Annotated in this window: 87 protein-coding genes, 2 tRNA genes and 2 pseudogenes; 40 read left to right on the top strand and 51 right to left on the bottom strand. The window is 70.4% G+C overall.

Going from position 1 to position 101,565, the window contains the following annotated elements:
• Window positions 1-115, top strand: a 115-nt coding sequence (locus Raf01_RS38185) for a VOC family protein (RefSeq protein WP_308442689.1), incomplete at its 5' end; no start/stop codon positions are given.
• 16 nt (window positions 116-131) lie between these two features.
• Window positions 132-470, top strand: coding sequence for a putative quinol monooxygenase (locus tag Raf01_RS38180; RefSeq protein ID WP_203922973.1), 339 nt, complete (start codon window positions 132-134; stop codon window positions 468-470).
• 175 nt (window positions 471-645) lie between these two features.
• On the opposite strand, the gene Raf01_RS38175 is transcribed toward Raf01_RS38180, so the two are convergent.
• Window positions 646-1,062: a VOC family protein gene (locus tag Raf01_RS38175; RefSeq protein ID WP_203922972.1), complete on the bottom strand. Its 417-nt coding sequence runs from the start codon at window positions 1,060-1,062 to the stop codon at window positions 646-648.
• A 193-nt stretch (window positions 1,063-1,255) separates the two neighbouring features.
• Between Raf01_RS38175 and Raf01_RS38170 the strand changes: the two genes are divergently transcribed.
• Window positions 1,256-1,627 carry a DoxX family protein gene (locus Raf01_RS38170; protein WP_203922971.1) on the top strand — a complete coding sequence of 124 codons (372 nt, stop codon included), beginning with the start codon at window positions 1,256-1,258 and terminating at the stop codon, window positions 1,625-1,627.
• A 53-nt stretch (window positions 1,628-1,680) separates the two neighbouring features.
• Window positions 1,681-2,568, top strand: a complete 888-nt coding sequence (locus Raf01_RS38165) for an RNA polymerase sigma-70 factor (protein ID WP_203922970.1) — start codon at window positions 1,681-1,683, stop codon at window positions 2,566-2,568.
• A 500-nt stretch (window positions 2,569-3,068) separates the two neighbouring features.
• On the opposite strand, the gene Raf01_RS38160 is transcribed toward Raf01_RS38165, so the two are convergent.
• From Raf01_RS38160 to Raf01_RS38125, 8 genes are all read right to left on the bottom strand, one after another.
• The gene (locus Raf01_RS38160) at window positions 3,069-3,866 is read right to left on the bottom strand and encodes a DUF2705 family protein (RefSeq protein WP_203922969.1); all 798 of its coding nucleotides are present in this window, start codon (window positions 3,864-3,866) and stop codon (window positions 3,069-3,071) included.
• Window positions 3,853-4,641, bottom strand: a complete 789-nt coding sequence (locus Raf01_RS38155) for an ABC transporter ATP-binding protein (RefSeq protein WP_203922968.1) — start codon at window positions 4,639-4,641, stop codon at window positions 3,853-3,855. The genes Raf01_RS38160 and Raf01_RS38155 overlap by 14 nt, the downstream gene beginning before the upstream one ends.
• A gap of 75 nt (window positions 4,642-4,716) precedes the next feature.
• Complete coding sequence (locus tag Raf01_RS38150; RefSeq protein WP_203922967.1) at window positions 4,717-5,556, bottom strand: hypothetical protein; 840 nt, start codon at window positions 5,554-5,556, stop codon at window positions 4,717-4,719.
• Window positions 5,553-5,867: a PadR family transcriptional regulator gene (locus Raf01_RS38145; protein WP_203922966.1), complete on the bottom strand. Its 315-nt coding sequence runs from the start codon at window positions 5,865-5,867 to the stop codon at window positions 5,553-5,555. The genes Raf01_RS38150 and Raf01_RS38145 overlap by 4 nt, the downstream gene beginning before the upstream one ends.
• A gap of 199 nt (window positions 5,868-6,066) precedes the next feature.
• Entirely contained in the window at window positions 6,067-6,438 is a 372-nt protein-coding gene (locus tag Raf01_RS38140; RefSeq protein ID WP_203922965.1) for an RraA family protein, read from the bottom strand.
• Window positions 6,439-6,457: 19 nt separating this feature from the next.
• Window positions 6,458-7,108, bottom strand: coding sequence for an SGNH/GDSL hydrolase family protein (locus Raf01_RS38135; protein ID WP_203922964.1), 651 nt, complete (start codon window positions 7,106-7,108; stop codon window positions 6,458-6,460).
• The gene (locus Raf01_RS38130; protein WP_203922963.1) at window positions 7,105-8,169 is read right to left on the bottom strand and encodes an aldo/keto reductase; all 1,065 of its coding nucleotides are present in this window, start codon (window positions 8,167-8,169) and stop codon (window positions 7,105-7,107) included. The genes Raf01_RS38135 and Raf01_RS38130 overlap by 4 nt, the downstream gene beginning before the upstream one ends.
• Window positions 8,166-9,749 carry a prolyl oligopeptidase family serine peptidase gene (locus Raf01_RS38125; RefSeq protein ID WP_203922962.1) on the bottom strand — a complete coding sequence of 528 codons (1,584 nt, stop codon included), beginning with the start codon at window positions 9,747-9,749 and terminating at the stop codon, window positions 8,166-8,168. Before Raf01_RS38125 ends, Raf01_RS38130 begins: the two co-directional genes overlap by 4 nt.
• 208 nt (window positions 9,750-9,957) lie before the next feature.
• Here Raf01_RS38125 and Raf01_RS38120 point away from each other — a divergent pair, with 208 nt between their 5' ends.
• Genes Raf01_RS38120 through Raf01_RS38100 form a run of 5 tightly spaced genes read left to right on the top strand, consistent with a single transcriptional unit; the run spans window position 9,958 to window position 18,142 of the window.
• Window positions 9,958-10,956: an ABC transporter permease gene (locus tag Raf01_RS38120; RefSeq protein ID WP_203922961.1), complete on the top strand. Its 999-nt coding sequence runs from the start codon at window positions 9,958-9,960 to the stop codon at window positions 10,954-10,956.
• An 11-nt stretch (window positions 10,957-10,967) separates the two neighbouring features.
• Window positions 10,968-11,870, top strand: coding sequence for a carbohydrate ABC transporter permease (locus Raf01_RS38115; protein ID WP_203922960.1), 903 nt, complete (start codon window positions 10,968-10,970; stop codon window positions 11,868-11,870).
• 27 nt (window positions 11,871-11,897) lie between these two features.
• On the top strand, window positions 11,898-13,409 hold the full coding sequence (locus tag Raf01_RS38110) for an ABC transporter substrate-binding protein (RefSeq protein WP_203922959.1): 1,512 nt from the start codon (window positions 11,898-11,900) through the stop codon (window positions 13,407-13,409).
• A 50-nt stretch (window positions 13,410-13,459) separates the two neighbouring features.
• Entirely contained in the window at window positions 13,460-15,346 is a 1,887-nt protein-coding gene (locus tag Raf01_RS38105; RefSeq protein WP_203922958.1) for a DUF8034 domain-containing protein, read from the top strand.
• A gap of 30 nt (window positions 15,347-15,376) precedes the next feature.
• Window positions 15,377-18,142, top strand: coding sequence for a right-handed parallel beta-helix repeat-containing protein (locus tag Raf01_RS38100; protein WP_203922957.1), 2,766 nt, complete (start codon window positions 15,377-15,379; stop codon window positions 18,140-18,142).
• 134 nt (window positions 18,143-18,276) lie between these two features.
• Here the strand turns inward: Raf01_RS38100 and Raf01_RS38095 are convergent, their stop codons facing one another.
• The 4 genes from Raf01_RS38095 to Raf01_RS38080 all read right to left on the bottom strand — a co-directional run bounded on the left by Raf01_RS38095 (window position 18,277) and on the right by Raf01_RS38080 (window position 22,548).
• Window positions 18,277-19,254 (bottom strand): acetylxylan esterase, encoded by a 978-nt coding sequence (locus Raf01_RS38095; protein ID WP_203922956.1) that lies wholly within the window; start codon window positions 19,252-19,254, stop codon window positions 18,277-18,279.
• A 126-nt stretch (window positions 19,255-19,380) separates the two neighbouring features.
• The gene (locus tag Raf01_RS38090) at window positions 19,381-20,712 is read right to left on the bottom strand and encodes a right-handed parallel beta-helix repeat-containing protein (protein WP_203922955.1); all 1,332 of its coding nucleotides are present in this window, start codon (window positions 20,710-20,712) and stop codon (window positions 19,381-19,383) included.
• 151 nt (window positions 20,713-20,863) lie between these two features.
• Entirely contained in the window at window positions 20,864-21,871 is a 1,008-nt protein-coding gene (locus tag Raf01_RS38085) for a threonine ammonia-lyase (protein ID WP_203922954.1), read from the bottom strand.
• On the bottom strand, window positions 21,868-22,548 hold the full coding sequence (locus Raf01_RS38080; protein WP_203922953.1) for a VC0807 family protein: 681 nt from the start codon (window positions 22,546-22,548) through the stop codon (window positions 21,868-21,870). Before Raf01_RS38080 ends, Raf01_RS38085 begins: the two co-directional genes overlap by 4 nt.
• Before the next feature lie 133 nt (window positions 22,549-22,681).
• Here Raf01_RS38080 and Raf01_RS38075 point away from each other — a divergent pair, with 133 nt between their 5' ends.
• Window positions 22,682-23,161: a MarR family winged helix-turn-helix transcriptional regulator gene (locus tag Raf01_RS38075; RefSeq protein WP_203922952.1), complete on the top strand. Its 480-nt coding sequence runs from the start codon at window positions 22,682-22,684 to the stop codon at window positions 23,159-23,161.
• Window positions 23,162-23,186: 25 nt separating this feature from the next.
• On the opposite strand, the gene Raf01_RS38070 is transcribed toward Raf01_RS38075, so the two are convergent.
• The 8 genes from Raf01_RS38070 to Raf01_RS38035 form a co-directional block, all read right to left on the bottom strand.
• A complete protein-coding gene (locus Raf01_RS38070; RefSeq protein WP_239134288.1) occupies window positions 23,187-24,413 on the bottom strand; it encodes a vWA domain-containing protein in 1,227 nt (408 codons plus the stop codon).
• On the bottom strand, window positions 24,413-25,582 hold the full coding sequence (locus tag Raf01_RS38065; RefSeq protein ID WP_203922951.1) for an AAA family ATPase: 1,170 nt from the start codon (window positions 25,580-25,582) through the stop codon (window positions 24,413-24,415). Before Raf01_RS38065 ends, Raf01_RS38070 begins: the two co-directional genes overlap by 1 nt.
• Complete coding sequence (locus tag Raf01_RS38060) at window positions 25,579-26,718, bottom strand: leucine-rich repeat domain-containing protein (RefSeq protein WP_239134287.1); 1,140 nt, start codon at window positions 26,716-26,718, stop codon at window positions 25,579-25,581. The genes Raf01_RS38065 and Raf01_RS38060 overlap by 4 nt, the downstream gene beginning before the upstream one ends.
• Window positions 26,715-28,349 carry an SDR family oxidoreductase gene (locus Raf01_RS50125; protein ID WP_239134286.1) on the bottom strand — a complete coding sequence of 545 codons (1,635 nt, stop codon included), beginning with the start codon at window positions 28,347-28,349 and terminating at the stop codon, window positions 26,715-26,717. The genes Raf01_RS38060 and Raf01_RS50125 overlap by 4 nt, the downstream gene beginning before the upstream one ends.
• A 5-nt stretch (window positions 28,350-28,354) precedes the next feature.
• Window positions 28,355-29,605, bottom strand: a complete 1,251-nt coding sequence (locus Raf01_RS38050; RefSeq protein WP_203922949.1) for an ankyrin repeat domain-containing protein — start codon at window positions 29,603-29,605, stop codon at window positions 28,355-28,357.
• A 34-nt stretch (window positions 29,606-29,639) separates the two neighbouring features.
• Window positions 29,640-29,712, bottom strand: a tRNA-Asp gene (locus Raf01_RS38045).
• 90 nt (window positions 29,713-29,802) lie between these two features.
• On the bottom strand, window positions 29,803-31,461 hold the full coding sequence (locus Raf01_RS38040) for an ankyrin repeat domain-containing protein (protein ID WP_203922948.1): 1,659 nt from the start codon (window positions 31,459-31,461) through the stop codon (window positions 29,803-29,805).
• A gap of 65 nt (window positions 31,462-31,526) precedes the next feature.
• Window positions 31,527-31,599: transfer RNA gene (locus Raf01_RS38035), tRNA-Arg, on the bottom strand.
• A 274-nt stretch (window positions 31,600-31,873) separates the two neighbouring features.
• On the opposite strand from Raf01_RS38035, the gene Raf01_RS38030 reads away from it, so the two are divergent.
• On the top strand, window positions 31,874-32,329 hold the full coding sequence (locus Raf01_RS38030) for a hypothetical protein (RefSeq protein WP_203922947.1): 456 nt from the start codon (window positions 31,874-31,876) through the stop codon (window positions 32,327-32,329).
• Between the two features lie 88 nt (window positions 32,330-32,417).
• Here the strand turns inward: Raf01_RS38030 and Raf01_RS38025 are convergent, their stop codons facing one another.
• A complete protein-coding gene (locus tag Raf01_RS38025; RefSeq protein WP_203922946.1) occupies window positions 32,418-34,907 on the bottom strand; it encodes an ATP-binding protein in 2,490 nt (829 codons plus the stop codon).
• 111 nt (window positions 34,908-35,018) lie between these two features.
• On the opposite strand from Raf01_RS38025, the gene Raf01_RS38020 reads away from it, so the two are divergent.
• The 4 genes from Raf01_RS38020 (at window position 35,019) to Raf01_RS38005 (ending at window position 43,108) form a co-directional block, all read left to right on the top strand.
• Entirely contained in the window at window positions 35,019-36,317 is a 1,299-nt protein-coding gene (locus Raf01_RS38020; RefSeq protein WP_203922945.1) for a hypothetical protein, read from the top strand.
• Between the two features lie 156 nt (window positions 36,318-36,473).
• The gene (locus tag Raf01_RS38015; RefSeq protein WP_203922944.1) at window positions 36,474-39,383 is read left to right on the top strand and encodes an alpha/beta hydrolase; all 2,910 of its coding nucleotides are present in this window, start codon (window positions 36,474-36,476) and stop codon (window positions 39,381-39,383) included.
• Window positions 39,384-39,596: 213 nt separating this feature from the next.
• The gene (locus tag Raf01_RS38010) at window positions 39,597-41,912 is read left to right on the top strand and encodes an NACHT domain-containing protein (protein WP_203922943.1); all 2,316 of its coding nucleotides are present in this window, start codon (window positions 39,597-39,599) and stop codon (window positions 41,910-41,912) included.
• Window positions 41,909-43,108: a M28 family metallopeptidase gene (locus Raf01_RS38005; protein WP_203922942.1), complete on the top strand. Its 1,200-nt coding sequence runs from the start codon at window positions 41,909-41,911 to the stop codon at window positions 43,106-43,108. Before Raf01_RS38010 ends, Raf01_RS38005 begins: the two co-directional genes overlap by 4 nt.
• A gap of 60 nt (window positions 43,109-43,168) precedes the next feature.
• Here the strand turns inward: Raf01_RS38005 and Raf01_RS38000 are convergent, their stop codons facing one another.
• A complete protein-coding gene (locus Raf01_RS38000) occupies window positions 43,169-44,164 on the bottom strand; it encodes an ArsR/SmtB family transcription factor (protein WP_203922941.1) in 996 nt (331 codons plus the stop codon).
• Window positions 44,165-44,221: 57 nt separating this feature from the next.
• On the opposite strand from Raf01_RS38000, the gene Raf01_RS37995 reads away from it, so the two are divergent.
• Both Raf01_RS37995 and Raf01_RS37985 read left to right on the top strand, forming a co-directional pair.
• Window positions 44,222-45,481, top strand: a complete 1,260-nt coding sequence (locus Raf01_RS37995; protein ID WP_203922940.1) for an MFS transporter — start codon at window positions 44,222-44,224, stop codon at window positions 45,479-45,481.
• Window positions 45,482-45,620: 139 nt separating this feature from the next.
• Window positions 45,621-46,829, top strand: a pseudogene (locus tag Raf01_RS37985) (low temperature requirement protein A).
• On the opposite strand, the gene Raf01_RS37980 reads toward Raf01_RS37985, so the two are convergent.
• The 5 genes from Raf01_RS37980 to Raf01_RS37960 form a co-directional block, all read right to left on the bottom strand.
• Entirely contained in the window at window positions 46,826-47,200 is a 375-nt protein-coding gene (locus Raf01_RS37980; protein WP_203922937.1) for a GNAT family N-acetyltransferase, read from the bottom strand. The pseudogene Raf01_RS37985 and the gene Raf01_RS37980 overlap by 4 nt on opposite strands.
• A 76-nt stretch (window positions 47,201-47,276) precedes the next feature.
• Entirely contained in the window at window positions 47,277-47,903 is a 627-nt protein-coding gene (locus Raf01_RS37975; RefSeq protein WP_203922936.1) for a response regulator transcription factor, read from the bottom strand.
• Window positions 47,900-49,162, bottom strand: a complete 1,263-nt coding sequence (locus tag Raf01_RS37970) for a sensor histidine kinase (protein ID WP_203922935.1) — start codon at window positions 49,160-49,162, stop codon at window positions 47,900-47,902. The genes Raf01_RS37975 and Raf01_RS37970 overlap by 4 nt, the downstream gene beginning before the upstream one ends.
• Before the next feature lie 4 nt (window positions 49,163-49,166).
• Window positions 49,167-49,622 (bottom strand): ABA4-like family protein, encoded by a 456-nt coding sequence (locus Raf01_RS37965; RefSeq protein WP_203922934.1) that lies wholly within the window; start codon window positions 49,620-49,622, stop codon window positions 49,167-49,169.
• Window positions 49,619-50,548 carry a hypothetical protein gene (locus tag Raf01_RS37960; RefSeq protein WP_203922933.1) on the bottom strand — a complete coding sequence of 310 codons (930 nt, stop codon included), beginning with the start codon at window positions 50,546-50,548 and terminating at the stop codon, window positions 49,619-49,621. The genes Raf01_RS37965 and Raf01_RS37960 overlap by 4 nt, the downstream gene beginning before the upstream one ends.
• Before the next feature lie 198 nt (window positions 50,549-50,746).
• Between Raf01_RS37960 and Raf01_RS37955 the strand changes: the two genes are divergently transcribed.
• The 5 genes from Raf01_RS37955 to Raf01_RS37935 all read left to right on the top strand — a co-directional run bounded on the left by Raf01_RS37955 (window position 50,747) and on the right by Raf01_RS37935 (window position 58,497).
• Complete coding sequence (locus Raf01_RS37955; RefSeq protein ID WP_203922932.1) at window positions 50,747-53,107, top strand: DUF6351 family protein; 2,361 nt, start codon at window positions 50,747-50,749, stop codon at window positions 53,105-53,107.
• A gap of 684 nt (window positions 53,108-53,791) precedes the next feature.
• Window positions 53,792-55,171, top strand: a complete 1,380-nt coding sequence (locus Raf01_RS37950; protein WP_203922931.1) for an ABC transporter substrate-binding protein — start codon at window positions 53,792-53,794, stop codon at window positions 55,169-55,171.
• Between the two features lie 72 nt (window positions 55,172-55,243).
• The gene (locus Raf01_RS37945; RefSeq protein ID WP_239134285.1) at window positions 55,244-56,218 is read left to right on the top strand and encodes a carbohydrate ABC transporter permease; all 975 of its coding nucleotides are present in this window, start codon (window positions 55,244-55,246) and stop codon (window positions 56,216-56,218) included.
• Window positions 56,219-56,236: 18 nt separating this feature from the next.
• Window positions 56,237-57,058: a carbohydrate ABC transporter permease gene (locus Raf01_RS37940; RefSeq protein WP_239134284.1), complete on the top strand. Its 822-nt coding sequence runs from the start codon at window positions 56,237-56,239 to the stop codon at window positions 57,056-57,058.
• Window positions 57,055-58,497, top strand: a complete 1,443-nt coding sequence (locus tag Raf01_RS37935; protein ID WP_203922930.1) for a mannitol dehydrogenase family protein — start codon at window positions 57,055-57,057, stop codon at window positions 58,495-58,497. The genes Raf01_RS37940 and Raf01_RS37935 overlap by 4 nt, the downstream gene beginning before the upstream one ends.
• 82 nt (window positions 58,498-58,579) lie before the next feature.
• Here the strand turns inward: Raf01_RS37935 and Raf01_RS37930 are convergent, their stop codons facing one another.
• Both Raf01_RS37930 and Raf01_RS37925 read right to left on the bottom strand, forming a co-directional pair.
• On the bottom strand, window positions 58,580-60,127 hold the full coding sequence (locus Raf01_RS37930) for a glycoside hydrolase family 183 protein (protein WP_239134283.1): 1,548 nt from the start codon (window positions 60,125-60,127) through the stop codon (window positions 58,580-58,582).
• Window positions 60,128-60,179: 52 nt separating this feature from the next.
• Complete coding sequence (locus Raf01_RS37925) at window positions 60,180-61,301, bottom strand: glycoside hydrolase family 172 protein (protein WP_203922928.1); 1,122 nt, start codon at window positions 61,299-61,301, stop codon at window positions 60,180-60,182.
• A gap of 163 nt (window positions 61,302-61,464) precedes the next feature.
• Between Raf01_RS37925 and Raf01_RS37920 the strand changes: the two genes are divergently transcribed.
• The 5 genes from Raf01_RS37920 (at window position 61,465) to Raf01_RS37900 (ending at window position 68,192) form a co-directional block, all read left to right on the top strand.
• Complete coding sequence (locus Raf01_RS37920) at window positions 61,465-62,427, top strand: LacI family DNA-binding transcriptional regulator (protein ID WP_203922927.1); 963 nt, start codon at window positions 61,465-61,467, stop codon at window positions 62,425-62,427.
• 212 nt (window positions 62,428-62,639) lie between these two features.
• The gene (locus Raf01_RS37915; protein WP_203922926.1) at window positions 62,640-65,129 is read left to right on the top strand and encodes a GH116 family glycosyl-hydrolase; all 2,490 of its coding nucleotides are present in this window, start codon (window positions 62,640-62,642) and stop codon (window positions 65,127-65,129) included.
• Entirely contained in the window at window positions 65,126-66,766 is a 1,641-nt protein-coding gene (locus Raf01_RS37910; protein ID WP_203922925.1) for a fucose isomerase, read from the top strand. Before Raf01_RS37915 ends, Raf01_RS37910 begins: the two co-directional genes overlap by 4 nt.
• Window positions 66,763-67,692, top strand: a complete 930-nt coding sequence (locus Raf01_RS37905) for a hypothetical protein (RefSeq protein WP_203922924.1) — start codon at window positions 66,763-66,765, stop codon at window positions 67,690-67,692. Before Raf01_RS37910 ends, Raf01_RS37905 begins: the two co-directional genes overlap by 4 nt.
• A 143-nt stretch (window positions 67,693-67,835) precedes the next feature.
• Window positions 67,836-68,192, top strand: a complete 357-nt coding sequence (locus Raf01_RS37900) for a VOC family protein (RefSeq protein WP_203922923.1) — start codon at window positions 67,836-67,838, stop codon at window positions 68,190-68,192.
• 21 nt (window positions 68,193-68,213) lie between these two features.
• On the opposite strand, the gene Raf01_RS37895 is transcribed toward Raf01_RS37900, so the two are convergent.
• Both Raf01_RS37895 and Raf01_RS37890 read right to left on the bottom strand, forming a co-directional pair.
• Entirely contained in the window at window positions 68,214-68,531 is a 318-nt protein-coding gene (locus Raf01_RS37895) for a CBU_0592 family membrane protein (protein ID WP_203922922.1), read from the bottom strand.
• Window positions 68,528-69,466 (bottom strand): cyclase family protein, encoded by a 939-nt coding sequence (locus Raf01_RS37890; RefSeq protein ID WP_203922921.1) that lies wholly within the window; start codon window positions 69,464-69,466, stop codon window positions 68,528-68,530. The genes Raf01_RS37895 and Raf01_RS37890 overlap by 4 nt, the downstream gene beginning before the upstream one ends.
• A gap of 71 nt (window positions 69,467-69,537) precedes the next feature.
• On the opposite strand from Raf01_RS37890, the gene Raf01_RS37885 reads away from it, so the two are divergent.
• A complete protein-coding gene (locus tag Raf01_RS37885) occupies window positions 69,538-70,476 on the top strand; it encodes a LysR family transcriptional regulator (RefSeq protein ID WP_203922920.1) in 939 nt (312 codons plus the stop codon).
• A 35-nt stretch (window positions 70,477-70,511) separates the two neighbouring features.
• Here the strand turns inward: Raf01_RS37885 and Raf01_RS37880 are convergent, their stop codons facing one another.
• The gene (locus Raf01_RS37880) at window positions 70,512-72,764 is read right to left on the bottom strand and encodes an ATP-binding protein (RefSeq protein ID WP_239134282.1); all 2,253 of its coding nucleotides are present in this window, start codon (window positions 72,762-72,764) and stop codon (window positions 70,512-70,514) included.
• A gap of 163 nt (window positions 72,765-72,927) precedes the next feature.
• Between Raf01_RS37880 and Raf01_RS37875 the strand changes: the two genes are divergently transcribed.
• Window positions 72,928-73,383, top strand: a complete 456-nt coding sequence (locus tag Raf01_RS37875; RefSeq protein ID WP_203922918.1) for a carboxymuconolactone decarboxylase family protein — start codon at window positions 72,928-72,930, stop codon at window positions 73,381-73,383.
• A 68-nt stretch (window positions 73,384-73,451) separates the two neighbouring features.
• Window positions 73,452-73,907, top strand: coding sequence for an iron chaperone (locus tag Raf01_RS37870; protein WP_203922917.1), 456 nt, complete (start codon window positions 73,452-73,454; stop codon window positions 73,905-73,907).
• 54 nt (window positions 73,908-73,961) lie between these two features.
• On the opposite strand, the gene Raf01_RS37865 is transcribed toward Raf01_RS37870, so the two are convergent.
• Window positions 73,962-74,420 carry a hypothetical protein gene (locus Raf01_RS37865; protein ID WP_203922916.1) on the bottom strand — a complete coding sequence of 153 codons (459 nt, stop codon included), beginning with the start codon at window positions 74,418-74,420 and terminating at the stop codon, window positions 73,962-73,964.
• 154 nt (window positions 74,421-74,574) lie between these two features.
• Here Raf01_RS37865 and Raf01_RS37860 point away from each other — a divergent pair, with 154 nt between their 5' ends.
• Both Raf01_RS37860 and Raf01_RS37855 read left to right on the top strand, forming a co-directional pair.
• Window positions 74,575-75,840 (top strand): RNA-guided endonuclease InsQ/TnpB family protein, encoded by a 1,266-nt coding sequence (locus Raf01_RS37860; RefSeq protein ID WP_203922915.1) that lies wholly within the window; start codon window positions 74,575-74,577, stop codon window positions 75,838-75,840.
• A gap of 228 nt (window positions 75,841-76,068) precedes the next feature.
• Entirely contained in the window at window positions 76,069-76,353 is a 285-nt protein-coding gene (locus Raf01_RS37855; RefSeq protein ID WP_203922914.1) for a DUF6881 domain-containing protein, read from the top strand.
• A gap of 7 nt (window positions 76,354-76,360) precedes the next feature.
• On the opposite strand, the gene Raf01_RS37850 is transcribed toward Raf01_RS37855, so the two are convergent.
• Window positions 76,361-76,855: an Lrp/AsnC family transcriptional regulator gene (locus Raf01_RS37850; RefSeq protein ID WP_373319702.1), complete on the bottom strand. Its 495-nt coding sequence runs from the start codon at window positions 76,853-76,855 to the stop codon at window positions 76,361-76,363.
• 131 nt (window positions 76,856-76,986) lie between these two features.
• Between Raf01_RS37850 and Raf01_RS37845 the strand changes: the two genes are divergently transcribed.
• From Raf01_RS37845 to Raf01_RS37825, 5 genes are all read left to right on the top strand, one after another.
• A complete protein-coding gene (locus Raf01_RS37845; protein ID WP_203922975.1) occupies window positions 76,987-77,877 on the top strand; it encodes an EamA family transporter in 891 nt (296 codons plus the stop codon).
• 140 nt (window positions 77,878-78,017) lie between these two features.
• Window positions 78,018-79,415 (top strand): hypothetical protein, encoded by a 1,398-nt coding sequence (locus Raf01_RS37840; protein ID WP_203922913.1) that lies wholly within the window; start codon window positions 78,018-78,020, stop codon window positions 79,413-79,415.
• 328 nt (window positions 79,416-79,743) lie between these two features.
• Entirely contained in the window at window positions 79,744-80,268 is a 525-nt protein-coding gene (locus Raf01_RS37835) for a hypothetical protein (RefSeq protein WP_203922912.1), read from the top strand.
• Entirely contained in the window at window positions 80,265-80,852 is a 588-nt protein-coding gene (locus tag Raf01_RS37830) for a hypothetical protein (RefSeq protein ID WP_203922911.1), read from the top strand. Before Raf01_RS37835 ends, Raf01_RS37830 begins: the two co-directional genes overlap by 4 nt.
• Window positions 80,853-80,910: 58 nt before the next feature.
• Window positions 80,911-84,195 carry an AfsR/SARP family transcriptional regulator gene (locus Raf01_RS37825; protein WP_203922910.1) on the top strand — a complete coding sequence of 1,095 codons (3,285 nt, stop codon included), beginning with the start codon at window positions 80,911-80,913 and terminating at the stop codon, window positions 84,193-84,195.
• Window positions 84,196-84,285: 90 nt separating this feature from the next.
• On the opposite strand, the gene Raf01_RS37820 is transcribed toward Raf01_RS37825, so the two are convergent.
• The 8 genes from Raf01_RS37820 to Raf01_RS37785 form a co-directional block, all read right to left on the bottom strand.
• Entirely contained in the window at window positions 84,286-85,047 is a 762-nt protein-coding gene (locus tag Raf01_RS37820; RefSeq protein ID WP_203922909.1) for an ABC transporter permease, read from the bottom strand.
• A complete protein-coding gene (locus tag Raf01_RS37815; protein ID WP_203922908.1) occupies window positions 85,047-85,898 on the bottom strand; it encodes an ABC transporter ATP-binding protein in 852 nt (283 codons plus the stop codon). The genes Raf01_RS37820 and Raf01_RS37815 overlap by 1 nt, the downstream gene beginning before the upstream one ends.
• Window positions 85,895-86,275 (bottom strand): DUF1048 domain-containing protein, encoded by a 381-nt coding sequence (locus Raf01_RS37810; RefSeq protein WP_203922907.1) that lies wholly within the window; start codon window positions 86,273-86,275, stop codon window positions 85,895-85,897. Before Raf01_RS37810 ends, Raf01_RS37815 begins: the two co-directional genes overlap by 4 nt.
• A gap of 3 nt (window positions 86,276-86,278) precedes the next feature.
• A complete protein-coding gene (locus Raf01_RS37805) occupies window positions 86,279-86,614 on the bottom strand; it encodes a PadR family transcriptional regulator (RefSeq protein WP_203922906.1) in 336 nt (111 codons plus the stop codon).
• A 240-nt stretch (window positions 86,615-86,854) separates the two neighbouring features.
• Complete coding sequence (locus tag Raf01_RS37800; protein ID WP_203922905.1) at window positions 86,855-87,280, bottom strand: SHOCT-like domain-containing protein; 426 nt, start codon at window positions 87,278-87,280, stop codon at window positions 86,855-86,857.
• 19 nt (window positions 87,281-87,299) lie between these two features.
• Window positions 87,300-87,560, bottom strand: a complete 261-nt coding sequence (locus Raf01_RS37795; RefSeq protein WP_203922904.1) for a hypothetical protein — start codon at window positions 87,558-87,560, stop codon at window positions 87,300-87,302.
• Window positions 87,557-87,922, bottom strand: a complete 366-nt coding sequence (locus Raf01_RS37790) for a DUF2089 domain-containing protein (protein ID WP_203922903.1) — start codon at window positions 87,920-87,922, stop codon at window positions 87,557-87,559. Before Raf01_RS37790 ends, Raf01_RS37795 begins: the two co-directional genes overlap by 4 nt.
• Before the next feature lie 106 nt (window positions 87,923-88,028).
• A complete protein-coding gene (locus Raf01_RS37785; protein ID WP_203922902.1) occupies window positions 88,029-88,961 on the bottom strand; it encodes a TetR/AcrR family transcriptional regulator C-terminal domain-containing protein in 933 nt (310 codons plus the stop codon).
• A gap of 104 nt (window positions 88,962-89,065) precedes the next feature.
• On the opposite strand from Raf01_RS37785, the gene Raf01_RS37780 reads away from it, so the two are divergent.
• Window positions 89,066-90,256: an FAD-dependent monooxygenase gene (locus tag Raf01_RS37780; protein ID WP_203922901.1), complete on the top strand. Its 1,191-nt coding sequence runs from the start codon at window positions 89,066-89,068 to the stop codon at window positions 90,254-90,256.
• A gap of 23 nt (window positions 90,257-90,279) precedes the next feature.
• Here Raf01_RS37780 and rph read toward each other — a convergent pair whose 3' ends face one another.
• From rph to Raf01_RS37750, 6 genes are all read right to left on the bottom strand, one after another.
• The gene (rph, locus tag Raf01_RS37775) at window positions 90,280-92,934 is read right to left on the bottom strand and encodes a rifamycin-inactivating phosphotransferase (RefSeq protein ID WP_203922900.1); all 2,655 of its coding nucleotides are present in this window, start codon (window positions 92,932-92,934) and stop codon (window positions 90,280-90,282) included.
• 356 nt (window positions 92,935-93,290) lie between these two features.
• The gene (locus Raf01_RS37770; protein WP_203922899.1) at window positions 93,291-94,466 is read right to left on the bottom strand and encodes an MFS transporter; all 1,176 of its coding nucleotides are present in this window, start codon (window positions 94,464-94,466) and stop codon (window positions 93,291-93,293) included.
• Window positions 94,467-94,564: 98 nt separating this feature from the next.
• On the bottom strand, window positions 94,565-95,407 hold the full coding sequence (locus tag Raf01_RS37765) for an alpha/beta hydrolase (RefSeq protein ID WP_203922898.1): 843 nt from the start codon (window positions 95,405-95,407) through the stop codon (window positions 94,565-94,567).
• Window positions 95,408-95,505: 98 nt separating this feature from the next.
• A complete protein-coding gene (locus Raf01_RS37760; RefSeq protein ID WP_203922897.1) occupies window positions 95,506-96,774 on the bottom strand; it encodes an APC family permease in 1,269 nt (422 codons plus the stop codon).
• Entirely contained in the window at window positions 96,771-97,709 is a 939-nt protein-coding gene (locus Raf01_RS37755; RefSeq protein WP_203922896.1) for a M56 family metallopeptidase, read from the bottom strand. The genes Raf01_RS37760 and Raf01_RS37755 overlap by 4 nt, the downstream gene beginning before the upstream one ends.
• Complete coding sequence (locus Raf01_RS37750; protein WP_239134280.1) at window positions 97,706-98,113, bottom strand: BlaI/MecI/CopY family transcriptional regulator; 408 nt, start codon at window positions 98,111-98,113, stop codon at window positions 97,706-97,708. The genes Raf01_RS37755 and Raf01_RS37750 overlap by 4 nt, the downstream gene beginning before the upstream one ends.
• Before the next feature lie 82 nt (window positions 98,114-98,195).
• Between Raf01_RS37750 and Raf01_RS37745 the strand changes: the two genes are divergently transcribed.
• The gene (locus tag Raf01_RS37745; RefSeq protein ID WP_203922895.1) at window positions 98,196-98,993 is read left to right on the top strand and encodes a TMEM165/GDT1 family protein; all 798 of its coding nucleotides are present in this window, start codon (window positions 98,196-98,198) and stop codon (window positions 98,991-98,993) included.
• On the top strand, window positions 98,990-99,205 hold the full coding sequence (locus Raf01_RS37740) for a hypothetical protein (RefSeq protein ID WP_203922894.1): 216 nt from the start codon (window positions 98,990-98,992) through the stop codon (window positions 99,203-99,205). Before Raf01_RS37745 ends, Raf01_RS37740 begins: the two co-directional genes overlap by 4 nt.
• A 100-nt stretch (window positions 99,206-99,305) precedes the next feature.
• Here Raf01_RS37740 and Raf01_RS37735 read toward each other — a convergent pair whose 3' ends face one another.
• Both Raf01_RS37735 and Raf01_RS37730 read right to left on the bottom strand, forming a co-directional pair.
• Entirely contained in the window at window positions 99,306-100,859 is a 1,554-nt protein-coding gene (locus Raf01_RS37735; RefSeq protein ID WP_203922893.1) for a pectate lyase family protein, read from the bottom strand.
• Window positions 100,860-101,257: 398 nt separating this feature from the next.
• Window positions 101,258-101,565, bottom strand: a pseudogene (locus tag Raf01_RS37730) (hypothetical protein); the annotation flags it as partial.

Genomic DNA, 101,565 nt, shown 5'->3' with positions numbered 1-101,565 from the left:
GACGGACCTGATCGCCCTGGGGGCGACGGAGCCCCCAGAGCAGCCGCGGCCGGACCGGTGGCGGGTGCTGCTGGACCCGGCCGGGCACCCGTTCTGTATCACGACGAGCATCTGAGCCGGAAGTGAGTGTGGTGAGCGAGGATGCGGCGGCCCGGGTGGGCCGGTTGATGACGGCGAAGGCGCTGCCAGGGCGGGGTGATGAACTGGCGGCCGCGCTGGTGCGGGTCGCCGGTACGCTGCGCGGGTTCCCCGGCTGCGAGCTGTACGTGATCAACCAGGATCGGGCGGACCCGGACACGGTGTACGCGTTCGAGGTGTGGTCCGACGAAGCTGCGGTGAACGCGGCGCTGGAGGCGGCGCGGACGGCGGCGAACCCGCCGGTGAGCATGGCCGCCGTGATGGCGATGGTCGACGGCCCGATGCGACGGGTCGACCTGGTGCCCTTGGGCGGCGTGGGGCTGGCCGAGTAGTCGCCGTAGGACCGGTGTGCCGGGCGCGTGCGCGTGGCACACCGGCCGGGTCAGGCACCAGCGCCGAGTCCTGGCGGGTCGCCCTTGGCGACCACACCGCGCGGGCCTTCGGCGCTGGATTCGGACAGGGGGCAGAAGTGTCGCAGCACTTGGCTAGGTGCTGGTCGGTCATGCGTTAGTCAGCCTCGGGACCTCCGAGCTCAGTGAAGAGAGTCAACTGCAGAGCGCCGGGTGCCTCCAGCCGTGCGCTCAGCGAGTTCCATGGGGTCCGGGTCGGGTGGGCGATCACCTGAGCACCGGCAGCGGCCAGCCTCGACGTGGCGGCGTCGCAGTCGTCGACCTGGAACGCGACGCGGATGTGGCCAGCCACTCGCTGCCCGACCTCGACCTCATCGATAAAGGCGGCGTGGCCCGGGTCGGCCAACTCCAAGGTGGCTCGGCCGGCGTCGAGGATGGTGACCCTTCCATCGGCAGAGGCGAAAGCAGCGCGCTCGGCCAGGCCGAGGACATCGCGGTAGAAGTGCAGTGCCGCTTCGTAGTCGGTCGCGGTGACCACGAGGCGGAGTTCGCGGACGGCAGGTTCGTCGGACATGTCGGCTCCCTGACTGCTTTGACAAGCTGCTCGCCAACACAGTACGACGCATGCGACGAGTTGTTGCGCGTCCTGCAACAACGGCTGTCGTGGGGGAGGGGCGGGTGCCCCGGGGCGATGTCACAGTTCGGCACGCTCGTCGCGCCTTCTTGTCGATGGCGCCGCCCGGCGCCGGTGTGTAGTGGAGGACTTGATGAACGTCGCTTTGTGGATCATGCAGGTGATCGTGGCTATGGTGTTCCTGTTCTCGGCCGTGACCAAGGGCACCTGGTCGAAGGAGAAGTTGGTCGCGAAGGGGCAGACCGGGGTGGGGCCGGTGCCGCTGGCCGCGGTGCGGTTCGTCGCCCTCGCGGAGCTGCTTGGGGTGTTGGGGTTGCTGCTGCCATGGGCGATGGATGTCGCGCCAGTCCTGACCCCGCTGGCCGCGATCGGACTGGCGATCATCATGGTCGGCGCCGCACTGATTCATCTGCGGTTGGGTGAGCCCCGCACCGTGCTCGGCAATGCCGCCATTCTGATCTTGTGTGTCGTCGTCGCCAGCGGTCGACTCGCCCACCTCGGCTAAGCCGTACGGCGCCTCACGCAGGTCAGTACGTTATCAACGAAAGGCCGCGCACCATGTCCGACGCCGTGCTCGACGTCTTTGACTGCCACCGCAAGCTGCTGCACGGTGTCGCCTACCGGATCCTCGGCAGCGTGGATGAGGCCGATGACGTCGTTCAGGAGACGTGGTTGCGCTGGCACCGCGCGGACCGCGCCGCGGTCGCCGATCCGCGGGCGTACCTGGTCCGCATCGCCACCCGCGCCGCATTCGACCACATCCGCCGGGCAGCCAGCAGACGCGAAACCTATGTGGGGGCCTGGCTGCCCGAACCGATGTTGACTGAACCGGACATCGCCGAGGACGCGGCCCTGGCCGACTCGATTTCGATGGCGATGCTGGTGCTCCTGCAGACCCTGTCGCCGCTGGAACGCGCCGTGTTCGTCCTCAAGGAGGCATTCGGCTTCACCTACCCTCAGATCAGTGACGCGATCGGCAGATCCGACCAAGCCGTCCGCCAACTGGCCCACCGCGCCCGTCAACACATCCAGGCTCGTCAACCCCGTTTCGACGCCGATCGGAATGTCTCGCGTACCGTCACCGAACGATTCATGAAGGCCGCGATCGGCGGCGACCTCGCCGCCCTGCTGTCAGTGCTCGCACCGGAGGTCACGCTCATCGCCGACAGCGGCGGGAAGACACCGGGCCCACGCCGCCCGATCCACGGGGCCGAGAAGGTCGCCCGGTTCTTTGCCGCAACGGCGGACAACATCCCCACCGGCACCCTCATGCGCATCGTCGATATCAACGGCGGACCGGGAGCCCTCACGCTGCTCGGCGCGACCCCGTACGCCGCCTTCAGCTTTCATGTCGGCGCCCGCACCGAACGGATCCAGACGATCCACCTCATCAGCAACCCCGACAAGCTCACCAGACTCGAGCTCGACAATCAGCGCGCAGTCTGAAGCGGAAGGTCACGTCCATTCTCGACGAAGGGTTGGCATTTCGGGACGCCCACGCATCCTCAACTGGCGGCTGAGTGTGTACCCCCGGTGAGGAAGTCAAGATGAGTGGCGGCCAAATCCAGTTGCACAGACCACATAGGACATACGGCGATCGTCCCGGAAAGCTTTGTGCGAGCACGGGTTCCGGCTATAGTGGGGGTATGCGCCCCCGTTTTCGGGGGAAAGCACCATTGTGGGGGTTCGATCCCCCCTCGAACACCCCAAGATCGTATGAGAGCCATACGCTCCGCCCTCGGTCTGGTCAGGTTCGCACCGTTCCACTGGAGTGGGGCGGATCTGTGAGTGGCACGCTTGGCGTTGTTCCCAGGGCCTCGCCTAGCGGGTGATCGCGCTAGGCGAGGTGTCTCAAGCCGCTCGTGAGGACAACCGTCCACCATCATCTGACCCCGTCCGTGACTCGCCTTGGGATGTCATGGCATGGGCATCGGACGGGGCGCCGGTCATGCCGCCGGATCGCGGCGATGCAGCACGGCTAGGCTGACGGCGGTGCACAGGGCCACGGTGGCGAGCTGCACGAGGGCTCCGGTCCCGAGGCCGCCGGCCGGGCCCGGCTCGAACAGCCCCACCCAGTTCTGCCAGTAGTGGACCGGCAGGGCCACGGCGACCGCGTGCAGGGCGGACTGGCCGTTGAGGATGCTGGCGGCGACGACGAACGCGACCGCCGCGGCGAGGGCTTCGGCGCCGCGCGGCAGCAGCACCCCGAGAGTGAACGCGATCGCAGCGATGCTGAGCATGCACAGCAGGGTGTAGCCGCTGGCCGCCAGCGCACGGGCGATGGCGTCGCCGGTGCTCAGATTGGGGGAGCCGATCCGATGGAACGGATGCCAGCCGAAGAGGGCCAGGCCGGTGACGAACCCGGCGGCCAGCACACAGCCGAGGGCGAGCGCCGTGGCGATGGCCACGGCGGCGAGCTTTGCGGTCAGCAGCCGGGCCCGGGTGACCGGGGCGACGTAGAGGTAGCGCAGGAGGCCCCAGTCGCGGTCGGCGGACGCGATGACGGTGGCGAGCAGGCAGACGATGACCGGCAACAGGAGCGGCCCGATGAACTCCAGGCTCGCCATGGTGTGGTTGAGCGCCGAGTAGGGGGACGCTCCGAACAGGCCGGTCTGGGTGCCGTTGCGATGTCCGGCCTCGGGAGCGAACGACAGGCCGGCCAGGACCGGGACGGCGGCGAGGAAGCCCAGGGCGATCAGGGTGCGCAGCCGCATCAGTTGGGTGGTGAGTTCAACGCGCAGCATCACGGTGTCCTTCGGTCATGGCGTCCGTCGGTTGATGGCGTCCGTCGGTCATGGCGAGGTAGGCGTCCTCCAGGGACCGGTGGGCCGGGTTCGCGGCGAGGACGTCGGCCAGCGGCCCGGAACTGACGCGCCGGCCCCGGTTCATCACGACGATGTGGGTGGCGACTTGCTGCACCTCGGCGAGCTGGTGGCTGGAGATCAGGACAGTGGCGCCGGCCTTGGCCAGGGCTGCCAGGTGTTCCCGCAGAGCGCGGATCTCGGCGGGGTCGAGGCCGTTGGCCGGCTCGTCCAGGATCAGGACGTCGGGCAGGCGCATCAGCGCCTGGGCGAGCATGAGTCGCTGTTTCATGCCCATCGAGTAGCCCTTGACCTTGCGGTCGATCGCGGCGCCGAGCCCGGCCAGGTCGAGGGCGTCACGCAGGCCGGGCGGTGGCCAGGTCCGCCGGGCCGCCGCCCACAGCAGCTTCAGGTTGTCGGTCCCGTTCAGATGGGGTACGAACGCCGGCCCGTCGATGAGCACACCCACGCGGCGCAGCACCGCGGCGCCGAGACTCACCGGTTCGCCGGCGATGTGGGCGGTGCCACTGTCCGGAGTGGACAGACCGACCAGCATCCGCATGGTCGAGGTCTTGCCGGCCCCGTTCGGTCCGAGCAGCGCGCAGATCTGCCCGGTGCCGGCGGCGAAGGTGAGTCGGTCGACGGCTTGCTGGCGGCCGTACCGCTTGGACAGGCCGTCGACGCGGATCGTCGCCGTTGGCGCGGCGGGTGCGGACATGGGGCATCGCCCTTTCTCGGCGGATCGCCGGAAGGTGGGGGAGGTGCGGTGATGGGAGGTGTGGTGCGGGGTTGGCTAGCGGGTCGCGGCCAGCTGGCGCCGGCCCGCCGCCGCAGCGAGGACGCTCGCGGCGGCCATCAATCCGATCGTGGCGATCCAGCTGGGCACGAACGGGGTGGCCAGGAGCCCGTGGTCGCCGTGGAACACGGTCGGATCGCTCGCGTGCACCCGTGCGCCCCAGATCACGGCGACGACGGTGGTCACCGCCATGCCCGCGGCCAGAACGACCAGGGCCGCCGGTCGCAACCGGGTCGGTTGGTCGGCCGGTACCCGGCGCAGCACGGTCGCCGCCGCCCATGCGGTGGCCACGACCAGACCGATGCCGCTGACCGCGATCAGCGCAAACCCGGTGATGGTGGCCGCCGAGTGCACCCCGTGGCCCTGCGAGAGCAGCAGCGCCAGGCGCAGAACCCCGTACCAGGCGGCGGCGCCGGCGAACGGGACGGCCACGTACCGCCAGGCGCCGGCATCCCTGCCGCGCAACAGCGCCATCGCGGTCGGCGCCGCCGCCGCCACCAGCGCGAGCAGCGCGACCGCGGCCGCCGCGACCAGCAGCACGTAGACGCCGCCGGCTGCGCCGGTCAGGTCCTCGGCGAGCTTCTGGAACGCGATGCCGGCCACGGTGAACAGGCCGGTGGCCCACACCGCGGTGGTCATCGGTGAACGAGTGGACATGAACCCTCCCTGTTCCCACCGGGCGTGTACCGCGCCCCGCAACGAGTTGACGATCAGCCGGGGACGCCGGTGGACGCCCAGGTCGCACAGCAGCTGGGCGTACTCCTGGCCGTACCGGCGCCGCCAACCCGAGGGGTAACAGGCCAGCAGCGCGCGGACCAGCCACGGATCGCCGGTCACGCCGACGCCATCCGCAGCCGGCCCAGGCTCAGCGTGGCCAGCCGCTGCATCCGCGACGCCTGGGCCGACAGCTCGGCCGCGCCGGCCGCGGTCAGCCGGTACGGGCGGCGGCGCCCTTCGGCCGGCAGGCCCTCGATCAGGCCCCGCTCCTCCAGCCGGCTCAGCGCCGCGTACAGCGTGCCGGGGCCGAGGCTCACCCCGACCTGCTCGGCGACGTCATTGGTGATGGCATACCCGTGCTTGTCGCCGTCGGCCAGGCTGGCGAGCACCAGCAGCCCCGGCTCGGCCCAGCGGCCCAGTTCGTCGACCATTCTCTACTCCGTCCCGCGATATAACGCCGAGCGTACTACACCGGGCGATATAGCGCCACCGCTTCGGATGGGGACCGGATGTGGCGCGCGGGTGGGCAGAGGCCGCGGTGTTGTATAGGCCGGTGGTGTTGCAGGGGCCGGTGGTGTTGCAGAGGTCGCGGCATCGCAGGGGCCGCGGCGTGGCAGAGGCCGCCCGGCGTTATCGCTGGGAGCTGCGCCACTCCTCGTATTCCTGCCGGCTCTGCGGCGTCAGCGGGTAGTAGTCCGACAGCCGGGCGCCCTCGTCGATGCGCTGGCGGCTGAACACTTCCCAGTCCTCGTGGTCGCCGGCTTTGGCGACGACATCGCCGACCGCGCCCGAGGGTCCAGCCCGCGGGCCTCTGGTCGAAGTCGTACCGGTCGGGCAGGTGCCCAACCGGCCAGGGTCGTAAAGGTCGGGGTCGAAGTGGTCGAAGTACCGCTGATAGTCGGCGTCGGTCAGTTGTTCGCGGGACTTGATCCACTCGTGCCGCGCGGCGGCCGCGTAGATGCCCAGTGCAGGAACAGCCCGAACCGCGCTTCGGTGAACCATGCCGGGGTCGGTGCCGGCATCAGCGGGCCCTTTCGGCTGTGTCGAGTTTGGCGGCGGCGAGCCATGCCTGCGCCAGCAGTGCGTGCCCGGCCGGGGTCAGGTGTAGTACCCCGTCGGACGACCACTCCTGGACGTCGCTGTCGGCGACCGCCTGGGCCAGCAGCCCATCCGCGGGCACCAGCGCCGCCCCGAACTCGTAGGCCAGCCGCCGCACGGCGGAGATCTTCGGGTCGAGGTCTTCGCGGCGGGTCCACAGCTCGGGGCGCGCCGGCAGCAGGAACGGTTCGATCAGCAGCAGCCGTGCGCCGTGCGCCGCGGCCTCGCCGAGGATGAACCGGTAGTCCTCCTCGAAGTCCTCGACCGTCGTCGGGTCGTCGCCCTCGTAGCGGCGCCACACGTCGTTGATGCCGACCAGCACCGACACCGTGTCCGGGCTCAGGGCGAGGCAGTCCCGCTTCCACCGGGCGCGCAGGTCGACGACGCGGTCGCCGCCGATGCCTCGGTTGACGAACTGGATGCGCTGACCCGGCCGGCGCGCGGCATGCAAGCCGGCGGCCATGGCGGCGTAGCCGGCTCCGAGGGACGCCGGGTCGTCGCGGTCGCGGCCGCAGTCGGTGATGCTGTCGCCGATGAACAGCATCGTGCTGCCGGCAGTGAGACTGCGCGTCACGCCACGTTCTCCTTGTCTGATGCGGCGTCTGACGCGCGGTCCGACGCGCCCTCGTGCGGCGACTGGCCGACCGGGGTGAGCCCGGGCGGGGCGCCGGTGGTCGGGGTTGGTGTGTCGGGTGCGAGCAGCCCTTCGGCGCGCAGCTCCGACCACAGGTCGTCGGGGACGGGGTGCCCGAACGCGGCGAGGTTGGCGGCCACCTCGGCCGGTGAGCGCATGCCGACCAGCACGCTGACCACGGCGGGGTCGCCGAGCGGGAAGCGCATCGCGGCGGTGCTCATCGGGACGCCGTGGCGGCGGCAGACCTCGCGCACCCGCAGGGCGCGGGCCAACTCGTCGTCGCTGGCCGGCGAGTAGGCGTAGCGGGCGTGCGGGCCGGGGTCGACCAGGATCCCGCTGTTGAACACGCCGCCGACCACGACTCCGACGCCCCGCCGGGCGCAGGCCGGCAGCAGGTCGGTGATGGCGCTGTGATCCAGCAGCGAGTACCGCCCAGCCAGCAGGACGAGGTCGAGGTCCAGCCGGGAGACGAACCGGGCCGGCATCGCCGACTGGTTCATCCCGACCCCGATCGCGCCGACGACCTTCTCCTCGCGCAGCCGGGCGAGGGTCGGGTACGCGCTGCGGTACACCTCGTCCTCGTGGTCGTCCGGGTCGTGCAGGTACACCACGTCGACCCGGTCGGTGCCCAACCGTCGCAGGCTGTCCTCCAGGCTGCGCAGGATCCCGTCGCGGCTGAAGTCGAACCGGGCCCGCAGGCGGGGGGCCCCGGGAAACGGTGGGGTGAACGGTCCGGCCGGCTCGGTCAGTACCCGGCCGACCTTGGTGGACACGATGACGCCGGGGTCTGCCGACCGCAGCGCCCGGCCGACCCGTGCCTCGGCCACACCGAGCCCGTACCCGGGGGCGGTGTCCAGATAGGACACTCCACCCTCGAGCGCGCGGGCGATGGTGGCGGCGGCCTGCTCGTCGTCGACCGGCTCGTAGAGGAAGCCCAGCGGCGCGGTGCCCAGCCCGAGGGTGGGAAGGCGCGGCCCGCGTGGCCTCACGGCAGAGTTCACGCGGCGGCCAGGTACTGGTCGAGCCACTCCAGAACGGCGTCGACCTGGCGCGGGTCGAACTCGTGGCCCACGTCTTCGAGTACGACGTGCCGCAGGTGTTGCGACGCACCCGAGGCCGCGTAGGCCGGCCGCAGCGCCTCGACGAAGTCCGCGATGTGTCCGGGAGTGGTGATGGTGTCCTCGGCCCCGGCGATGACCAGCAGCGGCCGCCCGGCCAGCTGCGGGGCGAGCTTGGCGCTCGGGCCGGAGGTCGCCACCCGCGCGGCGTCGCCCAGGTCGGCGAACTCGGACATCTGCGTCACGTCGCAGACCGGCATGATGGCCGCCCCGCAGGCCGGGCGGGGGTCGCAGGCCAGCTTGAACAGTGTCTGCATCCCGCCCCAGGACTGGCCGACCACGGCGAGCCGGTCCTTGGAGGCGACCAGTCCCAGCGAGAACGCCGCGTCGACGATGGCCTTCGACTCGGCCCGCGCAATCTTGAGCAGGTCCGGTCCCTGCCCGGCCATGCTGGCCTGGTGCAGCTCGGCGACGTCCTGCCAGGCCCGCTTGCGGTCACCGTGCCCGGGGGCATCGGGGACCAGCACGTCGTGGCCGGCGTTGAGCAAGGCGGCGACGATGTTGGGGCTGACCCGGTTGCCCGTCACGCCGGGCGGCAACGCCTGTTCCTTGTTGCCCCGGAAGCCGTTGTAGAACACCACGAGCGTGTCTCGGCGGACGCTCTGCGGTGCCCGCAGGTGCAGCGCCGGGATCGGGTCGGGGCTGTACGGCAGGAACAGCGTTTGCACCTGCGCCCAGGGGCGCCACGGTGAGACCGGACCGGGCGGTCCGGCGAGATTGGATGCCTGGCGGACCGCCTCGACCATCGCGTCGGCCAGCAGCAGGCCGACCAGTTCGGCCGACGGTCCCTCGGGCAGCGGGACCGTGACGTCGGCCTCCTTGAGTAACTGCCGGGACGGGGCCGCAGCCAGGTAGACCACCTGCGCACCGGCCTCGCGGGCTGCCGCGAGGCCGGCGCTCGCGCCGAATTCGGCGTTGCCGTAGGCCAGCAGCACCACCACCGAACCGGTCGGCATTCCGCGCGCCCGTCGTGGCCAGTGATTCGGCACGGCCGAGCAGGCCGCCGGCACCGACAGCTCGGCCAGCCCCGCGGCGAGCACCGCACCCGCGCCGGCCAGCTCGGGTGCCGGCCAGATCTCCACCCAGCGGGCCAGGCGCAGCTGGCGGGCAGCATTGGGCATCGAGGCGTCCGTGCGCAGCCGGTCGGCCAGTGGGCTCAGCGTGTCGGGCGCCGACTCGCGCGCCTGGTGGCCGTCGGCCGCGAAGTCGTTGGCCACTCCGAGGCGCAGCGCCGGGTAACCGGGGAAGCCGACGTTGCGACAGAACCGCGACACGGTGGGTTGGGCCACCTCGCACAGCTCCGCGAACTCGCTGATGGACATGGCGATGGCCCGCGCCGGATCGGACAGCAGCCGGTCGGCGACGCGGCGTTCCGCCGGGGCGAGATCGGGGAGGGCGGCACGCACGCGGTCGAGGGCGGCGGTGCGGGTACCCGGCGAAGGGGGTTGCTCGAGCAAGGCCATGGTGCTTAGTATATTGCAGTCCAGTTACATGTAAAGAAATATACTGACCTGGCGAGCGGAATAGTTTTTCCCACGTTCTGATCGGCGCTTCGCCAGCGGGGTCCGGGCCGCCGCCCCGGGCTCGCACCAGGTCGCAAAGCCATCACAAGCCATCAGTGCCGGCCCCGCCCCACCCGGCCACCGCTGGGAAGACCCTTCGGAGTTGCCTATGCCAGCCCCCACCGCCGTCACGGAAGTGGCTGAGTCACCGCCACCCGAACTCGTGACGCCGCACCGCCCGAAGACGGTCTCCCGCCGGCAGGCCCGGCTTCGTTCCACGCTCACGTTGTTCCTCATGGGACTGCCCGCGCTGGTGCTGCTGTTCGTCTTCAGCTACGTGCCCATGGTCGGCGTGGTCCTGGCCTTCAAGGACTACCGGCCGGCGCGCGGCGTGTTCGGCAGCGCGTGGGCCGGGCTGGAGAACTTCAAGTTCCTCTTCTCCAGCGGCGACGCGTGGCACATCACGTTCAACACCGTCTTCATGAACGCGCTGATCATCGCGGCCAACCTGCTGGTGTCGCTGACCCTCGCGCTGCTGCTCAACGAGGTCCGCGACCGTTCCCCGCGGCTGGCCAAGGTCTACCAGTCGGCGGTGTTCCTGCCCTTCGTCTTCTCCTGGGTGGTCGTCTCGTACTTCGTGCTGGCCTTCCTCGACGCCGACCACGGACTGGTCAACCACGCGCTCACCGGCGTGGGCATGCAACCCATCGACTGGTACTCCCGGTCGGGCTTCTGGCCGCTGATCCTGACCATCGTCGCGGTCTGGAAGGGCGTGGGCTTCTGGGTCATCGCGTACCTCGCCGCCATCATCGCGATCAACCCGGAGTACTACGAGGCCGCGAGCATGGACGGGGCCGGCAGGTGGCAGCAGATGCGACGCATCACGTTGCCGATGCTGGTGCCGCTGATCATCATCAACCTGCTGCTGTCGGTCAGCCACATCTTCCACGCCGACTTCGGCCTGTTCTTCCAGGTGACGCGAAACAGCACCCTGCTGTACCCGACGACGGACGTCATCGACACGTACGTGTACCGGTCGCTGACCTCGCTGGGTGACGTCGGGATGTCGGCGGCAGCCGGCCTGTACCAAGCCTTCGTGGGATTCGTGCTCGTGGTGCTGGCCAACTGGCTGGTCCGCCGCCGCGACCCGCAGAAGGCCCTGTTCTAAGGAGGAGATCCGTGGCTACCGACATCCGGCCCGTGCGCCGTGCCACCCCGGCGCGCCCCGACTGGCCGCGGCTGGTCGCGCACGTCCTGCTCGCGCTGTGCGCCGTCGCGTTCGTCGCACCACTGCTGTTGGTGCTCTCCGCGTCGTTCTCCTCGGAGCACGCGATCGACCAGCACGGCTACTCGTTCCTGCCGCACGGATTCACGACCTTCGCCTACCGGTACGTCATCGGAGACCCCACCCAGATCATCCAGGCGTACGGGATCTCCATCTTCGTCACCGTGGTGGGCACCGTCGCGTCGCTGCTGGTGATGTCGATGCTGGCCTACACGCTGGCCCGGCGCGAATACGTGCTGCGCGCACCGCTGGCGTTCTACGTGCTGTTCGCGATGCTGTTCAACGGCGGGCTGGTGCCCAGCTACATCTTCATCACGCAGTACCTGCACCTGCGGAACAACCTGATGGTGCTGATCCTGCCGTACCTGGTCTCGCCGTGGTTCGTTCTGTTGCTGCGCACCTACTTCCTGTCGCTGCCGGTCGACATCATGGACGCGGCCCGCGTCGACGGGGCGGGCGAGCTGCGCACGTTCTTCCAGATCGTGCTGCCGCTGTCGACGCCCGCGCTGGCGACCGTCGGACTGCTGACCGCCCTCATCTACTGGAACGACTGGTGGCTGGGGCTGCTCTACATCGACAAGAGTGATCTGTCACCGGTGCAGTTGCTGCTGTACCACATCATCTCGAACATCAACTTCGCGGCCAGCAACAGCCAGACGGACAACCTGGCCAGTGTGCCCGTGCAGTCGGTACGGATGGCGATCGCGGTGCTGGCGATCGGCCCGATCGTCGCCGCGTTCTTCTTCGTGCAGCGCTACTTCGTCCGCGGCATCACCATCGGCGGACTCAAAGATTGATTCCACACCCGGGAGGGTCACGGCACCATGACACAGATTTCGCGTCGTTCCCTGCTGTTCAACGGTGGTAAGGCACTGCTCGCCGCCGGTACCCTCGGCGCCGCCGGACCGCTGATCGCTGCCTGCGGCTCGGACGACGACTCGACGTCGGGCTCGGTCAACCTGAAGTACCAGTACTTCGCCTACGTCGACGCCCCCGACGTGCCGGCGGTGCAGCAGGCGATGAACGACTACCTGAAGAAGTTGGGCAAGTCCTTCACCGTCACACTCCAGCCCACCATGGACTACGACCAGAAGATGACGCTGAACATGTCGGCCGGCGACGTGGGCGACCTCTTCTTCACGGCCACGTGGTCCAACGACTTCTTCAAGAACGCGGGTAGCGGCAACCTGCTCGACATCACCAAACTGCTGCCGCGGCACGCCCCCAAGCTGTACGCCAGCCTGCCCGCCAGCATCTGGGCCGGGGCCAAGGTGAAGGGGAAGCTCTACGGTGTCATCAACCAACAGCGCTTCCCGAAGCTGTGGGGCTATATCGCCCGCAAGGACCTCGCGGACAAGTACGGCCTCGACCCCGCCGCCATCACCACCTACGCCGATCTGGAGCCGTTCCTGGCCAAGGTGAAGTCCGGCGAGAAGGGTGTCATCCCCTGGGGCACGGACGCGGGCACCGGCGGCACCGCGTTCTACCCGGAGCTGCACGGATACGACCCGGTCGCCACCGCCTACGGCCTGGCCATTCGCTACGACGACCCACAACGCAAGATCATTAATGTATACGAGACGCCGGAGTTCAAGGCCGCCGCACAGCTGCTCCACCGCTGGCGGCAGCTCGGATACACCACCACCGACCCGCTCAGCGGCGAGGACCGGGCTACCAAGCAGCACAGCGGCGGCATCGCGCTGTGGCCCAACCAGGCCCCGCCGACCAACCCGCAGTTGGAGACGTTCGCGACCGTTTCCAAGAGCCTCGTGCCCAAGCCGATCCTCAACACCGACGGATGTGCCTCCACGCTGACCGGCGTGAGCGCCGACACGAAGCACGCGGCCGAGGCACTGGAGTTTCTGGAGCTGCTCAACACCGACAAGTACCTCTACAACCTGCTCTGCTTCGGCATCGAGGGCAAGGACTACGTGCTGGACAAGGCGACCGGCGTGGCGAGCCTGCCGACCGGGGTGGACCCCGCGAAGTCGCCGTACAACCCGAACTCCGACTGGCAGTTCGGCAACCAGTTCAACGCCTACTACCGCACGAAGGAGGACGCCGCCAGCAAGCGCTGGGAGGTGGAGTCCGCCCTGAACTCCAGCGCCGTCGTCTCCACGGCGTTGGGCTTCTCGCTGGACACCTCGCCGCTGCGTACCCAGGTCTCCACGGTGGCGGCCACCATCAAGCAGTACCAGCAGCAGATCTCCATCGGCCTGGTCGATCCGGACAAGGGCATCCCCGAATTCCTCGACAAGCTGAGCAAGTCCGGGATGCCGACGCTGCTGTCCAAGGCGCAGGAGCAGATGGACGCCTTCGGCGCGTCCGCCAAGTAGTCGCCGCGACTGCTGCTCTCCACTTTTCCACCACCAGTAAGGAGGTTGGCGTGAGCGCGCTCTGGCCCACCATCGAGGCGACGCTTCCGTGCCCGGCCCCACCCACCTGGGCGGTGCTGCAACGGCGGCTGTTCACGGTGCTCGACCGGGCCTGGCGCGCTTTCGCCGACCGGTACACCGAGGGCGACGGCCGGCTGGTGTTCCGTGGCCGGCTCGGCGTGCCACCGGACGACCGCGACGGGGTCGACGACTTCTACGAGCCGTTCTTCAACTGGCCATTGCTGTACCTGCTCGGCGGGGACGACGATCTGCTCGCCGCCGCGAAGCGGCACTGGCGTGGGGTGACCGCGCAGTTGACCGAGCTCGGAATGGTCCGCGATGGCCACGAGCGCGGCTACGACTGGTTCCACCAGGGCGAAGGGCTGTTGTTCTTCTACCACCTGTGTCTCGCCGACCCGCACGACGAGTCGCTACGCGCACAGGCGGTCCGCTCTGCCGAGCTCTACCTGGGCGGCCCTCCGGGCAACTACGACCCGGCGCACAACGTCATCGTGGCGCCGCACAACGGTGCCGACGGGCCGCGGGCCGGGCTGACCGGCGGAACGCCGGTGTTCCCGTGGAGTCCGGTGTTCGTCTACTATGGACTCCCGCTGGACTGGATCCCCGGCATCACCTCCTACGAACAGCTTCTGGCCGATCCGGCGCTGGCCGGCCGGATGGGCCAGGAGATGCGCGAGCGGATGGGTCGCGGCGACACCGCGGTCAACCTGGCCGCCACGAGCCTGCTCACCAACGCCTACCTGCTGACCGGACGCGCGGAGTTCCGCGACTGGGTGTTGCGCTACACCGGTGGTTGGCTGGCGCGGATGCGGGCCGGCGGCGGCGTCCTGCCCGACAACGTGGGCCTGGGCGGCACGGTGGGGGAGTACCTCGGCGGCCGCTGGTACGGCGGGCACTACGGGTGGGCCTGGCCGCACGGGCTGCACAGCGTCGGCGCCGCCGCCGTCGTGGCGGCGTGCAACGCGGCGCTGCTCGGCGGGGACGAGACGATGCTCGACCTCGGCCGGGGACCGCTGGACCAGGTGCTTGCGCACGCACGTACCGACGGTGGTACCGGAGCCACGCTGGTGCCGTACAAGCACAACGACAGCGGCTGGCACACCTACAAGCCCATGCAGATGGCGCTGCCGGTCGCGCTGTGGCAGTTCAGCCAGGACCCGGGCGACACCGACCGGCTGACCCGGCTCGGGTACCCGTCCGGGCCGGGCTGGCGCGACACGCAGCCGGTACGCGGCAAGGAGGAGGCCGGCCACGAGCAGCCCTGGCTGGCCTACCTCGCCGGATCGAATCCGGCCTACCCGGAACAGGCGCTGCACCTGGCGCTGGCGGTGGTCGCGCACCGGCTGGCGCGCATCCGGGCCGACCCGACCGACCCGCACACCGGCCCGGGCGCCGACGACCTGCACCACTGGCAGGACCTCAACCCGGTGGTCACCGAGGCGCTGTCCCAACTCACGTGCGGAGCGCCGCAACCGCTGTACAACGGCGGGCTGTGGCACGCCCGGCTGCGCTACCACGACCCCGAGCGTGGCCGGCCCGGGCTTCCGCCCGACGTGGCGGCACTGGTCGACCGGATCGGCCCCGACCGGGTGTCCGTCCAACTGGTCAACCTCGACCCGGTGCGGTCCCGCCGGGTCGTGGTCCAGGCCGGCGCGTTCGCCGAGCACAGCTTCGGCACCGTCACCTTCGATCAGGCGGCCGACGCGTGGCCGCCGTCCGGCCCGAACGTGCCCCTCCAACCACGGCGGCGCCCCGGCGCGCTGACCGTCGACGGCGCGTACGTGCAGGTCCACCTGCCACCGGCGACCTCGATCAGGCTCGACTCGTCGATCCGGCTGCGCGCCCACCCTCCGGCACAGCTCACGCACCTGCACTGAACCCGAAGCGTCGAAGCTTTAAGGAGTGCCGTGCCTACGATCCTCACCCGCGCCAAGGTGATCCTTGGCGTCTCGGCTCTCGCCGTCGGCCTGCTCGCCGTGCCGGCCTTCGCGAAGGCCCAGGGAACCACGTTCTACGTGTCGCCGAGCGGCAACGACCGCAACAGCGGAACGAGCACAGGCAAGTCGCTGCGCACGATCCAGCGCTGCGCCGATCTGGCCCTGGCCGGCGACACCTGCGAAGTGCTCGCCGGCACCTACCGCGAGACGGTCAACGTGCCCAACTCCGGCACCGCCGCCGCCCCCATCACCATCGAGGCGTACCAGCACCAGACCGTGACCGTCGAGGGCGCCGACCCGGTGACCGGCTGGCAGCAGGTCACCGCCGCGGACCTGGACGCCATCACCGCCTCCGACCCACGGCTGACCCACTCGTCGTTCGCCACGGCTGTCGCCGCGGGCAACATGTACCGGGCGCCGCTGACGATCGCCCCCGGCCTGGCCGGAAACCAGGTCTTCGTCAACGCGACCGCCGCCAACGAGGCCCAGTGGCCCGACCCCGGCGCCGATTCGCTGACCCCGAGGGTCGAGTACGCGGCGGCCGGTAGCACTGGAGTGACGGTGGCCGATCCGGCGCTGAGCCAACCCGACGGGTACTGGGCCGGCTCACAGATCCAGACCCGGCACTGGTACGTGGTGCAGACCCAGAAGGTCGCCTCCTCCAAGGTGGGATCGGTGACCCTGACCACCGCCCCGAACCTCGGCGTGTCGGCCTTCCAGACCGGCTACTACCTCTATGGCTCGCTAGAGGCGTTCTCCGCCCCGAACCAGTGGTACTACGACCCGGCCGGCGGCTCGCTCTACTTCTGGTCGACCAGCGCCCCCGGCAACCGCGTCAGCGCCAAGCAACGCACCTACGCCTTCGACCTGAGCTACGCCAGCAACATCCACATTCAGGGCTTCCACGTGCACGGCGCGAGCATCACCGCCGGTGCCGGCTCCACCGGTGACGTGCTGTCCGGACTGGACCTGGCGTACGTGTCGGCCTTCGACAGCGCCCCGGCATACACCACCGGCAACAACACCACCGGCGTCATCCTCAACGGCACCGGCAACACCCTCAAGGACAGCGAGATCGCCTTCAGCGCCGGCAACGGGGTGTTCCAGACCGGCGGCGGCAACACCGTCACGAACAACGTCATCCACGACATGTCCAGCATGGGCACCTACACGGCCGGCGTGACGGTGCTCGGCGAGCACCAGGTCGTCTCACACAACACGATCTACCGGGTCGGCCACGCCGGCATCCAGGTCGAGTCGCACCTGTTCCCGACTGGTGGACCATACAACTTCCGCAACAACACGTTCTCCTACAACGACATCTCCGGATTCGGTCGCCTGATCGTGGACACCGGGGCGATCTACGTGTGCTGCAACCTCGACATGACCGGCACCACCATCGACCACAACTGGGTCCACGACGCGACCCCGATGCCCCTGGTCGACCAGTACGGCATGTCCGGCGTGTACCTGGACGGCAGCTCCGGCCTGGCCACCGTCTGGGACAACGTCGGCTGGAACAACGGGTACCTGTACGGCGCGGCCGTCATGATGAACTCGCCGGGCAAAGGCAACAAGGTCTACAACAACACCGGTGGCGTCTACGCCTACAACCCGCCGTTCGACAGCGGTACGCAGATCATCAACAACATCGGCGCCAACCAGGCGAAGACCTCCTCCAACAACGTGAAGATAAACAACAACCTGCCGACCAGCGTCGACCCCGGGTACGTCGACCCGGCGCACCGCGACTTCACGCTCCAGACGGACTCACCCGCCCGTAACGCCGGTGTCGCCATCCCCGGCATCACCGACGGATCGACCGACGCCACCCCGTCCATCGGCGCGTACCAGTACGGAGCGCCGGTCTGGCACCCGGGCGCCTCCATCACGACGAACCCGTATCTGGTGGCGGCTATCGCCGGTACCGGTGCCTTCACCGTGGGCGAGGGCGCGACCCTGAAGACTCCGCTCACCACGGTCGCCAGCGACGGCACCTCGCCGGTACCCGATGACGTCGTCTACACCCCGACCGACCCGAGCGTCGCGACCGTGGATCCGGACGGCACCCTGCACGGGCTCAAGGCCGGGGCCACCGCGGTCCAGGCGCGGGTCACCGTCGACGGTCACGCGGCGATCGCCCAGTTCATGGTCACCGTCCTGCCGGCCAACTACACCGATCCCGCCGGGTGGACGCTGCGACACCTGAACACCGACGAGTTCGGCGGACCGGCCAGCGGCTTCGCCACCGAGGACAACGGCTCCTACACGATCGTCACGACGGGCTGGAACATCTGGAGCAACGACGACCGGGGCAGCTCGCTGTACCGGTCCGTCAACGCGACCAACGTGACCATGACCGAGACCGTCGACGCCAAGACCCCGGCCGCGGGCGTCGGTCCGATGATCCGCGACGGGGCCGCAGGCAACGCCAAGGAAGTCAACCTGCGGGTACAGGCGAACAACCAGATCGTGATGGCCTACCGCAGCGACGCGACGCTGCCCGGCACCACCCAGGTGACCACCACGACCGCCGCGGTGACCCCGCAACAGCTGCAACTGGTCAAGACCGGTAACAGCTTCACCGGGTACTACTTCGCGGGCGGCACCTGGAACAAGGTCGGCACCATCACCGACGTGATGGGCGCCGACCTACAAGTCGGCACGGGCGTCTTCTCCGGCCTGTACGGCGGCGGGTCGGCCACCGTCTCCGGCATCAGCGTCACGTCGAGCTGACCGGTCCGACGCATCAGCAAACGCGGGATCGTCGCCGTCTGCCCGGCACGGGGCGACGGCGACGATTCCGCGGGACACGGGTGGTCTGAGGTCGGGGACCCGGGTCAGCGGCGCTGTCGCACGGATTCGAGGGATCAGGCGTCGCCCAGGAGCCCGCGCAGAAAGCGGATCTGGTCCCCGCGCTGGAATCCCGCGCCGCCCTCGTGCCCGTTGTACGGCCAGACCGTGACGTTCTTGTCGTTACCCGCGTAGTGGTTGTAGGCGGCGAAGACCGTCGAGGGTGGACAGACGTTGTCCATCAGCGCGACGGAAAAGCGCGTCGGAGCGTGCGCACGGGCGGCGAAGTTGACCCCGTCGAAGTAGCCCAACGTCGCGAACACCTGCTCGACGTCGCCGCGGTGAGTCTTGAGGTACGACACCAGCTCGCCGTACGGGAACGCGTCGGTGATCTCGGTGGCCCGCCGGTAGTGGCACAGGAAGGGAACGTCGGGCATCGCGGCGGCGAGCCCGTCGACCAGACCCGCGACCGCGAGGGTGATGCCGCCGCCCTGGCTGCCGCCGGTGACGACCACCCGGTCCGGGTCCACGCGGGGGTGTGCCCGGGCGGCGTCGACCGCCCGGACCGCGTCGGTGAAGACCCGCCGGTAGTAGTAGTGCTGAGGGTCGGCGATCCCGCGGGTCATGAAGCCGGGTGTCTGCGGCAGGCCAACCGGGTCCGGGTCGGGCGTGTCACCGACGAGCGAGCCGTTGCTGCCCTGGCCGCGGGTGTCCATGACGAGGTGGGCGTAGCCGGCCGCGCTCCAGACGAGCCACTCGTGCGGCAGCCCGCGTCCGCCGCCGTATCCGATGTACTCGACCACGCAGGGCAGCCGGCCCGTCGCGTGCCGGGGTACCAGAAACCAGCCGCGCACCGGCTGGCCCGCGAAGCCGGGGAGGGTCACGTCATAGACATCCACAGTGGACAGTCCGGCGTCGTACGGGGTGAACTGGGCCGGCCATTGCGCGTCACGCGCCTGCTGGAGGGTGGTGGCCCAGAACTCGTCGAAGTCCTTCGGCTCGTCGCGTGCGGGCAAGTAACTCTGCAGGCGGTCTACCGGCCAGTCGACGAACAACGGTCCTCTTCTCGTCAGGGTGGGTGCGCACGCACACGGGACGTGGGACGTCCTAGATCAGCAGTACGCTACGCCAGGACCTCGTGCCAGGGCAAGACCAGCGGTCGGACGGTACCAACGCCGGGGTCAGGACTCGAACGCCCCGAGGTCCGGCGCCGAGCCGTTGTACGGCAGGCCGACGTTGGTGCCCTTGTTGATCAAGGTGCTGCCCGACGCCAACCGCAGGTACGGCAGCACCGGCAGGCTGCCGTCGGACTGGCGGGACACGTTCCAACCGGACGTGGACACGCTCTGGAACTGCGAGTTCGACATGGTGACGCTCAGGTTCCAGGAATTGTACGAAGCGCTGGTACCGCTCATGTTGGACGTCAGCGTCCCGACATAGGCGACGTTGTTGCGCAGGTTGCCCAGACCGACCGCGGCACCGCTGGAGTTGACGCCCAGCATGTTGTAGTCCACGCCGTTGCTGTAGCTGGTGTTGTTGAAGAAGTCGTCAGCCACCGTGTGGTGGTTGGCGTAGAAGCCCGCCGACCGGTTGAGGAACGCCACGGAGGTACGCACGGTGTGCTTGACCCCGTTGGACACGTACCCGCCACCGTAGCCGCCAGCCTTGAACCCGTTGCCGTTACCCGAGGCGGTGGTCGTCTCCGGCAGGTATCCGTTGCGCCACGCCCACGAGTTCTCGATCGTGACCGACGAGTACGCGTTGATGAGGTCGAACCCGTCGTCGGAGTTCCACCACGCGCGGCAGCCGCGGAACACGTTCCCGGGGTTGTTGGCCGAGATGTGCGCGCCGAACCCGTCGGCGTTCTCGCCGGCCCCGCTGGAGCTGTTCGGATCGTAGTTGTCGTGCGAGTCCGAGTTGAGCACGAGGTTGTACCCGCCGTTCTGGATGAACAGGCCGGGCCCCATGTTGTTGTGGGTGTCGATCTTCTCGAACGTGTTGTGGCTCCCCGAGACCCAGATCCCCCAGGACTCGTGGTTCAGGTTGTTGTTCTGGCGGACACCGGTGACTTCCAGGCCCTTGAGGTAGAGGTAGCTGCCGGTGACGTCGAAGCCCTTGATCCGGCAGTCGTTGGTCATGCCGGAGAAGTTGAAGACCGGCTTCTCTCCCGGGTAGTTCACGTAGTTGATCGGGCTGCCCGAACTGCCGCTCTTGCTCAGCACGATCGCGTTGACCGTGGCCGTCTGGCTGGTGCAGCTGGAGGTCGCGGTGGCGTACGCGTAGGTGCCGCCACGGAAGTAGACGGTGTCCCCGGCGGCCGCGACGGATTGCGCGTGCGCGATGGACTTCCAGGGTGCGGACAGTGTGCCGACGGCGCTGTCACTCCCGGACGGGCTGACGTAATAGGAGGTCGCGGCCCAGCTCACACCCGTCGATGTCGCGACGATCGCGACGGGGGCCGCCACGACAGCCGAGATCAGGGCCGCACGCGTCAGGAACGTGGAACGTCTCATCGCACACTCTCCAGGGCCTCGGGGAGATAACATCCAAGTCGATCGATTGTTGCGACGGAACTTCCGCACGTCAATGACTGTTGGAACGTTGCAGTCCAGTTGCAGGCGCCGGTGGATCGATCCGGGTGAGGTTCACCGGTCGGTCGGTGAGTCAGGCCCCGTGGTGGGCGGCCGCACCGACCCAGCGGCGATAGGCGTCGACGTCGACGTTGCTGCCGCAGACGATGGTGACCACGTGTCGGCCGGCGAACCGGTCGCGGTCTTCGAGGATCGCCGCGATACCGAGCGCGGCCGATGGTTCGACGACGAGGCCGGCATGCTGGAGGAGCAGCCGCATGCCGGTGATGATCGACGCCTCCTGGACCAGGACGGCGTCGTCGGCCACCAGGAGGAGGTCGTCCAGGACCTCCGGGATCGGACACCGGCCGGCGACGCCGTCGGCGATGGTGTTGGTCGAGTCGGTGGTGACGACGCGCCGCTGCCGCCACGAGTGGGTCATCGCTGGTGCGCCCAGCGGCTGGACGCAGATCACCTCGACTCCGGGTGCCGCGGTCTTCACCACCTGACCCACGCCGGTGGCCAGCGCCCCGCCGCCGAGAGCGATCAGAACGGTGTCGAACGACGGCGCGCTGTCCACCAGTTCCAGGCCGATGGTCGCCGCGCCCTCGCAGGTCTCGATGTCCAGGCTGTCTTCGACCAGCCGGATGCCGTCGTTCCGCGCGAGGGCCGCCGCCCGCTCGCGGGCCAGGTCGAAGTCGCCGTCCACCAGTTCCAACCTGGCGCCCAGCGCGCGGATGCGATCCAGCTTGGCGACGGGAGCGAAGCGGGACGCCACGACGGTGACGTCGAGCCCCCGACCGCGACCGGACCACGCGAGGGCCTGGCCGAGGTTGCCCGCGCTGGCGCACACGACGGCCCGTGAGTCACTGTCCGCGAGCTGGGTCGCGATGACCTCGGTGCCGCGGGCCTTGAAGCTGCGGACCGGGTTCGCCGTCTCGAGCTTGATGCTCACCGCGCACCCGAGGTCGGGTTCCAGTGCCTCGCAGCGGTACAGCGGAGTGTCGAGGAAGATTGGGTCGATGACCCGGCGAGCCGCCCGGATCCGAGCGGTGTCGAGGCGCGTCTCCTGCACGACGCACAGCGTAACGCCGGCGCTCATGCGGACTCGTCGGGCAGGTGCTCCATCCGGTCGGTGACGAGCGCCTCCAGCTGCTTGCCCGCCCGCGCCGAGGCGATGAGGCAGACCGCGATGGCGATGACGCCGGGGACCTCGGTGAGCCACACCGCCTCGGAGATGGTCACGCGGTAGATGACGACCACTCGTACCGCCGCGTAGGCAAGGAACATCACGCTCCAGACGGTGGAGAGCGACCGGTGGATGCGCAGGAACCGTGGGGAATTCCGCGCCAGCCACTCGAAGGCGACGATGCCGTCCGTGCCACCCTTCTTGGCCGCGAAGGGTTTCGTGGCGTCCACGGTGATCGGCCGGCCGGTGAAGGTGTTCACCAGGATCCAGACTCCCGCCAGGGCGATGAACAGCGATCCGCGTGCCAGGGTGAGCCGTGGATCCCGGACGGCCAGGTCGAGCACCAGCCCGAGCGCGATCTCCACGATCACGAGGATGCCGAGGTTGTCGATCTTGCCGCGCCTGATCGTGTTGACGATCGAGACGACCGTGGTCAGCGCGCCGCCGGTCAGGAGTGACCAGAAGGGACTCAGCCCCACCGAGGTCAGCACGTAGTACGACACGAGCGGAACGACGATGTCGAGCAGGTAGGGCAGGACACCGATGATGCCGCGGGTGCGTCGAAGCTGGCTCTCTGTCGTCGTGGACACGGTCACTGCTCTCCGATCTGACTGGTCCCCGCGGGATCGGGGCTGGGTCCGCTCCCGGTCCGGCGGCTTCAAAATCTTAGAAAGTCATTACATTAGCCACTAAGATAACTCGAGACTAAGGTAAGTTGAGGGGATGGCGCAAGGTGCGGCTTCCGAAGATCCGGTGGCGAGCGAACTGCTCGGCCGCGAGTTCGCGACGGCGGTCGTCATGTTCCACGAGGCGGTGGGCAGGCTCCTGGGGCTCAGCGCGGTCGAGCGGAAGTGCCTCGACGTGCTCCGGCGGCTGGGCCCCGTGACCGCCGGAACGATCGGGGAACACACCGGCCTGACCACCGGCGCCGTCACCGGGCTGATGGATCGGCTGGAGAAGGCCGGCTACGTCGAACGTGGCCGCGACCCGCACGACCGCCGCAAAGTCGTGGTGCGACTGCTGCCGAACGAACGCATGGACGCGCTACTGGCCACCGCGATCGGGCCGTTCGCCGACGAGATGACGACGATGGCGGCCAAATACAGCGACGCTGAGCGCCGCACGATCGCTGACTGGGTGCGCGGAACCACCGACGTGCTGGTCGCCAACACCCAGAGAATCCTGAACCTCGACCAGCCCTGAGCCGGCCCGCTCGAACTGGCCCGCGTCATCCCGCAGGAATGCGAACCGTGGTGATCCACGGCGGCGGCGCCGGCGCGTCACCGATCAGCCCCGCGATCACCCGGCTCCGGCCCGGTGCCCGCTCCGGCCACGGCGTCAGCCCGTCCGTCAGCACCACGATGAAGTCCGGCGCTGCCGGCCCGGCCATCGCCGCTTCGATGCCGACCCGCATGTCTGTGCCGCCACCACCGAACAGCGTCACCTCGCCGACCGAGGCGACACTGCGCGCCGCGTGTACCGCCGTGTCGCAGGACAGCACCGTGACCCGGTTGCCTCCGATACCCACCGCCCGCAGCACCCCGGACACCTCGGCCAGCGCCGCCGCCAACCGGTCGTCGTCCATCGAGCCGGACGTGTCGATGACCACGGCCACCCGGGGTACCGGCTGGCGCAGGCGCGGCAGTACCACCGAACCCAGCGCCGACTGCCGGCGCGACGGGCGCTGGTACGTGTAGTCGACCGCGCCGCTGGCCCACGCCACCGCCTCGCGTACCGCTCCGGTCAACGCGCGCCGCCAGTCGACGACCGGTTCGAGCACCGTGTCCGCCCAGCGTTGCCACCCGCCCGGCACGTCTGCCCGGCCGCGAGCCGCGGCCCGGATGGCGCTCGCGGTGGACCGCCGGATCGCGTCGGCCTCCACCTCGCCGACCGAGCCGGAGCCGGTACCCGGCGGCCGGTCCCAGTCCCGGCCGTGGCCGTCGGCCCCGGAACCGCAGTCGCACGACGGCAGGGACGCGGGCAGCAGCGGCAGGTACGCCTCGAACAACAGGCCGGCCGGCAATCCCAGCCGGTGCGGGTCGACCCGGTCGGCGGGCAGCGGCAGCCCGTCGGCGAGGAGGTCGTCGTTGATTTCCAGATCCTGCGCGACGTTGACCCGGTGGTGGTCGTGCCGCTGGGTGTCCGGCAACCGGTCGGCCCGACCGTGGTGGTCGCGGAGGAGGTGGGAGACCTCGTGGATCCACACGGCGGCGAGTTCGGCCACCGGAAGCCGGTCCACGAAGGACGGTGACACGTAGCAGCGCCAGTGCCGGTCGACACCCATCGTCGGCAGCCGGTGCTCCTCGACGACGGTCAGGCTGTAGAGCGCCGTCGCCAGGTAGGGCCGGTCGGTCGCGGCCCGGAACCGGGCGGCGAGCAGCTTCGTCCGGTCCAACCGTTCCATCGTGGACGGTTCCGAGCGCTCCATCGTGGACGGTTCGGATTCGGGAGTCATCAGGGCAGGCGACCCGACAGGCGCAGCACGTCCACGAACGCGTCCACGGTCGGCGGCACGGTCCAGTTCGGTTCGCGCAGCGTGGCCAGGTCCATCGCGGCCCGCGCGGCCACGTCCGGCACGCCGGCCTTGACCGCCTGGGCGAGCACCACCCAGCCGGCCTCCCAGCGTTCCCGGGTGGTGCGGCCCTGGATCGCCGACACGACGGCGGTCAGGCAGGCCAGTTGCCGGTCGCCGCGCTGCGGGAGCGTGAACGCCTCCGGGTTGGCCAGCACCCGTTCCGGATCGGGCAGGTCGAGCTCCTCCAGGTATGTCACGAACTCCAGCCCGGTACCGTCGCCGACCGCGCCGATGACGGCGAGCGCCAGCGCGTCGGTGCGGGTACCGGCGGCGTGGTGCACCGCCAGCAGCCGCAGCACCATCTCCCAGGTACGCGGCGACGGCCACGCCCCGCCCCGGCCCTCGGCATCGGGCGGCAGGTGGTGTGCGAGCCCGGGCCGGGCGGCCAGGAACCCGGCGACCGCCCCGCGTGCCTTTGCCACGGCGGTACCCGTCCGGGCCGGGTCCACCACCGGTACGTCGACGGCCGGCCAGGTGCCGGACAGTCCACGAGCGACGGTCGCCGGGTCGTGCGTCCAGTGCAGGTGCACGAAGCGGTTGGCCAGCGGCGGGCTGAGGTGCCAGCCGTCGGCTGCGCTGGCGGGCGGGTTCGCGGCGGCCACGACGCGCACCGCGTCGGGCAGGCGCAGGCTGCCGACGTGCCGTTCCAGCACCACCCGCAGCAGCGCGGCCTGCACGGCCGGCGGGGCCGAGGACAGCTCGTCGAAGAAGATGAGTCCCTCGCCGGCCTCGGCCAGCCGCACGGCCCAGTCCGGCGGAGCCATCGGCACACCGGTGCTGGCCGGGTCGGCGCCCACGATCGGCAGGCCGGCGAAGTCGCTGGGCTCGTGCACGCTGGCGATGACGGTCTCCATCGTCGTACCGAGCCGGTCCGCGAGCTGCGCCATGGTCGCCGACTTGCCGATGCCCGGCTCGCCCCACAGCAGCACGGGGAGGTTCGCCGACACGGCGAGCGCGAGCGCCTCGACCTTGGGGTCGCGTACCGGCTCGGTGCGCCAGGCACCCACGGCGGCGACCAGCGCGTCGGCCGCGACCAGCGGCCGGGTCACCGGTACACGCTCGCGATCGACCGGATGTCGGGGTGCGTTTCGGTGGGCGGCCGGGTGGCCGCCGTGGCGGCGGCGAGCCGGCGCATCCGCCGGGGTACGCCGTGCCGCAGGCCCAGGTACGCGAGCGTCGGATGGTCGCGTTGCGCGTCGATCAGCAACCGCGCGCCTCGGCCGGTGATCCCGGTGCGGCGCAGGTCCAGGCGGCGCAACCGGGAATCGGGCAACGCCGCGGCGAGCGCGGCCGCACCGGCGTCGGCCACCACGTTTTCGCGGGCATCCAGTGCGCGTTCGGACGGCGGCCGGGCGAGGTCGAGCGCCACCCAGGAACGCAGGTGCGCGGCGAGCGCGGCCACGCCGTCCGGGCTGATCCCGTTGCCGCCCAGGCCGAGCGTCAGGGCGACGCCGTCGGCGTGCCGGGCCAGCGCCGCGACGCCCGCGTCGCCGAGGTGGTTGCAGGCGAGGTACAGCTCGCGAATGCCGCCGTCGTGGACCAGCGAGCGCAACGCGTCGACGGCCTGCGGCCCCAGCCCGTTGCCGCCGAGAAACAGCCGTTGCAGGCGCGCCGGCCGCCGGGCGAGCGTGTCGGCGAGCCTGCCCAGCCCGTCCACGCTCAGCCCGACGTTGACCAGGTCCAGGGTGCGCAGGGTGTCGTTGGCGGCCAGCGCCCGGCACAGCGCCGCGACGCCGTCGTCACCGAGCGGATTGCGCTTGAGCCACAACGCCCGCACGGTGCGGTCGCCGGTCAACCGCCGGGCGAGCGGCTCGACGCCGTCCGCGTCGATGAGGTTGCAGCCCAGGTAGAGCGTCTCGATGCGGTGCCCGGGCCGCAACGCGTCGGCGACCGCGCGGGCACCGGCGGCTCCGAGGCCGTTGGTACCGAGCAGCAGGTGGCGAACCACGGCGGAGTCGACGGCCGCGCCCGCCAACCGCGCGGCCATCACCGGACCGATGCCCTGCTTGCACAGGTCGAGCCGGCCGTCGGGCTGCATCGTCCCGCGCGCGAACACCTCAGTCGCCCGCGCCGGGGTGCCCGGCCCGCCGAGCCGGTCGAGCAGCGCGTCGAACTCGGCGGGATCGGCGAGTCCCTGCCCGGGATCGGCGATCACCGGGCATCGTACGGGGGTCGGCTCGGTCACCACTCCACGCTCCGGTAGTCCTTGAGGAACTGGCCGTGCACCGGCGCGCCGCCGATGCCGCGCACGATCGGGTCATACACCCGGGCGGCCCCGTCGATGACATCCAGCGGCGGCCGGAACCCGTTCTCGCGCTGGGCCGCCTTGTGCGGATGCGGCCGCTCATCGGTCACCCAGCCGGTGTCGACGCTGTTCATGAAGATGCCGTCGCGCGCGTAGTCACCGGCGACGGTGCGGGTGAGCATGTTCAGCGACGCCTTGGCCATGTTGGTGTGCGGGTGACGGGGTGTCTTCGTGGCGTGCGTGTACCGGCCCTCCATTGCGGTCACCTGGACGACGTACCGGTCCGGGTGCGGCGAGGCGGCCAGCAGCGGCCGCAGCCGGGAGGTGAGCAGGAACGGCGCGAACGCGTTGACGACGTGCACCTCCAACCACTCGTACGGAGTGACGTCGCCGTCGCGCAGCGTCCAGCTGTTGACCCGGCGCAGATCCAGCGGCTGGCCGGTCTCGTCGAGCCGACCCGCCGGAAACAGCGCCAACTCGTCGAGCCGACCCGCCGAGAACAGCACCGCGTCGTCGACCCGGACGGTCGGCCACGGTGCCGCGTCGGCGGCACCGACCGGAAACGGGAACGGATCGGTGACGCCGGCCGGAAACGGGGACGGGGCCACGGTGCCGGCCGGCAGCAGCGCGTCGAGACCCAGCGGCGGCCGGGCGGTCCCGGCCCGGCCCGCCGGCCCGCTGGACGTCAACGCGATCCGGGCGGCGGCGCCGCGCAGCGGCTCACGCTCGGCCTCGCGTACCTCCCGGTAGTAGGCCGGCGGCCGGTGCACGGTCTGCGCGGCGTTGTTGACGAGGATGTCGAGGTGCGTCCACCGGTCGCCGACGGTGGCCACGAGCTGCGTCACCTCGTCGAGACGCAGCAGGTCCACGCCGTGGACGTGCAGCCGGTGTGACCAGTCGGCGGCGTCGGCCAGGGCGGCGTACCGGCGCGCCGCGTCCCGCGGAAACCGCGTCGTGACGAGCACGTCGGCGCCGTCGCGCAGCAGCTTCAGCGCGGTGTGGAAACCAATCTTGATGCGGCCGCCGGTCACGATCGCCCGCCGCCCCCGCAGGTCGCAGCGGGCCTCGCGGCGCAGCCGGTTGGTGTCGGCGCACTCGGGGCACAGCTGGTGGTAGTCGGCGTCGACCCGCCGGTACGGCTGTTTGCAGACGTAGCAGCGCCGGACCCGGTTGAGCGGGCGGCCCGGCCCGGCCTCGCCGCCGGCGTCGGGACCGGAGCCGGGATCGGAGCCGGGCGCGGAACCGAGCGGGGACGACGGGTCGGGCAACGGCGCGGACGGCGGGCCGGGCAATGGCACGGGCGGCGGGCCGGGCAATGGCACGGACGGCGGGCCGGTCGACGGGCCCGGCGCCGGCGGCGACGGGTCGGGCAACTCATCGCGGTACCGGGTCGCCCCGGCGAGCGTCGACCGGTCCTGTGCGCGGGAGGCGGCATCGCGGCGTGCCTTGGCCCGACGCTTCAGCCGCCGGTACGCCTCGCCGACCGCGCGCTCCAGCTCCGGGTCCGCGTGCCCACCGACACCGATCGCGGCGAGCGCACGCAACACGTCGTCACGGACGTCGGCCGGCATCCGGATCACCTCGCCGCGGTGGCGCGCAGCCGCGCGAGAATCGACGACGGCGGTACCTGTGCCGGCAGCAGCTGCCGGTGCCGCCGGTAGTCCTCCACGTACTGCTCCTGCCGGTCGATCGGGCTGGTGCGGTCGGCGTCGATGGCGTGCGGGTCGGCGCCCGCGTCGAGCAGCAGCGTCACCACCTCCTCGGACTGCAACGCCACCGCGTGACGCAGGGGCGTGCCGCCCTGGTGGTCGCGGGTGTCCACCGGCAGCCCGGCCGCGCGCAGCCGCGGCCACAGCCGGCGGTGGTCGACGCGGCCGAGGTAGTGCATCAGCGTGGCACCGGCACCGTCCCGAGCCGCGACGTCGAAGCCGGCGTCGAGCATGGCCAGCACGTCATCGGTGTGGCCGTAGAGGGCGTGCCGGAAGAAGTCGACGCGCTGCCAGCGCAGCCGCTTCGGCAACCGGCCCTCACCGGTGCGCCAGGCGCGTACCGCCGACGCGCAACCGCCCATCGGCCCGCCCAGCCCGCCGAAGGTGAACTCCCGATCAATCTCGCGGTCGTCGTGCGCGGGCGTGTCCAGCCGGCCGTCGACGATCCGTACCTCGTGCCACACCGCGCCGCAGCGCACCCTGACCGGCGGCCACGTCCAGGACGGCGCGACCGGTGCACGCACCCGGTCCGGGTACAGCGCGTCGTGCACCAGCGGATGCAGGTCATCGGGGGACATTGCGCCGACCCGCAACGCGTCCACCTCGCCGGCGGCGTACGGTTCCGGAACCGTGTACGCGTCCCGGCGCTCGGCCACCGCGCCGGCCCGCCAGCACGCCGCCGGCAGCGTCCGGATGGAATGCCTCGGCAACCGATCCTGGTGGGCGAGGGTCAGCCGGGGCCGGCGTACCGTATCCGGCTCGGACGCCAGCGTGACCACCAGCGCGGGCGGTTTCGGCGGCGAGCCGGATGCCCGGGCAACCGGGGACAGCACCACGACCCTCGGATCCAACGACAGCCGCGTGTGGAACAAGTCCGGAAGGTACTGCCAGAGCAGGTCGGGTACCAGCTCGCCGAGGTCGGCGGTGAGCCGCCGTACCACGTCCGGGCCATATGCCGCACGGGCCGCGTCGAAATCCACGTCGACGTGGAAGCCCGCCGCGGCGCACGCTGCCCGCCAGTCGCCGCCGTGCCGCAGCCGGGTACAGGTCGCCACGGTCGCGGCCGTGGCATGTCCGGGCGGAGTACCGCGCCAGGGATCGCGAGCAACGGCGGTCACCGGTGTCTCGCTCCCTTCGGCCGGCTGCGGGAAGCGGGGCCGGCCGGATTCGCACCGGCGTCCTCCCACCTGACAAGTGGGCGCGACGACTCCTGCGCTACGACCCCGTGCGGGGCAGTGTAGGCCCCGTGCCGAGGCATCGGCGGAGCGGACCCCGTCGAACCGCGCGCCGCCCGGTCCGCGACCTCGGCGGCCGGCTACGGGCGGCGGCGGGCCAGCAGAAATGGCAGGTCCTCGCGGCGCGTCCGGTACACCACGTCGTGCGGGCTGGCCCCGTGCACGGTCTCCGCGAACGGGTCCGCGCCATCGTCGAGCAGCCGGCGGACGAGAGCGGCCGGCCCACCGTGCATCACGGCGACGTAGAGGGGGGTGGCGTCGATGCGGTCGCGCACGTCGACCGGGATGCCGTGCTCGCGCAGCACCGGATACACCCGTTCGTGGTCGACCCACATCGCCATGTGCAGCAGCGTCCACCCGTGGGCCTCGCGCAGGTGCGGATCGATGACGCCGCGGTCGAGGCCGTCGAGCAGCCAGTTGGTGTCACCGTTCTGGACCCGCCGCACGATCTCCCGGCGCTGGCCGGCAAGCGCGCGCGGCAACCGGGTCGCTCCGGTGGTCCAATCCTGCTGGACCGCGAAGCAGCCGTCGCTGCGCCCGCCGAGCGACCGCAGCACCTGTTCCCGGCGCTGCTCCTCGTCATCGTGGTCGTGCAGCCGCAGCGCGCCGTCCCGCACGCCGACCAGGTGCCAGTCGCCCCGGCAGCGGACCCGCACCGGCGCGCCGGGCTGGGACTGCGCGGGCGCGAACGGTCCGGGCCGCGCCGCCCGGATCGTGGCGGTCGGTCGGGTCGGCGGCGACCCGGCTGCCGGCGGTGCCGCCGCAAACAGCGCGGCGCGCATGAGCGGGTGAAGGTCGGTCGGGTCGAGCAGCCCGGCGTGGATCAGCGCCAGGTCGACCGGTGCCGCCGCGGTCGGGATGCGCGGCGTGACCTCCAGGTATTCGGACGGGTCCGATGCCTCGGCGGTCACCGTGTCGCCGACGGTCAGGTTGAGGTGGGCCCCGAACAGCGTGCTGACCCGCTCGGTGTCGAAGGCGCGGGCGACCTCGCGGGCCAGGTCGGCGACCCCGACCGGGCAGGTGGGCGGCGCCGCCTTGCGCTGCAACGCCTCCGGCTTGTCGAACTCCAGCTCGATGCCGCACGCCCGCCACGCGCCCGGGTGGTCCCCGTCCGCGAGCATCCGGTACACGCGCTCGGTGCCGGCGGCCCGGTCGGTGCCCCCACCGAGCGCGTCGTGCGGTACCGGCCGGCCGTCCGGGCGGAGCAGCGGCGGCCGGTCCGCCGAGCCGCCCCACGCGGTGCGCAACGCGCCGGACTCGCGCACGTCCCACATGTACCGGGGCGCCACGAACCACCGCTCGTCGCTCAGCTCCTCGGCGGTGCTGACGCTGACCGACAGCCGCTGCGGTCCGGTGGGCGACGGTGGCAGGCAGACCCGGATCAGGGGAGCGTCGGCCGCCCCGCGGACCGGCGCGAGCACCGCGCTTGCCCTGGCCCGCAGCGTCGTCATCCCGCCGGTGTGCCGGGGCAGGTGCCACCACAGCAGGTCCAGCGCCAGGTGCCGCAGGTCGTCCTCGACGCCTTCGGCCGCCTGGGCGCCGAAGGTGTCGCGTACCGCGGCGAGGTCGACGTCCACATCGGCGCGGGCGGCCATCGCGGCGGCGCGCCAGTAGCCGGCCTCCCGCGCGGCGGTGGCCGCCTCGACCATCCCGGCCGGTATGGTGGTGGTCCGGATCCGGTGCCACTGCGTGAGATCGTTGCGCCGTTGGCGGGCCACGCCGCCGACGCCCCCTACCACCGCGACCTCCGACCCGAAGGCGACCCGCCCACACAGGCAAGGACCCGCCCACACAAACGAAAGCGGTAGGCCGGCCGGATTCGAACCGGCGTCCTCCAACTGCGCAAGGTGGCGCGACGACCTCTGCGCTACGGCCTACCGCCGGTCAGCGTACCCACTGCCTCATCCGGCCACCGACCCGGCCCGCCACCCGCCCCGGCGAGACGGTCTGCCGCCGGCGCTTCGTTCCGTCGGCGGTTTTCGGGGAATTCCGGCGATGCTCGGGATCCGTGACGGGCCCGGGCGGGCGCGGCGACGATGGTGCGCGGTCCCTGTCCCAGTGCCGTGCCGGTGACCGATCGGGTTCGCGCTCCTCGCCCCGTGCCTCAAAGGCTCCTCACCCCGTGCCTCAAGGAAGGACAGTGGTCCATTCATGATCGTAAGAAGTCTGCGTCGCGCCGCGGCCGCGCTCGGCGTGGCGATCGCCGCCACCGCGGTGTTCGCGGCGGTCGCGCCGTCCAGCGCGTCGGCCGACGCGTTACGCCCGTTGAACGTGTCCCTGTGGTGTTTCCAGGGCGGCCTGCCGTACGGCTACAGCGTCAACACCGGTTCCGGCTGGTACACACCCGCCGCAAGCGGTGACGCGACCGTGGTGAACGGCACGAAGACCTTCCACCTGCTCATCCCGACCACGGCCGGAAGCCTCGCCGTCAACACCTACTGCGACGGGTTCCAGGGTGCCACCTGGGAGGGCTACAGCTACGGCATCACCCCGGGCACCTCGACCGTCAACGCGTCCGGGTACTGCAACACCTACCCGTACTCGGTCGGCTACGGCATCACCTACTGGTTCACCTACTGCCCGCTCTCGTCGATCACCTACAGCTGACGACGACGCCGGCCTGGACTGTCCGGGTACCTGCTTCCCGCCGCACCCCCCTCGCGGCGGGAGGCACGTACCCGGTCCACATCGGACACTACGACGGGGCCGTGGCTCGCAGCGGGTGCCCGGCCGAAGCGGCCAGCTTGCCCCGGACCTGATCCGAGCTGGGATGGGCGAGTTCGTCGAGGATGTCGAGGGCCTGCTGCCACGACCGTCGGGCGGCGATCGCGTCACCGTAGTCGTGGTGGATGTCGCCGAGATGTTCGAGGGCTTCCGCCTCGCTGAACCGGTCGCCGAATTCCCGGTGCAGGTCGAGCGCCTGCTCGTAGCAGGCCGTGGCCCGGGAATGCTGGCCGAGCTGGTGGTGAGCGTGGCCGAGGCTGTCCAGGGTGTGCGCCTGGTTGGTCCTGTCGCCCAGTTGCCGCAGCAGGGTGAGGGCCCGGTCGCAGTACACCAACGCCTGTTCGTGGTCGCCGAGCAGCGTGAGGTGCCAGCCGATCGCGTTGTACGCCTTGGCCTGCCCGAGCCGGTGGCCGACGGCAAGATACAGGTCGAGTGCCCGGTGAGAGTGGAACAGGGCCCGATCGAGGTCGCCGCGGCGTTCGCACATGATGGCCAGGGTGTGGTTGACGTCGGCCTGTTCGGCGCGGTCACCGGTTCGGCTGGCCAGTTCCAGGGCCCGGTGAAGGTGGAGGCCGGCGTCGTCGAACTGGTACAGCCGGGTGTACGCGCGGCCGAGCTGGCGGTGGGCTCGGGCCTGCGCGGCCCGGTCGGACGTCCGGTCCGCGGACCTGACCGCCGTGCGCCAGACGGTCACCCCGTCGTGCCAGTGAGCCTGGCGGTCCAGGTAGACGGCCACCGCCTCGACGAGTTGCCCGACGGGAGCCTGCCAGCCGGCGGCGGACGCGTGCTCGACGGTGTTGAGCAGGACCGCGTGTTCGGCGGTGAACCAGTCGAGGGCCTGCCGGTAGTCGGTGAACCGGACCGCCGTGCCCTCGTCGCCCGGCGGGTCGGGTGGCGCGGCATCCGCGGCCGCGTCCAGCAACCGGTTGGCGGCGTGGGCCGTGCGCAGGTAGTGGTCGAAGACCCGGCCGGTGGCGGCGTGGCGGTCCGGCTCGGAATCGGTGATCCGGGCGAGGTGGGCCGCGTAGGCCCGAAGCAGGTCGTGGTAGGCGTACCGGCCGGGACGGCGTTCCGCGATCAGGCTCGCCGAGGTCAGTTCGGTCAACAGCGCCTCGGCCTCGGGCGGGGTGACGGCGGCGAGGGCGGCCGCGGCCGGAACGGTGACGTCCGGACCGGGGTGCAGGCTCAGCAGCCGGAACAGCCCGGCCGCCGGGGTGCTCAGGGCCCGGTAGGACCAGGAGAACACCGCCCGGACATCGGTGTACGGGTCGTGGTCGGCCAAGACGTCCAACCGGTCGCGTGCGTCGGCCAGTTCCCTGGCGACGGAGGCCAGCGGCCGTTCGACAGACGTGCGGGCGCGGGCGGCGACCACGGCCAGCGCCAGTGGCAGTCCGGCACAGCATTCCGTGATCGTGTCGACAGCGGCCGGCTCGGCGGCCATGCGTGGGGTCCCGAGCCGGGTGGCCAGCGCTTCCCGGGCCTCCGCGGGGGTGAACACGTCGAGCGTGATCGGGTGGGCGCCCTCCGCGGCGATCAGGCTCGACAGCAGATTGCGGCTGGTGACCACGACCAGGCAGCCGGGCGCGGCCGGTAGCAGCGGACGTACCTGGGCGGCGTCGCGGGCATTGTCCAGGACGATCAGCATCCGCTTGTCGGCGAGCACGCTGCGGTAGAGCGCTGTCTGGGCGTCGGGGTCGGCGGGGATCCGGAACGGCGGCACCGCCAGGGCGTCGAGGAAGCCGCGGGTCGCCGCGACCGGGTCCATCGCCCATCCGTGCGGGTCGAATCCCCGCAGGTTGACGTAGAGGTGCCCGTCGGGGAACTGGCCGGCGACCCGATGCGCCCAGTACAGGGCGAGTGTGGTCTTACCGACGCCCGCGGTACCGCCGATGGCGGTGATCACGACCGTACCGGCCATTCGCGCCGATCCGGCCAACTCCGCCAACTGGGCGAGTTCGCGTCGACGACCGTTGAAATGCCGCGTCGCCGGCGGCAGCTGGCGGGGAACCACGCTCCGCGTGCCGCCCGTCGCCCCGTGGCGGACGCTGCCGTCCACGCGGCGCCCCGGTGGTCGGGAGTCCGGAGCCGCGGTCGCCGCGGGCGCGCCGGCTGCCGCCGATCCGGACTGTGGCGGGTGGCTCGCGCGGCGGCGCTCGTCGATGCGGTCCCGCGCGCTGGCCAGTGCGCCCTGTTCGGCCGGGTCGGCGCCGAGCAGCACCAGCAGCGCGTCGAACCGGTCGGTCGGCGGCAGTCTCCTGGCGGTGAAGTACTCCGCGATCGACGTCAGCGACCAGCCGGTGCGCTCCGCCAGGTCCCGGTAAGTCAGCTCCCGATCCCGGCGGTGGCGGGCGTGCCGCCGGCGCAGCGTCCGTAGCAGAGCGGCCAACTGCTCCAGCGTCTGTACCCCGGCCGCCACCCGCGTCAGTGATCCCGTGGACCCGTCCGCCGCGCCGTCAGACATCCCGCCCTCCGCTGAGGGTAGTCCAGTGATCAGCACAGGGTAGCCACCCGCCGGACAAGTTGAAAGACTGATGTACGTCGATCAGCGCCGGAGCCGGCCCGAGGAGTTTTCGTGAGCGTGTACCGCGTGCGTGTCTGCGACGTCGTGAGCACGGCCTGGCGGGCGACCTCACACACGGCACCCGTCGATTCCTTCGACCTGGCGGCCGAGTTCGCTCACTTCTACCCGCCGTCCGACGCGCAGCTGCCGACCCCGCTCACGCGTCGGGTGCTCGCGCGGGGCCACGTCTCCGTCGGGCCCGGAGGCGCCGCCCGTGCTGGCGAAGACCCGAACCTGGGCGACGTGGACCTGGGTGACGCGGTCCGGGCCGAGGTGGTCCTGTTCGGTCTGCCCGTTCCGGTCGGGCAGGTCGTGGCCGCGGTTCTGCTGGACTTCGACGCGGACGAGATCGCCTACACTCCGGGTTCCCGCGTCGGTGAGGTCCTTGCCGCCTGTGTCGATGACCGCCTGCTCCTGGACGGGCGGCAGCTGCCCGATCTGGTCGCGGACCTGGCACTCCTGGTCAAGGCCGTCGATTCCGGGACCGGCGTCGTCTCGCCCGAACGTCACACCCTCGCCTTCGTGCACGGCGACGGCGCGCCTGTCCCCGGCGAGCCGGTCGTCGCGAGCCTCCTGTACGCCAGACACGTCGCGCTGCGACCCGAGTTCCACTCGCTGCGGCGGCCCGCGTCGCTCAACCGCGCGGAGGGCGAGTACGCGGCGGTCTCCCGGCACGCCAGCTTTCTTTACGAGCAGCCGGTGGAGGTGGAGAACAGCGTCCTGTTGACCACGGTACAGGCGGTCGCGACGTCTGGTCGGTTCCGGCAGATCTGGTACGAGGCACAGCAGTCCGTCCTGGCGTTCCAGAACCAACCGCAGAGCAGCGCGGCCAGCGCGCAGGCACACGACGGTCTGGAATGGATGGGCGATCTGATCGGCAACCTGGAGTTCGACCTCGCTGTCAACGTCGAGGCCACCTCTGACGTGGGACTGGGCAGTGCGAGCCGGCAGATCGAGGACTTCCACCACGACCTGTACGAGGCCATGAGGATTCCGGAGCGTTCGCGCACGGTCGGCCAGACGTTCACGCGGCTCAAGAGCAGCCTCGAGGCGGAACTCATCGCCATCGACACCCGCGAGCGGGCCCGCGCGACCGTTTCCATCGAGGCGATCGCGAGCCTGCTGAGCGTCGTCGGTTTCCCGATCTTCTTCATCCTCGCCTATCTCGGCGTGAACGCCCGAGAGGTCGACGGCGACGTGTCGATGTTCAGCCTGCGCTACTGGCCGGTGTACACGTGCGCCGCCCTGTTGAGCGTGTTTGCCCTCGTCCTGATGTTCCGACGTCCCAGAACGCGCGGACGGCGACGGTAGGCGCCCCCGACCTCTGCCGAGATCATCGGAACCTGGGAGTAACAAGATCGAGCCTTGTCGTTTACCTGCTCTGCCTACCGTGATCAGAACGTGCAGGCTTCGTCACTGACCGGCGTCGTCTGGCGTACCCAGGTCATTCGACAAGGAAGGATCCGCGTGTCTCGACAGACTCAGCGCACCAGACGTGTCGTCGCGGCTCTGGCACTGGCGTGCCTGGCCGTCAGCCTGTCCTACGGAACCGCCTCGGCCGCCCCGGCCGGCCCCCCGGACCGGGTCGCCTCCGGACCCGACTGGTCCGTCACCCGCGTCGCCGGAGGATTCCGGGTCACCCTCGACCTCGACCAGCCGCTGCCGGTCACCGCGAGCGCCCCGACCCTGGCCGCCGATGGCGTGAACCTCGGTCCCGCGACCGAGTCCGCCGACGGAAGGTCCCTGTCCCTGGTCACCACCGATCCGTCCATCGTGGACACCACCGCGGTCACCACCGACGCGTTCGGTGCCGGGCCGCAGGCCACTCCGGCACCGTCCACTCCGGACGCTGGGCGCGCGGCACCGCTGCCCACACCGCCGGCTCTGCCGGCCGATCCGGCGGCGCTCGGCGGCCACCAGGTCGCCGAGGCGCTCTACGACTTCGGCGATCAGGCGGTCCCGCTGCTCAACATCGGGGGTATCCGTGGCGAACTCGAAGGCAAGATCTACCTGCCCGACGGTACCGGCCGGAAGCCGGTGGTCATCTTCGAGCACGGCCGGCACTCCTCCTGCTACGGCCCGGGTACGCCCAACCCGGCCGGTTGGCCCTGCCTCACCTCGCCGGACAGCACCCAGCAGCGCTGGCCGATCCCCAGCTTCCTCGGCTACGACGCCCCGGCCCGCGCCCTGGCGAGCAACGGGTACGTCGTCGTCTCCATCTCCGCCAACGCCATCAACGCCAACGACAACCAGCGCGCCGCCGACTACGGCGCCCAGGCCCGGGGGCAACTCATCCTCGACACGCTGCGGATGCTCAGGCGTGCCAATGCCGGCCAGCCGGCGGTCTACCACGACGCGTTCACCAACCGGGACGTCAGCCTCGATCAGGCCCTCGACGGCGACGTCACGCCCGCGGACCTGATCGGCCGGCTCGACCTCGGCAACGTCGGCATCATGGGCCACTCGCGGGGTGGCGAGGGCGTGGTGGCCGCCGCCACCCTCAACGACGCGATGCCGGTGTCCCAGCAGTTCGGCATCCGGGCGGTGCTGCCGCTGGCACCGGTCGACTACGACCGCATCTCCCTGCCCGACGTGGCCACCGCGACCGTCCTGCCGTACTGCGACGGAGACGTGGAAAACCTGATGGGCCAGCACATCGTCGACGACTCGCGGCACGCCTTCGACGACAACGTGCTGCGCTCGGCTGTTCTCGTGATGGGCGCCAACCACAACTACTTCAACACCATCTGGACCCCCGGCGGCTGGCCGTCGGGTACCGCCGACGACTGGTCGGGCGCCGCGGGCGCCGGCGACCCGGTGTGCGCCCCGACCTCTCCCACCACGACCCGGCTCACCCCGGCTCAGCAGGTCGACGTCGGGACCGCCTACATCGCCGGCTTCTTCCGGCTCGTCCTCGGCGATGACAAGCGGTTCCAGCCGCTGTTCGACGGCTCCTCGGTGATCGCCCCGTCGACGCCGTTCGCCCACGTCACATCCAGCGCGACCCAGCCGGCGAAGTCGCGGGTGGACATCGCCACCTTCGAGCGGGCGAGCGCCGCCGTGCGCGCGTACGGCGGCGCCACCGCCAGCGTGTGCGCCAGCATGGGCGGTACCGGCGGAGTGACCGCGGCGCAGCCGCTGCCGTACTGCTCCACCACCCTCAACGAGGCTGCCGTGCCGCACTGGTCGCCGGCGCAGTGGGCCTGGAACGTCCCGGCCTCCCCGATGCTCCACCTGACGTGGACCTCGTTGACCGGTCAGGTACGGGTCGCCGTACCCGCCGGGGCCCGCGACGTGCGCCGGTACGACCAGCTCTCGGTGAAGGTCGCCGCCGACGAGTTCGTCTCCACCGGCACCGACCTGGTCGTCAGCGTCGTCGACGGCGCCGGACGCACCTGGTCCGCTCCGGTCTCCACGCTCAACCCGCAGGCCGTCACCCGGATGCCGGGGACCACCTCACCCTGGCTGCGCAAGGTGATCCTGCAGCAGGTGACGATCCCGACGGCGGAGCTGACGGGTCGTCGCGCGACGGCGGGCGAGCCCAGCCGGACCGGTCAGCACGGGCTGAACCTCACCGACATCCGCGAGGTGCGGTTCACCGCCGCGACCGGTGCGGACGGCACCGCCGCCGGTGGCGTCTACCTGTCCGACCTCGCACTGGAGGACCGCGGGGTCGGGGTGACCGTACCGGTACAGCAGCCGACCGTGAACCTGGCGGCGACGAACGTCGACGAGGGCTTCGGACCGGGTACCGCCCGGATCGCGGCCGTGCTGTCCCGCCCGGTCGGCCACCCGGTCACCGGCTACGTCAGCGTGTTCGGCTCCACCAAGGCCGGGGCCGGCGCCGCGACGCGGAAGGTGACGTTCGCCCCCGGCCAGGTCTGCGTGCCGGTGACCGTGCCGACGTACGGCGACACACTGCCCAGCGCCACCGCCTCCACGTCGTTCAAGACCTCGGTCACCGATGTCTCCGGCGCGGTCATGGGGGACAAGGGCTTCAACACCCTGACCGTCCGCGAGGACGACGGAGTCACCGGCGGCACCCCGGCCCCGGAGGTCGGCGTCCAGGGCGACGTCTGCCACGAGTACCAGGCGTCGCTGACCCCGGGCCGGCTGCAGGTCGCCGGTCCCGTGGTCGCGGGCTCGACCGCGACCCTGCGCGCCGGCGGTTACCGGGCGGGGGAGAGTGTCGAGGTGCGGCTCGGCTCCACGGTCCTCGGACGGGCCACCGCCGACCGGCACGGCGCGGTGTGGTTCGTCGCGCCGATCCCCGCGGACACGGCGGCCGGCGTCGCGGTACTCGCCGCGACCGGCGCCGGGTCCGGGTACGTGACCCGGGCGACCGTGCGGGTGCGGAGCGCTCCCGGCCACCACTGATCCGCGTACCCGCGCCGCGGCCGGCGCACAGCCCGTCCGGCCGCGGCGCGACCCGGCCGCTCTGGCGCGTCCTCGAACGACAGCCCGGACCGCTACCGCCTCACCCAGCCCAGTGTCGGGTTTCCGTCCGCCACTGTGTCCCGTCCGCCACTGTTTCGAGCGCACCCGCCGGTGAGATGGTCTCTATTGTCCCGTGTCGATGAGACATCTCCGGTGAGGGGAACGATGGGCGCCGGCGGACGACAGTCGCGAAGGACCTGGATCCTTGCCGCCCTGTGGATCGTCGCGATCGTGTTCGCGGTGGTCGTCGGGGCGCAGGACGACTCCGGCGGGAGTTCCCTGATCTCGAAGGTCGTCGCGGGCGTCTCCGCGCTGGCCACCCTCGTCTCCCTGGCCTCGGACCTCCGGCCGCGCGGCACCGACGGCGACGACGACCGGGCGGCGCCGGGCGACCAGCTTGCCGCGGATGACGCCGGCCAGCTGGCCGACGCGGTGCTGCGGTCGTGGTCGGCCGAGGAGGAGGTCCGTCGCCTGCACAGCCCGTGGCTGCTACCGGTGGCCTGGCAGTTGGCCGACAGCAATCTGAGCAGCGTGCCCGAGGTGGTGTTCCGTTCGCCGGCGACCGGGGAGGTCCTGCCGCCGGGACAGCGCGGCCCGGAGGCCGGCGAACTGGGCGACCTGGTCGAGCTGTTCACCACGATGCCCCGCCACAGGCTCGTGGTGCTGGGCCCACCGGGAAGCGGCAAGTCCGTCTTCGTCATCGAGGTGACGCTGGCGCTGCTGAGGCGTCGCAAGCCCGGCGAAGCCGTACCGCTTCCGCTGCAGCTGGCGTCCTGGGATCCCGAGATCGACCTGAACGAGTGGCTGATCCGGCAACTCACCGAAAACTACCTGCTGACCTCGAGCAAGCGTCGCAGCCCGCAGGACATCGCGCGCGAGTTGGTGGAGAACGGGAAGGTTCTGGCCATCCTCGACGGGTTGGACGAGGTCCCGCAGGAGCTGTGGAGCGCGGCCGTCAAGCGCTTGAACCGCTCGCTGCGGGCCGGGCAGCCGCTCATTCTGACCTGCCGGACCGATGACTACCGCACCACGGTCCGCGCCGGAAACGTGGTGTCCGAGTCGTTGGCCGTGGAGCTGCGGCCCACCGGGGCCGAGACGGCGCTGCGGTACCTGACCGAGGCGGCGCCCGGCGGGGACTCTTCGGCGGCCTGGGCGCAGGTGTCGGCTCGGGTCCGCACCGATCCGGACGGGCCGCTCGCCGCGACGCTCCGATCGCCGCTGATGATCTCGATGGCCCGGGAGATCTACTGCGACGGCCCCCGCGATCCCCGCGACCTGCTCGACGAGCGGTTCGACACGCGGGAGACCATCGAGCGCCACCTGCTGGGCGAGCTGATCCCGGCCACGTACCAGCGTGGCGGCCAGCAATCCCGCCAGCGCCTGGCCGACTGGTCGCACGGGCGGCCGGAGCACTGGTTGAGATACCTCGCGGCCCGGGGCAGCAGTCCCGCCAACCCGAGCATCTCCTGGTGGCAGTTCGATCGGGCGGTCGCGCCGTTGGTGGTCGGCGCGTTGCCCGCCATCGTCGCCGCGGCGCTCGTCGGCTACCTCCTCGGTCCGCTGCCCGGCCTCGCGTTCGCGCTGCTCGCCCTGATCGTCGGCGCGAGCGGGCGCTCCCGCGCATGGACGCTGGAGACCGTACTCGCCGGGTGGTTCGACCGCACCGGGGCGTTCGACTCCGACCCGGTCCGCCGCGAACGGACCGCGCGCTGGATCGCGTTGACGGCCGGCCGCCTGATCGCCGCGGCGGCCGGTGTCGGCTACGGCTACACGATCTATCAGGATCGTCCCCTCTACCGCGCGGCGGCCGACGCGGTCATGGTCGGCATGGCGGTCGGGTTGGCTGACGGGTTCTTCACCATCTCGCTGAGGACCACGCCGACCGAGATGCGGATCGCCTCCTATCGCGGGCTCACCGCCTTCCTGCGCCGGTTCCTGATCTACCTCGCGATGGGTGCGGCCGCTTCGGTCACCGCGTGGGTGCTGTTCCGCTCGCCGTACGTGCAGCTCGTCATCGCCGTGGTCTTCTTCACCTTCGGCTTGGTCGACAGCATCAACGTGTGGCTGGACGTACCGACGGACGTCACGCGCGCGTTGAGTCCGCGGTCGACCCGGCGCGACGAGCGGTTCGCCGCGATCGCGCGCAGTGTCACCGTCGCCTCGACGGTGTCCGGCGTGACCCTTGCCCTCTACTGGATCGCCGGGGCTCCCCGCGACGGAATCGGTCGCGCCGTGGTCGTCGGCATCGGTTACGGGCTCGCCGACCGGCTGATGGGCCTGGCCACCTCGGTGTGGGGCCGTTATCTGATCATGAAGACGTGGGCGGCGGTCAGCGGCGACCTTCCCGTCCGGCTGATGCTGTTTCTCGACGACGCGCACCGGCGGGGGGTACTGCGGCGTGCCGGTGCCGTCTACCAGTTCCGGCACGCACGCCTACAGCAACACCTCGTGCAGTCAGGAAGCGGGTGAGTGTCGTGATCCCCGAAGCGACCCGTGAACCACAACGGCAGGCTCTCGCCGAGGTCATCGCCGAGTACTCGGCGATCCAGCGGCTGCCCACCTCGCCGGGCGAGGAGGCGGTCGCCGTGTCCCTGGTCGAGCGGTACCGTGCGCTGGGCATACCCGCCCGGGTCGAACCGACCGCGGCGACCAGCTCGTACGCACTGCCGATCGGCGTGTTGACCGCGGTCGGCGCCGTCGCGGGCGCGTGTGCCGAGCTGAGCCGGTGGGCGGCGGCGGTCGTCGCCGTACTCGCCGCCGCCGCGATCGCCGAGGACGTGGCCGGCGGTCGTCGCTGGTTCCGCCGGGCGGCGATCCCGCGCCGGCAGGCGTACAACGTGATCGCGGAGGACGGCGACCCGGAGGCCGACCGTACCGTGGTGATCCTCGCCCACCACGACGCCGCCCCGAGCGGCATCGTCTTCGACCAGCGGCCACTGCGCTGGATCGCACGCCACCTGCCGAAGCTCATCGAGGCGACCAAGACGAGCCCGCCGACCTGGTGGCCGATCATCGGGGCGCCGCTCGTCGTCGCCATCGGCGCGGCGGCCGGGTTGCGCTGGCTGTGGCTGGCCGGCACCGCGCTCTGCCTGGTCAACCTCCTGGCGATGGTCGACATCGGCCGGCGCGGGGCCGTACCCGGTGCCAACGACAACCTCAGCGGGGTGGCGGCCCAGCTCGCCGTCGCGCGGGCGCTGCATCTCGCGCCGGTCCCCGGAATCCGGCTGGTCTTCCTGTCCGCGGGCGCCGAGGAGGCACTCCAGGAAGGCATCCGCGGCTACGCCAGGCGGCACTTCCCCGATCTCGGGTCGCGGGCCTGGTTCATCAACCTGGAAAGCGTGGGCTCCGGCCGCCTGGCACTCCTTGAAGGTGAGGGCCCGGTCATCATGCGGAACTACCAGGCCGGGTTCAAGGACCTCGCCGCCGGCTGCGCCGCGCAGCTCGGCATCCCGCTCACCCGCGGCCTGCGGTCGCGCAACAGCACCGACAGCGAGGTGCCGCGGCGGCACGGGTTTCCGGTCGCCACGATCGTGTCACTCGACCGGGACAAGCTCATCCCGCACTACCACCAGGACAGCGACATCGCCGAACACGTCGACCTGGCCAGCGTGGACGACAGCGTCCGGTTGGCGGAGGCGATCGTCCGCAAGCTCGCGGAATCCTAGGGTTTCGCGCAACGTCGACCGGCGGTCTGCTGTCCTATGTGGAGGATCAGCCATCCGGGATCACGAGGCGGCGCGAACAGCCGCCGTCGATCGCTCCGGGCGGGCCGAGGCGACCAACAGGTCGCCGAGGTCGGAGCGGCGGTAGAGCACCGACCGGCCGTACCGGGTGCTGACCAGCACCCCGCCCGCGCGCAACGCCCGGAGGTGCTGGTTGACCGCCGTCGGGGTGACGCCGAGGCGGACGGCCAACTCGGTGGAGGAGGCGGGCGTGTCGAGATGGATGAGCAGGCCGGCCCGAGTGGCGCCGAGCAGCCCGGCGAGGCTGTCGGGCGTGGGCAGGGACTGCGGCTCCCAGAGCGTCGCCACGCCGCGCGCGGGATAGAGGATCATCGGGGGTTCGTCGGCCGAGATGGGCGTCGAGGCGATGAGGGCCCACAGCGACGGCACCAGGGTCAGTCCGCCCGTGGCCGCTCGCGAGTAGTCGAGCTTGGAGCGCAGGTGGACCTCGACCACGTTGTCGACGAGCCGCACCGTGTCCGACAGCCCGCTGAGCATCGCCGCGAGACCGCGCTGCGCGATCTGCCGCCCCCGGAAGGTCACGTCGCCTTCCAGGAGCGCGCGCATCCGTGGCCAGTACGGCTCGAAACACAGCCGCCAGTACTCGCCGAGGGCGTCGATGATCCGGGCGAGCACCCGTGGCGCGGAGCCGCGCAGCGGACCGGGTAGCGCCCCGCCGTGCACGGCCCGCAGGTCCCGCCGGACGACGGCCGGGTCGGTGTGTGCCAGTTTTTCCAGTTCGTCGGTGATCCGGGTCAGTGGCGAGTACGGGCGCGGATTGAGGAAGTCGGGCGTCCACAGGCGAGTGTTGGTCAGCGCGAGCAGCATGGCCTCGTCGAGGCCCTCGCGCGCCCCTTCGAGCGTGTGCAGCCAGCGCAGATGCAGCGGGAATCTCCCGGGGTCACGCCAGGCGCGCAGCGACAGCACCAGTTCGTTGAGCGGGGACACCGCGAATCGGACATCGGCAGCGTCCATGCCCAGGAGCTCGTACTGAACCATGAAGCAAGATACTACATCGTTGGCCTCGCCGGGTGGCATGCTGCGAGAACTGTTGCCATGGTGCTTCTCGCGAACCGTTCCGAGTCGAGGGCGGCCGGCTGGGTCCGGCGTTATCTGCGTCCCGACGATCCCGTCGCCCGCGCGCTGACCTGGGCCACCGTGTCCAGTTCACTGTCCAGGGGAGTCTTCTTCAGCGTCAGCGTGTTGTTCTTCACCCGGGTGGCCGGGTTCACGGCGACCACCGTCGGGTTCGGGCTGACGGTCGCCGGGGCGGTCGCCGTCGCCGCCGCGTTGGGCGCGGGCTACCTGGCCCGTCGGTTCGGCGCCCGGCGGGTGCTGCTCGTCACGACCGCCGGCCAGGGCCTGGCGCTGGTCGCCTACCTCCTGGTCCGCACGCCGGCAGCCTTCGTCCTCGTCGCCTGCGCCGCGGTGGGTCAACAAGCGATGCAACGCACCGCGCTGACGACGATGATCGCGGAATCGTTCGTCGGGCCGGACCGGGTGGAGATACGCGCCCGGCTGCGCGCGATCACCAACGCCTTCATCGGCGTGGGAACCGCGCTGGCGGCCATCGCTCTGGCCATCGACACGAAATCGGCGTACCTGCTGGCGATGCTCGCCACGGGAGCGCTGCTGCTGGTTTCCGCGCTTCCGCTGCGGCGGGTCAAAGGCACCGCCGAGGCAGGCGTGGCCGACGGGCCGCGGACGACCGAACCACGCCGCTCACCGCTGCTCGATCGCACGTACCTGATGGTCACCGGCCTCTACGCCGTCATGGCCATGCAGTTCAGCCTGCTCACGGTGGGTGTGCCGCTGTGGGTTGCCGGTTCGACGAGGGCGCCGACGGTGACCGTGGCGGCGCTGCTGGCAGTGAACACCGCCATCGTGTCCCTGCTGCAGATCTGGGCGGCACGTGGGGCAAGAGACCTCCGCTCGGCCGGGTGCGCGGTCGCCGGGGCCGGCGCGCTGCTCGCCCTGGCCTGTGGCCTGTACGCCGCGGCGGCCCACGGCGCGATCGCGGCCGTCGTGACGGTACTGGCGCTCGCGACCGTGGCGCACAGCTTCGCCGAGATCCTGTCGGAGGCCGGCAGCTGGACGCTCGCCTTCGAGCTCGCCGACCCCGCCAACGCCGGCGCGTACCAGGGCGTCAGCCAAACCGGTGCGGCGCTGGGGTCGATGCTCGCGCCGCTGGTCGTCACCGCGACCGCGATCGAGCATGGCCTGGCCGGATGGGCCGTGCTCGGTGTGCTCTTCCTCCTCGCGGGGTCATCGACGATGGCGCTTGTCCACCGGCAGGTACGACGAGCGGCCGCCTGACCCGTCGCACCGCGAAGCGTCAAGCGCCGAGTGCCACCATGCGGTACCACCCGAGTGGCACTTACGATGAAACCCGGTCGATGGCTGCCGACCGGCCCGTATTCTGACCCGGCGTGGTCTGTGCGGGTGCGGCCCGCTGGTGTGGGGCGGCAGAGTGGACAGGGACACGAGGAGCAGGCGGTCCGGGCTTCTCCGCAACCTGCGGGAGTCGAAGCCGGTCACCTATGTGGAGCTGTTCTTCGACTTGGTGTTCGTCTTCGCGCTGTTCCGGGTCTCCCAGTCGTTGTTGAACGGCCTCACCTGGATCAACGTCTACCGGGTACTGATCCTGCTGTTGGCGGTCTGGTCGGTGTGGCTGTACACCAACCTGCTGACCGACAGCCTCGAACCCCGGACGATCCGGCTCCAGTTGCTGGTCATCGGATCCATGTTCGGCGCCCTGCTGATGGCCGCCGCCATACCGGAGGCATACACCCGGCGTGGGCTGCTGTTCGCGATCGTGTAAGTGGCGATCAACCTCGGCCGCAGTTCGGTGGTCGCCCTCGCGCTACGGCACGACGACCTGGGCCTGCGACCGCTGCGGGCCGCCTTCTGGTTCGCCGTGTCGGCGGCGCCCTGGCTCGCCGGCGCGGAGGTGGAGGGCAACGCGCGCCTGGCGCTCTGGAGCGCGGCCATCGCGATCGAGTACGTCTCCGCGCTCCTGCGCTGGCCCACGCCCGGGATCGGACCCACGCCACCCAAACTGCTGAACCTCGCCAGCGAACACTTCGCCGAACGCTACCGGCAGTTCGTCATCATCGCGCTGGGCGAAACAGTGGTCACCATCGGAACAAACCTTCACGACCGCGACTTCAGCCTGCACCGGGGCACCGCGTTCACCATGTCGTTCGGCGTCACCGGCCTGCTGTTCTGGATCTACTTCCACCGCGTCCGGGAAAAGCTCGGCCCGGTCTTCTCCGGCGCCCCCGACCCGAGCGTCCGGAACAGGGAAGCGGGTATCGCGCATCTGCTCATGGTGATCGGCTTGACCGCACTCACCACATCAGTCGACATGGTGATCACAGAGCCGACGAGAACGGCTCCCGCGTCCTGGGTCGCGGTGATCATCGGTGGTCCGGGCCTCTTCCTCGCCGGACACGCGCTGCTTGGCCGGCGCGTGTTCGCCAGAGTCGCCGCACCGAGGCTGATCGGTGTGGGCATGCTGATCGCCGTGGGACCGGCGCTGGTCGGGCTGCCTGTCCTGGCGGTCACCGGTGTGGTCGCCGCGGTGTTGATCGCCCTCGTCAGCTGGGATCTCCGGTACTCCGGCATCAAGCCGGGAGACCAGGGACTGGGGCACCGGGTCTAGTCTGCCTCGATCGCGGGTCTCAACAGTTCGACGGCACCGCCCACCCGGCGGGCTCCCAGGCCGGTCATCAGAGCGTTCGAGGCGACGTTGGTCTCGTCGACCTCGCACATCACCTCGGCCTGACCCCGGGCCGAGAGCACGCCGAATGCCTGGGCCAGCAACGCGAAGGCCAGCCCGCGCCGCCGGTACGCGGGCAGCACCCCGATCAGGCCGAGTCGCGATACCTGTGGCCGGCCCCAGACCCGTACCAGGCCGGCGTAATCGCCGGTGCCCTCCCGTACGGCGATGAGGTACGTGGCCGGATCGAACTCCGGATCCCCGAACGTCTGGTCGTCGAACGGGTCCTCGCCGTCGCGCCTCACAACGATCACGGCCGCCACCCTACGCACCCCGATCCCGCCGGCCGCGTTCGCGCCTTCAACGGCGGCGCGAAGTGACGTCGGCCCGTCAGACGCCGCGGGCGAACAGCGCCAGGCGTACCCGGTTGGGGCTGTCGGTCTTGGTCATCAAGCTCGTGATGTGGGTCTTGACCGTGGTGACCCCGATGTGGAGCCGCTCGGCGATCTCCGCGTTGGACAGGCCCTCGGCCACCAGGTTCAGCACGTCCTGTTCACGCGCCGTCAGTCCCTGGGGCATCCGCGGCGTCTCGGCGCGGGCGTGCACCGCGCGCTGGACCAGACGCTTCAGCACCTCGTGGCTGAACGGGCTGTCGCCCGCGGCGGCCCGGCGGATGCCGTCCAGCAGAGCGGCCGGCGGTGCGTCCTTGAGCAGGAACCCGCAGGCGCCGGCGGTCAGGGCCGGATAGAGGTGGTCGTCGTCGCCGAACGTCGTCAGCACGAGCACCCGGACGGCGGGGCGGTCGGCGAGGATGCGGCTGGTCGCGGTGATCCCGTCGACGCCGGGCATGCGCAGGTCCATGACGACGAGGTCGGGGCTGAGCCGGGCGGCCAGAGCGATGGCTTCTCGGCCGTTGTCGGCCTCGCCGACGACCTCGATGTCCGGCTGGGCGTCGCAGAGCATGCGCAGGCCCGCGCGGATGAGGTGCTGGTCGTCGACCAGCAGGACACGGATCACGCCGGCTCCGGCGCGTGCGGTCCGGGCAAGGTCCCTCGGCCGTTGGGTGCCGGGGTGACGGCGAGCGCGGCGGGAGAGGCTGACGGCGCGGGCACCACGGCCGGGAGGACGGTGGCCACGCGCCAACCCGCGCCGGCCGGACCCGCCTCCAGCCGGCCGCCGAGGACTTCGACGCGCTCGCGCATGCCGACGATGCCATGACCGCCACCGGACGGCACCGCCGCCGGTACCGATCCGCTTCCGTCGTCCGAGACCTCCCAGTGGACGGCCCCGTCGACCACGGAGACCGACAGGCGCGCCAGCGCGGACCTGCCCGCGTGCTTGGCCACGTTGGTCAACGCCTCCTGAGTCAGTCGCAACACCGCCAGGCCCCGAACCGCGTCGAGCGTACCGACCGCCGGATCGATGTCGGCCTCCACCGTGATGCCGGCCTGGCGGGCCCGATCGACCGCCGCGCCGAGTGCCGCCGGAAGCGCCGACGGCTCGATCGCGGTCAGTGCCGCGTCACCGTTGACGCCATCGGCGTTGCGCAGCACCTCGACCAGCCGGCGCAGGTCCGCCAGGGCCGCGGCCCCGGTTCCGTGCACGTCGTCGAACACCTCGCCCACCCGCGGATCCACGTCCGCGAGCACGTGCCGGGCCACGCCGACCCGCAGTACCATCGACGCCACGTGATGCGCGACCACGTCGTGCAGCTCCCGGGCGATGGCGCTGCGTTCGTCGGCGCGTGCGGCACGGCTTTCCGACTCGTGCCGGCGTTGCTCCTCGGCCGCCCGCTCCTCGGCTTGTCTGCCGAGTTCGCGGGTGGCCCGGATGAGCAGACCGAGCAGCAGCGGTACGCCGACCGTCACACCGAGCCCGAAGACGCCGGAGGCGAACCGTCCGAGTGGGTCGCCGATCGAATCGATCAGGTCGACCGCGGCCAGCAGCCCGGCGGCCAGCCAGATGGTCCGCGGCCGGCGTGCCCACATGGTCAGCTCGAGCAAACCCCAGCTGGCACCCACCTGATTGATCATCGTGTCGTCGATGACCCAGATCGCCACCGCCAGCAGGGCAGCCTGCCCGATCAGGTTGATCAGCGGCCGGCGATGGAACACCAGCGCGACGGCGAACGCGGCCGCCGCGAGGATCCACTGCGTGGCCGTCGCCGGACGCCCGGCCTGGGTGCCAAGGACCAGGTAGCCGACGCCGCTGAGATCGAGCGCGACCATCCGCACGAGAGTGTCGCGCTCATCGAACAGCCGTCCCACCCAGCTCATCAGCTCAGCCTATGCGCTGCGGGGCGGGCAGGGGAGCGGCCGCCGGCCGTGCCCACCGGGTTCGGACCGCCAGGTAGGCGGCCAGGCCGAGCGGCCCGAGCAGGATGGTCAGCACCAGCACCGCGGCCATGACCAGTGCCGGCACCTCCCGCTCCCGGCTGTCGAGCCACGCCCACCGTCCAGCGAACAGATCGAACGCGAGCATGTGCGCCCAGGCCGCTGCCGCGCCGTCCGCGGTGCCGAGCAGGTCCCGCACGCCGCCCAGGGTCGGCGACATCACGACCGGCAGGACCTCGCCCGACGCCGGGACCACGACCGCCGCGTAGATCACCACGACCGGCAGTACGATCAGCGGCGACTTGATGATCCGAGCGGTCCAGGTCCAGTGCGGCACCAGGATCATCAGTGCCCAGAACGGCGCGGCCACCGCGAAGCTCAGCGTGAACAGCGTGCCGGTCATGCGGCCAGCGCCAGTTCCGGACGGCGACGGCGAGCCACGATCACGCCTGCGGCGGTCGCGGTCGCGACCACCAGGGTCGCCACGGCAGCCAGCGTGAGCGCGTCCGGACGCAGCAACGGCTGTCCGCGCAGCGCCTGCCAGGTCACCAGCACTGTCAGTACGCCGTAGGCCGCGCCCGCCACGGTCAGCAGCCGCACCTGGCTGCGCTCGTCCAGCCGCGTCCCGAGGAACCGGCTCAGCAGGATCGCCAGGATCGGAAGCGCCTGCAACCCGTGCAGTCCCACGAAGTGCCCGATCCGCAGATCCCCGCCGGTGGTGCTCCAGCCGACCAGCGGCAGCCCCGGTCCGCCGTCCGGTACGCCCACACTGTGCGCCCCGGCGATCCCCTCGATGTCCGGTTCCTGGGTGGGCAGCACCATCGGTACCGCCGCCAGCATGCCCAGCAGCGACAGGCCGAGCCCCAGCCGGACCGCGTACCCGGCGACCCGATCCGCGATCGGCCGGCGCAGCACCGCGATGCCGATGACGAAGTGCGAGATGAACAGCATCCCAATCGCGATGCCCATCACCTTCCACAGCAAGGCGTTCAGCGGTGTGGTCTCGTTGTAGTGGCTGGTCGTGCCGCGCAGCACCTGCCCGACGATCACCACCATCTCCACCGCCGCCATCGCGACGATGACCGTGCCCGCCCACTCCGCGACCCGGCTGCGCCGAGGCAGCAGCGAGAGCATCCAGGCGAGGGTGGCGCCGTACAGCGCGAGGGAGACCGAGAACTTGAACGGCTTGACCCAGATCGGCACCCCGGTGAGGACGCGCGAGTCGGCGAAGATTCCGACCGCGGAGACGACGCCGCACACCGCCATCACGCAGACGAGGACCATCAGGGGGCGGTGCCAGTGTGCCGCCCGGCGCAACGTAGTAGTCATGCCTGTAGATGCTGGTGAACGGGTCGCCGGGCCGCGTCCGACCACGAGCCCCGGTTGCGGCCAGTGGTCGGAGCTCCTTCTCCTCCCTAGGGAGGAGGTCGAATCCCGAGTATGATCGTCGCGTCACCGGCAGGTTCCAGGCACGCAGCCCTCACTCGCAGAGTTCGTCCCGACCGCGAACCACGGAGGTCACGCCCGATGCTCGCCACCATCGGCCGGCACCCGCGCCGGCGTGCGGCCGTCATCCTTCCCGCCACCGTCGTGGTGATAGCCGGCCTGGTACCGCCGGCGGCCGCCGCCCCCGCGGCCGGTACCGGTCGGAGCGTGGACATCCGGGTGCTGTCCAGCCGGCCCGACCAGGTCACCGGCGGCAACGCGCTCATCAGGGTCACGGTGCCGGGCGCCGTGTCGCGCTCCGACGTGACCGTGCTGCGCAACGGTTCCGACGTCACCGCCGACCTCCACCCCGACACCGCCGGCTCGTTCGTCGGACTCGTCGACGGCCTCAGGCTCGGCGCGAACACTCTGGTCGCCACCGCGAGAGGCCACGTCCGGGGCCGCCGGTCGGTGAGGCTCACGCTGACCGACTTCCCGACCAGCGGGCCGATCTTCTCCGGACCGCAGCAGCAGCCGTTCGTGTGCGACACCGAGCAGTCGGGACTGGGCCAGCCGCTGGTCGACAACCACGACCACGTGGGCCTGCCGGTCTTCGCGCTGGACGACAACGGCAACAAGACCAGCCAGATCGTCGGTTGGAGCAGCGACTGCGCGGCCACCACCCGGGTCGACTATCTCTACCGCAGCACGGCCAACCAGTGGAAGCCGCTGCCGGCCGACGGCAGCCGTCCGGCCGACCTCGCCACCACGAGGACGCTGGACGGTAGCACCCGGGACTTCATCGTCCGGTGGGAACGCGGCACGATCAACCGGTTCATCTACAGCATCGCCATGCTCGCGCCGCTCGGCGACGACCCGGCGCACCCGGACGACTCGGCCTGGAACCGCCGGCTGCTCTACAGCTTCAGCTCCGGCGGCGTGGGCATCGGGCACCAGCAGGGCACCCTCGGCGGCACGCCGGACTCCATGTTCGAGGCGACGCAGGGCCTCGCCGCCGGCTATGCGGTGGCCTACTCGACCGGCAACGTCACCGGGGTGCACTACAACCTCCAGCTCGCCGGCGAGACGGCGCTGATGGTGAAGGAGCACTTCATCGAGCAGCACGGCGTGCCGCTGTACACCGTGGGTGTCGGCGCGTCCGGCGGCGGGATCGAGCAGTACGTCTTCGGTCAGGACTTCCCGGGCCTGATCGACGCCGCGATTCCCGTGTACTCCTACCCCGACGAGGTGACGCAGGCCATCCACGTGGGCGACTGCGAGCTGCTCGAGTACTTCATGGACGTCACCGACGCCGGCAACCCGATGTGGAAGGACTGGTCCAACCGCTCGTTGCTCGAGGGCTTGAACGCCAGCGACACGGTGGCAAACCCGTACACCGGCACGAACGGCTCCGACGAGTGCGTCAACGGGTGGCGGGGCCTCACGCCGCTGCTGCTGGACCCGACGTACGGTTCGGCGGGGTCGAACCAGAACCTCATGGAGCCCGCGGGCGTGATGGCCACCGTGAAGTGGACGACCTACGACGACCTGCGCAACATCTACGGCGTCAAGCCGGACGGCTACGCGCGGACCACGTTCGACAACGTCGGCGTGCAGTACGGCCTGCAGGCGCTGGTCGGGCACAAGATCTCACCCGACGAGTTCCTCAAGCTGAACGCGACCGTCGGCGGCTGGAAGAGTTCCGAGGACATGGTGCCCGAGGGGGCGCCCTTCGTTCCGGGCGGCAGTTGGGACCCGTGGAGTTCGCGGAACATGACGCTGAGTCCGGACGGCGGCGCCATCCCGGCGCCCCGGACCGGGGGCGACCTCGGCGCGATCCGCGCCGCCTACGACAACGGGTTGGTGTTCCGCGGCCGGATCGACATCCCGGTCATCGACTGGCGGCACTACTTGGAGGACGCCCTCAACATGCACAACAGCCGGCAGTCCTTCGTGAGCCGGCAGCGCATCATCGAGGCCCACGGCAACGCCGACAACCAGGTCATCTGGTTTACCGACGCGCGCCCGAACGGGCCGCAGACCGACGCGATCGGCCAGGCCCTCGGCGTGATGGACCAGTGGCTGACGAACATCCGCCAGCATCCGGCCCGCGGCGTGGCCGGCAACAAGCCGGCCCTGGCGACCGACCGGTGCCTGGCCACCGACGGTACGCAGATCGCCGCCGGTCCGCACGTCTGGGACGGGATCCTCGACAACCGGCCGGCCGGCGCCTGCACGCAGCGGTTCCCGATCCACTCCACCTCCCGGGTCATCGCGGGCGGCCCCTTCGACGAGGACAGCTTCCAGTGCCAGCTGGAACCGGTCGCGAAGGCGATCGCCCAGCACAGCTACGGTTCCTGGCACCCCGACGCGGCGGAGCGGACCCGACTCGAACAGATCTTCCCGACCGGCGTGTGCGACTACGGCAAGCCCCCGGCCGACCTCGCCGGTGAGCACAGGTAGGGCGGTCCCGGCACAGTCCGCGGGTGCCGCACCACCCGCCCGTTCCAACGGCGTGGCCGTGTGCGCGCGACGCCGCGGCGCTCCCGCGCTCGCGCGGCGGCGGGATCGCGTCGAGCCCGATGCGTTCGGCCTCGACGGCGTAGCCGCCACGCCGCAGTCCCGCCGGCACGCCGCAGTCCCAAGGGTGCGCCGGAGTTCCGCCGGCACTGCGGGCTGTCGCGGATGGATCGTCTCATGACCGGACCGTCCCGTGTTGAGAGCGCCCGCTGAGGCCCCGGCTGTAATCGGTTTCTAAGGCTGCTCGCAGCAAGAGCACGACCGCCGGGCAGTCATCGACGAGGCTCTTGACGAAATCGATTACACGGTGTTCACTACCAGCCAGTCGTTCCCGACCGGAAGCGGTGGACACATGCCGGAAACCCGCACGACATTGCCCCGCGACTGCCGGGTGCGGAGTGCGGTGCTGGCACCGGGTCTGGGCGCGGACGCGATCGCCGGGCGGGCATCGGGCTCCACTGTGGAGGCTGCCGGCCCGCGCCCACCGTCCGGGATCCCCGCGACGGGTGCTCGTCCAACGCCGGCTTCGCCGGTGTCCGGAGGGTGGGGGCAGGCCACCGACTGCGGCCCGCGACCCGGGTAGCGACGCGATCCGCGCTTCGTTCAGCTGGCAATCCCCTGTGCAGGATGTGGACACGGTTCGGCGACGAGCCGCTGAAGGAGGAGAAGGTGCACAAGAGGCGTAGCACATGGGCTCTCGTAGCGTCGGCGGTGGTCGCGGCTTCACTCGCACTCTCCGGGTGTGGCAGCGGCGGCGGTGCCAAGACCGAGGGCGGGAAGACGGTCATCACCTTCTGGCAGCAGAAGTTCGAGGACTACCAGCAGGCGTGGTTCAAGAAGGAGGTCGACGCCTTCAACGCCTCGCAGAGCAAGGTGAAGGTCGACTACCAGGTCGTGCCGTCCGACACCTGGGCGCAGAAGTTGAAGGCGGCACAGGCCGCCAACAAGGCTCCCGACGTGCAGACCACCAACTACGGCAACATCGCCGCCGCCGCGGCCAACGGTGAGCTGACCGAGCTGGACGGACTGCTGCCGGCCAGCGCCTTCGCCGACATCAAGGACAACGTCAAGAGCTTCGTCACCATCGGCGGCAAGCACTACGCGTACCCGATGCTGGTCGAGCCGTCGACGGTGCTGTACTACCGCACGGACCTGGTGGCGGCGGCCGGCCTGGACCCGAAGAGTCCGCCGAAGACCTGGGACGAGCTGATCCAGTGGGCGACCAAGCTCACCAAGGGCAATGTCAAGGGCATGACGATCGCCTCGGTCGCGGCCGACCTGGGCTGGGCCAGCTGGGGCTTGCAGTACAACGCGTGCGGGCACCTGCCGGTCGCCGACGACTGGTCCAAGTCGACGGCCACCGACCCGTGCTTCCAGAAGCTCCTGCAGTTCTACAAGACGCTCTACCAGGGCGGCCTGATGCCCAAGACGCCCAAGGTGGGCTACGCCGACGCGAGCCCGTACGGCCAGGGCCAGGTGGCCATGATGGCGGACGGCTCGTGGGCCGTCGGCCAGCTCAAGGAGACGTTCCCGGCGATGGTCGCGAAGACCGCGGTGGCTCCCTTCCCGTCCATGGACGGCGACCCGACGAAGACCACGGCGACTCTGGGCGGCTGGACGCTGACCGTGGACGCCAAGTCCAAGGCGAAGACGCAGGCCGCGGGGTTCATCCAGTGGCTGCTCGCCGGTGACCCGGCCATCATGGCCAGCTTCTTCAAGGCCAGCGGGTTCTCCAAGTACACCGTGCGGACGTCGGTCGACCAGGCGCTGTCCGGCAACACGGACGCGAACTCGGATCCGTTCATGAAGGTCATCTCGGACAAGGTGGTGCCGTACGGCAAGCAGGAGCCGAGTTACCCGTGGGACATCGCGCTGGACTTCGGTACGGCGATCGAAGGCGCGATGAAGGGCAACCTGAGCATCCCGGACGCGCTGAAGAAGGCCGACGGGCAGATCAACGATGTCATCAAGAAGCAGTCCCTGGCCGGGACCGAACCGACGCACTAGCTCGACACACGCCCCGGCGCCCGGGAATGCGGTGACCGCGTTCCCGGGCGCCACCGGTTGGGAGGCGACACTGTGGCTCTGCTCGAATCAGCTCACGAAGGACAGCCGCCGGCGGGTGCGGGTACCGAGCCGGGTCGGCGTACCCGCTCCGGTCGTCGGGCGAGCGCCCCGCGCAGGCAGGACAACGTCACCGCGTACCTGATGATCGCGCCGATGGTCATCCTGCTCGGCATCTTCGTCATGTGGCCGCTGGTCTACTCGGTGTACCTGAGTACCTTCAAAATCAGCTTCTACAAGGCGCCGCAGTTCGTCGGCGCGCAGTTCTACCAGTACGTGCTGGAGAGTTCGGACTTCTGGCACTCGATCTGGATCGGCCTGTACTACGCCTTGCTGGTCGTGCCGACCGGGATCGTCATCGCGCTGCTGCTGGCGAGCTTCATCAAGACGCTCAGCGGTCGCGTCGCGGCGTTCATGAAGGTCACCATCTACCTGCCCGCGGTCGTGTCCACCGTGATCGCGTCGGTGCTGTTCACCTTCATGTACCAGGACGAGGGGGTGGTCAACTGGTTCCTCAGCCTGGTCAACCACGCCCCTGTCGCGTGGCTGAACAGTCCGCGGTGGGCGCTGCCGGCGATCGCCGTTCCCGGCATCTGGCTCGGCTTCGGCATCACCACCCTGATCCTGCTGGCCGCGCTGCTGGACATCCCGGAAAGCTACTACGAGTCGGCGAAGCTCGACGGCGCCGGGTTCTTCCAGCGCCTGTGGTACATCACCATCCCGCTGTTGAAGAACGTGCTGCTGTACCTGGTCGTCACCGGGTTCACGCTGGCCGTCCAGATGCTGGACCTGCCACTGATCATGACCAACGGTGGCCCGGTCGGCGCGACCAGCACGCCGAACTACTACATCTTCAACAGCTTCCGGGACCTCACGCCGTACGCGACGAGCTACTCGCTGACCGCGTCGCTGCTGCTGTTCGCGGTCCTGGGCACGATCTCGATCGTGATCTTCCGGCTGATCAAGTCCGACAAGGCCGTCGACGGCTGATCGAGAGGGGCTACTTCCGTGTCCGTACGCGTGTTTCGCAAGACCGGATCCGCTGTGCTCGTCGTGCTCATCGCGGCCAGCGTCCTGTTCCCACTGGCGTGGATGGCGATTGCCGGGTTCAAGGGCAGGAGCGAGGTGCTCCGGACTCCGTTCCAGTTCTTTCCGGAGATGTGGCGGTGGAACAACTACTCGGCGATCCTGCGCGACCACCAGTTCATGCGGGCGATGGCGGTGACCTTCATCGGCGCGCTCATCTTCACCGTGCTCAGCCTGGCGGTCAATTCCATGGCCGCGTACGCGTTCGCCCGCCTGGACTTCCGCGGCAAACGCTTCTGGTGGGTCTACTGCGTCATGCCGATGTTCATCCCGATGATGGCCATCCTGCTGACGTCCTTCGTCGTGGTGTCCAAGCTGGGCATGCTGAACACCATGGCGGTGCTGATCATCCCGGGGGTCGCGTCCGCGGCGCAGATGTTCTTCCTGCGCCAGTACTATCTGGGCTATCCGGTGGCGGTCGAGGAGGCCGCGCTGATCGACGGCGCCAGCCGGTGGCAGATCTTCCTCCGGGTGTTCCTGCCGCAGTCCGCGGCGCCGTTCGTGGTGGTCGGCCTCGCGTCATATCTGGCGTACTGGAACGCCTACGTCTGGCCGATCCTGACGATCACCGATCCGAGCCTGACCCAGATCATGCAGTTCCTCGGCAACTTCCGATCGGATCGCGGCAACGACTGGGGCATGCTGATGGCCGGCTCCACGCTGGCGTCCATCCCGACGATCGTGCTACTGCTGGTCTTCCAGCGGTTCATCGTCAACGGCGTGCGCATCTCGGGCATCAAGTGACCGCCCCCGTCGAGCACCCGCGGTACGACCGGGCCGCGTTGCGGGTGGGCATCGTGCACTTCGGCGTCGGCGGATTCCACCGCGCGCACCAGGCGGCCATCCTGGATGACCTGATGAACGCCGGCCTCGCTCACGACTGGGCGGTGTGCGGGGTCGGCGTGCTGCCCGGCGACGTGGCCATGCGCGACGCCCTGCGCTCCCGGGACTGCCGGTACACGCTGGTACTCAAGCATCCGGACGGTACGCAGGAGGCACGCGAGATCGGTTCGATCATCGACTACCGGTACGCGCCGGACGACCCGGACGGGGTGATCGAGCAACTGGCCGACCCGGCGGTACGCATCGTTTCGCTCACGGTCACCGAAGGCGGGTACTGCCTCAATCCGACCAGCGGCGAGTTCGACGCCAGCGATCCGGCGGTCGCGCACGACCTGGCACCGGGTGCGGTCCCGCGCAGCGCGTTCGGACTCATCGTCGCTGGACTGGTCCGACGGCGGGAGCGCGGCATCGCGCCGTTCACCGTGATGTCCTGCGACAACATCCCCGGCAACGGCGAGGTGGCGCGCCGGATGATGGCGGCGTTCGCCGCCCGCCTGTCGCCCGAGCTGGGCGCCTGGCTGGCGGCCTCGGTGGCGTTCCCGAACTCGATGGTGGACCGGATCACGCCAGCCATCACCGCGGAGGACCGCGCCCACGTCGAGTCCACGTTCGGGGTCACCGATGCCTGGCCGGTGGTGGCCGAACCATTCCTGCAGTGGGTCATCGAGGACGAGTTCCCGTCCGGGCGGCCGCCGTACGAGCGCGCCGGGGTGCAACTCGTCGCCGACGTGCGCCCGTACGAACTGATGAAGCTGCGGCTGCTCAACTCCTCGCACCAGGGCCTGTGCTACTTCGGGCACCTGCTCGGCTACCGGTACGCGCACGAGGCGGCGCAGGACCCGCTGATCGTGGACCTGTTGACGCGGTACATGCACGAGGAAGCGATGCCGACGCTGTCGCCCGTGGTGGGGATCGACCTGGTCGAGTACCAGAAGACGCTGATCGAACGCTTCGCCAACCCGCATGTGCGGGACACCATCGCCCGCCTGTGCGCCGACTCGTCGGACCGCATCCCCACCTGGCTGCTGCCGGTCGTCCGGGCTCAGCTGGAGCGCGGCGGGCCGGTGCGGCGATCGGCCGCGATCGTGGCGAGCTGGGCGCGCTACGCCGAGGGGGTGGACGAGCGGGGCGCGCCGATCGAGGTGGTCGATCGGCGCCGCGACGGTGTGATGGCCGTCGCGGCCCGGCAACGCGAGTCTCCGCTGGCGTTCCTGCGGCAGCGCGAACTGTTCGGCGACCTCGCCGACAGCCAGCGGTTCGTGGCCGACTACCGGTGGGCGTTGGATTCGCTGATCCGGGACGGCGCACGGGCGACGCTGTCGGCGTTGGCGGCGTCCTGAGAACGTGACGGCGTGAGCGGCGGAACCCCGGTTGGGGTGCCGCCGCCCTGCGTTCGGTCCGGCTCGTCGCGCGGTGCCGCGGTCAGGTCCGGACGACCGAGAAGTCGTCCAGTTGCAGCCAGATGTCGCCGTGGTCGGTCCACACTCCGGCGTACACCACCACCGACGTGTTCGAGCCGCTGGCGAAGTTCACCACGACCCGGGTCCACGGGCCGATCGCCGTGTAGTGCGCCTCGCTGATGACGGCCCCACCGGTGGTGCGCGCACCCATGAACCCGTTGTCGCTGTTGGCCGAGGTGCGGATGAACCCGGTCAGTTGGTAGCTGGTGTTGGCGGCGACCGGAACCGTCTGGTGGACGTCCTGCCAACCCTGGTTGTAGCGGGCGAAGCCGTTGCGGTCACCGGAGTAACCCCAGTGGGAGTCGTCGATGCCGCAGTTGCCCCCGCACGCCCAGAACCCGCCGGTACCCGAGGTGTTGAGCGCGCCGCGCTCGAAGCTCGGGTCACCCATGAGGTTCGGGTTGACGATGGTTCCGGACGCGTTGATCTGCACCTTCATCAGGTACACGTTGTACGGATCCCACTGCGACATCGTGAAGTAGATGGTTCCGCCCGAGCTCCAGGGGTGCATGAAACCGCCGTACAGGCCCGGATAGTCGGCCGAACTGACGACGGTCTGCGCCGCGCCCCACGGCCCCTGCGGACCGGTGGCGGTACGCAGGATGATGTCCTCGCCCTGCAGGTACATCATCAGCCAGTGGCCGCTGTAACTGTCGTAGCGCACCGAGAGTTCGGAGACCGGCGCGCCGACCACGGCGGTGGCCGCCGACTCGTTGTTGGTGACCCAGGTGCTGCCGTTCCAGTACTGGTACGCCGACTGGGTGAGCAGCTGCGCCTCGGGCACCCGCGCGACGTACAGGCTGCCGTTGCGCCCGCTCGGCGTGCCGTACACGTAGACGTATCCGCCGTTGCGGGCGAACGACTGCTGCTGGAAGTGGTCGGACAGCGAGGGGTTGTTCCAGACCGGGGTACCGGCCGTGGACCACGTGGTGCCGTCGTCGTCGGAGTACGCGATCTGGGCGTAGTTGGTGTCCCAGAAACCCGGCGCGCCCCAGTGGCGCACCGACATGAACGACACGTACTGCCGGTTGCCGACCGCGATGCCGGCAGTGGGGATCTTCGTCACCTCACCGGTGCCGTCGGGCTGGTGCAGCCCCGGCAGGATCTCCCGGGCACGCCCGTCGGATCCGGTGACCGCGCTGGCGAAGTCCATGCCGTCGGCGAGATTGGTGTCCGCGGAACGCAGCAGGACGTTGCTGCGCCAGTTGGCGTCACCGGAGCCCAGCACACCGCCGCCCGGGCCGACCCAGGCGTCGCCGAAGGTGTCCCCGAACGCGGTCAGCACGTGCCCGGCGTTGTCGTCCCACATGATGCCGAGGTCGGTGGCCTTGACGTTCCACCGCCCGTAGGTGTTGTTGGGCGAGTCCGGGCCGGTGAGCTTCTCGATCAGCGTGGCATTCGTGTGCGCGCTGGTGGCCGCCGCCGGCTGTGCGGCGACGAGGGTCGTGCCACCGATGACGGCGGCGGCGATGAGGGCGCCGGCGGCGGCGCGGGGGACGGGTCTCTGCACTGCGCTACTCCTCCCTGTACCGGGCATTGTGCTCTCGCCGTGCCCGCCCGTCTCAGGCTGGCGGGCGCGGTGGCTGTGCTCCCAGGTCGGGGACCGGGGCGCTACCTAGGTGCACCTCCAGGTCGTCCGCGCTGGGCGTCCGGGGCCGGCGTGCGGTGGGCCGGTCGAGGTAGAACAGGGCCGTGGAGGCGATGTCGTCGCGCAGCGGCAGGTAGCGCCAGCCGGATCGCCAGCCGAGCGCCTGGATGTCCACGCGCAGCCGCTGCGCGAAGTGGATCGGGTCGACCAGGTGCCAGCGGTACATGCCGAAGCGCTGCTGGCTCGCGTACAGGCCGTCCGGCCGGATCACCTGCGGCATGCCGAGGTACGGCGTGGAGAACTCGGTGTAGCCGCGGCCGGGCACGTCGAAGTTCCATGCCCCGCCGAAGTAGTCCTCAGTGCCGGTGCCGCAGATGGTCGGGTACTGCTCGTCGTCGTCCAGGTAGAACTTGATTTCTCCCTCGCCCCACCAGCCGCTGCTGTTGACGCCCCAGGCCAGGTAGGTCCCGACGTACTGGCCGGTGCCCTCGACCCCCTCGACGATCGTGTGCGGCGTCAGGTACTCCAGCGGATTGCTGCGCCGCCACTGCGCGTGCAGGTACCCGAGGCCGGAGTAGTCGCCTCCGATCTCGTACGTGATCTGGTAGTAGACGCGAACGTCGACAGTGGACAGATTCTCCAGCGTGAGACGGGCACCCTCGCGGAACGGCATCGGCCAGTAGGAGTTGAACCCGCCGTGCGGGTTCGCCGCGATGGTCTGCGAGTTGACCTGTGCGAATTCGCCCCACCCCGAGCAGAAGAAGTCGCCGTAGGGCACCTCGATGGCGGGTTCCTCGGCGCCGTCCCAGTAGGCCCGCAGCAGCAGCGTGCGCCAGTTGTCCTTGTGCGTGGTGACCCAGAAATGAGTGATCTGGCCCGCGCCGGAAATCGTCGCCAGGTCGAAGGTGGCACTGGCCGGGATGTCCACGCTCGGGGAGATCTTCCAGCCCGGCCCCAGATCCCGGGCACAGGCCGCGCCCGTTCCCACGGTGGCACGCCCGCCGCCGCCCGCCGATCCGTCGAAGTTCTCCGGGCTGATCGACCGGGTCTGCACCGATCGCAGTCGAGCGATCGAACCGGGCTCGGGATACACCATTGAGGTCTCCACCAGCGTCGTCGGGGGGCGGACGTGGAGCTTCCAGGTCGCGGGAGCCGCGCCCGCGGGGCCGGATCCTGTGTAATCGATTTCATTAAGGTAGAGTGACTGCGCGGTCGTGTCAATCGCCCGCGGTGCCGGCAATCAAGCCCCTGAGGAAGCGATGGCAACGATCTACGAGGTCGCGTCGATGGCCGGCGTCTCGCCCGCCACGGTTTCGCGAGTGTTCAACGGCCAGAACGTCTCCGCGGACAAGGCCAGACGGGTCCGCAAGGCGGCCAAGGCCCTCTCGTTCACCCCCAGCCGGGTGGCTCGCACCCTGCGGATGCGCAGTTCCCAGGTGATCGCACTGGTCATCCCGGACATCGAGAATCCGTTCTTCACGTCGATGGCGCGCGGTGTCGAGGATGTCGCGCAGGCCGCCGGATACTCGGTGGTGCTGTGCAATTCGGACGAGGACCACGGCAAGGAGGCCCGGTACCTCGACATCGCGGTCGGGGCGGACATGGCCGGCGTCATCCTGGCCGCGGCCGGGGACAACAGCGACGTGAGCGGTCTGATCGCCCGCAACCGGCCGGTGGTGGCGGTGGATCGCAGCCCACACGGCTTCGACATCGACGCCGTGACGGTGGACAACCGCGCGGGCGGACGGGAGGCCACCAGGGCGTTGCTGGATCAGGGATTCACCCGGATCGGCTGCGTCACCGGCCCGGGCGACGTGGAGACGGCGACCGAGCGCGCGGACGGCTGGCGGGACGCGGTCCGGGCCGCCGGAGCGGTCGACGAACGCTACCTGAGGTTCGCCGACTTCCGGGTGGACGGCGGGCACAAGGCCATGCGCGAGTTGCTCGACATGCCGGAGCCACCCGACGCGGTGTTCGTGGCGAACAACCTCATGGGCGTCGGCGCACTGCAGGTTCTCTCACAGCGCGGTGCCATGCCGCCCGCGGTCGGCATGGCGGTCTTCGGCGACCTGCCGTTCGCGGTGATGGCACCGATGGCGATCACCGTCATTCCCTTGCCCGCACGGCATCTGGGCGTCACGGCGGCGAAGCTGCTGCTCGACCGCATCAACGGCGACGACCAGCCTCCCCGCACGGTGGTGCTGCGCAACCACGCCAGCTGACCGGGCGCGTGGCGGCCGCGTCGTCGGCGGCGTTGTCGGCTCTTGACGGGGCGCCGTCGTCGGCGGCTGACGGGGTGCTGTCCGCGATAGCCGGCGCCGTCGTCGGCTGTTGACGGTGAAATCGATTTCTGGAATGGTGTGGCCATGCTGAGCCACGCCGTGATCGGTGTCGACATCGGTACCTTCAGCAAAGGCGCACCGGGCGGCGTGCGGTGAGCACCCGCCTGCTCGGTCCGGACGCCACCGTGGCCGCGTTCCCGCTCGGCGGCATCGGCACCGGGAACGTCTCCGTCGGTGCGCGCGGCGACCTGCGTGACTGGGAACTGGCGAACCGGCCGGACAAGGGCGCGCGGCTGCCGTTCACGTTCTTCGCGATCCGCACCGCACGCGAGGGCGCCGAGCCGGTGACGAAGGTGCTGGAGTCGCGGCTGCCCGGCCCGCACGAGGGCGATCAGGGGTACGACGCGGGACGGTTGGCCGGCCTGCCACGGCTGGACGGCAGCCGCATGCGGGGCGAATATCCGCTGCTGTGCGTCGACTTCGACGACGCGCAGCTGGGTGTCGAGGTGAGTCTCACGGCGTTCACCCCGTTCGTACCCCTGGACGCGGACGCCTCCGGCATCCCCGGTGCGGTACTGCGATACCGGGTCACCAACCCCGGCGCCACGGCGACCGACGTCACGATCGTCGGATCGCTCGCCAATCCGGTCGGGATCACCGGCCGCGACGTCTTCGGATTCCCGACCTACTCCGGCCAGCCGACCAACGCCTGGCGCGACGAGCCCGGCCTGCGCGGCATCGGGTTCGGCACCGACCTGCCGCCCGACGACCTCCGGTTCGGCAGTGCCGCGCTGGCCACGACCGACCCGGCGACCACGGCGAAACCCACCTGGCTGGCCGGGTTCTGGCAGGACGGGGTGCAGGTCTTCTGGGATGACCTGCGGGCAGACGGCCGGCTCGAGGTGGAGACGGAGTTCAGCCTGGACTCCCCACCGTACCCGGACTGGTTCACCCGGCTGCGCGTCGGCTCACTCGGCATCGTCCACCGTCTCGAACCGGGCCGCAGCAGCGCCTTCGAATTCGTCCTCACCTGGCATTTCCCGAACCGGCCCCGGGCCTGGCAGGGCAATATCAACCTGGACAACACCAACGCCGACCGGGTCGTGCGCAACCACTACGCCACCCGCTTCGCCGACGCCTGGGCGGTGGCGAAGCACCTGACCGCGAACCTCGCCGACCTGGAGCGGTCGACCCGGACGTTCCACGCGGCGCTGTTCGGAAGTTCGTTGCCGCGGCAGGTCATCGACGCGGCCACCGCGAACCTCGTGGTGTTGCGCAGCACCACCTGCCTGCGTCTGGAGGGTGGCAGGTTCGCCGCGTGGGAGGGCAGCTTCGACCACAGCGGCAGCTGCGAAGGCACGTGTACGCATGTCTGGAACTACGCGCAAGCCGCGGCCTTCCTCTTCCCGGAGCTGGAGCGCGACGCCCGGCGCACCGAGTTCGTGCACGAGACCCGGCCCGACGGGCGGATGAACTTCCGCGCCAACAGTGTGTTCGGCAACGCCCCCTGGGACTTCCACCCGGCCGTCGACGGCCAGCTCGGCGCGGTGGTCCGGCTGCACCGGGAGTGGCGGTTCAGCGGTGACGACGCGCTTCTGGTCGAGTGCTGGCCGGGGGTGAAGCGGGCCGTCGACTACGCCTTCACGGTCTGGGACAGCGACGGCGACGGTGTGCTGGACAGCCAGCAGCACAACACGTACGACATCGAGTTCCACGGACCCAACTCGCTGGCGAACTCGATGTTCTTCGCCGCGCTGCTGGCCGCCGCCTCGATGGCGGCGCGGCTGGGCGACGACGAGACCGCGACACGGTACCGGGACGCCGCGGCACGCGGCGCGCGGCGGATGGACGCCCTGCTGTTCAACGGCGAGTACTACGAGCAGCGCGTCGACGACGTCGACGAGCGGCGCTACCAGTACGGGACCGGCTGCCTGAGCGACCAGGTCTTCGGGCAGCTACTGGCCCACCTGAGCGGAGTCGGGTACGTGCTGCCCGCCGAGCATGTGCGCAGCGCCGTCACGGCCGTGTACCGGCACAACTTCCGGCCCGACCTCTCCGGCCACCACAGCGTTCAGCGCACCTACGCGCTGGCCGGCGAGGCCGGCCTGGTGCTGTGCTCCTGGCCGCGGGGTGGCCGCCCGCGGATCCCGTTCGTCTACTGCGACGAGGTGTGGACCGGCATCGAGTACCAGGTCGCCACGCACCTGGTCATCGAAGGCCGCGTCGACGAGGCCCTGCGGATCGTCGGCGCGGTCCGGGACCGGCACGACGGGTACCGCCGCAACCCCTGGAACGAAGCCGAATGCGGCAACCACTACGCGCGGTCGCTGGCCAGCTGGGGGCTGGTCGTCGCGCTGACCGGCGCCGACTACGACGCGCCCGCCGGCACCCTGGAGTTCCGGCCACGGCTGGGCGGTGACGACGTGAGGTTGCCGTTCACCACCGGCACCGGGTGGGGCGAGCTGCGCGTGACACCCGCCGGCGCCGAGCTGGAGTTGCTCGGCGGCGCGCTGGACGTCGGCGAGGTGCGCGTGCACCACCCGCGGTGGGGCCGGCTGGTCGCCGGCCCGCTTCGCCTGCTGCCCGACACCGTCTACCGCTTCGCACCGAACAGTCGACCCCTCCGGGAGGACCATCGATGACCTCGTACACCATGCCCACCCCGACCCGGCGACCCGCGTTGCGTGAGGCGACCGCCTACACCGTCGCCAGCGGCGACCTGCGGCCCAGCGCCAACGTGACCTGCTGGCCGGTGCAGCAGCAGCTGGAGACCCACCTCGCGGCCGCGCTGAAGGACCTGGGCTTCTCGGTGCAGCGGGCGCACGACTTCGATCCGGTCAAGGGCCACGGCTTCATCGACAGCCAGCGCTACGGCATCGAGGTCTTCAAGACGATCCCGGTCGACGCGCCGCTGATCGTGGTCGACGCGGTCTGGCAGTACAGCCACCACGTCCTGGCCGGGCTGCGTACCCATCGCGGTCCGATCCTGATCGTCGCCAACTGGTCCGGCGAGTTCCCCGGGCTGGTGGGTCTGCTCAACCTCAGCGCTAGCCTGACCAAGGCCGGCGTCGCGCACTCCACACTGTGGAGCGCCGACTTCACCGACGCGTGGGCACGCGAGGGTCTGCGTACCTGGCTCGCCGAGGGCTCGCTGACCCACGACCTGTCCCACGTGCGCGACCTGCCGGTCCTGGAAGCCACCCGCCCCGAGGTCGAGCTCGGCGTGGCGCTGGCCCAACAGCTGCGCGATGACAAGGCCGTCATCGGCGTCTTCGACGAGGGCTGCATGGGGATGTACAACGCCATCGTCGACGACGAACTACTCAACCCGCTCGGCATTTTCAAGGAGCGGCTGTCGCAGAGCGCGCTCGTGGCCGAGATGAACCGGGTCGGCGACGACGAGGCACAGGCGGTGCGGGAGTGGCTCGATGCCCGCGGCTTCACCTTCCACTTCGGCTCCGACGACGCCAGCGAACTCACCGAAGCCCAGGTGCACAGCCAGTTCAAGATGTACATCGCCGCGCTGCGCATCAGCGACGACTTCGGCCTGGACGCGGTCGGGATCCAGTACCAGCAGGGTCTCAAGGACACCGTTCCGGCCAGCGACCTGGCCGAGGGCCTGCTGAACAACGCGGACCGGCCGCCGGTGTCGACCCGTGACGGCAGCCGGGAACTGTACGCCGGCCGGCCGCTGCCCCACTTCAACGAGGTGGACGAGGGCGTCGCCGTCGATGCCCTGGTCACCAACCGCATCTGGACCGCCATGGGTCTCGATCCGGAGACCACGCTGCACGACATCCGCTGGGGCGACGACTACGACGGCGAGTTCGTCTGGGTCTTTGAGATCTCCGGTGCCGTACCGGCCGCGCACAACGGCGGCTACGACAAGAGCTGGAGCATGCGGCAACCCCCGATGTACTTCCCGCTCGGAGGCGGGACCCTCAGCGGCGTGTCGAAGGCCGGCGAGATCGTCTGGTCGAGGGTGTTCATCATGGACGGTGCGCTGCACGTCGACCTCGGCCGCGGACACGTGGCCGCGCTGCCGCCAGAGGAGACTCGGCGGCGACTCGACGCGACGACGCCGCAGTGGCCGATCATGCACGCGGTACTCCACGGCGTCGGGCGCGACCAGTTGATGGCGCGACACAAGGCCAACCACGTCCAGGTCGCCTACGCCCCCGACGCCCCGAGCGCGGACAACGCACTCGTGGCGAAGGCCGCGTTCTTCCGCGAACTCGGGCTCGCCGTGCACCTGTGCGGCGACGTGAGCGTGCGGTGACGGCGCCCGACGTGGTGTGGGTACGGCCGCCAGGCCGGGTACCGGCCGAATCGCGCTGGGGCCACGCGCGCGGTCTGCAGATCGGTCTGCCGCCGCTGCCCGGTCCGCGTGGCCTGATCAGGGTCTTCGCCCCCTATCTCGGACACCCCTCCGACCGGCTGGTGAACTTCGTCGCGATCGAGCCGACACCGTCCGGGGCGACCGAGCGTGGCCTGTCCGAGCTGGAGTGGAGCGAGCTGGACAACCTGCGGGGCAAGCGGTTCTGGTCGCTGGACGGGCCGCCCACGGGCGCACCGGGCGATCCGTCCAGCCCTGCCGGAGGCGTACTCGACGAGATCGACGGTGTCCAGCGGCTGACCGTCCACATCGGATGTGAACGCTTCGCCAACGGATCCGACGTGTACGTCCGGGCGCGGTTCGTGGCCGACCGGCCGTACGAGGTGGCGCTCGCCGCGTTCCGCCGGGAAACCTCGGTGCCGCTGGACCGGCTGACCCTCACCGCGACCATGGGCAACTACGCCCGCCTGCGCCACCTGCACCTGGCGGACCGGGTCGTGGCATCCGGTGAACTGTGGCCCGGCTTCCACGGCGACGGCTTCACCGCGCATGCCCGGTTCGGACTGCCGGAGCTGGCGCGGGCCGGCGGGGCCGCTGTCGTCACGGCGACGCCGGACGAAGCCGCGCCGGAGGCCGCGACCTACGCGGAGGGCACCCGCGCGCACTGGAAATACACCGGGCGCCGGGCCGTCCAGGGCTGGCGGTGCGACGATCCTCGGCCCGGTCTCGAGGCGCTGGCCAACGGCAGAGCCTGTTACTGGGCGAGCACGTCGCCGATCCCGGGCGGGGTGTCGTTCGAGAACTTCGAGTTCGCCGAGCCGTTCCGGCAGGGCCAGGAGTACGTGTTCAGCGTCGCCCCGCTGGACTGACGGGCGGGGCTGGACCGACGGGCGGGCCGCGTTGACCGGCGAGGCTGGACTGACGGGCGGGGGAGCGGCCGGGTCGGGTCGACCCGCGTGACCGGCGCGAATCCGGACGCGGATCGTCCGGAACTGCCGTTAGCATGGCCGGCATGGCTATCGGGCGCTTCCCCAGCATCGTCATCGACTGTTCCGATCCCGGTGCGGTGGCACGGTTCTACGGTGCGTTGTTCGACTGGAAGGTCGACGTCTCCGACGACTGGGCGGAGGTCCGCGCGGAGTACGGCCAGTGCATCTGCTTCCAACAGGTGGAGGGATACACGCCGCCGGTGTGGCCGACCCAGGAACTGCCCCAGCAGATGCACCTGGACGTGATCGTCGACGACCTCGATGCGGCCGAGGCGGCGGTGCTCGGTCTCGGCGCGACCAAGCACGCGCACCAGCCGGGCACGTCCTTCCGGGTCTTCCTCGACCCGGCGGGGCATCCGTTCTGTCTCTGCGTGAACTGATCCGGGCCACGGGCACGCCGGTCAGGCTCGGACCCCGGCGCGCTTCGCGCGACGCGACGCAGTCTCCCCGGTGCGTTTCGCGCGCCGCGACGCGGCCTGGACCCCGGTGCGCTTCGCGCGCCGTGCGGCGGCGAGGCCGATGCCCAGCCAGACGACATTGAGCGCGGTCGACGGCCAGGCGTGCCGAAACGCACCGTCGACCACGAGCCCGCCGGCACCGGCGAGATTGAGCACCTGATATCGCAGCCCCGCGGTGAGCCGTCCGCTGGACAGTCCGGCGTAGGCGAGCAGGAGGCAGGCCGCGCCGCCCCAGCCGATGGCGTCGGCGAGCAGCATCATCGTGGCACGACGGCGTAGGCCCGCACCGGGAACGTGCCGAAGTCGCGTACCCGCGGCGGTGCCGCGTGGAGGCGAGCGCCGGTGATGGGCAGGTCGGCCAGCCCGGTGAGGTGTTCGAGCACCGGGATGCCGGCGTCGAGCAGGATCGAATGGGCCGGCCGCTGTCCGCCGCTGTCCGTGTCGTCGATGTTGACGCTGTCGATGCCGACCAGCCGGGCGCCTGCCTCGACGAGCAGCCTGGCGCCCGCCTCGGTGAGGAACGGGGCGGGCTGTCCGTACGCCTCCGTGCCCCAGTGCCGGTCCCAGCCGGTATGCAGCAGCACCGCCGCGTCGGCCAGGTCGAGTGCCGCCAGGGCCCGGGGCCCGATGCCGCGCTCGTCGCTGCCGGTCAGGCGCACCACGACCGCGGGCAGGTCCGCGACCGCATCGAGCGGCACCGCGGCGAGGTCGGCGGCGCCGGCGAAGCGGTGGTAGGGGCTGTCGAGGTAGGTACCCGTGTTGCCGACCATGCTGATCCGGTCGATGGCGAATTCGACGCCCGGTGCGTAGTGGTCACGGGATTCCTCGCGGGTCAGGTGCGGGGTGATCTCCGGCCCGGGCAGTCCGGGGTACGTCGGCATGCCAGCGGTGATCACGTGGTTGAGTTCGACCAGGCGGGTCGTCGCCGCCGGCTCGCCGCTGGCCGGCCCGCCGCCGGCCGGTCCGCCGCCGGCCGGTCCGCCGCGCGAGCCCTTGTGTGGCTCGGCCACCACCTCGGATCGGACGATGCGCACCCGGTCGACCATCAACAGGCCGAGATGCCTGACGAGAAGGTCGGCGAGTTGGTCGTCGGTGACTTCGGGGCCGGACAGGTCCAGCCGGAACCCCTGGGTCTGCAAGCCGCCGCCGTTGAGGAAGGCCACTTCGGCGTCGAGGACTGCGCGGTACTCCGTCATGCAGCCATGCTCCATCAGCTCCGCGTTCAGTGGTAGCGGAAACCTCTACACCTCGCATGTAGCATTTCTGAATGCAGATCGACCCCCGGCGACTGGCCGTCCTCGGTGCTGTGGCCAACGCGGGCGGGGTCCTCGCCGCCGCCTCCGTGCTCCACCTGACCCCGTCGGCGGTGTCCCAGCACATCGCGCGCCTGGAAGCCGAGACCGGCGTGGTACTGCTCGACCGGTCACGCCTGGGCGGGCGGCGGGCGGCCGGCCTCACCCCGGCCGGGCGGCTGCTCGCCGCGCACGCCGGGCGCGTCGCCGAGGTCCTCGCCGCCGCCGAGCACGAACTCGCCGCGCTGACCGGGCAGGTCACCGGGCCGGTCAGCGTGGGGGCCTTCCCGACGGCGATCCGGCATCTGGTGGCGCCTGCCGCCGCCGCGATGGCCGCGACCGACCCGAACGTCGAGGTCCACATCCGCCAGATCGAGCCCGGCCCGGGGCTGGCCGCGCTACGGGCCGGCGCTCTCGACCTGCTGATCGTCGAGACCGACCCGGCCGATCCGTCCGCGAAGCCGGCCGGCCTGCACGCGGTACGGCTCCTCGACGACCCTTACCAGATCGTCTTTCCCGGGCAGTGGGCTCCGGTGATCCGCGTCGAAGCCCTGCTGGCCCGACCCTGGATCGACGGGCCGCCGGGCTCCGCCGTGCGCCGCGCGCTCGACCGGATCGCCGCCCACCACGACACCACACTCAACCGCGCACACGAATGCCTGGAGTTTCCCGCGGCTCTCGCCATCGTGGCCGACGGACTCGCCGCAGCCGTGGTTCCGGCCCTCGCTCTGCCGGCGCACGAGCGGGCGTCCGTCGCGGTACTCGACGCGCCCTACGCCGGAGCTCGGCGGATCGACCTGGTTCACCGGCGTGGACGCCACGAGCCGAGCCCGGCCGCCGGCCTGGTCGCTCAGGCGATCACCCTCCGGGCCACCACGTCACTCGCGACGGTCACGCAGCGACGGCATCGATGACCAGCTGACCGCCCCGTCAGGGTCGCCCGAGCCGCTCACCCGGCGTGAGCGCGCACCAGCTCCTGTGCCGCGCGGGCGAGCTTCTCGTCGTGCGGCCGGCCCAGCTTGCGCGCGAGCCCGACGGTCCGGTCGAGCAGCGCCAGCGCCTCGTCGTAGCGGCCCGCGACCCGGCACGTCTCCGCGTAGGTGTACAGGCAGTCGATCTCCAGTTGCACCTCGGCCAGCGGTTCCAGCAGCTCGAAGGCGCGCCGGTGGTGTTCGAGCGCTTCCTCGGGCGAGCCCATGATCCGCAGCGCGACGCCGAGATAGTTGTGGCACCACGCCTGGTTGTGCTGCAGATTGTTCTGCTCGGACAGGCGCAACGCCTCACGCAGCGCCCGCAACGACTCCGCCGGGTCGCGCGACGCCAGCGCGACACCGAGGGCCACCAGCCCGGTGATCTGGGCGGGCCCGCCGGCCAGGGCGATGGACGCCCGGGCGCGCTCGATGGCTTCGTCCGGCCGCCCGAGCTGTAGCGTCACCCATCCGTCGAAGGCCAGCGCCTGGGATTTCCCGGCGCCGTTGCCGGCCTTCTCGAACAGTTCGCGTGCCCGCTGGAACTGCGCCCGCGCGGCGTCCAGCTCGCCGAGATCCCGGCGGGCGAAACCGATGCGCAGAGCGAGACCCGCCGCGAACTCGTCATCATCCGGGCCGGACCGCTCGGCCAGGTGGTAGGCGGAGAGCGCCTCGGTGAGGCGTCCGGCGGCCGCGCGGGCGTAGCCGAGGTCCGCCAGCAGACGGGCCCGCTGCTGGTCGCGCCCGAGGCGTGCGGCAGCCGCCGCGGCGGCTTCGAGCAGGCGCGCCTGGTCGTCGGTGCCGCGGTGGCGGAAGAACCAGACCCGCATGGCCTGCGGCAGTTCGGCCACCACCTCGTCCAGGCCGAGTCGCTCGGCGGCGTCGAAAACCGCGATCAGGTTGACGTACTCGAGGTCGAACCAGGCCATGGCCTCCGCCGGGTTGCCCGGCGAAGGTTCTCCGCGCTGCGGCGAGGGCAGTATCCGATCCTGTGCGACGGCCAGCGCGAGGTAGTGCTTCAGGATCCGGCGCAGGGCGGCCTCGGCCTGTGGCTCCTCGTCGGCCGCGAGGTCCGCCGCGTACTGCCGGATCAGATCGTGCATCCCGTACCGTCCGGGGGAGAGCTCCTGGACCAGGTGGGCGTCGACCAGCTCCTCCAGCATCGCGCCGACCCGGTCGGGCGGCATGTCAGCGAGCGCGCCCGCCGCCGCGGCGTCGAAGTCCGCGCCCGGCAGCACGCCCAACAGCCGGAACACGCGGCGCTGGACCGCGTCGAGCTGCTGCAGCGACATGCCGAACACCGAGTCGAAGCGGCCGGGAGTGGCGCGCAGCCGCTCGGCCAGCACCGCCACCGTCCAGCCTGGACGGTGACGCAGCCGCGCGCCCGCCATGCGCAGCGCCAGCGGGAGCCCGGAGCACTGCCGAAGCACCTGGCCGACCGCTTCCTCTCCGGTGAACTCCAGCCCAGCCGCCCGGCCGAACAGGTGCGCCGCGTCGGCGTCGGCCAGCGGTTCCAGGGACACCGGCGGCACCCCGTCCAGGCTGACCAGCCGGTTGCGGCTGGTGATCAGGACCGCGGACTTCCCCGCGCCGGGCAGCAGCGGGCGTACCTGCTCCGCGTCGACTGCGTTGTCGAGCACGACGAGCGCCCGCCGCCCCGACAGCTCCGACCGCCAGAGCGCCGCGCGGTCGGCGGTGTCGGCCGGGGGATGCGTGACGCCCACCGCGCCCAGAAGCCGGAACAGGGCCGCGTGCGGCTCCAGCGGCTGCTGGCCCGGGGTGAAGCCGTGCAGGTCGAGGTAGAGCCCGCCGTCCGGATACACCGAGGCGAGCCGGTGCGCGACGCGCACCGCGAGGCTGGTCTTGCCCACGCCCGCCATGCCGTCGATCGCAGCCGCGCCGGCCGTGTTCAACAGGTCTTCGACCAGCGCGGACTCCGCCTCCCGACCGGTGAAGTCGAACAGGTCGGCCGGCAGGTCGTTGCGCCGCGGGGCGGGTGCGACGCCCGCTTTGTCCGCCTCGGCCCACACCGCCCGCAGCGGCCGGGGGTCGCGGCCGACGGCCCGGCACAGTGCCACGACAGCCTCCCACGGCGGCACGAGCCGGCCGGTCAGGTATCGGGACAGCGACGAGCTGCTCAGCCCTGCCTCGCGGGCAAGGGCGCGCAGGCTGAGCCCGCTCAGCTCCTTGATCCGGACGAGCTGAGCCACCAGTCGCTCCTGGGGGCTGGGCACCTGAAACACGGTACCGTCCCGCTTTCCGCGACTGGATCGGTACGACGTTTGTGCTGGTAGACCGGGTTCTCTGTGTCCCACGGTGTCCCACGGACGGCGCGGGGGACGGCGTGCCGATGATCGGATCGCTCCTGTCAGGAACACGGACGACGGAGGAGAAGGAATGTCCACTGAGCGCATGCCGAACCCGGCGGTTCTGATCCCCGAGGCGATGGAGGCCCTGATGGCCCTCAACAAGGCCGTCGCCGGCGCCGGAGTGGACGGGAAGCTGCTGGCGCTGAGCCACCTGCGCACCAGCCAGATCAACGGCTGCGGGCCCTGTGTGGCCGGAGGGGTGCACCAGGCCCAGCAGCACGGCGCGACCGCGGATCAGGTGCACGCCGTCGCCGCGTGGCGGGAGACGCCATGGTTCAGCGATGAGGAACGCGCCGCGCTGGCCCTCACCGAGGCGGTCACCCGGCTCGCCGACCGGCCCGACGCGGTGCCGGACCAGGTGTGGGACCTGGCAGCCAAGCACTTCGACCAGAAGGAGCTGGCCGCGCTGCTGCTCAACATCGCGATCACCAACGCCTTCAACCGGCTCAACGTGTCGACGCGCCAGCAAGCGGGCAAATGGTGATATCCCGGACAGCGTTCGAAGATCAATACCGACCAGACCACAGCCGCACGCAGAGAGAGGTAGTTGCCATGCCGACCACGAAGAACACCACCGCCGCGAAAAGCCAGAAGCACGACGGTTTCACCGATGAGGAGCGCGGCGCGATGAAGGAGCGCGCCAAGGAGCTGAAGAGTGCCCGGCGGGGCGCGAAGACCGACACGGAGGGCGAGGTACTGGCGAAGATCGCCGAGATGGCGAAGCCCGACCGGGTACTCGCCGAGCGGGTGCACGCCCTGATCAAGAAGAATGCGCCCGTTCTCACCCCGAAGCTGTGGTACGGGATGCCCGCGTACGCCCGCGACGGCAAGGTGGTCTGCCACTTCCAGCCCGCGACGAAGTTCAAGACGCGGTACGCGACGCTCGGCTTCAGCGACGAAGCGAAACTCGATGAGGGTGCCGTGTGGCCGACCTCGTACGCCCTGACCGAGCTGGCCGCCGGCGACGAGGCGAGGATCGCCGCGCTGGTGAAGCAGGCGGTGAGCTGAGCGCCCGAGCCACGCGGTCGATGTCGCCGGCACATCCATGTGCCGGCGGCACCGCTACGTCGACGAACGAACCTCGTTCCTGGCGTCCCCCACCGGTCGGGCACGCGACCTGCCCGGCATGAGCAGCAGCACGAAGGTGACCAGCAGCGTGGCCAGAACGGTCAGATGGTAGATCACGTCGCCGGTACGGGGGCTGTTGACCGTGATGCGCAGCCCGTAGGCGGTGCCCAGGAGCGCGAAGGCGGTCGTCGCCAGCGCGATTCCGCGGCTTCTCGTCCGCCCGGCGAACGCGGCCACCGCTCCGATCGCCACGACGGCCGCGATGACGGCCTCCGGAGGTGCGGCGCCGGGGAAGGAGTCGCTGATGGTGGCGAAGCCGATCGGGACGTCGACCCCGAAGTGCACGACGGACACGACGGCAAATGCTGCCGCCGTGAACGCCATCAGTACCCTGGCGCTGGCAGGGGGCCGTCGTTGCCAGTAGTCCTCGGGGCTCGGCGGGCTGGCGGTCATCAGTTTCCTTCCGTGGATACTCCGGCCTTCAGGCCGGAGAGGAAACGGAACTCCTGCGGAGCAGGCCGGAATAGCCGATCCGCCGTTTGGGCGGATCGGCGTTTACCCGCGCGCCTGTGCAGGGTTCACGAACAAGCTTGCTAGGTTGTGAGCCGTGGCCAGGACGGTCAAGCGGGCGTTTCAATACCGCTTCTACCCAACCGACGCGCAAGCCGCGCAGCTGGCGCGGACGTTCGGGTGCGTCCGGAAGGTCTACAACCTCGCCCTCGCCGCCCGCACCGAGGCGTGGACGCTGCGCCAGGAACGCGTCAACTACAACACCACTAGCGCGATGCTGACCGCGTGGAAGAAGACCGAGGACCTGGCCTACCTCAACGAGGTCTCCTCCGTGCCGCTGCAGCAGACGCTGCGGCATCTGCAAGTCGCGTTCACGAACTTTTTCGCCAAACGCGCCCGGTACCCCACGTTCAAAAGCCGGAAGAAGTCCCGCCGGTCGGCGGAGTACACCACCAGCGCGTTCCGCTACCGCGACGGGCACCTGACACTGGCGAAGATGACCGAACCTTTGGCGATCGTGTGGTCGCGTCCGCTGCCCGAGGGTGCGCAGCCGTCCACCGTGACCGTGTCGCAGGACTCGGCGGGGCGCTGGTTCGTGTCGCTGCTCTGCGACGATGTGATCCCCGACTATCCGGCGGCGGGCGTGGTGGGTATCGACGCGGGCCTGAATTCGCTGTTGACCCTCTCCACAGGGGAGAAGATCACCAACCTGCGGCATGAGCGCCGTGACCGGGTCGCGCTGGCCCGCGCTCAACGGAACCTCAGCCGCAAGGAGAAGGGTTCCAACAATCGGGCCAAAGCCCGGCTGAAGGTCGCCCGGGTCCATGCCCGGATCACCGACCGGCGCCGTGACCACCTGCACAAGCTGACCACTCGACTCGTGCGTGAAAACCAAACGCTCGTGATCGAGGACCTGACCGTGCGCAACATGCTCAGAAACCACACACTGGCCCGCGCCATCTCCGACGCGGCCTGGCGAGGGTTCCGCACCATGCTGGAGTACAAAGCCGACTGGTACGGCCGGGACTTGATCGTCGTGGACCGATGGTTCCCCTCCAGCAAGCTGTGCTCCGCGTGCGGGCGACTGTCCGAGAAGATGCCGCTGAACATCCGGTCCTGGACGTGCCCCTGCGGCACCACTCACGACCGGGACCTCAACGCCGCGCGCAACCTTTTGGCCGCCGGGCTGGCGGTAACAGCCTGTGGAGACGGTGTAAGACCTCAACGGGGGTCCTCCCGCACGGGGCAGTCGTCGGCGAAGCAGGAAAACCCAAGGGCAACCAAGGGAATCCCCGCCCTTAAGGCGGTGGAGAATGCCAAGTCGTCTCCTCGGTGGTCGCGCGGCGCGGTCCGCCACTCGTGACTAAAGACCCTGCCCGAGACGCCGGGCCCGGGTCGTCAACTCCTGGTCGCAATCCGAACTACTGCGGGAAGCGAAGGCGACCGCGCCGGCCGTACGCCACCGGCCGTAGGCTCCCGCCGGTCGGTAATAGCTCCCGCCCCGGCGCGACGCTCGGCGAGCCCCGCGGTGGGGTAAAATGTCCGCATATGCCCCCGGCATCGGTGCGCGGTAGCCGGGAAGGAGGCGTCGGTGAAGTACATCAAGGTTCTCTGGCACCACGACTGCCCGGAGGACCCGATCGAGCTCTACAGCGAGGTCGGGGACGACGGGTGGGAGGTCCGCAAGATCGAGCTGTACCGCGACGGACGGTACGGCAGGGCCAGCAGCGAGGGTTCGACGGCGTCGACCGGGCTGAGTGACGAGCGGGTCCCCGACATCTCGGAGATCGCGGCGCTGGAGGAGTTCACTCCGAATGAGATCAGCGCGGCCGAGTTCGAGGCCGTCTGGCAGAACGCCCAGCGCGGTCCCCGCTGACAACCGGCTAGCTGGGCAGCGGCAGCGGCCGAGGCGGCACCGGCGTGGATACCACGATGGACGTGGTCGTCTGTCCGAAGAGCGTGAACCGGTCGAGAATCCTCTCGAGTTCGCCGATCGACGGGGCGTGCACCTTGAGGAGAAAGCAGTCCTCTCCGGTGATGCGATGGCATTCGACCACCTGAGCCGTCTGCTGTGCGGCTTCGGCCACCTTGGACAGCTGGCCGGGCCCCGGCCGGATGCGTACGAGCGCGGTGATCGGCATGTCGAGTGCGGCGGGGTCGATGTCCATCCGGTACCCGGCGATGACGCCCGCGGCCTCCAGCCGCGCAACGCGCTCGGTCACCGCCGGCGCGGACATGGAGACGCGGCGGGCAAGCTCCGACATGGACAGGCGCGGGTCGCCCTGCAGTTCGGCCAGCAGGCGCAGGTTGACCGCGTCCAACGGGCTTGCCAGCCGGTCGAAGGCGTTACGGCCACGTGGCCTTGAATCCGTAGGCAAGTCGGACCTTCTTCCTTCAGCTCGGCCTTCACTGTCGAGTCCGCGCTTCGGAAGATACTCCTGTGAGGGAACGGTTCGAGGCGGTCGTCGACCGGCCGCCGTCAGCGAGGGCGTCCGGCCGGCCGGCCCGGCTGGCGGCTCCCGCGTTCATCACGGTCAGCTCCGTCTTCCACTACCTTGGCCCCGCGTTCGCCGTACTGCTGTTCGCCCGCCTGGACGTCTTCGGGGTCACCTGGCTGCGGATCGCCAGCGCCGCCGTCGTGTTCGCGGTGTGGCGCCGGCCGTGGCGGCTGGTGCCACGGTTGACCGCCGCGCAACGTCGGGTCCTGCTGGCCCTGGGCGTCGTGCTGGCCGCCATGAACACGGCGTTCTATCTCGCGATCGCGCGCCTGCCGCTGTCGACGGTCGGCTCGATCGAGTTCCTCGGCGTGGTCATCGTGGCGGCGGTGGGCGTGAGAAGCCTCCGTAACGCGCTCGCGCTCGGGCTCGCCGTGGTCGGCGTGTTGGCACTTGCCGACATCCGGCTGGCCGGCGAGCCGATCGGGTTCGGGTTCGCCTTCGCGAACTGCGCGCTGTTCATGCTGTACGTGTCGCTCGGTCACCGGATCGCCAACACCGGACCGCGTGATGCCGCGCGATGGGGCGGAGCCGATCGACGGGGCGGAGCCGACCGGTGGGACGGGGTCGACCAGCTCGGCGCCGCCATGCTGGTCGCCGCGGTCGCGACCACGCCGCTGGGCCTCGTCCACGCCGCGCCGGCATTCCACCACCCCGGCTGGCTGCTGGCCGGCGTCGGGGTCGGCGTCTGCTCGTCGGTCATCCCGTACGTCACGGACCAGCTCGCGATGGCCCGCGTGCGCCGGGCGACATTCGCGTTGATGCTCAGCCTGCTGCCGGCCTCCGCCACGGTCATCGGTCTGCTCGTTCTCAGCCAACTGCCGACGGTCCGTGACCTGCTCGGCGTGGCGCTGGTGATCGTCGCCGTCGCGCTTCACCAGCAGCCGGCCCATCGACCAGGGTGACAATGACGTCGATGTCGTGGACGCGCCGCGATCCGTCCTGTGCGGCCTGTCTGCGCATTCTCTGCGGGTTCTGTGCGGCCCGTCCGTAGCCTGGCGCGAAGTGTCCCGGAGCCGCCAACTCTTCCGGGGCGGTGTTCATCGTGTTCAGGGAGGTACGGTACGTGGCCGAGCACCATCCGTCGGCCGGTTGGGCCACCGGAGCCCGTTGGTCCAGGCGCGCGGTCTTGCTGACCGGGCTGGCACTCGCCGGGTGCAGCCACCCCCGGCCCACCATCCAGGGGGAGGCCGACGACACCGCCGGCCAGCCACACACCCAGGCGCTCCAGGCGATCCTGGACCGTCGCAGCGCGGCCTTGCAACACAAGGACGAGAAGGCATGGCTGGCCGACCTCGACCCGGCCGACGACAAGCTCATCCAGCAGCAGAAGATGATCTTCGCGAACCTGCGCCAGTTCACCTTCAGCAACTTCCGGTACGTGACCGAGCACGCCTTCGGGAGACAGGAGGGCGACGGCTCCTACACGGTCTTCCCGGTGGTACAGGTGACTCAGCTGCCCGCCGACGCCGGGCCGGGAGGTGTCGCGCCGGCCGAATCGTTCCGGTACCGCATCGCCAGCAAGGACAACAAGCTGGTGGTCACCGAGATCCTCCCGGTGACCCAGGCGAACGTCGAGGATCTGGGGGTGGACACGCCGCTGGCGAACGCACCCTGGAACACCACACCGCTCAAGGTGATCCGTGCGGGCGACGTCTGGCTGGCCGGTGACGACAGCGTTCCGGACCTCGATCACTACGCCAGCGCCGCGCAGTCGCAGGTGCAGAAGATCGAGGCGATGTGGGGCAAGCGGTTGCGCTTCCCGGGATACGTGCTGTTCTTCACCAAGAGCAAGGACAACTTCGCGACCTGGTACGAGTTCGGAAAGGCCACGAACTTCAGCACCGACGTGGAAGGCATACAGCTACCGCTGACCGGGGTGCGCACCAACGGGCAACTGTACGACAACCAGTACGCCGGCTCCCGGATCGTGGTGAACCTGACCAGCACGACCGTCGGCGGCGACACTCCGGAGTTGGTGATGCGCCACGAACTCACGCACGCCGTCACCTCCCGGGCCACGGCGGTGAGCATGGGCGGCTTCGCCGGCGTACTGAGCGCACCGACGTGGGCCGTCGAGGGCTTCGCCCGGTGGATGGAGACGCTGGAGTTCGACTCCTCGAAGTCCAGCGTCCGTGCCGTGGTCGCCAACGCGGTGGCCAAGGGCGGGTTCAAGGGGAAGCTGCCGGCGACGGATTCGTTCTTCAAGGGCGACGCCTCGCTGAACTACGCCTTCGGCGCGACGGCGTTCGAGTACGTCGACCGGACCAAGGGCCGGGACGCCGCCGTGGAGTTCTACGCGCAGGTGGTGGACCACAACGACCTGGAGAGCACTCCCTTCACCGAGAGTTCGGCCTTCCAGGACATCTGCCAGCACGTGATGGGCGTGTCGAGCGCGACGTTCCTGCAGCAGTGGGCCGGCTTCGTCCGGCGGGGAGTCTGAGATGACGCAGCCACCACCCGGCCAACCCGCCGGGAACCCGTATCCACCCTTCACCCCGCCACCCGGCCCGCCGCCGGCCGGCTATCCGCAGGCTGGTCCGCCGCCGGCTGGCTATCCGCCGGCTGGGCCTTCGTCGGCTGGGCCTTCGCCGGCCGGTCAACCGTGGCCGGCACCGGTACCCCCGATGGCCGGTCCCGGACCCACCTCGGGCGCGCCGGTTCCCGGCCCCGCGTTCCCCGGCCCCGCGTTCCCCGGAGCTGTCGTCTCCGGCCTCCCGTACCCCGGAGCACCACAGCCCGGACCCGCCCGGACCCGCCGCGGCAGACGGATGCTCATCACGGCGCTCGCGGCCGCGCTGGTCGGGTTGCTCGCCGCCGGCATCGGCTGCTTCGCCCTGGTCACCTCGTCCCGTGACGCGCCCGGCCCGACGGAGTGCGACGGCGACACCTGCATCCCCACGCTGCGCGCCGCGCCGGTGGTCGCCGCGCTCAAGTCCCAGGGCCATGAGTGCAGGATCGACGGCGATGGCTGGGTGTGCGACCTGGACATCGGCGACGTCCACTACGAGCTCGAGGTCGGAATCACCTCCGAAGACCAGATCTATGAGGTACGGGCGGAAGTGACCAAGCCGGAGGACGCGCAGCTGAGCGCCCAGAGCCTCAACTATCTGGTCTGGGCGGCCAGCCTGCCGTTCGGCGACGACAAGCCGACGATGTCCGAGATCAGGTCGTGGGTCACCGGGCGGGCCAAGGACAACAAGGACTCCAAGGCCAAGATCAGCGGGTACGAGTACGAGCTGGACTCGTCGAACCCGCACACCATCACGTTCACCTTCCGGGGGGTGAGGTCATGACGTCGAAGGCGGTGACGGCCCTGGTGGCCGCCGGAGCGCTGGTGGCCGGGGGGCTGGTCGGCGGAGGAGTCGGTGCGGTGGCCGCCCTGGCCAGCGCCGAGCCGCACGGTCCCAGCGCGCCACCGCCGGTCACCGGCCTGCCCAATGGCAACCAGCGGTACCTGCCCGGCGTCAAGGTCTCCGCCATCTCCGACGGGTGGCTGAAGCAGAAGAACCAGTGGACCTGCGAGCCCGACGACTCCAAGCACGGTCCCGCCAGCGGAGCCAAGAACCAACTGGACTGCACCGCTCCCGGGGACCTGAGCTACCTGGTCAGCGTGGAGATCGAGTACGACGACGAGACGCACGTACGGGCGGTCGACGCGGACTGCGCCCCGGTGATCAAGCCGGGCAACAAGTACTGCACGACCACGTTCGCCAACCTGGCTCAACTCATCGTCAGCTTCGCCCATCCCGACCTGCAGAAGCAGGCTCAGGACTGGGGGACTCAGAACGCGGACAGCGACAATTCCACGACGATCGGGGGAGTGCGGCTGGCGGTGATGCTCGACCCGCACTTCATCGAGGCCACACCGGACGCGTGACCCGGCGGCCTCCGGCCCGCTCGTCACGCTTGATCCGCCGTGTCGGTACGGTACTCCGGTGGAGTTCCGGCTGCTGGGCTCGGTGGAGTTGCGTCGCGGGGAGGAGCCCGTCGCGCTGAGCGGTCAGCGCTGCCCCGCGCTGCTGGCCGCTCTGCTGCTGCGCGCCAACCAGACGGTGAGCCTGTCGTGGCTGGCCGAGGCGGTCTGGGAGCGGCCGCCGGCGTCCCTGCCCTCGAACGTCCGCACCCACGTCGCGGAACTGCGCGCCCGGCTGCGCGAGGCCGGGGACGACGGTAGCCGGCTCGCCAGCGTACCGGGCGGATACCGGCTCGCGGTCGCCCCCGACGAGCTGGACGTGTACCGCTTCGAGCAGCTGGCCGACCAGGCCGGCCTCGCCGAACGGCAGGGCGAGCTGGTCGGCGCCCGGGACCTGCTGCGCGAGGCGGTCGGGCTCTGGCGCGGACAGCCGCTGGAAGGGCTGGCGATGGGGCCGGCACTGGTTGCGGAGGTGGCCCGGCTGCGGGAGCGCCGGCTGGCCGTCGCGCAGCGGTACGCGCTCGTGCGGTCTCGCCTCGGCGACCAGGAGAGCCTGGTGGCCGACCTGCGCCGGCTGACGGCCGAGTCGCCGCTGCGGGAGGGCCTGTGGGTGCACCTCATCCAGGCGCTGCATCGGGAGGGAAGCACCGGAGAGGCGCTGGAAGCCTACCGGCAGGCGCGCCGCGTTCTCGTCGACGAGTTGGGCATCGAGCCCGGCCCGCAGTTGCGCCGGCTGCACCAGGAGGTACTGGCGACCACCGCGCCGGGCCCACCGGAGCCGCCCGGTGCCCCGCCCACCTCGGCCGGGGACGACCGGCGCGCCACACCGCCGCAGCCGGCCGCGCCTGAGTCGTCCACGGCCCGTCCGGACTCCGCTGCCCCGGACGCCTCCGCCCCGCACGGCGACGCGGTTGCCCTCGCCGACGCGGACCGGTCGGCGGCTACCGGCGCGGCGCACCAACTTCCGCCGGACATCGCCGAATTCACCGGGCGCGAGACCGAACTGCGGGATCTGCGGGCCGCGGTCCCGTCGTCCGGCCACACCGGAACCGCGCCCGTCATCTGCGCCATCGACGGCATGGCTGGCATCGGCAAGACTCGCGTCGCCATTCACCTGGCCCACCAGTTTCTCCACAGTGGACGATACGGCGACGTGCAGCTCTACGTGGATCTGCGGGGCCACGCCGAGGAACCGCCGGCCGACGCGGCCACGGTGCTCGCCTCGTTCCTCGGCGCCCTCGGCGTACCCGACGGACAGATCCCGCCCGACCTGCCGGCCCGCGCCGCCCTGTATCGCGACCGGCTGCACGGCAGGCACTCCCTGGTCCTGCTGGACAACGCCGCGAGCGAGGACCAGGTACTCCCGCTGCTGCCGGCCAGCCCGACCGGACTCGTCCTGGTGACCAGCCGCCGGGTGCTCTCCCTGGAGGGGGCCCGCAACCTGTCGCTGGACGTGTTCAGCGATAAGGAAGCCGAGGCCCTGTTCACCCAGATCCTCGGCGGTGACCGCACCGGCGCCGATCCCGCCGCCACCCGTACCGTCGCCGACCTGTGCGGCCGGCTACCGCTCGCGCTGGCGCTCGCCGCACGCCGTCTCCGGGCCCGGCCGGCGTGGACATTCGCCGACCTGGCGACCAGGTTGGCACGGGACGGGGATCGGCTGGCCCAGATCGGCACCGCCACCCGCCGGGTGCGGGCCGTGTTCGACCTCTCGTACCAGGCGCTTCCGGACGACGCGCGGCGGCAGTTCCGGTTCGTCGGGCTGCATCCGGGCGACGATGTGAGCGTCGACTCGACCGCCGCGCTGACCGACCTTCCCGTTGCGGTGACCCGGGAACTGCTGGACTTTCTCGTGGACGAGCGGCTGCTGATCCAAGCCGGGGCCGACCGGTACCGGTTGCACGACCTCATCCGGATCTACGCCGCCGGACTGGCCGCGGCAGAGGAGCCCGAGACCCAGCGCCGGGCGGCCGTGGACCGGCTCTGCGACTGGTACCTGCGCCACGTGAGCGCCGCGGCCGACCTGGCGTACCCCCAGGTTCTCCGGCTCCCGGCCGACGACGACGCACCGGCGCTCGCCGCCTTCGACGATCGGGCGCAGGCCCTGGCCTGGCTGGACACCGAACGCGCGAACCTGGTCGCCGCCGTGCACCGGGGTATCGGGCACCGGCCCTCGACCAGCGCCTGCCAGCTGGCCGACGCACTGCGCGGCTATCTCTCGCTGCGTCGTGATCCGGCTTGGGTACCACTGGCCGAGGCCACGCTGGCCGCCGCGATCGAAGACGGTGAGCCCTACGCGAAGCTCGCCGCGTACGTGAACCTGGCGCAGGCGCGGTCATACAGCGGCGAGGCACTCTCAGCGATCGACCGGTACGCCGAAGCGCTCGCGATCAGCCAGGAGATCGGGTGGCGGGTCGCCGAATCCGCGATCCACCGCAATCTCGCGGCCGTCTACTGGCAGTTGGGGCGGTTGACCGATGCCGTCGACCAGCTGCAGAGTTCGAGCGCCATCGACGAGGAGACCGGATGGACGGTCGGCAGGGCAGCGGCCCTGGGAAACCTCGCCACCATCCACTTCGGACTGGGCCGGCTCACCGAGGCCGCCCGGTATCACCAGCGAGCGCTCGACGCCTTCCGGGTCATCGGCTCTGCGGCCGACACCGCCATGGCGCTGGCCAACCTCGGCGAGACGTACGCCGTGCTCGGCCGGCACGACGGGGCGATAGACCTGCTCGACGAGGCGCTCACCCTGTGCCGAGAGGTGGGCAACCGCAAGGAGGAGGCGAACGTACTCACCGTGCTCGCCCGCCTCCACCTCGACCGGGCCGACCTCTCGCGGGCGCTCGACCTGGCCCGGGCGGGGTCGGCGCGGGCCGTTGACTCCGGCGATCCGTACAACGAGGTGGCGGCGCTGAGCACGGTCGGTGCGGTACTGCACGAACTCGGCCGGTACGGTGAGGCGGCCGAACACCACGACCGGGCGTACGAACTCGCTCGCCGTACCGAAGACCGGTACGGCATCATGCGGGCACTGATCGGTCTCGCGGCCGCCGAGGACCGGCTCGGCCGTTCCGAAGCGGCGCTCCGGCACGCTCGGGAAGCCCGGACGATGGCCGCGGAGACCGGCTTCCGCCTCGCGGAGGCGGAAGCCCTGGCGTGCCTCGCCGGCATCCTGATGGACCGGGACGAGCCGGCCGAGGCCGCCGAGTTTGGCCGCGCCGCGCTGCGGATCGCCGAGGAGACCGGCCACCAGCGCATCCGGGACCGGATGGCGGACTTGCTGCGGCCGGTCTCGGCTATCGGCTGACCGAGCCGCGCGCCGCCCCGGCCCCGTCTCGTCGCGCCGCCCCGCCGCCCTGCCTCGCACGGCCGCGGATGCCTGGTCGGCACGGGACACCTAAGCGATTTTGCGGCGGTACGCGGCCATGGCGAAGGCGTACGCGACGATGAGGATGCCGAGGCACCAGGCGAGGGCGACCCAGATGTCGGTGCCGACCGGCTGCTGGGTGAACAGGTCGCGGACGGTGTTGACGATGGACGTCACGGGCTGGTTGTCGGCGAAGGCGCGCACCGGGCCGGGCATCGTTTGCGTGGGCACGAAGGCCGAGCTGATGAACGGCAGGAAGATGAGCGGGTAGGAGAACGCGCTCGCGCCGTCCACGGACTTCGCGGACAGGCCGGGGATGACGGCGATCCAGGTCAGCGTCAGGGTGAACAGGATCAGGATGCCGGCGATCGCGAGCCAAGCGAGTACTCCGGCTCCGGAGCGGAAGCCCATGAGGAGGGCGACGAGCACGACGACCACGAGCGAGATGAGGTTGGCGGCCAGCGAGGTCAGCACGTGTGCCCAGAGTACCGCCGACCGGGCGATCGGCATGGACTGGAATCGCTCGAAGATGCCGCTCTTCATGTCGAGGAAGAGCCGGAACGCGGTGTAGGAGATGCCCGAGGCGATGGTGATGAGCAGGATGCCGGGCAGCAGGTAGTTCACGTACGAACCCGTCCCGGTGTGGATCGCGCCGCCGAACACGTAGACGAACAGCAGCATGAAGGCGATCGGCATGATCGTGGTCGTGATGATGGTGTCCGGGCTGCGCATGATGTGACGCAGGGATCGTCCCAACAGGACGGTGCTGTCGCCGAAGAAATGCTTGGTCATCACTGGTCCCTACTCGTCGCGCCGACGCTGCGGTCGTTGCCGGGGTCGTCGTTGCCGGCGTCCTCGTTGCCGGTGCCGTCGTTGCCGTTGTCGCCGACGATGGCGAAGAAGACGTCTTCGAGGGTCGGCTGCTTCTCGATGTACTCGACCTTGGCGGGGGGAAGCAGTTGCTTGAGTTCGGCCAGCGTGCCGTTGACGATGATCCGCCCCTCGTTGAGGATCGCGATCCGATCGGCGAGTTGTTCGGCCTCGTCCAGGTACTGCGTGGTGAGCAGCACCGTGGTGCCCTGTCCGGCGAGTTTCTTGACGGCCTGCCACACCTCGACGCGGGCCTGGGGGTCGAGCCCGGTCGTCGGCTCGTCGAGGAAGATGACCGGCGGGTTCCCGATGAGGCTCATCGCGATGTCGAGGCGGCGGCGCATGCCACCCGAGTACGTCGACACCTTCCGCGCGGCCGCGTCGGTCAGCGAGAAGCGGTCGAGCAGGTCGTCGGCGATCGCGCGGGGTTCCTTGAGGTGCCGCAGCCGGGCGACCAGCACGAGGTTTTCCCGCCCGGTGAGGATTTCGTCGACGGCCGCGAACTGCCCGGTGAGGCTGATGGACTGCCGCACCTGCGGGGCCTGGGTGGCCACGTCGAACCCGTGGACACTGGCCGTCCCCGCGTCGGACTTGAGCAGCGTGGACAGGATTCTCACGACCGTGGTCTTGCCAGCCCCGTTCGAGCCGAGCAGGGCGAAGATGCTGCCCCGCGTCACCTCGAAGTCCACGCCGCGCAACACGTGCAGCTGCTTGTACGACTTCTCCAGACCCTGCACCCGGATCGCAGGCCCCGAAACCGCCTGGGTGGTCATGAGCGGGTCCCCCCGTCTTCTCCTTCGGCGCGCTTGATGGCGTTGATGAGCCGTTCCCGCGCGCGATCGGGAACGTACCCGCCCTTCGTGTAGTTCTGAGCAAACGCCTCCGCGAACTCCGCGGGGTCGTCGCCGACGATCGCGCGGATCGGCGTTCCGTCCGCCGCGGCCTGTTCGAACAGGTCCGCGAGGTCCTCGAACTCGGACGCCGCGCTGTCATTGTCGATCGGCACGAAGTGCGTCAGATAGCGCTCGATCGCGTCGACCGCGGTGCGGTAGTTCTCGGGAAGCTGCTTGACGCGTGCCTTGTATGCGCGCCACCGCCGTTTCGGGCCGATCACCTTGGAGATGAAGCCCTCGCCTTCGGTATCGGACATCGTCTACCTGCCTCTTCGGTTTCCGTGGAGCTGTTCGAGCCGTTCCGTGAGGAAGCTCCAGGTCCTCCAGAACTCTTCGAGGTATTCCTGTCCCTGGGCGTTGAGGGAGTAGACCTTGCGCGGCGGGCCTTTCTCGGACGGGACCTTCTCCACGTCGACGAGGCTCTTCTGCTCGAGCCTGACCAGCAGCGCGTAGACGGTGCCCTCGGCGATGTCGGAGAAGCCCTGCTCCCGCAGCCACGCCGTGATCTCGTAGCCGTGCGCGGGCCGTATGGACAGGATCGCCAGGACGATGCCCTCCAGCGTGCCCTTGAGCATCTCCGTCATCTGTCTGCTCACGGACACCCTCCCGGATCTACTCAGTGGTACTGACTACCGGTACATAGTAGCACTGACTAGTGGTGCCGCAAGGTGTTGACTCTTGCCACCCGAAGGCCCGAACGCCGGGGAATCGCCAGCGCCGCTCGTTCGGTAACCCCGTCGATGGGTGGTCAGGGCTGTGAGGGCAGCGCCAGCCGGCCGGACGGCCGCTCGACCCCGTGGTCCGGGCGGCCGTCCGGCGTTGTGGCGGTGTCAGACTTACTCGCAGAACACCCGCATCTTGGTCAGGGCGTCGTCGATGTCGATGGACAGCTCGTCGAGATGGTCGATGAGTTCCTCGAGTTGCTGCGGTTTGAGTTGGGCGAGATCGATCGGTACCCCGGACTTGTCCAGCTCCGCGTTGATCCGGGTCAGCGCCTGCGGAGGCAGCAGGCTGGTCAGCCGGACCCCGGCGCGCAGCAGCTGCAGCGGAACCCGGATGTTGAGCCGGCTCCCGTCCCCGCCGGGGTTGTCCTCGGAGTTCATCACGACGCGCAGGTACTTGGGTCGGGTCTTCGGGCGCAGCGCGGCCCCCGGAGGCTCGGGCTGTTCCCGTTCGACAGCGGCGATCAGCCGTTCGGCCTCATCCGCGGTGATCTTCCCCTCGGCCAGCATCTGCAGGATCTGGTGACGTTGCTCGTTCATAGGTTTTCCCCCGTCTGACTCATCGGACACTGACCGACACGGCCATCGAAGCGTCCTGGATCTCGAACCGGGCGCCGGGCAACGCGCACCACAGCCGCCCGGCGCCACGCAGCGCGCCGACCGGGCTGATGTGGAAGATGACACACGCGACCAGCCCGCCCAGCACGGCCAACACCAGCAACGGCGAGAGCACCAGCAGGACCGGCAGGACCGGGACGTACAACCGCAGCCAACGGCCATCGGCACGACGCTGCCGGTAGGTGACCAGTTGCGGGATCATCGCGACCTCTCCAACTCCGCCAACGCTTCCTGGACATTGATCTCTCCCCGCCGCAGCCGGTCAACGACGTCGGTGCTGGTGGGTGCCGGGGGGTCGGTCTCGACGAAATCGAGCTGCTCGGCGATCCGGTTGAGCCGGGACTTGATCGTCGGGTAACTGACCCCGAAGACCCGCTCCATCTCCTTGATCGAACCGTGCGACCGGACGAACGCGGCAACGAACACCTGGTCATCGACGCTCAGCTGAGCCAACTGCGGCGGCTCGAACTGACCCTCGACCGCGACACCGCTGCGGGTCAGGCGGACCCGCTCGACCACGAACGGCTGTCCGTGTGTCAGGTCCGTCAGCTCCTGCCAGTCCACCCTCAGCCCCCTCGACCCAGCGACGTGCTTGCCGTTTATTTCTACCTTGACTTTCTTAAGTCGTCAACGCCACAGCATTCACTTTCTTAATTCGATCTTGAAGGGATCATCGTTCCGCCAGGTGCCGCTCCAGCCCGTCCAGCAGGCGGCCGAGGCCGAACTCGAACAACTGGTCCAGGTCCAGCTCCATGTCGCTGTCGACCAACCGGTTCAGCAGCGGGAATTCGCCGGTGTCGGCGATGACACGGAAGCCGTGCTCCTGGGTCTGCATCCACTCGTCGCTCGTCAGCCCCGAGTCCTGTTCGGCCTGGGCCTCAGCCTCGAGATTGAGGGCCAGGCCGCGTATGTGGCTGAACAGCGTCGTGTGGATGTACATCGACTCCTGGATCGTCAGGCCCAACGTGTCCAGCACGCGCAGCGCCCACTCGGTGTGTCGCATCCCGTTGGGGATCAGCTGTGGGCGGGTGATGGACAGCGCCGGGGCGAGCCACGGGTGGCGGCGAAACGCTCGCCACTGTAGGCGGGAGGTCAGTTCCAGCTGAGCCCGCCAGCCCTTGGGCGGCCGGGCCGGCAGGGGATCCTCGCCGAGCACACTGTCCATCATGGACACCAGCAACCCGTCCTTGCCCTCGACGTGGCGGTAGAGGGACATCGGGGCCGCGCCCAGCTCGGTCGCGATGCGCCGCATGGACAACTGCGCCAGACCCTCGGCGTCGGCGACCCGGACGGCTGCCGCCACGATCCGCTCGCGGGTCAGGTCGGGGTCGCCCTCGCTTCGGCGCGCGGCTCGTGCCGCCACGTCCGCCGGGCGGGCGGGTACGGCGGGGCCGGAGACCACCACCGTGCCCCGACCCGGTAGCGACCGGGTCACCCCCTCGGCGTTCAGGGTCGCGAGCACCTTCGTCGCGGTGGCCAGGGCCACGCCCCACTCGCGGGTGATGCCGCGAGCCGACGGTACCGGCTCACCGGGTCGCAGGTGGCCATCGACGATCCGGGCGCGGATCTCGTCGGCGATGCGTCGGTACGGCGGCTGAGCCATCGATCGCCCCTTCCTCTCCGTACTAGTACACCAAACGGGCTTGACTAGTACACATACGGTGTACGCAAAGGTTGGTACATCGTACGCGACGAGGAGGCACGGCAATGGTCAACCGGACGGTACTGATCTCGGGCGCCGGCATCGGCGGGCCGGCGCTCGCGTTCTGGCTGCGGCGGCACGGCTTCGCACCGACGGTCGTGGAGGTCGCGCCCGCGCCCCGACCCGGCGGGCACGCCGTGGACCTGCGCGGCGCCGGGCGCGAGGTGGTCGAGCGGATGAGGCTTCTCGACGCGGTACGGGCCGAACGCGTCGACGAGCGCGGATTCGCCTATGTGGACGGTCGCGGGCGGTGGACCGCGAAGATGCCGGCGGACCTGTTCGGCGGCGAGGGGATGGTCGCGGAGATCGAGATCATGCGCGGCAACCTGAGCCGCATCCTGTACGACGCCACGCGCGACGGCACCGAATACCTGTTCGACAACCGGATCACCGCGCTGACCGAGGACGGGGACGGCGTCAAGGTGACGTTCGCCAGCGGTACCGTGCGCCGGTTCGACATCGTGGTCGGTGCGGACGGGCTGCACTCCGGGGTGCGCCGGCTGGCCTTCGGGCCGGAGCACGAGTTCGTGCGGCACCTCGGTGGGTACATGGCCTACTTCACGATTCCGGACCCGGGCAACCTGGACCACTGGTTCCTCATGCACGGGGCGCCGGGTGGGCTGGTCGCCGGGATCCGGCCGGAGACCGGCGGCACGGCCAAGGCGATGCTCAGCTTCACCTCCCCACCACTGGACTACGACCGGCGCGATGTGCTTACCCAGCAAGAAGTCCTGCGCACCAAGTTCAGCGGAGTGGGCTGGCTGGTACCGCGGATCCTCGCCGCCATGCCCGGCGCGGAGGACTTCTACTTCGACTCGTTGAGCCAGGTCCACCTGGGACAGTGGTACCGGGGGCGGACGGTGTTGCTCGGCGACGCCGGGTACTGCGGCTCGCCGCTGGCCGGGCTCGGTACCGCGATGGCGCTCGTCGCCGCCTACGTGCTCGCCGGTGAACTGACCGCGACACCGGACGACCACGAGGCGGCGTTCGCCCGGTACCAGGACGAGATGCGCGCCTACGTGAAGCAGTGCCAGACCCTGCCACCCGGCGGCATCAAGGGCTTCGCGCCGAACAGCGCTCTGATGATCCGGATGCGCGACCTCTCGATGGGCATGATGAATCGCTGGCCGATGCGGGTGTTCGCCGCCAAGCAGTTCCAGAAGGCCGACGCGATCACACTGAAGGACTATTCCTGAGTGGACAGTCGCGGGTAGCTCGGTCAGGACAGGATCTCGACGTACCCGTCGGTTCCGTGCACGCGGATCCGCTGCCCGTCGCGGATCAGTCGGGTGGCCTCCATCACGCCGACGACGGCCGGCAGGCCGTACTCGCGTGCGATGACCGCCCCGTGAGTCATCAATCCGCCAACCTCCGTCACCAGTCCCGCGATGGCGACGAAGAGGGGCGTCCAGCTCGGGTCCGTGTGGGACGTGACGAGGATGTCGCCCGGCTCGATGTCGGCTTGCGTCATGTCCAGGATGACGCGGGCCCGCCCTTCGACGGTCCCGGCGGAGACCGGCAGGCCGATCAGCGCGTCCGCCGGCAGGTCGTCGCGCCGGTATGCCCCGGCGACAACCTCGCCATCCGACGTGAGCACCCGGGCCGGCGTCAGCGCTTCGTACGACCGGAACGCGTCCTTGCGCTGGCCGATGAGCTCGTCGTCCACGCGGTTCGTGCGCACCACGTCGTGAAGCTCCTGGAACGTGAGGTAGAAGATGTCCTCCTTCTCGCGGAGCACGTGAGCCTGGACGAGGCGGCCGGCTTCTTCCAGCAATGCCTGCTTGTAGACGAAGTAGCGGCTTACCATGCCGTACTTCGGATACTCGCGGTACCCGATGAAGGTCCGGACCCGGTCGATCATCCGCTTCGTCTCTTCGGCCTTGTCCTCGCCGTCCGGCAGGGCCCGCAAGCGCTCCAGCAGTTCCTGCTCCTTCTTCCAGGCTTCCTGCCGCCCCTGCTCGAAGCGCCGCTCGCCGGCTCCTGGCTCGAAGTTCTTGACGTTGCCGAGAATCAGGGGTACTAGCGTGGACGGGCGCTCACTCCACCGCGGCCGGGTGATGTCGATCTCGCCGACGCAGCGCATGCCGTACCTGTCGAGCCACGCCTCGATGGCGTCTCGCGATTCCCGCCCGCCCGCGAGCCCGGGCAACTCGTCCAGGAAACCATCGTCCTCGACGCGCTGCAGGAACGCCACCACGTCCGGATGCGGGCGGATCACGTCAGCGACACCTAGAAGCGCCAGCCCCATCTCCGACGTGATGTTGTGGGGCACGGACTGCGTGAGGGTGTCCGCCGCGTTCTTCTCGCCCAGCCATGCCTCCAGCCGCTCGTTGAGCCACCACGCGGCCTCCATCGCCGACATGAACACCTGATGGCCCCGCCGATCGAACAAGACCCGCCTCAGCTCCTGGATGTCCTCCCGGATGAAGTCCAGCAGCGCCTCTCCGGACTTCGTCCGGATGTCGCGTGCCGCGGCGGAGACGGATGCCTCGCTGTGCCCGATCAGCTCGGTGACGATGGCCGGATCGGTCTCGATCGGAGGTTGCGCCTCGCCGAACAGTGGCCCGGGGGGATCCTCGTCCGGCAGCGGCCGGATGAAGCCGTGGCGCTCGACAAGGGTCCGCAGCGCGTCCCCCATCAGCGGATCGGACTTCCCCAGAGCCTCCAGGAGGTCGGCGCGGCTCGCCGGCGAGGCCAGCCGCTGGGTGACGTCGACGAACAGGCGGCCGCCGGCTTCGGCCATGGGCCTGGGGGTCGTCAGCTGCCAGAAGGCGAGCCCGAGTGGCTTCATGGGGTCGGTCATCATCTGCTGGTGACCGACGGAGACGTAGACGTGATTCTCTCGGTCACCGGACTCGGGGATGGGGAACAGCGTGGTGATCGGCCGGCTCTGGACGATGTGGAAGGCGCCGTGGATCCGATCCGCGGAGCCGTCCGGCGGCCCGGAGGTCGAGTCCGCGGCGAAGTCGTCGACCAGGCACCATTCGATGTCCTGGGGGCGGCCGAAGTGCGCTTCGATCCGCCGGCCGAGCTGCACGAGCCGTACCGCCTGCGCATCCGTCAGCGCCGGCTGGTCCTGCCGCTGCGGGTCGATCGCCTGTTCCCTCGTACCGCCGGCCGGCGAGGCGTGGATAGCGAGCTTCTTGGTACCGACCGTCTTGGCGACGACCTCGCCGTCACGCACCTTGTAGACGTCCGCGTTCACCAGGCCGGAGACCAGGGCCTCACCGAGACCGAAGCTGGCCTCCACGGAAGCGATCCTCCGGTTGGACGTGACCGGGTCGGCCGTGAACAGGATGCCGGCCGCCCGCGGGAAGACCATCTGCTGCACGACCACGGCCATGTGGACCGTGCGGTGGTCGATGCCGTTGCGCTGGCGGTAGGTCACGGCCCGCTCGGTGAAGAGCGAGGCCCAGCACTGGCTGATGTGTTGGAGGATCGCGGCCGGGCCGACGACGTTCAGGTAGGTGTCCTGCTGGCCGGCGAAGGAGGCGGTCGGCAGGTCCTCCGCCGTGGCGCTGGATCGGACGGCGTAGGCGGCTTGATCGCCGAGCTGGGCGAGAGCGCGGGTCACCGCCGCGACGACATCACCGGGAATGGCAATCCCTTCGAGGGTACGGCGGAGCTCCGCGCTGTGCGTGCGGATCGCCTCCCGGTCGTCCGGGTTCAGGCGCGAGAGCTCATCGAGCCGACCGTCGATCGACGGTGCCTCCGCCATCATCCGTCGGAAGGCGTCCGTCGTCACGCAAAAGCCAACCGGCACGCGGATGCCGTCGATCCGCGACAGCCCGCCCAGGTGCGCGCCCTTGCCGCCAACGACCGCGACCTGTGTCTCGTCAACCTCGGAAAGACCCAACACGTACTGCTCGATCATCGCGACACCTCCGACGCGGTCGCGCTCCGCCGCCACGCCCGCGGCCGCACCGCCGATCCCACCAGCGATCCGACGCCACCGCGTCCCCCGTCGGTCGACAACAACACCCGCACGTCGCGCCCCCATGTCTTCGTCCGTTCCTGGTCCGGCCGACGATTCTGCAGCAAGCCCCCGGTCTTGCGGCAAGCCCCCCAGCCTGCTATATGTTAGAAGTGGCAAGGGGTGAGATCTCCTTGCCTTTGCTTTTTGCCTTCACCTTTTCGCCTCGCCTTCTGCGGTCGGCCGCTGCGGGCCCGGAAGGGTGCAGCCGCTAGGGGCGCGCAGCGGTCGGCAAATCGGATTTCCGGTGGCGTGGTCTACCCACGCGTCCGCTGGCTGTGCAGCCCCGCGTAGAGAAGCGCGCCGGAGAGGGCGATGAGGACGGGGACCACGCCGAAGGCGGCGAACAACCCGACCTGGTCGGCGAGAACCCCGAGGAGGAAGGGGGCCGCGATGACGAGTGACCCGCCGAGCAGTTGGGCGCGGGCGTTCGCGGTGTCGGTGTGTCCCGGTGCGGCGGCCAGGGCCAGGGCGAGCGACAGCGGGAACAGGTTGGCGATACCCAGACCGGTGGTGAACAGGCCGGTCAGGGCAGCGGCGGTGGCGCCGGAGAGCCACAGTGCCAGGAGCCCGGCGAGGGTGACCGCCAGCGATCCCCACATCAGGACGCCGGTGCGTCCGGGGCGACGAGCGAGGCGCCCGCCTCCGAGCCGGCCCGCGAGGATGCCCGCGTAGAACACGGTCATAGCTGTCGCCGCGGCGGGAGTGCGCAATCCTGTCGTGGCGGTGAGCAGTTCGGGGCCGAAGTACACGACGCAGAATTCGGCGCCGATACCGACCGCCACGAGTAGGCACAGCAGCCAGCAGGCCGGCGACAGGCGGTAGCCGTGCCGTGCGACCGGCGGCTGGCCCGGTGGCGCCGGGAACGGCTGGTAGCGGTAGAAGAGGTAGAGGGCGGCCAGGGCCAGGGCCGGCAGTGCCATCCCGGCCCGCCAGGTGAGTGGGGTCGCGTGCAGCAATCCCACGGCCAGTGGCGCGACCACGGCGCAGACCGCGGCGCCGATGTTGGCCTCCACCAGTGCCTGGTCGCGTCGAGGACCGTGATGGTCGGAGAGTATCGACTGGGTCGTGGTCTGGAGTGTGGTGCCGGCGAACCCGAGAACGGTGGCACCTGCCAGAGTCGCGGTGATGGTGTGGGTGACCGTGAAGACAGCGGCGCCGCCCGTCGCCGTCAGAGCGGACCACCACAGCAGCGAGCGCCGGCCGACCCTGGCGGCCATCGTGGCGAAGCCCGCCCCGGCGACGACCGATCCGACCGCCCACACGGCCGAGTAGGTGCTGGTCATCGTGTACGAGAACCGCAGTTCGTCGCGCATCAGGGCGAGAGCGGGTCCGAAGGCGTACAGCCAGAACGTGTAGGCACCCAGGGCGCTGTAGGACAACATGGTCGACCGGTCTCGCGCGAAGACCCCGACCTCGCTCCCGGAGACCATCGAAGAACGGTATATCGCGTGTCGGCCGCCGAGTTGTTCGGTCGCTCACTCCATCGGCGAGGAGGTGGCGGCATGCCGCCGTTCCGGGGCCGGCTCGGTCAGCGCCGCACCCGGTCGGTCTCGTCGACCAGCGCGCGGATGTCGGCGAACACCCGCTCGTGGGCGGCCGCCGCCTCGGGCGATGTCAGGTCCATGCCCTGGATGAATCCGTGGACGAGTCCCGGCTCGCACCGATAGGTCACCGAGATCCCGGCCTCGGCCAGACGCGCCGCGTAGGCGCCGCCCTCGTCCCGCAGCGCGTCGTGCTCGGCGGTCACGAGCACGGTTCGCGGCATGCCTCGAAGGTCGGGAACCCGAATCGGGCTCAACGCGGGATCCAGCCGCTGCTCATGGTCGGGCGCCCACTGCTCGACCGCCCAGGCCAGGAAGTCCGCGTCGAGGCCGTAGCCGGTGCCCTTCTCCTCGACACTGGGCTGTGAGAGCGTCAGGTCGGTGTTGGGGCACAACAGTATCTGCGCAGTCGGGACCGGCGCACCCGCGTCGCGCAGCCGCAGGCACGCCAGCGTCGCGAGGTAGCCGCCCGCGCTGTCGCCCGCCACCGCCCACGGCCGAGCCCAACGCAGTACCTCGGTCACGTCATCGATGCCGGTCGGGCACGGATGCTCGGGTGCGAGCCGATAGTCCACGGCGAGCACCTCGACTCCGCATGCGGCGGCCAGGCGCCGGCAGGTGCGATCGTGCGTGTCCAGATCGCCGATGACCCACGCCCCTCCGTGCACGAATACCAGCACCGGACGCGGCTCGCCGTGCGCGTACCGGCGCAACGCCAGCCCGCCGGGCCCGGGGAGGTCTTCCACGAGCGGCAGCTCGGGGCCCTTGGGCCGGTTGCCTTTGCGAGCGCGCAGCTGTTCGCGCCACTCTGTCAGCTCGGGAATCGCCACGGGAGGAATCCTCGCATCATGGCCTCGCGACCGAGCCCCAGCCCGACGGATGCGCCGCGGGCCGGGCTGTGACGCCGGTCAGGCGGCCCGAAATTGCGTCAGCTGCCGCGGGTGGGTCTGCCGATGCGGCGGAGAGCGTAGATCGCGGCGCCCGTGGCGAGGACGGCCGCCCCTGCGATGGTTGCCGACGGCGGTAGGGCGACGGCGAGGACGACGCAGCCGACCAAACCGACGACGGGCACGACGCGGGGTGGGCGTCCCTCGGCGGGACTGAGGGTCCAGGCGCTGGCGTTGGCGATGGCGTAGTAGGCGAGTACGCCGAACGAGGAGAAGCCGATCGCGCCGCGCAGGTCGGTGGTGGCGGCGACGATCGCGACGATCGCACCGATGGCCAGCTCGGCGCGGTGGGGCCCGTGGAAGCGTGGGTGCACGGCGGCGAGGGCGTGGGGGAGGTGCCGGTCGCGGGCCATGGCGAGGGTCGTGCGGGACACGCCGAGGATCAGTGCCAGCAGCGAACCGAGCGCGGCGACGGCGGCACCGACCCGGATCGCGGGCGCGACCTGGGGGAGACCGGCCAGGCGGGTCGCGTCGACGAGTGGGGCGGTGGCGGTGGCCAGGCGGTCGCCGAGCACCGCGAGGACGGCGACCGCGACGGCGGTGTAGACGACCAGGGTGATCGCCAGGGCCACGGGGATGGCGCGGGGGATGGTACGGGCGGGGTCACGGACCTCTTCGCCGAGGGTGGCGATGCGGGCGTACCCGGCGAAGGCGAAGAACAGCAGGCCGGCGGCCTGCAGCACGTCGGTGACGGTGGTGTGGTGGCCGTCGGTGACCTGGCCGAGGTGGCTGCCGGTCGAGGTGAGGCAGGCGGTGACGACGAAGGCGAGTACGGCCAGGACGACCGCGACGATCGTCCGGGTCAGCCACGCCGCCTTCTGGACGCCCAGGTAGTTCACGGCGGTCAGCGCCACCACGGCCGCGACCGCGACGCCGTGTGCCTGGGTCGGCCACAGGTACACGCCGATGGTCAGCGCCATGGCCGCGCAGGAGGCGGTCTTGCCGACCACGAAGCCCCAACCGGCGAGGTACCCCCAGAAGTCGCCGAGTCGTTGCCGGCCGTAGACGTAGGTGCCGCCGGAGGCGGGGTAGCGCGCGGCCAGCCGGGCGGAGGAGGTGGCGTTGCAGTACGCGACGACGGCCGCGACCGCCAGCGCGGGCAGCAGCCCGGATCCGGCGGCCGCGGCGGCCGGCCCGAGCGCGGAGAAGATGCCCGCGCCGATCATCGAGCCCAGACCGATCACGACCGCGTCGAAGACCCCGAGTTGGCGCCGCAACTGCGCGACCGGCGCGTCCGCGGATGCGGTCATGGTCGAGGCTCTTGCGTCGCGGAGGCGGACCGTTCGGCGTGTTCGAACAGGCTCTCTCCGGTGCGTTCGACGGCGACCGTGCCGAGCGCGATGGTCAGGGTCAGGGCGATCAGGGCGGCGAGCGGGCGGGCCCGGACGCGTGGCGGGGGACGCCGCAGCGCCCGTACCCGTGCGGGTACCCGACCTCCGCTGGCCGCGGCTGTCCCGGTGGGCGTCGGTGAGCGGGTGGCCAGCAGGGCGACGTGGGCGATGGTGGTGGCGACGAGGCGACGGTCATTGCCTCGGGCGGCGTCCTCGTCGGCCCATCGTTCGGTGGCGTCCCGGATCGCCCGCGCGGTGGGGTGCAGCAGTGGGTTGACCGCGGCGGCCAGGTCGGCGGTGAGTGTCCAGCAGGTGTGGCGGTGCGCGCAATGCGAGCGCTCGTGGGCCAGCAGGATCCGCCGGGCGGGTGCGTCGAGAGCGGCCAGCATGCCCGTGGTGACGACGATTCGTGGTCGCCACGGGCCCGGGGTCGTGAAGGCTCGGGGTTCGGTGCTGTCGACGACCAGCAGGGGTGAGTCGGTGCCGTCGTCCAGGTCGCGGCAGGCGCGGTGCATCGAGTACCACATGCGAGCGGTACCCACCGTTCTCGCCGCCGCCCACCCGGCCGCCAGTACCAGCAGCGCCCCGGCGGCGATCGCGAGCTGAGTCGGGACCGGGTCGAGCAGGTGCAGCCGGTGCGGGGACCAGGCGCCGTACTCCGCGACGTCGCCGAGCTGTCCCAGCCAGGTGAAGGCCACGGCGCCGAGCACGAACACCCCACAGCCGGTGGCGAGCACGACGCTTGGCACCAGCAGGCGCACGGCGAGATGAGGCGGCAGAGCACGGGCAAGGTAGGGCCCTGCCGCGGCGAAAATCAGGCAGGCCGCCAGGCAGCTGGCCACAGCGGTGTTCACGGCCGTTCCCTGGCGGACGGTCCGTCGTGGTCCGCGTCGACCCGCTGGAGGAGATCCCGCAGGACTCGTTCGTCGTCCGGGGTCAGCGCACCGACGAAGTGGGCGAGCACACCGGCGCGGTCGCGATCGATGTCGAGCAGTCGGTGCATGCGCCGGGCCGTCACGTTGGCCGGGTCACCGATGGCGGTGTAGGCGAACGCGCGCCCCACCCGCTCGCGACCCAGCACGCCCTGGTCGTGAAGCCGGGCCAGCACGGTCATGACCGTGGTGTAGGCGAGCCGCCCATCCAGCGCGTCGCGTACCTGGGCGGGGGTCAGCGGTCGGTCGGCCTGGCCGACGATCTCCATGATCGCTTGAGTCAGATCGCCGTAGCCGCGGTGCCGCTCCCTCTCTTCCTGGATCACTCTGACAATCTACTACATGCCAACGTCGTAGTAGCATGTCATACGACGCCGTCGGCGGTACGGGAACGGGCAGGAGCGGTTCATGGGGCATGCCACGGGTGGGCTGGTGGCGGGGACGTTCGTGGCCGCGTTCGTCGAATTCGTCGAGGCGCTGACGATCGTGTTGGCGATGGCGCTGACCCGCGGATGGCGCTCCGCACTGGCCGGGGCCGGGTGCGCGGCGCTCGCGCTGGCCGGGTTCACCGCGGTGTTGGGCTACGCCCTGGCCACCTGGTTGCCGCGGTCGGTGCTGCAACTCGTCGTGGGCGCCCTGCTGTTGATCTTCGGCCTGCAGTGGCTGCGGAAGGCGATCCTGCGCAGCGCCGGCCGCAAGGAACTGCACGACGAGGACCTCGCGTTCGCCCGGCGCCGCGCCGCCGGAGCACAGGCGGAGGTCCGTCAGCGGTTCGGATTGGACTGGTTCGGGTTCGTCGTGTCGTTCAAAGGCGTCTTCCTGGAGGGTGCCGAGGTGGTGTTCATCGTCGTCACCTTCGGCATCAACGCCGGCAACGTCCCGGTCGCCGCGGCGAGCGCGGCGGCGGCGGGAATCGTGGTGGCGGCGGTCGGCGCGGTCGCGGCGCGGCCGCTGTCCGCGGTACCGGAGAACACCCTGAAGTACGCGGTGGGACTGTTGTTGGCGACCTATGGCACGTTCTGGTCCGTGACGGGCCTGGGTGCCCTGCACGGCGGCGCCAGCTTGGTCTGGCCCGGTGGCGACTGGGCCCTGCTGGTCATCTTCGCCGGATGGCTGGCCCTGTCCCGGCTGCTGGTTGGCGCGTTGCGCCGCGCGCCCGGCTCGCTGTCCCGGCAGCCGACGGACGAGGCGGAGCGTGTGGCGTGAGGATGATTCGCGGCCTGGGCCGGTTCCTGTTCGACTTCGTCGTCGGCGACGAGTGGCGCATCGCCGTGGGTGTGGTCGCCGCGTTGCTCATCGGATGGGTGTGGCTCGCCGCCGGGGCACCGGTGGCTGCCGGCGTGGTCGTGACCGCGCTGCTGATGGGGTCTGGCTTCACGGTCACGATGCTTCGGGAGGGGCGGGGCCGTCGGAAGTGACGGCCACCGCCCCGTTTCGTCCGACCAGTCTGGCTCGGCGCGTCTGGCTCGCCGCGCGGCGAGCCAGACCAGTCGTTGCCGGCGGTGGCGAGGGGTGTCGCTATCCGGCGTACGTCTCGAACTCGGCGACCTTCGGTGTGCCGGTCGAGCTATTGATCTTGAAGGTGATCTTCTTCAGCGAGGTCGAGGGGAACGTGATGACACCCGCTCCGGTGCCGGAGGTCAGGACGGCGCCGGTGTCGGCGTTGAGGACCTGCCAGGATCCGATGTAGCCGGTGGCGCCCGACGCCTCCCGGATGTTGATCCTGGATACCGTCGTGGCGGAACCCCACTTGACCGAGATGTAGCCGGTCGAGCCGGACGGCGACCAGTAGGTGCTCAGGTTGCCGTCCACCACGTTGCCGTAGCTTGTCCCGCTGGCCTTCCCGGAGCCGTCGGCGCCGGCCCCGATGCTGAGGTTGGTTCCGCTGGGCTGGGTCGGCCCGGTCGTCGGGCTGGTGGTCGGGCTGGTCGTCGGCCTCGACGTCGGGCTGGTTGTCGGGGTCTGTGGCGAGCAACTGCCGTTCGACACCTGCAGGCCCTTGTTGGCGCCGGCCATCTGGCTGACGATGGTGGGAACGCAGCTGGCTCCGTCGAGGGTGTAGGCGTACGGGATGCTGATGGTGGTGTTGGACTGCGGGTTGGGGCCCGCCGGGTGGTTCTCGGTGCCCGGGCTGGTCCAGGTCACGTTGTCGAAGATGTTGCCGCTGACCTGCCAGTAGCCGAGAAGGTCGGTGTAGAAGGTGCCGAGGACGTCCGCGGAGTCCTTGAAGTAGTTGTTCTCGACCTTGGCCTTGCCGCCGGCTCGCGGGTTGATCCCGGACTTGGTGAGGCCCACGTAGTAGTTGTTGTAGATGTGTGCCGTACCGCCGCGCAGCAGGGGCGTGCGCGAGTCGATGTTCTCGTACAGGTTGTGGTGGTAGGTCACCGGGCCGTTGCCCAGATCGCTGTCGCTGGAACCGACGAGACCACCACGACCGGAGTTGCGGAAGATGTCGTACGACACGGTCACGTAGTTCGTGTCGGCCTTCATGTCGATGAGCGAGTCATAGCCCTCGTCCTCGCCGCCGGAGGCCAGCAGCGTGTCGTGGTCGACCCAGACGTTGTGGACGTCGCTCTCCATGCCGATGGCGTCGCCGCCGTTGGAGGTGGGTGAACCCGACTTCTTCACGTTCTGGACGGTCACGTTCTGGATGATGATGTTGCTTGATTCGCGGACGTGGATGCCTACCTGATCGAAGACGGCTCCGGCGCCGACCCCGACGATCGTCACGTTGCTGATCTGCTTGAGTTCGATGACTCCGTCGGCGGTGTTGCAACTGTCGCCCGACACCTTGGTGGTGTTCCCCACCGTGATGGTGCCCTCAACCTGGATGATGATCGGGGTACTGCTGCTGGCTCGGGCGCACAGGGCGGCATGGATCGCGGTACCCGTGGTCGCGTGTACCGTCTGCCCGCCCGCACCGCCGGTGGTCCCGCCGTTCTGGGTCGCGTAGCCGGTGACGCCGCCGGTGGCGGCCGACGCATGGGGGATCACCAGAGCCACACCGATCGCGGCCGTGGCGGCCGTTGTGGCCCCCGCCGCGAGAAGTCGCCAAGCGACTGGTCGTCTCATCCTCGCCTCCGTCTTCGAACGCTGAATGTTGCTGGTACTTGCGTGCGATCTCGGCGGGGTGTTCGAGGCCCCCGCTCTACCGAACGGGTCGCGTTCGCCCCAGCCGCCTGCGCTCATCTCGACATGAGCCGGTCAGCCGCTTCCGCAGTGGCCCAGCTACGCAGACGCGTCCGTCTCCGGCGGGCCGCCGTTCTCTTTCGGCGTCTCGGGAAAGCGCATTCCTCAACACGGTGCAGCCCGAACGAAGCGAAGTCAATGGATCACCGTATGCAGGATTGTTGCAGTGCCCGGGGCGGCCGACATGGGCGCGAGGCATTGACAATTGTCGAGCAATGAGCATTGCGGCACCGTACTCGACCGTGTTGAGCGCTCCGGGTAGCCGTACCGGTCCGTCGAACCTACGAACCGCTCTGATTGAGCGGGTTGACCAGTCCCGGGTGGTTGGCCGCGAACCCCTGGAGCTTGTCCTCGCGCAGGGCCTTCCAAAGGGCGGGCGCGTCATCGTCGGGCATCACGTACGAGGTGTCGTCCACCATGTCCGGGTGGGACGGGGTACGCAGGCCGACGAGCGAACTGGCCTTGATGCCACGCATGGCGAGCACCAGGTCGGTCACGGACACGCCGTTGGTGTCTATCGTTGTGTTCTGCTCAATGTCGTGGATAACCCGGTTGGTTCTGAACGGGTTCCTCAGCGTGCCGGCCGAGG

This window comes from Rugosimonospora africana, assembly GCF_016862975.1.
Classification (GTDB): Bacteria; Actinomycetota; Actinomycetes; order Mycobacteriales; family Micromonosporaceae; genus Rugosimonospora; species Rugosimonospora africana.
This window is presented reverse-complemented; position numbering and strand designations above follow the sequence as displayed.

Excerpts from the sequence above, each read along its gene's own strand:
- Raf01_RS37895 (WP_203922922.1), bottom strand. The coding sequence starts at position 68,531 with ATGATGCTGCTCGCCGACGCCATCGGCTGGGGCGGCGCGGCCTGCCTC.
- Raf01_RS38160 (WP_203922969.1), bottom strand. The coding sequence starts at position 3,866 with ATGCTGCGCGTTGAACTCACCACCCAACTGATGCGGCTGCGCACCCTG.
- Raf01_RS37735 (WP_203922893.1), bottom strand. The coding sequence starts at position 100,859 with ATGAGACGACCAGTCGCTTGGCGACTTCTCGCGGCGGGGGCCACAACG.
- rph (WP_203922900.1), bottom strand. The coding sequence starts at position 92,934 with ATGATCGAGCAGTACGTGTTGGGTCTTTCCGAGGTTGACGAGACACAG.
- Raf01_RS37820 (WP_203922909.1), bottom strand. The coding sequence starts at position 85,047 with ATGACCAAGCATTTCTTCGGCGACAGCACCGTCCTGTTGGGACGATCC.
- Raf01_RS37890 (WP_203922921.1), bottom strand. The coding sequence starts at position 69,466 with ATGACGGAGTACCGCGCAGTCCTCGACGCCGAAGTGGCCTTCCTCAAC.
- Raf01_RS38165 (WP_203922970.1), top strand. The coding sequence starts at position 1,681 with ATGTCCGACGCCGTGCTCGACGTCTTTGACTGCCACCGCAAGCTGCTG.
- Raf01_RS38145 (WP_203922966.1), bottom strand. The coding sequence starts at position 5,867 with ATGGTCGACGAACTGGGCCGCTGGGCCGAGCCGGGGCTGCTGGTGCTC.
- Raf01_RS37760 (WP_203922897.1), bottom strand. The coding sequence starts at position 96,774 with ATGACCGCATCCGCGGACGCGCCGGTCGCGCAGTTGCGGCGCCAACTC.
- Raf01_RS38155 (WP_203922968.1), bottom strand. The coding sequence starts at position 4,641 with ATGTCCGCACCCGCCGCGCCAACGGCGACGATCCGCGTCGACGGCCTG.
- Raf01_RS37800 (WP_203922905.1), bottom strand. The coding sequence starts at position 87,280 with ATGAACGAGCAACGTCACCAGATCCTGCAGATGCTGGCCGAGGGGAAG.
- Raf01_RS38075 (WP_203922952.1), top strand. The coding sequence starts at position 22,682 with ATGGCGCAAGGTGCGGCTTCCGAAGATCCGGTGGCGAGCGAACTGCTC.
- Raf01_RS37925 (WP_203922928.1), bottom strand. The coding sequence starts at position 61,301 with ATGGTGTATCCCGAGCCCGGTTCGATCGCTCGACTGCGATCGGTGCAG.
- Raf01_RS37885 (WP_203922920.1), top strand. The coding sequence starts at position 69,538 with ATGCAGATCGACCCCCGGCGACTGGCCGTCCTCGGTGCTGTGGCCAAC.
- Raf01_RS38085 (WP_203922954.1), bottom strand. The coding sequence starts at position 21,871 with ATGAGCGCCGGCGTTACGCTGTGCGTCGTGCAGGAGACGCGCCTCGAC.
- Raf01_RS37780 (WP_203922901.1), top strand. The coding sequence starts at position 89,066 with ATGGTCAACCGGACGGTACTGATCTCGGGCGCCGGCATCGGCGGGCCG.
- Raf01_RS37795 (WP_203922904.1), bottom strand. The coding sequence starts at position 87,560 with ATGATCCCGCAACTGGTCACCTACCGGCAGCGTCGTGCCGATGGCCGT.
- Raf01_RS37810 (WP_203922907.1), bottom strand. The coding sequence starts at position 86,275 with ATGTCCGATACCGAAGGCGAGGGCTTCATCTCCAAGGTGATCGGCCCG.
- Raf01_RS37815 (WP_203922908.1), bottom strand. The coding sequence starts at position 85,898 with ATGACCACCCAGGCGGTTTCGGGGCCTGCGATCCGGGTGCAGGGTCTG.
- Raf01_RS38090 (WP_203922955.1), bottom strand. The coding sequence starts at position 20,712 with ATGAGACGTTCCACGTTCCTGACGCGTGCGGCCCTGATCTCGGCTGTC.
- Raf01_RS37785 (WP_203922902.1), bottom strand. The coding sequence starts at position 88,961 with ATGGCTCAGCCGCCGTACCGACGCATCGCCGACGAGATCCGCGCCCGG.
- Raf01_RS37875 (WP_203922918.1), top strand. The coding sequence starts at position 72,928 with ATGTCCACTGAGCGCATGCCGAACCCGGCGGTTCTGATCCCCGAGGCG.
- Raf01_RS37960 (WP_203922933.1), bottom strand. The coding sequence starts at position 50,548 with ATGACTACTACGTTGCGCCGGGCGGCACACTGGCACCGCCCCCTGATG.
- Raf01_RS50125 (WP_239134286.1), bottom strand. The coding sequence starts at position 28,349 with ATGCCGGCCGACGTCCGTGACGACGTGTTGCGTGCGCTCGCCGCGATC.
- Raf01_RS37830 (WP_203922911.1), top strand. The coding sequence starts at position 80,265 with ATGACGTCGAAGGCGGTGACGGCCCTGGTGGCCGCCGGAGCGCTGGTG.
- Raf01_RS37995 (WP_203922940.1), top strand. The coding sequence starts at position 44,222 with ATGGTGCTTCTCGCGAACCGTTCCGAGTCGAGGGCGGCCGGCTGGGTC.
- Raf01_RS37970 (WP_203922935.1), bottom strand. The coding sequence starts at position 49,162 with ATGAGCTGGGTGGGACGGCTGTTCGATGAGCGCGACACTCTCGTGCGG.
- Raf01_RS37865 (WP_203922916.1), bottom strand. The coding sequence starts at position 74,420 with ATGACCGCCAGCCCGCCGAGCCCCGAGGACTACTGGCAACGACGGCCC.
- Raf01_RS38120 (WP_203922961.1), top strand. The coding sequence starts at position 9,958 with ATGCCAGCCCCCACCGCCGTCACGGAAGTGGCTGAGTCACCGCCACCC.
- Raf01_RS37745 (WP_203922895.1), top strand. The coding sequence starts at position 98,196 with ATGGGGCATGCCACGGGTGGGCTGGTGGCGGGGACGTTCGTGGCCGCG.
- Raf01_RS38025 (WP_203922946.1), bottom strand. The coding sequence starts at position 34,907 with ATGTCTGACGGCGCGGCGGACGGGTCCACGGGATCACTGACGCGGGTG.
- Raf01_RS38110 (WP_203922959.1), top strand. The coding sequence starts at position 11,898 with ATGACACAGATTTCGCGTCGTTCCCTGCTGTTCAACGGTGGTAAGGCA.
- Raf01_RS37870 (WP_203922917.1), top strand. The coding sequence starts at position 73,452 with ATGCCGACCACGAAGAACACCACCGCCGCGAAAAGCCAGAAGCACGAC.
- Raf01_RS37770 (WP_203922899.1), bottom strand. The coding sequence starts at position 94,466 with ATGGTCTCCGGGAGCGAGGTCGGGGTCTTCGCGCGAGACCGGTCGACC.
- Raf01_RS38140 (WP_203922965.1), bottom strand. The coding sequence starts at position 6,438 with ATGGTTCACCGAAGCGCGGTTCGGGCTGTTCCTGCACTGGGCATCTAC.
- Raf01_RS38175 (WP_203922972.1), bottom strand. The coding sequence starts at position 1,062 with ATGTCCGACGAACCTGCCGTCCGCGAACTCCGCCTCGTGGTCACCGCG.
- Raf01_RS37920 (WP_203922927.1), top strand. The coding sequence starts at position 61,465 with ATGGCAACGATCTACGAGGTCGCGTCGATGGCCGGCGTCTCGCCCGCC.
- Raf01_RS38070 (WP_239134288.1), bottom strand. The coding sequence starts at position 24,413 with ATGACTCCCGAATCCGAACCGTCCACGATGGAGCGCTCGGAACCGTCC.
- Raf01_RS38125 (WP_203922962.1), bottom strand. The coding sequence starts at position 9,749 with ATGGCCTTGCTCGAGCAACCCCCTTCGCCGGGTACCCGCACCGCCGCC.
- Raf01_RS37900 (WP_203922923.1), top strand. The coding sequence starts at position 67,836 with ATGGCTATCGGGCGCTTCCCCAGCATCGTCATCGACTGTTCCGATCCC.
- Raf01_RS37950 (WP_203922931.1), top strand. The coding sequence starts at position 53,792 with ATGTGGACACGGTTCGGCGACGAGCCGCTGAAGGAGGAGAAGGTGCAC.
- Raf01_RS37955 (WP_203922932.1), top strand. The coding sequence starts at position 50,747 with ATGCTCGCCACCATCGGCCGGCACCCGCGCCGGCGTGCGGCCGTCATC.
- Raf01_RS37910 (WP_203922925.1), top strand. The coding sequence starts at position 65,126 with ATGACCTCGTACACCATGCCCACCCCGACCCGGCGACCCGCGTTGCGT.
- Raf01_RS38170 (WP_203922971.1), top strand. The coding sequence starts at position 1,256 with ATGAACGTCGCTTTGTGGATCATGCAGGTGATCGTGGCTATGGTGTTC.
- Raf01_RS37965 (WP_203922934.1), bottom strand. The coding sequence starts at position 49,622 with ATGACCGGCACGCTGTTCACGCTGAGCTTCGCGGTGGCCGCGCCGTTC.
- Raf01_RS37835 (WP_203922912.1), top strand. The coding sequence starts at position 79,744 with ATGCTCATCACGGCGCTCGCGGCCGCGCTGGTCGGGTTGCTCGCCGCC.
- Raf01_RS38030 (WP_203922947.1), top strand. The coding sequence starts at position 31,874 with ATGATCGTAAGAAGTCTGCGTCGCGCCGCGGCCGCGCTCGGCGTGGCG.
- Raf01_RS38000 (WP_203922941.1), bottom strand. The coding sequence starts at position 44,164 with ATGGTTCAGTACGAGCTCCTGGGCATGGACGCTGCCGATGTCCGATTC.